Source organism: Pantoea sp. CS_6 (assembly GCF_041954745.1).
GTDB classification, from domain to species: Bacteria; Pseudomonadota; Gammaproteobacteria; order Enterobacterales; family Enterobacteriaceae; genus Pantoea; species Pantoea stewartii.
The window spans coordinates 458,960-574,302 of record NZ_JAVAYG010000001.1; the positions used below are offsets into that span (position 1 = coordinate 458,960).

At 53.6% G+C, this 115,343-nt stretch carries 108 protein-coding genes, 2 tRNA genes, 2 other RNA genes, 1 pseudogene and 1 other annotated feature (2 of these 114 running past the window's edge); of the genes and pseudogenes, 58 read left to right on the top strand and 55 right to left on the bottom strand.

Annotated features, from left to right (window positions below):
• Positions 1–709: the start of a protein kinase YeaG gene (gene yeaG, locus RAC90_RS02015; protein ID WP_006119423.1), read on the bottom strand. Its footprint begins 1,226 nt before the window's first position; only the first 709 of its 1,935 coding nucleotides appear in the window; it begins with the start codon at positions 707–709; its stop codon lies beyond the left edge, outside the window.
• Between the two features lie 422 nt (positions 710–1,131).
• On the opposite strand from yeaG, the gene RAC90_RS02020 reads away from it, so the two are divergent.
• Together RAC90_RS02020 and RAC90_RS02025 are read left to right on the top strand one after the other, a co-directional pair.
• Complete coding sequence (locus RAC90_RS02020; protein WP_006119421.1) at positions 1,132–1,881, top strand: MipA/OmpV family protein; 750 nt, start codon at positions 1,132–1,134, stop codon at positions 1,879–1,881.
• 73 nt (positions 1,882–1,954) lie between these two features.
• A complete protein-coding gene (locus RAC90_RS02025; protein ID WP_375123888.1) occupies positions 1,955–2,806 on the top strand; it encodes an aldo/keto reductase in 852 nt (283 codons plus the stop codon).
• A 7-nt stretch (positions 2,807–2,813) separates the two neighbouring features.
• Here the strand turns inward: RAC90_RS02025 and RAC90_RS02030 are convergent, their stop codons facing one another.
• A complete protein-coding gene (locus tag RAC90_RS02030) occupies positions 2,814–3,689 on the bottom strand; it encodes a D-hexose-6-phosphate mutarotase (protein ID WP_375123889.1) in 876 nt (291 codons plus the stop codon).
• Positions 3,690–3,761: 72 nt separating this feature from the next.
• A complete protein-coding gene (gene gapA / locus RAC90_RS02035) occupies positions 3,762–4,760 on the bottom strand; it encodes a glyceraldehyde-3-phosphate dehydrogenase (RefSeq protein ID WP_006119418.1) in 999 nt (332 codons plus the stop codon).
• Positions 4,761–5,100: 340 nt separating this feature from the next.
• On the opposite strand from gapA, the gene msrB reads away from it, so the two are divergent.
• Both msrB and RAC90_RS02045 read left to right on the top strand, forming a co-directional pair.
• The gene (gene msrB, locus RAC90_RS02040; protein WP_006119417.1) at positions 5,101–5,511 is read left to right on the top strand and encodes a peptide-methionine (R)-S-oxide reductase MsrB; all 411 of its coding nucleotides are present in this window, start codon (positions 5,101–5,103) and stop codon (positions 5,509–5,511) included.
• A gap of 2 nt (positions 5,512–5,513) precedes the next feature.
• Positions 5,514–5,795, top strand: a complete 282-nt coding sequence (locus tag RAC90_RS02045) for a YeaC family protein (protein WP_006119416.1) — start codon at positions 5,514–5,516, stop codon at positions 5,793–5,795.
• Between the two features lie 84 nt (positions 5,796–5,879).
• Here the strand turns inward: RAC90_RS02045 and pncA are convergent, their stop codons facing one another.
• From pncA to sppA, 3 genes are all read right to left on the bottom strand, one after another.
• Positions 5,880–6,488, bottom strand: coding sequence for a bifunctional nicotinamidase/pyrazinamidase (gene pncA / locus RAC90_RS02050; RefSeq protein WP_375123890.1), 609 nt, complete (start codon positions 6,486–6,488; stop codon positions 5,880–5,882).
• Positions 6,489–6,504: 16 nt separating this feature from the next.
• Positions 6,505–7,518, bottom strand: a complete 1,014-nt coding sequence (gene ansA, locus RAC90_RS02055; RefSeq protein WP_033741878.1) for an asparaginase — start codon at positions 7,516–7,518, stop codon at positions 6,505–6,507.
• 85 nt (positions 7,519–7,603) lie between these two features.
• A complete protein-coding gene (sppA, locus tag RAC90_RS02060) occupies positions 7,604–9,469 on the bottom strand; it encodes a signal peptide peptidase SppA (RefSeq protein WP_039343039.1) in 1,866 nt (621 codons plus the stop codon).
• A gap of 172 nt (positions 9,470–9,641) precedes the next feature.
• On the opposite strand from sppA, the gene RAC90_RS02065 reads away from it, so the two are divergent.
• The 3 genes from RAC90_RS02065 (at position 9,642) to RAC90_RS02075 (ending at position 12,657) form a co-directional block, all read left to right on the top strand.
• Entirely contained in the window at positions 9,642–10,193 is a 552-nt protein-coding gene (locus tag RAC90_RS02065; protein ID WP_375123891.1) for an NAD(P)H nitroreductase, read from the top strand.
• Between the two features lie 257 nt (positions 10,194–10,450).
• A complete protein-coding gene (locus tag RAC90_RS02070) occupies positions 10,451–12,367 on the top strand; it encodes a DNA topoisomerase III (protein WP_058701818.1) in 1,917 nt (638 codons plus the stop codon).
• The gene (locus RAC90_RS02075; RefSeq protein WP_006119407.1) at positions 12,367–12,657 is read left to right on the top strand and encodes a YnjH family protein; all 291 of its coding nucleotides are present in this window, start codon (positions 12,367–12,369) and stop codon (positions 12,655–12,657) included. Before RAC90_RS02070 ends, RAC90_RS02075 begins: the two co-directional genes overlap by 1 nt.
• A gap of 39 nt (positions 12,658–12,696) precedes the next feature.
• Here the strand turns inward: RAC90_RS02075 and xthA are convergent, their stop codons facing one another.
• The 7 genes from xthA to RAC90_RS02110 all read right to left on the bottom strand — a co-directional run bounded on the left by xthA (position 12,697) and on the right by RAC90_RS02110 (position 15,802).
• The gene (xthA, locus tag RAC90_RS02080; RefSeq protein WP_375123892.1) at positions 12,697–13,503 is read right to left on the bottom strand and encodes an exodeoxyribonuclease III; all 807 of its coding nucleotides are present in this window, start codon (positions 13,501–13,503) and stop codon (positions 12,697–12,699) included.
• A gap of 252 nt (positions 13,504–13,755) precedes the next feature.
• Positions 13,756–13,882, bottom strand: a non-coding RNA gene (locus tag RAC90_RS02085) — RtT sRNA.
• A gap of 41 nt (positions 13,883–13,923) precedes the next feature.
• Positions 13,924–14,051, bottom strand: a non-coding RNA gene (locus RAC90_RS02090) — RtT sRNA.
• Between the two features lie 41 nt (positions 14,052–14,092).
• Positions 14,093–14,177: transfer RNA gene (locus RAC90_RS02095), tRNA-Tyr, on the bottom strand.
• A gap of 35 nt (positions 14,178–14,212) precedes the next feature.
• Positions 14,213–14,297: transfer RNA gene (locus tag RAC90_RS02100), tRNA-Tyr, on the bottom strand.
• 144 nt (positions 14,298–14,441) lie between these two features.
• Positions 14,442–15,290 (bottom strand): formyltetrahydrofolate deformylase, encoded by an 849-nt coding sequence (gene purU / locus RAC90_RS02105; protein WP_006119405.1) that lies wholly within the window; start codon positions 15,288–15,290, stop codon positions 14,442–14,444.
• A gap of 56 nt (positions 15,291–15,346) precedes the next feature.
• On the bottom strand, positions 15,347–15,802 hold the full coding sequence (locus tag RAC90_RS02110) for a YchJ family protein (protein ID WP_006119404.1): 456 nt from the start codon (positions 15,800–15,802) through the stop codon (positions 15,347–15,349).
• A 97-nt stretch (positions 15,803–15,899) separates the two neighbouring features.
• Here RAC90_RS02110 and rssA point away from each other — a divergent pair, with 97 nt between their 5' ends.
• From rssA to RAC90_RS02135, 5 genes are all read left to right on the top strand, one after another.
• Positions 15,900–16,811, top strand: coding sequence for a patatin-like phospholipase RssA (rssA, locus tag RAC90_RS02115; protein ID WP_375123893.1), 912 nt, complete (start codon positions 15,900–15,902; stop codon positions 16,809–16,811).
• A gap of 99 nt (positions 16,812–16,910) precedes the next feature.
• Complete coding sequence (gene rssB / locus RAC90_RS02120; RefSeq protein WP_283786493.1) at positions 16,911–17,927, top strand: two-component system response regulator RssB; 1,017 nt, start codon at positions 16,911–16,913, stop codon at positions 17,925–17,927.
• 195 nt (positions 17,928–18,122) lie between these two features.
• Positions 18,123–19,025 carry a UTP--glucose-1-phosphate uridylyltransferase GalU gene (gene galU / locus RAC90_RS02125; RefSeq protein ID WP_054687696.1) on the top strand — a complete coding sequence of 301 codons (903 nt, stop codon included), beginning with the start codon at positions 18,123–18,125 and terminating at the stop codon, positions 19,023–19,025.
• Positions 19,026–19,049: 24 nt separating this feature from the next.
• The gene (locus tag RAC90_RS02130) at positions 19,050–20,390 is read left to right on the top strand and encodes a UDP-glucose/GDP-mannose dehydrogenase family protein (RefSeq protein ID WP_054633686.1); all 1,341 of its coding nucleotides are present in this window, start codon (positions 19,050–19,052) and stop codon (positions 20,388–20,390) included.
• A gap of 14 nt (positions 20,391–20,404) precedes the next feature.
• The gene (locus RAC90_RS02135; RefSeq protein WP_054687697.1) at positions 20,405–21,412 is read left to right on the top strand and encodes an NAD-dependent epimerase; all 1,008 of its coding nucleotides are present in this window, start codon (positions 20,405–20,407) and stop codon (positions 21,410–21,412) included.
• A gap of 92 nt (positions 21,413–21,504) precedes the next feature.
• Here the strand turns inward: RAC90_RS02135 and hns are convergent, their stop codons facing one another.
• Complete coding sequence (gene hns / locus RAC90_RS02140) at positions 21,505–21,912, bottom strand: histone-like nucleoid-structuring protein H-NS (RefSeq protein ID WP_054687698.1); 408 nt, start codon at positions 21,910–21,912, stop codon at positions 21,505–21,507.
• A gap of 406 nt (positions 21,913–22,318) precedes the next feature.
• Between hns and tdk the strand changes: the two genes are divergently transcribed.
• Positions 22,319–22,939 carry a thymidine kinase gene (tdk, locus tag RAC90_RS02145; RefSeq protein ID WP_006119396.1) on the top strand — a complete coding sequence of 207 codons (621 nt, stop codon included), beginning with the start codon at positions 22,319–22,321 and terminating at the stop codon, positions 22,937–22,939.
• A 237-nt stretch (positions 22,940–23,176) separates the two neighbouring features.
• Here the strand turns inward: tdk and adhE are convergent, their stop codons facing one another.
• Complete coding sequence (gene adhE / locus RAC90_RS02150; RefSeq protein ID WP_054687699.1) at positions 23,177–25,861, bottom strand: bifunctional acetaldehyde-CoA/alcohol dehydrogenase; 2,685 nt, start codon at positions 25,859–25,861, stop codon at positions 23,177–23,179.
• 425 nt (positions 25,862–26,286) lie between these two features.
• Between adhE and RAC90_RS02155 the strand changes: the two genes are divergently transcribed.
• The 7 genes from RAC90_RS02155 (at position 26,287) to oppF (ending at position 34,884) form a co-directional block, all read left to right on the top strand.
• Positions 26,287–26,934 (top strand): YchE family NAAT transporter, encoded by a 648-nt coding sequence (locus RAC90_RS02155; protein WP_006119393.1) that lies wholly within the window; start codon positions 26,287–26,289, stop codon positions 26,932–26,934.
• Between the two features lie 585 nt (positions 26,935–27,519).
• On the top strand, positions 27,520–29,139 hold the full coding sequence (locus RAC90_RS02160) for an ABC transporter substrate-binding protein (RefSeq protein ID WP_054687700.1): 1,620 nt from the start codon (positions 27,520–27,522) through the stop codon (positions 29,137–29,139).
• A 155-nt stretch (positions 29,140–29,294) separates the two neighbouring features.
• On the top strand, positions 29,295–30,935 hold the full coding sequence (gene oppA, locus RAC90_RS02165) for an oligopeptide ABC transporter substrate-binding protein OppA (RefSeq protein ID WP_039343014.1): 1,641 nt from the start codon (positions 29,295–29,297) through the stop codon (positions 30,933–30,935).
• A gap of 85 nt (positions 30,936–31,020) precedes the next feature.
• Positions 31,021–31,941 (top strand): oligopeptide ABC transporter permease OppB, encoded by a 921-nt coding sequence (gene oppB, locus RAC90_RS02170; RefSeq protein ID WP_006119378.1) that lies wholly within the window; start codon positions 31,021–31,023, stop codon positions 31,939–31,941.
• Positions 31,942–31,955: 14 nt separating this feature from the next.
• Complete coding sequence (gene oppC / locus RAC90_RS02175; RefSeq protein WP_006119376.1) at positions 31,956–32,864, top strand: oligopeptide ABC transporter permease OppC; 909 nt, start codon at positions 31,956–31,958, stop codon at positions 32,862–32,864.
• Between the two features lie 11 nt (positions 32,865–32,875).
• Positions 32,876–33,889 carry an ABC transporter ATP-binding protein gene (locus RAC90_RS02180; protein WP_006119374.1) on the top strand — a complete coding sequence of 338 codons (1,014 nt, stop codon included), beginning with the start codon at positions 32,876–32,878 and terminating at the stop codon, positions 33,887–33,889.
• A complete protein-coding gene (oppF, locus tag RAC90_RS02185) occupies positions 33,886–34,884 on the top strand; it encodes a murein tripeptide/oligopeptide ABC transporter ATP binding protein OppF (RefSeq protein WP_039343011.1) in 999 nt (332 codons plus the stop codon). The genes RAC90_RS02180 and oppF overlap by 4 nt, the downstream gene beginning before the upstream one ends.
• A gap of 47 nt (positions 34,885–34,931) precedes the next feature.
• Here the strand turns inward: oppF and RAC90_RS02190 are convergent, their stop codons facing one another.
• Positions 34,932–35,255, bottom strand: coding sequence for an HI1450 family dsDNA-mimic protein (locus tag RAC90_RS02190; RefSeq protein ID WP_006119371.1), 324 nt, complete (start codon positions 35,253–35,255; stop codon positions 34,932–34,934).
• 44 nt (positions 35,256–35,299) lie between these two features.
• Positions 35,300–36,760, bottom strand: coding sequence for a cardiolipin synthase (cls, locus tag RAC90_RS02195; protein ID WP_033741857.1), 1,461 nt, complete (start codon positions 36,758–36,760; stop codon positions 35,300–35,302).
• A 162-nt stretch (positions 36,761–36,922) separates the two neighbouring features.
• Here cls and RAC90_RS02200 point away from each other — a divergent pair, with 162 nt between their 5' ends.
• Entirely contained in the window at positions 36,923–37,096 is a 174-nt protein-coding gene (locus tag RAC90_RS02200) for a YciY family protein (RefSeq protein ID WP_006119368.1), read from the top strand.
• A 29-nt stretch (positions 37,097–37,125) separates the two neighbouring features.
• On the opposite strand, the gene RAC90_RS02205 is transcribed toward RAC90_RS02200, so the two are convergent.
• Positions 37,126–37,299 carry a hypothetical protein gene (locus RAC90_RS02205; RefSeq protein ID WP_006119367.1) on the bottom strand — a complete coding sequence of 58 codons (174 nt, stop codon included), beginning with the start codon at positions 37,297–37,299 and terminating at the stop codon, positions 37,126–37,128.
• A 40-nt stretch (positions 37,300–37,339) separates the two neighbouring features.
• Positions 37,340–37,636: a YciI family protein gene (locus RAC90_RS02210; protein ID WP_375123894.1), complete on the bottom strand. Its 297-nt coding sequence runs from the start codon at positions 37,634–37,636 to the stop codon at positions 37,340–37,342.
• A 198-nt stretch (positions 37,637–37,834) separates the two neighbouring features.
• Between RAC90_RS02210 and tonB the strand changes: the two genes are divergently transcribed.
• Entirely contained in the window at positions 37,835–38,593 is a 759-nt protein-coding gene (gene tonB / locus RAC90_RS02215; protein WP_133745255.1) for a TonB system transport protein TonB, read from the top strand.
• Between the two features lie 103 nt (positions 38,594–38,696).
• Here the strand turns inward: tonB and yciA are convergent, their stop codons facing one another.
• Genes yciA through RAC90_RS02235 form a run of 4 tightly spaced genes read right to left on the bottom strand, consistent with a single transcriptional unit; the run spans position 38,697 to position 40,950 of the window.
• Positions 38,697–39,119 (bottom strand): acyl-CoA thioester hydrolase YciA, encoded by a 423-nt coding sequence (gene yciA, locus RAC90_RS02220; protein WP_033741850.1) that lies wholly within the window; start codon positions 39,117–39,119, stop codon positions 38,697–38,699.
• A 56-nt stretch (positions 39,120–39,175) separates the two neighbouring features.
• Entirely contained in the window at positions 39,176–39,715 is a 540-nt protein-coding gene (locus RAC90_RS02225; protein ID WP_006119363.1) for a septation protein A, read from the bottom strand.
• A gap of 56 nt (positions 39,716–39,771) precedes the next feature.
• Positions 39,772–40,506 carry a YciC family protein gene (locus RAC90_RS02230; protein ID WP_375123895.1) on the bottom strand — a complete coding sequence of 245 codons (735 nt, stop codon included), beginning with the start codon at positions 40,504–40,506 and terminating at the stop codon, positions 39,772–39,774.
• A gap of 27 nt (positions 40,507–40,533) precedes the next feature.
• On the bottom strand, positions 40,534–40,950 hold the full coding sequence (locus tag RAC90_RS02235; protein ID WP_033741845.1) for a YkgJ family cysteine cluster protein: 417 nt from the start codon (positions 40,948–40,950) through the stop codon (positions 40,534–40,536).
• Positions 40,951–41,202: 252 nt separating this feature from the next.
• Between RAC90_RS02235 and ompW the strand changes: the two genes are divergently transcribed.
• Positions 41,203–41,835 (top strand): outer membrane protein OmpW, encoded by a 633-nt coding sequence (gene ompW, locus RAC90_RS02240; RefSeq protein ID WP_039342995.1) that lies wholly within the window; start codon positions 41,203–41,205, stop codon positions 41,833–41,835.
• A gap of 48 nt (positions 41,836–41,883) precedes the next feature.
• Here the strand turns inward: ompW and RAC90_RS02245 are convergent, their stop codons facing one another.
• The 6 genes and pseudogenes from RAC90_RS02245 to RAC90_RS02270 form a co-directional block, all read right to left on the bottom strand.
• A complete protein-coding gene (locus RAC90_RS02245) occupies positions 41,884–42,198 on the bottom strand; it encodes a BON domain-containing protein (RefSeq protein ID WP_006119359.1) in 315 nt (104 codons plus the stop codon).
• A 149-nt stretch (positions 42,199–42,347) separates the two neighbouring features.
• Entirely contained in the window at positions 42,348–43,151 is an 804-nt protein-coding gene (gene trpA / locus RAC90_RS02250) for a tryptophan synthase subunit alpha (RefSeq protein ID WP_033741843.1), read from the bottom strand.
• Positions 43,151–44,341, bottom strand: a complete 1,191-nt coding sequence (gene trpB / locus RAC90_RS02255; protein WP_033741842.1) for a tryptophan synthase subunit beta — start codon at positions 44,339–44,341, stop codon at positions 43,151–43,153. The genes trpA and trpB overlap by 1 nt, the downstream gene beginning before the upstream one ends.
• A gap of 44 nt (positions 44,342–44,385) precedes the next feature.
• Positions 44,386–45,747 carry a bifunctional indole-3-glycerol-phosphate synthase TrpC/phosphoribosylanthranilate isomerase TrpF gene (gene trpCF, locus RAC90_RS02260; protein ID WP_039342988.1) on the bottom strand — a complete coding sequence of 454 codons (1,362 nt, stop codon included), beginning with the start codon at positions 45,745–45,747 and terminating at the stop codon, positions 44,386–44,388.
• Between the two features lie 2 nt (positions 45,748–45,749).
• Positions 45,750–47,343: pseudogene (gene trpD / locus RAC90_RS02265) on the bottom strand (bifunctional anthranilate synthase glutamate amidotransferase component TrpG/anthranilate phosphoribosyltransferase TrpD).
• The gene (locus tag RAC90_RS02270) at positions 47,343–48,905 is read right to left on the bottom strand and encodes an anthranilate synthase component 1 (protein ID WP_172912555.1); all 1,563 of its coding nucleotides are present in this window, start codon (positions 48,903–48,905) and stop codon (positions 47,343–47,345) included. The pseudogene trpD and the gene RAC90_RS02270 overlap by 1 nt, the downstream one beginning before the upstream one ends.
• Positions 48,906–48,928: 23 nt before the next feature.
• Positions 48,929–49,031 (bottom strand) — a sequence feature (Trp leader region).
• A gap of 154 nt (positions 49,032–49,185) precedes the next feature.
• Here RAC90_RS02270 and RAC90_RS02275 point away from each other — a divergent pair.
• On the top strand, positions 49,186–50,070 hold the full coding sequence (locus tag RAC90_RS02275) for a PHP domain-containing protein (RefSeq protein ID WP_375123896.1): 885 nt from the start codon (positions 49,186–49,188) through the stop codon (positions 50,068–50,070).
• A gap of 12 nt (positions 50,071–50,082) precedes the next feature.
• Positions 50,083–50,703, top strand: coding sequence for an L-threonylcarbamoyladenylate synthase (locus tag RAC90_RS02280; protein ID WP_039340183.1), 621 nt, complete (start codon positions 50,083–50,085; stop codon positions 50,701–50,703).
• Positions 50,704–50,708: 5 nt separating this feature from the next.
• On the opposite strand, the gene RAC90_RS02285 is transcribed toward RAC90_RS02280, so the two are convergent.
• Positions 50,709–51,350 (bottom strand): hypothetical protein, encoded by a 642-nt coding sequence (locus RAC90_RS02285; protein ID WP_006119348.1) that lies wholly within the window; start codon positions 51,348–51,350, stop codon positions 50,709–50,711.
• Between the two features lie 1,078 nt (positions 51,351–52,428).
• Between RAC90_RS02285 and rluB the strand changes: the two genes are divergently transcribed.
• Positions 52,429–53,313 (top strand): 23S rRNA pseudouridine(2605) synthase RluB, encoded by an 885-nt coding sequence (rluB, locus tag RAC90_RS02290; RefSeq protein WP_006119347.1) that lies wholly within the window; start codon positions 52,429–52,431, stop codon positions 53,311–53,313.
• 88 nt (positions 53,314–53,401) lie between these two features.
• Here the strand turns inward: rluB and RAC90_RS02295 are convergent, their stop codons facing one another.
• From RAC90_RS02295 to RAC90_RS02305, 3 genes are all read right to left on the bottom strand, one after another.
• Entirely contained in the window at positions 53,402–54,715 is a 1,314-nt protein-coding gene (locus tag RAC90_RS02295) for a CitMHS family transporter (RefSeq protein WP_006119344.1), read from the bottom strand.
• Positions 54,716–55,179: 464 nt separating this feature from the next.
• Positions 55,180–55,770: a cob(I)yrinic acid a,c-diamide adenosyltransferase gene (gene cobO / locus RAC90_RS02300; protein ID WP_375092451.1), complete on the bottom strand. Its 591-nt coding sequence runs from the start codon at positions 55,768–55,770 to the stop codon at positions 55,180–55,182.
• Positions 55,770–56,531, bottom strand: coding sequence for a YciK family oxidoreductase (locus RAC90_RS02305; RefSeq protein WP_006119341.1), 762 nt, complete (start codon positions 56,529–56,531; stop codon positions 55,770–55,772). The genes cobO and RAC90_RS02305 overlap by 1 nt, the downstream gene beginning before the upstream one ends.
• Positions 56,532–56,704: 173 nt before the next feature.
• On the opposite strand from RAC90_RS02305, the gene sohB reads away from it, so the two are divergent.
• Entirely contained in the window at positions 56,705–57,751 is a 1,047-nt protein-coding gene (sohB, locus tag RAC90_RS02310; RefSeq protein ID WP_006119340.1) for a protease SohB, read from the top strand.
• A 28-nt stretch (positions 57,752–57,779) separates the two neighbouring features.
• Here the strand turns inward: sohB and RAC90_RS02315 are convergent, their stop codons facing one another.
• Entirely contained in the window at positions 57,780–58,028 is a 249-nt protein-coding gene (locus tag RAC90_RS02315) for a DUF2498 family protein (RefSeq protein ID WP_006119339.1), read from the bottom strand.
• Positions 58,029–58,398: 370 nt separating this feature from the next.
• On the opposite strand from RAC90_RS02315, the gene topA reads away from it, so the two are divergent.
• From topA to acnA, 5 genes are all read left to right on the top strand, one after another.
• Positions 58,399–60,996, top strand: coding sequence for a type I DNA topoisomerase (gene topA / locus RAC90_RS02320; RefSeq protein WP_006119337.1), 2,598 nt, complete (start codon positions 58,399–58,401; stop codon positions 60,994–60,996).
• Positions 60,997–61,185: 189 nt separating this feature from the next.
• Positions 61,186–62,160, top strand: a complete 975-nt coding sequence (gene cysB, locus RAC90_RS02325; protein ID WP_033741825.1) for an HTH-type transcriptional regulator CysB — start codon at positions 61,186–61,188, stop codon at positions 62,158–62,160.
• 495 nt (positions 62,161–62,655) lie between these two features.
• Complete coding sequence (locus RAC90_RS02330; protein ID WP_006119333.1) at positions 62,656–62,814, top strand: YmiA family putative membrane protein; 159 nt, start codon at positions 62,656–62,658, stop codon at positions 62,812–62,814.
• 3 nt (positions 62,815–62,817) lie between these two features.
• The gene (locus RAC90_RS02335) at positions 62,818–62,997 is read left to right on the top strand and encodes a hypothetical protein (protein ID WP_033741823.1); all 180 of its coding nucleotides are present in this window, start codon (positions 62,818–62,820) and stop codon (positions 62,995–62,997) included.
• A gap of 402 nt (positions 62,998–63,399) precedes the next feature.
• Positions 63,400–66,081 (top strand): aconitate hydratase AcnA, encoded by a 2,682-nt coding sequence (gene acnA / locus RAC90_RS02340; RefSeq protein ID WP_375123897.1) that lies wholly within the window; start codon positions 63,400–63,402, stop codon positions 66,079–66,081.
• A gap of 33 nt (positions 66,082–66,114) precedes the next feature.
• On the opposite strand, the gene ribA is transcribed toward acnA, so the two are convergent.
• The gene (gene ribA / locus RAC90_RS02345; protein WP_006119329.1) at positions 66,115–66,708 is read right to left on the bottom strand and encodes a GTP cyclohydrolase II; all 594 of its coding nucleotides are present in this window, start codon (positions 66,706–66,708) and stop codon (positions 66,115–66,117) included.
• A 229-nt stretch (positions 66,709–66,937) separates the two neighbouring features.
• Here ribA and pgpB point away from each other — a divergent pair, with 229 nt between their 5' ends.
• From pgpB to yciH, 5 genes are all read left to right on the top strand, one after another.
• Positions 66,938–67,702, top strand: a complete 765-nt coding sequence (gene pgpB, locus RAC90_RS02350; protein WP_375123898.1) for a phosphatidylglycerophosphatase B — start codon at positions 66,938–66,940, stop codon at positions 67,700–67,702.
• 128 nt (positions 67,703–67,830) lie between these two features.
• Positions 67,831–68,142, top strand: coding sequence for a LapA family protein (locus RAC90_RS02355; RefSeq protein ID WP_033741817.1), 312 nt, complete (start codon positions 67,831–67,833; stop codon positions 68,140–68,142).
• Positions 68,143–68,148: 6 nt separating this feature from the next.
• Positions 68,149–69,318, top strand: coding sequence for a lipopolysaccharide assembly protein LapB (lapB, locus tag RAC90_RS02360; protein ID WP_162285779.1), 1,170 nt, complete (start codon positions 68,149–68,151; stop codon positions 69,316–69,318).
• A 207-nt stretch (positions 69,319–69,525) separates the two neighbouring features.
• Positions 69,526–70,239, top strand: coding sequence for an orotidine-5'-phosphate decarboxylase (gene pyrF / locus RAC90_RS02365; protein ID WP_164481998.1), 714 nt, complete (start codon positions 69,526–69,528; stop codon positions 70,237–70,239).
• Complete coding sequence (yciH, locus tag RAC90_RS02370; RefSeq protein ID WP_006119324.1) at positions 70,236–70,559, top strand: stress response translation initiation inhibitor YciH; 324 nt, start codon at positions 70,236–70,238, stop codon at positions 70,557–70,559. The genes pyrF and yciH overlap by 4 nt, the downstream gene beginning before the upstream one ends.
• An 80-nt stretch (positions 70,560–70,639) precedes the next feature.
• On the opposite strand, the gene osmB is transcribed toward yciH, so the two are convergent.
• Positions 70,640–70,855, bottom strand: coding sequence for an osmotically-inducible lipoprotein OsmB (gene osmB, locus RAC90_RS02375; protein ID WP_006119323.1), 216 nt, complete (start codon positions 70,853–70,855; stop codon positions 70,640–70,642).
• Between the two features lie 344 nt (positions 70,856–71,199).
• On the opposite strand from osmB, the gene araD reads away from it, so the two are divergent.
• Complete coding sequence (araD, locus tag RAC90_RS02380) at positions 71,200–71,898, top strand: L-ribulose-5-phosphate 4-epimerase (RefSeq protein WP_006119322.1); 699 nt, start codon at positions 71,200–71,202, stop codon at positions 71,896–71,898.
• A gap of 269 nt (positions 71,899–72,167) precedes the next feature.
• Positions 72,168–73,034: a crotonase/enoyl-CoA hydratase family protein gene (locus RAC90_RS02385; RefSeq protein ID WP_033741810.1), complete on the top strand. Its 867-nt coding sequence runs from the start codon at positions 72,168–72,170 to the stop codon at positions 73,032–73,034.
• Positions 73,035–73,046: 12 nt separating this feature from the next.
• Here the strand turns inward: RAC90_RS02385 and pdeR are convergent, their stop codons facing one another.
• From pdeR to RAC90_RS02410, 5 genes are all read right to left on the bottom strand, one after another.
• The gene (gene pdeR, locus RAC90_RS02390) at positions 73,047–75,032 is read right to left on the bottom strand and encodes a cyclic di-GMP phosphodiesterase (RefSeq protein WP_039340199.1); all 1,986 of its coding nucleotides are present in this window, start codon (positions 75,030–75,032) and stop codon (positions 73,047–73,049) included.
• Between the two features lie 156 nt (positions 75,033–75,188).
• The gene (locus RAC90_RS02395; protein ID WP_172912550.1) at positions 75,189–75,479 is read right to left on the bottom strand and encodes a YbdD/YjiX family protein; all 291 of its coding nucleotides are present in this window, start codon (positions 75,477–75,479) and stop codon (positions 75,189–75,191) included.
• Complete coding sequence (locus RAC90_RS02400; RefSeq protein WP_172912549.1) at positions 75,472–77,538, bottom strand: carbon starvation CstA family protein; 2,067 nt, start codon at positions 77,536–77,538, stop codon at positions 75,472–75,474. Before RAC90_RS02400 ends, RAC90_RS02395 begins: the two co-directional genes overlap by 8 nt.
• Positions 77,539–77,720: 182 nt before the next feature.
• Positions 77,721–79,652 (bottom strand): exoribonuclease II, encoded by a 1,932-nt coding sequence (locus RAC90_RS02405; RefSeq protein ID WP_172912548.1) that lies wholly within the window; start codon positions 79,650–79,652, stop codon positions 77,721–77,723.
• A gap of 111 nt (positions 79,653–79,763) precedes the next feature.
• A complete protein-coding gene (locus tag RAC90_RS02410) occupies positions 79,764–82,067 on the bottom strand; it encodes an FdhF/YdeP family oxidoreductase (RefSeq protein WP_039341548.1) in 2,304 nt (767 codons plus the stop codon).
• Between the two features lie 251 nt (positions 82,068–82,318).
• Between RAC90_RS02410 and RAC90_RS02415 the strand changes: the two genes are divergently transcribed.
• From RAC90_RS02415 to RAC90_RS02425, 3 genes are all read left to right on the top strand, one after another.
• The gene (locus tag RAC90_RS02415; RefSeq protein WP_375123899.1) at positions 82,319–83,905 is read left to right on the top strand and encodes a PTS transporter subunit EIIC; all 1,587 of its coding nucleotides are present in this window, start codon (positions 82,319–82,321) and stop codon (positions 83,903–83,905) included.
• A gap of 227 nt (positions 83,906–84,132) precedes the next feature.
• Complete coding sequence (locus tag RAC90_RS02420; protein ID WP_162835482.1) at positions 84,133–84,270, top strand: hypothetical protein; 138 nt, start codon at positions 84,133–84,135, stop codon at positions 84,268–84,270.
• A gap of 253 nt (positions 84,271–84,523) precedes the next feature.
• Positions 84,524–85,420, top strand: a complete 897-nt coding sequence (locus RAC90_RS02425; RefSeq protein WP_033741802.1) for a LysR family transcriptional regulator — start codon at positions 84,524–84,526, stop codon at positions 85,418–85,420.
• On the opposite strand, the gene RAC90_RS02430 is transcribed toward RAC90_RS02425, so the two are convergent.
• From RAC90_RS02430 to pspF, 8 genes are all read right to left on the bottom strand, one after another.
• Positions 85,417–86,526 (bottom strand): oxidoreductase, encoded by a 1,110-nt coding sequence (locus RAC90_RS02430; RefSeq protein ID WP_375123930.1) that lies wholly within the window; start codon positions 86,524–86,526, stop codon positions 85,417–85,419. The two genes, RAC90_RS02425 and RAC90_RS02430, sit on opposite strands and share 4 nt — an antisense overlap.
• A gap of 198 nt (positions 86,527–86,724) precedes the next feature.
• Positions 86,725–87,513 (bottom strand): enoyl-ACP reductase FabI, encoded by a 789-nt coding sequence (gene fabI / locus RAC90_RS02435; protein ID WP_006119311.1) that lies wholly within the window; start codon positions 87,511–87,513, stop codon positions 86,725–86,727.
• 141 nt (positions 87,514–87,654) lie between these two features.
• The gene (gene sapF, locus RAC90_RS02440) at positions 87,655–88,458 is read right to left on the bottom strand and encodes a putrescine export ABC transporter ATP-binding protein SapF (RefSeq protein ID WP_039340210.1); all 804 of its coding nucleotides are present in this window, start codon (positions 88,456–88,458) and stop codon (positions 87,655–87,657) included.
• Position 88,459: 1 nt separating this feature from the next.
• Positions 88,460–89,455: a putrescine export ABC transporter ATP-binding protein SapD gene (gene sapD, locus RAC90_RS02445; protein WP_006119309.1), complete on the bottom strand. Its 996-nt coding sequence runs from the start codon at positions 89,453–89,455 to the stop codon at positions 88,460–88,462.
• Positions 89,455–90,345 carry a putrescine export ABC transporter permease SapC gene (sapC, locus tag RAC90_RS02450; protein ID WP_164481992.1) on the bottom strand — a complete coding sequence of 297 codons (891 nt, stop codon included), beginning with the start codon at positions 90,343–90,345 and terminating at the stop codon, positions 89,455–89,457. Before sapC ends, sapD begins: the two co-directional genes overlap by 1 nt.
• Positions 90,332–91,297: a putrescine export ABC transporter permease SapB gene (sapB, locus tag RAC90_RS02455; RefSeq protein ID WP_039340214.1), complete on the bottom strand. Its 966-nt coding sequence runs from the start codon at positions 91,295–91,297 to the stop codon at positions 90,332–90,334. Before sapB ends, sapC begins: the two co-directional genes overlap by 14 nt.
• A complete protein-coding gene (gene sapA / locus RAC90_RS02460; RefSeq protein WP_375123900.1) occupies positions 91,298–92,926 on the bottom strand; it encodes an ABC transporter substrate-binding protein SapA in 1,629 nt (542 codons plus the stop codon).
• A gap of 345 nt (positions 92,927–93,271) precedes the next feature.
• A complete protein-coding gene (gene pspF, locus RAC90_RS02465; protein ID WP_033741793.1) occupies positions 93,272–94,285 on the bottom strand; it encodes a phage shock protein operon transcriptional activator in 1,014 nt (337 codons plus the stop codon).
• A gap of 163 nt (positions 94,286–94,448) precedes the next feature.
• Between pspF and pspA the strand changes: the two genes are divergently transcribed.
• The 7 genes from pspA to tyrR all read left to right on the top strand — a co-directional run bounded on the left by pspA (position 94,449) and on the right by tyrR (position 100,262).
• Positions 94,449–95,114, top strand: coding sequence for a phage shock protein PspA (pspA, locus tag RAC90_RS02470; RefSeq protein WP_006119300.1), 666 nt, complete (start codon positions 94,449–94,451; stop codon positions 95,112–95,114).
• A gap of 37 nt (positions 95,115–95,151) precedes the next feature.
• On the top strand, positions 95,152–95,379 hold the full coding sequence (pspB, locus tag RAC90_RS02475; protein ID WP_006119299.1) for an envelope stress response membrane protein PspB: 228 nt from the start codon (positions 95,152–95,154) through the stop codon (positions 95,377–95,379).
• Positions 95,376–95,726, top strand: coding sequence for an envelope stress response membrane protein PspC (gene pspC / locus RAC90_RS02480; RefSeq protein ID WP_375123901.1), 351 nt, complete (start codon positions 95,376–95,378; stop codon positions 95,724–95,726). The genes pspB and pspC overlap by 4 nt, the downstream gene beginning before the upstream one ends.
• Positions 95,727–95,780: 54 nt before the next feature.
• Positions 95,781–96,029, top strand: coding sequence for a phage shock protein PspD (gene pspD / locus RAC90_RS02485; RefSeq protein ID WP_006119296.1), 249 nt, complete (start codon positions 95,781–95,783; stop codon positions 96,027–96,029).
• A complete protein-coding gene (locus RAC90_RS02490; RefSeq protein ID WP_164481991.1) occupies positions 96,010–97,407 on the top strand; it encodes a YcjX family protein in 1,398 nt (465 codons plus the stop codon). The genes pspD and RAC90_RS02490 overlap by 20 nt, the downstream gene beginning before the upstream one ends.
• The gene (locus RAC90_RS02495; protein ID WP_205958496.1) at positions 97,404–98,465 is read left to right on the top strand and encodes a YcjF family protein; all 1,062 of its coding nucleotides are present in this window, start codon (positions 97,404–97,406) and stop codon (positions 98,463–98,465) included. The genes RAC90_RS02490 and RAC90_RS02495 overlap by 4 nt, the downstream gene beginning before the upstream one ends.
• 225 nt (positions 98,466–98,690) lie before the next feature.
• Positions 98,691–100,262, top strand: coding sequence for a transcriptional regulator TyrR (tyrR, locus tag RAC90_RS02500; protein ID WP_058701845.1), 1,572 nt, complete (start codon positions 98,691–98,693; stop codon positions 100,260–100,262).
• 42 nt (positions 100,263–100,304) lie between these two features.
• On the opposite strand, the gene tpx is transcribed toward tyrR, so the two are convergent.
• Positions 100,305–100,808 carry a thiol peroxidase gene (gene tpx, locus RAC90_RS02505; RefSeq protein ID WP_006119290.1) on the bottom strand — a complete coding sequence of 168 codons (504 nt, stop codon included), beginning with the start codon at positions 100,806–100,808 and terminating at the stop codon, positions 100,305–100,307.
• 152 nt (positions 100,809–100,960) lie between these two features.
• Between tpx and ycjG the strand changes: the two genes are divergently transcribed.
• On the top strand, positions 100,961–101,944 hold the full coding sequence (gene ycjG / locus RAC90_RS02510) for an L-Ala-D/L-Glu epimerase (protein WP_039340226.1): 984 nt from the start codon (positions 100,961–100,963) through the stop codon (positions 101,942–101,944).
• Here ycjG and mpaA read toward each other — a convergent pair.
• Positions 101,919–102,626, bottom strand: coding sequence for a murein tripeptide amidase MpaA (mpaA, locus tag RAC90_RS02515; protein WP_375123902.1), 708 nt, complete (start codon positions 102,624–102,626; stop codon positions 101,919–101,921). The two genes, ycjG and mpaA, sit on opposite strands and share 26 nt — an antisense overlap.
• 154 nt (positions 102,627–102,780) lie before the next feature.
• On the opposite strand from mpaA, the gene RAC90_RS02520 reads away from it, so the two are divergent.
• The 3 genes from RAC90_RS02520 to RAC90_RS02530 all read left to right on the top strand — a co-directional run bounded on the left by RAC90_RS02520 (position 102,781) and on the right by RAC90_RS02530 (position 105,916).
• Positions 102,781–104,400 (top strand): ABC transporter substrate-binding protein, encoded by a 1,620-nt coding sequence (locus tag RAC90_RS02520; RefSeq protein WP_375123903.1) that lies wholly within the window; start codon positions 102,781–102,783, stop codon positions 104,398–104,400.
• A 116-nt stretch (positions 104,401–104,516) separates the two neighbouring features.
• Positions 104,517–105,500, top strand: a complete 984-nt coding sequence (zntB, locus tag RAC90_RS02525; protein WP_006119281.1) for a zinc transporter ZntB — start codon at positions 104,517–104,519, stop codon at positions 105,498–105,500.
• A gap of 287 nt (positions 105,501–105,787) precedes the next feature.
• Positions 105,788–105,916 (top strand): hypothetical protein, encoded by a 129-nt coding sequence (locus RAC90_RS02530; RefSeq protein WP_255421282.1) that lies wholly within the window; start codon positions 105,788–105,790, stop codon positions 105,914–105,916.
• A gap of 54 nt (positions 105,917–105,970) precedes the next feature.
• On the opposite strand, the gene ttcA is transcribed toward RAC90_RS02530, so the two are convergent.
• Positions 105,971–106,906, bottom strand: coding sequence for a tRNA 2-thiocytidine(32) synthetase TtcA (gene ttcA, locus RAC90_RS02535; RefSeq protein ID WP_205958494.1), 936 nt, complete (start codon positions 106,904–106,906; stop codon positions 105,971–105,973).
• Positions 106,907–107,341: 435 nt separating this feature from the next.
• Complete coding sequence (locus tag RAC90_RS02540; protein ID WP_006119272.1) at positions 107,342–107,998, bottom strand: MgtC/SapB family protein; 657 nt, start codon at positions 107,996–107,998, stop codon at positions 107,342–107,344.
• A 183-nt stretch (positions 107,999–108,181) separates the two neighbouring features.
• Between RAC90_RS02540 and RAC90_RS02545 the strand changes: the two genes are divergently transcribed.
• The gene (locus RAC90_RS02545) at positions 108,182–108,457 is read left to right on the top strand and encodes a DUF333 domain-containing protein (RefSeq protein WP_162285770.1); all 276 of its coding nucleotides are present in this window, start codon (positions 108,182–108,184) and stop codon (positions 108,455–108,457) included.
• Positions 108,458–108,489: 32 nt separating this feature from the next.
• On the opposite strand, the gene RAC90_RS02550 is transcribed toward RAC90_RS02545, so the two are convergent.
• Positions 108,490–109,482 (bottom strand): 2-hydroxyacid dehydrogenase, encoded by a 993-nt coding sequence (locus RAC90_RS02550; RefSeq protein ID WP_039340236.1) that lies wholly within the window; start codon positions 109,480–109,482, stop codon positions 108,490–108,492.
• Between the two features lie 153 nt (positions 109,483–109,635).
• Between RAC90_RS02550 and RAC90_RS02555 the strand changes: the two genes are divergently transcribed.
• From RAC90_RS02555 to RAC90_RS02565, 3 genes are read left to right on the top strand one after another with little or no spacing between them, the layout of a single operon-like run.
• Positions 109,636–112,257, top strand: coding sequence for a YdbH family protein (locus RAC90_RS02555; protein WP_375123904.1), 2,622 nt, complete (start codon positions 109,636–109,638; stop codon positions 112,255–112,257).
• On the top strand, positions 112,254–112,442 hold the full coding sequence (locus tag RAC90_RS02560; protein ID WP_006119266.1) for a YnbE family lipoprotein: 189 nt from the start codon (positions 112,254–112,256) through the stop codon (positions 112,440–112,442). The genes RAC90_RS02555 and RAC90_RS02560 overlap by 4 nt, the downstream gene beginning before the upstream one ends.
• Before the next feature lie 11 nt (positions 112,443–112,453).
• Entirely contained in the window at positions 112,454–112,774 is a 321-nt protein-coding gene (locus tag RAC90_RS02565; RefSeq protein WP_033741770.1) for a YdbL family protein, read from the top strand.
• A 72-nt stretch (positions 112,775–112,846) separates the two neighbouring features.
• On the opposite strand, the gene azoR is transcribed toward RAC90_RS02565, so the two are convergent.
• A complete protein-coding gene (gene azoR / locus RAC90_RS02570; RefSeq protein WP_006119264.1) occupies positions 112,847–113,446 on the bottom strand; it encodes an FMN-dependent NADH-azoreductase in 600 nt (199 codons plus the stop codon).
• 247 nt (positions 113,447–113,693) lie between these two features.
• On the opposite strand from azoR, the gene hrpA reads away from it, so the two are divergent.
• Positions 113,694–115,343: the 5' end (the start) of an ATP-dependent RNA helicase HrpA gene (gene hrpA / locus RAC90_RS02575; RefSeq protein ID WP_375123905.1), read on the top strand. 2,250 nt of this gene lie beyond the right edge of the window; only the first 1,650 of its 3,900 coding nucleotides appear in the window; its start codon is at positions 113,694–113,696; its stop codon lies off the right edge, out of view.

The following is a 115,343-nucleotide window of genomic DNA, read 5'->3' on the forward strand; positions in this document are numbered from 1 at the left end:
GGTTTTCAAGTTTGCGAATGTCGACCTTACCGACCAACGCAGAGATATCCTGGTTGTTCTCATCGCCCGGCTCTGTCTTGGCGATGGCTAACTGCTCAAGAATCGATGGCCAGACTTTAACGACTTTAAAGCGTGTAATATCCCCGCCAAAGTCATGCAGACGTTTGGCGGCCCAAGGCGACATAATGGTGCCAAGGTAGCGACGCGGTACGCCGTACTCTTTTTCCAGAATGTTAGCGTCTTCCTGCGGGTTGAACAGGCACAGCGGATGGTCGTTGACCGGGCTGCGTTCGCCGTCGGCGCTGAGCACGTAGATAGGGACGCGTTGCATCAGGGATTTCAGGCGCTCAGCCAGGGAGGACTTACCGCCACCCACCGGACCCAGTAAATAGAGAATCTGCTTCTTCTCTTCAAGGCCTTGCGCTGCGTGTTTCAAATAGGACACGATCTGCTCAATCGCTTCCTCCATACCGTAAAACTCTTCGAACGCTGGGTAACGTCCCATAACCCGGTTAGAAAAGATTCTGGAAAGGCGTGGCTCCTGGGCAGTGTCGACCATTACTGGCTCACCAATAGCCATTAAGAGTCGCTCTGCTGCGTTGGCGTATGCACTGCGATCCTGTTTACAGATAGTCAGAAATTCCTGCAGTGTGAACTCTTCGTCCTTGGCAGCTTCATAACGCTGACGATAGTGATCGAATATATTCATAGCGATGCCCGTCCTTTCGTTTTTAGCACAGGTAAAGGAGCAATAATCAGTGCTCGTACAGCTCCCGGAAGATATTAATCTGTTTACTACAGCAACCCTTATGCCAACCTGATCGTTCTTATCGGGATGCACAACTTTTATGGTTACTTGGTAAGTACAAAAACTCGGGTATTAAGTTTAACTGTAGAAGGCATTCAGGAAATTTCATCATAGATTTTTGATTAGTGAGCCACATATCAATAACAAAATCATTTTGTTGCGAAACGTTTTTCCTCAGTTAACCCCCGTTCTGTGATGCCTTCAACCCGGTTATGCCACATTCTGCGGCAAACGCGGTAGATGATTTTGATATAAGGTTAATTCAGTCTGTAAAAAGCGTTAGACTCTATGTGTGATTGTTATATTTATGGAATGAATAAATTGTGAACCAATTCAAACTTAACGTGCTTATTGCACTTATCCCTTGTTATTTTCTGGGCCAGTCAGTACAAGCCGCACCCTTATCGCTCGGTGCATCAGTGATTTATGCGCAGTCACCTTATCGTGGTGGACAGGACCGCTATTTGCCTGTTCCCATCATCAATTACGAAGGGGAAAAATTCTGGTTTAACACGCTGCAGGGTGGCTATTACGTGTGGAAAGACCCACAGGATCAGCTCTCTCTGTCGCTGTTGGGTTCGCCGCAGCAATACGACCCGGATGACAACGATCTGGGGGATATGAAGGGGCTGGATAAGCGCCGAATGACGTTGATGGGCGGGGTGACTTACCGGCATACGGATGACTGGGGCATCATACGGACCTCATTGTTAGGCGATGTGCTTAACAACAGCAACGGTATCGTCTGGGATTTGACCTATCTTTACCGTTTCAGCTTTGGCGACTTTACCTTTACGCCGGGAATTGGTGCATTGTGGAACAGCGCGAATCAAAACCGCTACTACTATGGCGTATCGGGTAACGAAAGCGATCGGACCGGAATTCGTCGTTATCATCCGGATGACAGCTGGTCGCCTTATGTGGAAATGAACGCCAGCTACAGCATTACCCCGCAGTGGAATGCCAGTCTTTCAGGGCGTTACACCCGCTTTGCCAGCGAAATCAAAGACAGTCCGATGGTTGATAAAAGCGGACAGTTTACGGTCTGGACAGGCGTCAGCTATACCTTCTGATGCGGTGCACCCCGGGAGTGCAGGCTGTGCGCTCTCAGGGTGCATATGCCCCCATTCAGTGCAGGAGAACCCGATGACAAAATATATCGATATTGCAGGTCAGCGTCAGATTCCGGCAATCGGTCTTGGCACCTGGTATATGGGGGAAGATCCCGCCAGCCGGCAACAGGAAATCAGTGCGCTTCAGGCAGGGCTGGATGCCGGTTTGCGGCTGGTGGATACCGCTGAAATGTATGCAGAGGGTGGCGCCGAAGAAGTGGTAGGCGATGCCCTGAAGGGACGGCGTGATGAGGCCCTGCTGGTATCGAAAGTTTATCCATGGAATGCCGGAAAACAGGATGCCATCGCCGCCTGCGAGGCCAGCCTGCGTCGTCTGCAAACGGATCGAATTGATTTGTATCTTTTGCACTGGCGCGGCAGTGTGCCACTCGACGAAACCATCAGCGCGATGCAGACCTTGCAGCAGCAGGGCAAAATTCGTGCGTGGGGTGTTTCAAACTTCGACAGCGAGGACATGGACGCCCTGTGGGCCGAAACGGGTGGCGAAAATTGTGCCACCAATCAGGTGCTTTATCATCTGGGTTCCCGCGGTATTGAATACGATTTGCTACCGCTCTGTCGCCAGCGCGCGATGCCCGTCATGGCGTATTGTCCCCTGGCACAGGCCGGTCGGTTACGCAGTCAGCTGTTTACCGACCCCGCTCTGAACGCAATTGCCCGCCAAAAAGGCATCACCGTGGCACAGCTTCTGCTGGCATGGGCGATTCGGGATGGCGATGTCCTTGCCATCCCTAAAGCCAGTTCGCGGGTACATGTTCGTGAAAATGCGGCTGCGCTGGACATTACCCTGAGCGAGGAGGACTGTCTCAGACTCGACAGGGCTTTTCCGCCGCCACAACACAAACTGCCGCTGGATGTGGTCTGAACGCGCTTCAGGCCTTATTTTTCAAACGTATTGTCGTCGCCAGTCGGGCAGGCTTGTCGCCTGCACTGCGCAACGGTTTGCTGATGCGCGCGGTTTCAACACACACCATCGTTATATAACCCTCATTTGGCATGTCCGCCATGCTACACGACAGCGCCACACCGGGATTCCACGTGACAACGTCACTATGGTGATGGTGGTACACTTCAATTTGCCGTTTTCCAGCCAGATCGTTGATAACTGAACAGTCTTTTGGCGCAGTGAAGATACGATCCACGCGCTCGGTAAAGCGCTGTTTACCCTCGCTCTGACCCGGCTGGTTATCTTTGACCTTGTCGATGTAATGTTCACCCAGTCCGGTGACCTCAACGCTCGCACTGTCCGCCACGTTAAAATAGCTGTGTAGCGCGGCTGTCGATTCATAATCACCGTAGGCTTCCAGCTCAATTTCGCAATGCTGGCCCAGACGGAAGCGGGCGATAAGGGTAAAGTCATGCGGCCACAGCTTCAGCGTTTGTGGGGTACTTTCCAGCACAAATGTCAGCAGCACGCCGTCTTCGTTTTCATCATGCGCAGAGAGCGTCCATGACTGATTTCGGGCAAAGCCATGGGCAGGCTCTCCTGCCGGTCCAAACCAGGGCCAGCAAATCGGTACACCGCCGCGAATCGCCTTACCAGGCAGGAAAGGGCTCTTATCGCTCAGCCAGATGACGGGCTTCTCACCGCTCGGTTGCCAGGCAATCAGATGCGCGCCCTGTAAGGTTACGGCCGCCCGTACACGCGGATGGCTGACAATGATAACCGGGAGTTCACCCACCTGACGTTGCGACAGATAAGGCGTGATTTGTTTAACCACGGGAAGGGAAAAGAGTTTGTCTTGCATGCCTGACTCCATAGTGAAGGGATCAAAAAAAGGGTGACCGAAGTCACCCTTATTGTCTCGTGTCTGGCTGCCTTATTTAGCAGCAACCAGCGCAATCAGGTCGAGAACTTTGTTTGAATAACCGGTTTCGTTATCGTACCAGGAAACCAGTTTAACAAAGTTGTCATTCAGCGCGATACCGGCTTTGGCATCGAATACTGAGGTCAGGACTTCGCCGTTGAAGTCGGTAGAAACAACGTCATCTTCAACGTAGCCCAGCACGTCTTTCATCTCGCCTTCAGCCGCGGCTTTGATAGCGGCACAAATTTCTTTGTAAGACGCAGCTTTTTCCAGACGAACGGTCAGGTCAACAACAGAAACGTTAGGCGTAGGTACGCGGAATGCCATACCGGTCAGTTTGCCGTTCAGTTCTGGCAGCACTTTACCTACCGCTTTAGCGGCGCCGGTAGAAGACGGGATGATGTTCTGTGATGCACCACGACCACCGCGCCAGTCTTTGTGAGACGGGCCATCAACGGTTTTCTGCGTTGCGGTAGTGGCGTGTACGGTGGTCATCAGGCCTTCAACGATACCAAATTTATCGTTGATGACTTTTGCCAGCGGGGCCAGGCAGTTAGTGGTACAAGAGGCGTTAGAAACGATGTCCTGGCCCTGGTATTTGTCGAAGTTAGCACCACGAACAAACATTGGGGTGTCATCTTTAGATGGACCGGTCAGAACCACTTTTTTCGCGCCAGCAGTGATGTGCTTACGTGCGGTTTCGTCGGTCAGGAAGATACCGGTTGCTTCAGCAACGACGTCAACGCCCACTTCGCCCCACTTCAGGTTAGCCGGATCTTTCTCAGCGGTAACACGGATTTTCTTACCGTTAACAACCAGAGCGCCGTCCTGTACTTCAACGGTGCCGTCAAAACGGCCGTGAGTAGAGTCGTACTTCAGCATGTACGCCATGTAGTCAGCGTCCAGCAGGTCGTTGATAGCAACGATTTCGATGTCAGAGCGCTGTTGAGCAGCACGGAAAACGATGCGACCGATACGGCCAAAACCGTTGATACCTACTTTGATAGTCATATATTCCACCAGCTAGTTGTTAGTGAATAAAAGGTTGGCTGTAAAATTACAAAAACCTTACCAGGCGTCAAGCGGAATCGTGTCAATTGTTGCGACAGGTCAATCCACCGAACAGGAATTATTTGACGCGCAACCGCTTGCGCGCTTCCGCGAACATCGTGCTATGTTGAAACCTTCGCCGAATATATAGGGATATGCCAGAGAAAAGGCGATCAAAATCACAAATCCACCTTGTAAGATACGGACTGAAGGGCAGAGCACAAAAAAAGACCCGACTAATGTTGATCATTTGTTAGAATACTAGTCGATTTTTTCAGAATGACATCCCGGAATTGCTCAAATGCCTAAAGAAACCGCACCCGACGCAAAAATCGCCCAGTTAACTGAGATGCAGCGCTATGTCACGCAACAGCGTGGCACGGAGCCGCCGTACAGCGGTGCGCTGCTGCATAACAAGCAGGAAGGGATTTATCACTGCCTGGTGTGCAACGCGCCCTTGTTTCTTTCAGAGACGAAATACGATTCAGGCTGTGGCTGGCCGAGTTTTTATGAGCCCGTCAGCGATGAGGCTATTCGTTATCTGGAAGATAACTCGCACGGTATGCAGCGTATTGAAATCCGTTGCGGCAACTGTGATTCTCATCTCGGCCATGTTTTCCCTGATGGGCCGCAGCCGACCGGTGAGCGTTACTGTGTGAACTCAGCCTCGCTGAACTTCACCAGTCCACAAGGCGACGAGATTAAGGGCTAACAATGAAACAGCAACTTGAAGCCATGCTTGATGCTATGACACCCGAAATTTATGAACGCCTGATGACGGCCGTTGAAACCGGAAAATGGCCGGATGGAGTGGCGCTGACGCAGCAACAGCGTGATAACAGCCTGCAGTTGGTTATGATGTGGCAGGCGCGCAATAATGATGCACCACAGCATATGACCATCGGCAAAAATGGCGAAATGGTGACCAAATCGAAAAAGCAGTTAAAAGAAGAGTTTGGTATCGAACCGGACGTCACGCGCATTCATCTGCATTAATAGCGCGGTAAGTCGCCAGTCAGCCACGCGCAGGCGGGCATCGTATGGAAGAGCAAAAAGGGCTGGCTATACGCCAGCCCTTTTTCAGATAATGACGGCGCCCTGAGCCGCCATCTGCGCCAGCGCAATGTCGCTGTCTTCTGGGTTGAGATTAACGCCACGGCAGCCTGCCGCCGCGACCTCGACCTGATAACCCAGTTCAAGTGCATCCAGCACGCTGTACTTCACGCAGTAATCCGTCGCCAGGCCCAGCATGACCAGATGCGTGATATCGCGTGCGCGTAACCAACTGTCCAGTTCTGTCTTGCGTCGGTGTCCGTTGTCAAAAAAGGCGCTGTAGCTGTCTACGTCCTGATCTTGCCCTTTATGGAAAACCGCGTCGAACAGGCTGCGATCAAGTCCGGGATGAAAATCAGCCCCCGCAGAATGCTGCACGCCATGATCCGGCCACCAGATCTGTGGCAGGCCGTTGAGTTCACCGAGGGTATAGACAGGTTCGCCGGATACGGAAGCAAAACTACCGTGATCGGCTGGATGCCAGTCCTGCAGGGCTACCACGCACTCACCATTCTCATGAAAAGCACGGGCGTAGCGGTTAGCAACCTCGACCGTATGATCGCCTTCTTTGACGGCCATTGGGCCGCCGGGGCAGAAGTCGTTCTGGATGTCGATAATGATTAATGCCCGTTTCATTGCCGTTGACTCCATCTTAGTCGTCTGTCAGTTCGCCACGCAGGTTCTGCTGCATTTTGGCGCGGATCTGATCGCTGGACAGATCCTGGCTCAACAGATAGTGAAGTTTCGTCAGCGCCGCTTCAACCGTCAGATCAAAGCCGCTGATGACGCCAGCGTGCTCCAGAGCATTCCCGGTGGCGTAGCCACCCATATTGACCTTGCCAGAAATACACTGGGTCAGGTTGACGACCACAATGCCGCGTTCGCTGGCCTGCTGAAGTTCAGACAGAAACTCGGCGTTTTGCGGCGCGTTACCGACACCGTACGAGCGTAAAATCAGCGCCTTAACCGGCTGACGTAAAAAGTTACGCACGACATCTGCAGAGATGCCCGGATAAATTGTCACCACGCCAATAGGTTGCGGGGTAATGGTATGAACAATCAGCTCGCCTTTGCCCTGAGGTGCAGGCGGCGTATTAAGACGACGGATATGAATCCCGGCTTCCAGCAAGGCTGACAGGTTGGGGGACGCAAAGGCGTTGAAACCGTCCGCGTGCGCTTTAGTGGTACGGTTACCGCGATAGAGTGTGTTGTTGAAAAACAGCGTCACCTCGTTGATGGGATAATTCGCAGCGACGTAAAGGGAATTAAGCAGGTTTTGTTGGCCATCGGAACGCAGTTCGGCTAACGGAATCTGTGAGCCCGTAACGATGACCGGCTTAGCCAGATTTTCGAGCATAAACGACAGGGCAGAGGCGGTAAATGCCATGGTATCCGTGCCGTGCAGAATGACAAAACCATCATAGCGATCATAGTTCAGCCGGATATCTTCGGCGATCGACTGCCAGTCCTGCGGGGTCATGTCAGAAGAGTCAATCAGAGGCTGATACTCATGAATCGTGAAGTCAGGCATTTCCGGGCGATGGAACTCAGGCATCTTCGCCAGTTCCTGCTGCAGATGACCAGAAACCGGAATATAACCTTGAGCAGAACGTTGCATACCGATGGTACCGCCCGTGTAGGCAACGTAAATATTTTTCTTTTGCATAGGTAAACTCAGACTTGCCGTAAAACGGGCAGTATAAGGGGAACAGCAGGGAAAAGCAGCCCGACAAGCAGTCGGGCTGAGAGGTTTATCGCACTTCGCCGCAGTTCAGGCAGAAGGCATAGCGGTTTTGCGGATCGTTCAGATGGTCAAACAGGCCGGGCTGATTCTTCATCGCGCTCATCACATCGTACATGGGCGCAGGCAGCCAGGCTTTCATCGTGTCAGGCAGCACGGCCTGAACAGACGCGTTCATCTGATTCAGCATCACGTCAAGGAAGCCGGGATCTTCCTGATACCAGTCAAGCTCTGGCTGGGAAACCTTCGCCAGCTCAGCCGCTTTTTTCACCGCATCGTCAAAATCGCCCAGCGCATCGACCAGACCATTGGCTTTGGCATCGCTGCCCGTCCAGACGTGCCCCTGCGCGATGGCATCGATCTGTTCCGGTGTTTTATGGCGCGATGTCGCCACCAGTCCCACGAAGTTGTGGTAGCCGTTTTCAATGGTCAACTGCATCAGTTGCTGCACTTCCTCAGGCAGTGCTTTAGTGCTTGCGACGTCTGCCAGGGGTGAGGTCGCGACGCCATCGGTATGCACACCAATCGAGGCCAGGCTGTTCTCCAGCGTGTTAATCACGCCAAAGATGCCGATAGAGCCGGTCAGCGTGCTGGGGCTGGCAATAATGTAGCTGGCTGGCGTCGAGATCCAGTAGCCACCAGAGGCTGCCATACCGCCCATGGAGACCACAATCGGTTTGCCTGCCGCTTTCGCTGCGGCCAGTTCCGAACGAATCGCTTCGGACGCCGTAACGCTGCCGCCCGGGCTGTTCACCCGCAAAATAATGGCCTTGATTTTGGGATCCAGTCGCGCATCGCGGATCTGCGCCGCTGTCGTATCGCCGCCCACATTACCCGGTGTTTCATCACCATCAATAATGGCACCGCTGGCAAGAATCACGGCAATGTTGCCTTTTTGCTGGCTGGCATCCTGTTTAACGTTGTAATCATAAATGCTGACGTTACGGTAATCGTTGTTTTGCTTATCGAAGCCAAATGCCTGAATAAGCGCCTGGTCCGCGTCAGCGCGTGAGCCCAGCACATCGACCAGTTTGTTATCCAGCGCATATTTTCCGGTATCGCCCTTAACGGCCTGCAGACCTGCGATAATAGCGGCAGCGCCAGGGAACAACTGCTCCGGCGTAATCTGGCGGTTAGCAGACACGGTATTCAGGTAATTTTGCCAGAGCTGGCCAATCCAGCGGCTATCTGCGTCACGCGCCGCTGGCGACATATCGTCACGCAGGAAGGGCTCAACGGCTGATTTATAGGTGCCCACGCGGAAAACGTGTGAATTGACTTTCAGCTTGTCGAGTAACGTTTTGTAGTAGAGACCGTTGGTGGCAAAGCCGTGCAAATCAACGGTGCCCTGTGGCGACAGATAGATCTTCGTCGCATAGCTGGCAAGGTAGTACTGCGCCTGGCTATAGCTGTCGCCTAAGGCGTAAACAGGCTTACCGCTGTCGCGGAACTCGCGCAGCGCTTTACCTACGTATTGCAGAGAAGGCTGATCGCCCCCAGCAAAATCACGCAGGTCTAAAACCAGACCTTTAATATTGCTGTCACCTTTGGCCTGACGAATAGCATCCACTACATCAAACAGGGAATTTTCCTGCAGACGATCGCTACTGGTGCCTAATAACTGACGACCAATTTTGCTCAGACGGTTGCTGACGGAGGGTTTGTCGACCAGCACACCGGTCAAATCCACTTTTAGCGCACCTTGCTGTACCGGGGCGGAAGAACGGCTGCCTGAGCCGCTGATCTGAAGCCAGATCCCAACACAGACAATAATTAAGAAAACCAGAAACAGGTTGAGAATACATTCCCTGATAAAATTCAACACTCGCCAGGTCCAGCGGAACAGACCCGCAATTATTCGCCACAGTGTGCGCATCACATTCTCCATTTTGATATAGCCGGAAATAGCCACCAGGCGGGCCAGGTCTCCGTTAACGACCTCATCCTAAAGAGCAGCGAAACAAAAGTCAGCAGGAAATCACCCCGGACTGTTACAAAAAATCCACTTGTGCCAGGATTACCCGTGCTTTTACTGTCAGGAGAAAAACATGGACGCACTAGAATTACTGGTTAATCGTCGTTCGGCCTCGCGTCTGGCGGAACCGGCCCCCAGCGGTGAAGCGCTGGATAACATCCTGCGCGCGGGCATGCGCGCACCCGATCACGGCGGCCTGCAACCCTGGCGATTTATTATTGTTGAAAATGAAGGCCGCGATCGCCTGAGTCAGCTACTGGAAAAAGCGGCGCGGGACAACCAGATGGATGAGAAAGCCATCAATAAAGCCAGTCAGGCGCCGTTCCGTGCGCCCACGATCATCACCGTCGTGGCGCACTGCGAGATCAATCACAAGGTGCCGCGCTGGGAACAAATCGCCTCTGCCAGCTGTGCCGTGATGGCGATGCAGATGGCTGCTGTCGCCCAGGGCTTTAATGGCATCTGGCGGAGCGGCGTCTGGACCGACGATCCGCAGGTGCGTGAGGCGTTCGGCTGCCGTGAGCAGGACGCGATTGTGGGCTTCCTCTATCTGGGCACGCCGCAGCTTAAGTCCAGCACCACCGTGGTTCATCCCGACACGGCACCCTTCGTCCGCTATTTCTGAACCTGTCTGAACCGCGCGATGCGCGGTAAACTGCGCACGTAATGAGCGAAGCGTTTCCTCGCAAATCCGGCACGCTTATCAGCAGCGTGCCGCCAGGCTACTATAGCGCTGTCTTCACTGGCAGCGCCGCGTGCTGTGTCCGGGGAAACCGGCTGCCTGCATCCGATGGCGCCAGGCCGTGATCCTGCACTGTCGTCGTGCACGGGGCAGGCGCTGCCATCATTGTTGTTCGCTGACGTTAAGGATTACCCGATTTAATGCGCTTGTTTATAGCAGAGAAACCCAGCCTCGGACGGGCCATTGCCGATGTGTTACCTAAACCGCACCGCCGCGGTGAGGGATTCATTGCCTGTGGCAATGATCAGGTCGTCACCTGGTGCGTAGGGCATTTACTTGAGCAGGCGCAGCCCGATGCTTATGACGGCCGTTATGCACGCTGGTCACTGGCCGATCTGCCCATTATTCCTGAAAAGTGGCGCCTGCAGCCGCGGCCCTCTGTCGCTAAGCAGCTTAAAGTGGTTGAGGGGTTGCTGGCGCAGGCGGACGAAGTGGTTCACGCCGGTGACCCGGATCGGGAAGGGCAACTGTTAGTGGACGAAGTGCTGGATTACCTGCAACTGCCCGCCGAGAAACGCAGTAAGGTGCAGCGCTGCCTGATCAACGATCTCAATCCTCAGGCGGTCGAACGCGCAGTCAGTCGCCTGCGTGAAAACCGTGAGTTTATCCCCCTGTGTGTTTCCGCCCTGGCTCGCGCCCGGGCGGACTGGCTGTATGGCATCAACATGACCCGCGCCTGGACGTTAATGGGCCGTAATGCCGGTTACGATGGCGTATTGTCGGTGGGGCGGGTACAAACGCCCGTGCTGGGGCTGGTGGTGCGCCGCGACGAAGAGATCGAAAACTTTGTGCCGAAAGACTATTTTGAAGTTAAAGCGCATATCGTGACGCCAGATGACATCCGCTTTGTTGCCAACTGGGTCCCCAGTGAAGCCTGTGAGCCCTGGCAGGATGAAGAAGGGCGCTTACTCAAGCGGAGTCTGGCAGAGCATGTGGTTGCCCGCATTACCGGTCAGCCTGCGCGTGTCACCGCATACAGTGATAAGCGCGAAAGCGACACTGCGCCACTCCCGTTTTCGCTCTCGGCACTGCAGATTGAGGCGGCAAAACGCTTTGGCCTGAGCGCGCAGGCGGTGCTGGATATCTGTCAGCGGTTGTATGAAACCCACAAACTGATTACCTATCCCCGTTCCGACAGTCGCTATTTGCCCGATGAGCATTTTGCTGGTCGTCACGCAGTGCTGAATGCCATTCAGGTTCACCAGCCCGATCTGACGCCGCCTGCGGAGTTTGATGCCGATCGTAAAAACCGCTGTTGGGACGACAAAAAAGTGGATGCGCACCATGCCATTATTCCCACAGCACGCGCCAGCGCTGTCAGGCTGAATGACAATGAACAGCAGGTTTATGGCCTGATCGCGCGTCAGTATCTGATGCAGTTCTGCCCGGATGCGATGTTTCGTAAATGCACTATTGAACTGGATATTGCGGGCGGTAAATTCGTGGCGAAGGCTCGCTTTCTGGCTGAGGCGGGCTGGCGTGCTTTGCTGGGCAGTAAAGAGCGTGATGAAGAAAATGACGGCATGCCGCTGCCGGTCGTGGCGGAAGGGGACGTCCTGCTGTGTGAGCACGGCGAGGTGCTGGCCAAGCAAACGCAGCCCCCTCGCCATTTTACGGATGCCACGCTTCTGTCAGCCATGACCGGTATTGCGCGTTTTGTTCAGGATAAAGAATTAAAGAAAGTGCTTCGTGCGACCGATGGTTTAGGAACGGAAGCCACGCGCGCGGGGATCATAGAATTATTGTTCCGCCGGTCATTTTTACAGAAGAAAGGGCGCTATATTCATTCTACTGACACGGGTAAGGCGTTGATCCATTCGTTACCGGATCTGGCAGCCCGGCCGGACATGACCGCCCAGTGGGAATCGACACTGACACGGATTAGTGAAAAGGCCTGCCGTTATGATGAGTTTATGCAACCGCTGGTGCACACGCTGAGTGGGCTTATTCATCAGGCACGGCAGCAACCGTCGGGACAGGCGTTTCGTGGGTTACCGTCCACCGGACAAAAACGTCCGCAGCGCAAAGCACGGCGTAAAACTAAGGAAACCGAATAATGCGTAAAACTGCACTGCTCATGCTGGCCGCACTGATTGTCTGTGGGCCGGCCCAGGCGAATTATCATCCGTCTACAGGCGGAACTAATACGGATGTGATCGTTGATATGCCGCGGGAAGCCTGGACTCAGGGACAAAATAATCAGCAGAACTGTATGCAGTGCTGTATTTTCGAAAACCGCAATTATACCGAGGGCGCAGTCGTGAAATCAGAAGGCGTCCTGTTACAGTGCGCGCGTGACGAAAAATCGCTGGGGACGAACAATCTGATCTGGAAAATAGTGAAATAGAAAACGCGTGGTGGGCGGGCGCACCACGCGTCAGCGCTATCAGAAGCGGAAGGTTGACCAGACCGGGGCATGGTCAGAGGGTTTTTCCATGCCACGAATATCGTAGTCGATACCGCTCTCAATGCAGTGCGAGGCCAGCCCGGTGCTGGCCAGCAGCAGGTCAATGCGCAGACCGCGATTGTCATCGAACCCTTTAGAACGGTAATCGAACCAGGAAAAACGGTCACAGGTATCGGGATTATGCGCACGCCAGGTATCGACCAACCCCCAGCTTAACAGCCTGTCCATCCATTCCCGCTCTTCGGGCAGGAAAGAACACTTACCGGTACGCAGCCAGCGTTTACGGCTGTCTTCACCAATTCCAATATCCAGGTCGGTGCTGCTGATATTCATATCGCCCATAATCAGCACGGGCTTATCCGCCGTAAGGCTCTCGCTCAGATAGCTTTGCAGATCGCGGTAAAATTTTTCTTTGGCCGGAAACTTTGTCGGGTGGTCGCGGCTCTCGCCCTGCGGAAAATAGCCATTTATCACGGTAATATCGCCAATCGGGCTGGGGATTTCAGCCATGATCAGGCGACGCTGCGCATCCTCGCCATCGCCCGGAAACCCCCGACGCACGGAGACCGGCTGAACCTTGGTCAACAGTGCCACACCGTAATGGCCTTTCTGACCGTGATAAAACACGTTGTAGCCCAGCTTAGCCACATCCTTGAGCGGGAACATATCATCATGGACTTTCGTTTCCTGCAGACCAATGACGTCAGGCTGATGCTTCTCGACCAGTGCTTCGAGTTGATGGGGACGTGCCCGCAAGCCGTTAATATTGAATGAAATAAATTTCATGAGATAACCTTCAGCGAATGATAGCAGGATGGTAGCGATTTTTGCCGGAAATGTCATGGCAGAGCAGGGCAATTTCAGCGAGTGGTGGACAGCACGGGCGAGAGAGCACGACACGCGGTCAGCGGGAACAGAAAACCAGAGCGGTTTCCAGACACGTTTTCTCAGGCGATGCCCGGCACGAACGCTGAACAAAGGTCTTATCCCTTTCCTCGCAGAACAGCTTTATAACGGCATGACGTGCTAAAGGGAAGAGAGTGGTGGGAGAAGGATGATTCGGCACGTTGTGCCTTACCCTACGGGCCGCGCTAATGCGCGTTGTCTCGCGGTGCCCGACGCGAACGCTGAACAAAGGTCTTATCCCTTTCCTCGCAGAACAGGCTGACTGAGTTGCATGTCGGAATGAAGATGCTAAATGTGAGATGGTGGTGGGAGAAGGATGATTCGGCGCGTTGCGCCTCACCCTACGGGCCGCGCTAATGCGCGTTGTCTCGCGGTGCCCGACGCGAACCCTGGTCGAAGGTTCTCATCCCTCTCCATGCAGAACAGGCTGGCTGAGTTGCATGTCGGAATGAAGTTGCTAAATGCGAGATGGTGGTGGGAGAAGGATTCGAACCTTCGAAGTCTGTGACGGCAGATTTACAGTCTGCTCCCTTTGGCCGCTCGGGAATCCCACCGGGGATGATTTGTAGGCTCAGGCAGCAGATTCAGATGGTGGTGGGAGAAGGATTCGAACCTTCGAAGTCTGTGACGGCAGATTTACAGTCTGCTCCCTTTGGCCGCTCGGGAATCCCACCAGGGACTGAATTGTTGTGCTCTGAAGCGGGGCGCATCATACCAAATGGATTCAGACTGTAAAGCGGACTAAGGCAAATCACGAACCGTTTGCCCACTTTTTACGCGTAGCGCTGGAATGTCAGCCAGTCCAGCGCCCGTGGCGGTTAAAGAATAATCGTGCGGTTGCCGTAAACGAACACACGCTGACCCAGCACTTTATCTAACGCGCGGCTCAGCACATTCTTTTCTACATCACGTCCGGCACGCATCATCTCTTCTGCTGTATAGCTGTGATCGACGTTGATGACGTCCTGCATAATGATTGGACCTTCATCCAGGTTGTCATTAACGTAGTGCGCCGTCGCACCAATGATTTTAACGCCGCGTTCATAAGCCTGGTGATAAGGGCGTGCGCCGATAAAGGCAGGCAGGAAAGAGTGATGAATATTGATGATCTGATTCGGGTAGCGCTGGACGAAGCCCGGCGTCAGCACGCGCATATATTTGGCAAGCACGACATAATCTGGCTGGTAACGATCAATTTCGTCCGCCATCTTATTATCATGCTCTTCCCGCGAAAGCCCTTCATGACTGACCAACACAAACGGAATATCAAAACGCTCGACCAGCGAGCGCAGCGTTTCGTGGTTACCGATGACGGCGGCTATTTCCATATCCAGCCCGCCAAACGCGCTCTTCATCAGCAGGTCGCCCAGGCAGTGGGCTTCTTTGGTGACCAGAATAACGACGCGGCGACGGCCTGCGCTGTGCAGTTCACGTACCGAGCCCTGAGGAAGGGCGCTGTCGAGATCGGCCAGTAGAGTATTGTCGTTAAAAATCCCTTCCAGCTCTGTGCGCATGAAAAAACGCCCGGTGCGATGATCAACAAACTCATTGTTTTGCACGATATTCAGTTCGTGCTTGTAACAAATATTGGTGATTTTGGCGATCAGACCTTTTGCATCGGGACAAATGGTTCGTAAAACTTTTCTTTGCATGGTTTGCGCTTGCATCTCAATCAGAGTCCTGTCAAAGCATTAAGGGTAAAACCGTTACGCAGGCAACTGCCTTAACCGCAACATTTTTTGTATTTTTTGTCGGCGCCACATGGACAGCGATCGTTGCGCCCGATGGCGGGCGTCATTCCGTCGACATAGTACCAGCGACTGTCCTCGCGAAGAAAGCGTGAACGCTCGTACATCGCCCGATTAACACCGTTTTCAGCAAAACGTGCAAAAAAAGTGACGAAAGATTCGTCTTTGTGGCGCCCCTCATCACAACGTGTGATGTTCAGGCTGAGCCATTCAGTACCCGCGAAACTTTCAGTCACTAAGTCAGCCAGCGCCGGAACGCGGCTGGTGGGATGCCAGGTGGCCACGAGGTAATCGACGTCTTGTTTGACATAAGCGCAGTAGCGGGAGCGCATAAGTTGTTCAGCTGATAAGGGAATTTCTGTTCCTTTAACAAAGGGCTGACAACATAGGCTATACTGCTTGCCGCTACAGCATGGGCAAGATTCGGACACACATTCTCCTGTTAATAACAGTGATTGTTAATGATATCGTTTACTTTATCCGACCCACGCGTGTGATGCCATGTATTGACGCCAGGACCCGAGTAAGATGAGAAAGCAAAAAATTGGATTGGCTCTGGGTTCCGGTGCCGCCAAAGGATGGGCGCATATTGGCGTTATCGAAGCGTTGGAGAGCGCAGGTATCAACATTGATGTCGTGGCAGGCTGTTCCATCGGTGCACTGGTGGGCGCAGCTTACGTCAATCATCGTCTCCCGCACATGAAAAAGTGGGTGAGTGCGTTTAGCTACTGGGATGTCATCCGTCTGATGGATCTGTCCTGGCAGCGAGGCGGACTGTTACGCGGAGAACGGGTATTCAACCATGTCCGGCAACTCATTACGCACGACGCGATTGAATCGTGCGGAAAGCCGTTTGGTGTGGTGGCAACCAATTTAAGTACCGGTCGCGAGCTGTGGCTGACCGAGGGTGAATTACATCAGGCGGTACGCGCGTCCTGCAGTATGCCAGGTTTATTACCGCCCGTCGGCTACAATGGATATTGGCTGGTGGATGGTGCGGTGGTGAATCCGGTACCGATCTCCCTGACGCGCGCGCTGGGGGCGGATGTCGTGATTGCTGTCGATCTTCAGCACGACGCGCATCTGATGCCGCAGAATGCGATGGCGCTGACGCCGCAGAGTTCAGAAGAACATGCGGCGGCTGTGGCGCTCAATCTCGACTGGCGTGGGAAACTGCGACAGCGTCTGATCAATTTTACGCAGCGCCGGGCCTCGCAAATGCCGGGCGCCATGGAGATCATGGCCACGTCCATCCAGGTGCTGGAAAATCGCCTGAAGCGAAACCGGATGGCAGGCGATCCGCCTGATGTGCTTATCCAGCCATTTTGTCCACAAATATCCACGTTGGATTTTCATCGTGCAGAAGAAGCAATTGCGGCTGGGAAGGTTGCCGTTGAGAAACAAATGGATGAATTATTACCGCTGGTCCGTAGAAGATAATCTGGTTGTTCACGCACAGATGTTACTTCGGTCTATTCTGAAAGGCGCAACTGCGTTTTATGAACCACTATTGATTTATCGGGTACGCAGGGGGATGGAATGGAAAAACCACTGATCGGCAAAAAGATACTCATTGTCGAAGATGAGGCCGTTTTCCGTTCGCTTTTAAACCAGTTTTTAACATCAATGGGAGCCGTCACTGTTGAGGCTGAAGATGGTCTGGAAGCTATTGAGCAACTGGATAAACATGCCGTCGAACTGGTGATTTGTGACCTGGAAATGCCGCGCATGAACGGAATTCAGTTTGTCGAACATCTGCGCAGCCACGGCAATACACTGCCCATTCTGATAATTTCCGCAACCGAAAATATGTCCGACATCGCGCAGGTTTTACGTCTGGGCGTACAGGATGTGTTGCTAAAACCCCTGAAGAATTTTGAACGTTTCCGTGAAGCGGTATACGAATGCCTCTATCCGTCGATGTTTACCTCGAAAGTCGAGGAAGATGAACAGCTGTTTCAGGACTGGGATGCATTGGTGCGCGATCCTTCCGCTGCGGCAAAATTACTGAAAGAACTGCAGCCCCCGGTCCAGCAGCGCATTGCCCATTGTCGGGTAAATTATCGCCAGTTAACCATGGCAGAGCAGCCCGGGCTGGTGCTGGATATTGCGGCGTTATCTGACAAAGATTTGGCTTTTTATTGTCTCGATGTCACCCGTGCGGGCGACAATGGCGTGCTGGCGGCTTTATTATTGCGCGCCCTGTTTAACGGATTATTACAAGAACAGTTATCAGGACAGAAACAGCGATTACCTGAGTTAAGCAGTTTACTCAGACAGGTTAATCTGCTGCTACGGCAGGCGAATTTAACCGGACAGTTCCCTCTGTTAGTTGGGTACTACCATCGCGGATTAAAAAACCTGGTGCTGGTTTCTGCTGGCCTGAATGCCACATTACATGTTCAGGCCCATCAAATTCAACTCAGTAATGGCGTTCCGCTTGGCACTATGGGCAGTACGCATATTAACCAGATCAGCCAGCGTGCGGACGACTGGCAGTGCCATATTTGGGGCGCTGGAGGCCGTATTCGACTGATGTTATCGTCTGAAAAATAAACAATGGATGTTACTTTATAATTATCCGCAAGACAGTACCAGAAGTTAGCTTTACACTTGGGTAATAGTCTTAAATTCTACGGATAGATGCCTTCCAGGATAAATCCGTTCGCGAGTAACTGATATACTCATTTCCGAATTTAAACCGACATATCAAGCATTAAAACTTGAACGGCCTATGAGAGAGGTATTTTGATGTCTGCCTATAAAACCAAAGTTAAAAAAGCGGTAATCCCGGTAGCAGGTTTGGGTACGCGTATGCTTCCTGCGACGAAAGCGATTCCAAAAGAAATGTTACCGCTGGTTGATAAGCCGTTAATTCAGTATGTCGTTAACGAGTGTATTGCTGCGGGTATTAATGAGATTGTGCTGGTAACCCACTCGTCTAAAAACGCTATTGAGAACCATTTTGATACCAGTTTCGAACTGGAGTCTATGCTGGAAAAGCGCGTTAAGCGTCAGCTGCTGGATGAAATTCAGTCCATCTGTCCTCCACACGTGACCATCATGCAGGTCCGTCAGGGCATCGCTAAAGGCCTGGGCCACGCGGTAATGTGTGCGCACCCGCTGGTCGGTGATGAGCCTGTTGCCGTCATCCTGCCTGATGTGATCATCGACGAATATGAGTCAAACCCAACCAAAGATAACCTGGCGGAAATGCTGAGCCGTTATGAAGAGTCTGGCCGCAGTCAGATCATGGTTGAGCCTGTCAGTGATGTAACCGCTTATGGTGTTGTTGACTGCAAGGGCGCAGAACTGAACCCGGGCGACAGCGCACCGATGGTCGGTGTGGTTGAGAAACCGAAAGCGTCTGAAGCGCCTTCTAATCTGGCTGTGGTGGGGCGTTATGTTCTGTCCGCAGATATCTGGCCACTGCTGGCAAAAACGCCTCCGGGTGCAGGCGGTGAAGTTCAGCTGACTGACTCTATCGCTATGCTGATGGAAAAAGAGACCGTTGAAGCTTACCACCTGAAAGGGGTCAGCCATGACTGCGGTAATAAACTGGGATACATGCAGGCTTTCGTCGAGTATGGTGTTCGCCACCCGGTGCTGGGCAAAGAGTTCTCTGAGTGGCTCAACAAAACCATTAGCGATTAAAAATTTACAACACAGGATAGCGTAATGAAAGTCACTGTATTTGGTATCGGCTATGTCGGTCTGGTTCAGGCTGCGGTGTTGGCCGAAGTCGGACATGACGTTCTCTGTATTGATGTCGATGAAAAAAAGGTTGAGAACCTTAAAAAAGGTCAGATTCCTATTTTTGAACCGGGCCTGACGCCGCTGGTTAAGTCTAACTATGAATCCGGTCGCCTGAAGTTCAGCACCGACGCTGCACTGGGCGTTAACCACGGCGTGATGCAGTTTATCGCCGTAGGGACGCCGCCTGATGAAGATGGTTCGGCCGATCTGAAATATGTTACTGCCGTGGCACGCACCATTGCTCAGCATATGACCGATCATAAAGTGGTCATCGATAAATCTACCGTACCGGTTGGAACGGCTGACAGAGTCCGTGCGGTCATGACGGAAACCCTGCAGGCGCGTGATGCCAATATCAGCTTTGATGTGGTATCCAACCCCGAGTTCCTGAAAGAAGGGGCGGCGGTTGCTGACTGTATGCGTCCCGAGCGCATCGTTGTCGGCACGGATAATGATGCTGTCGTGGAACTGTTGCGTGAGCTCTATGAACCCTTCAACCGCAACCACGATCGTATGATCCTGATGGATATTCGCAGTGCAGAGCTGACGAAATACGCTGCCAACTGCATGCTGGCGACCAAAATCAGCTTTATGAATGAAATTTCCAATCTCGCGGAACGTTTAGGTGCGGATATCGAAAAAGTGCGCCAGGGGATTGGTTCTGACTCACGTATCGGCTATCACTTTATCTACCCTGGCTGCGGCTATGGCGGTTCCTGTTTCCCGAAAGATGTGCAGGCGCTCATTCGTACGGCGGAATCCATTGGTTATACACCTCGTCTGTTAAAAGCTGTAGAAGACGTCAATGACAGCCAGAAAACTAAGCTGCCTGCCTTTATCAAACGTCATTTTGGTGACGATCTGAAAGGTAAGACGTTTGCGCTGTGGGGACTGTCGTTCAAACCGAATACCGACGATATGCGTGAAGCATCGAGCCGTGTATTGATGGAAGCGCTGTGGGAAGCAGGTGCTTCTGTACAGGCTTTCGATCCGGAAGCGATGGATGAAGCACAACGCATTTATGGTCACCGTGATGATTTAAAGCTGATGGGGACCAAAGAATCAGCGCTACAGGGTGCAGACGGTCTTGTCATTTGCACCGAGTGGCAAAATTTCCGCGCCCCTGACTTTGACACAATCAAAAAAGCACTGAAACAACCCGTGATTTTTGATGGGCGCAACCTGTATGATCCCGAACGTCTCAGCAAGCGCGGCTTTATTTATTACGCTATTGGCCGCGGAGCTTCTATTCAGGCCAATTAATTAGTGAGGGATTTATGAATTTTCTGGTAACCGGCGCAGCAGGCTTTATTGGCTTCCATGTGAGCCAACGCCTGTTGGCCGCCGGTCACCAGGTTGTCGGTATTGACAACCTGAATGACTATTATGATGTCAGCCTCAAACAAGCCCGTCTTGATTTGATTGGCGACAACCCATCTTTTACGTTTGTTAAAACCGATTTGGCCGACCGTCAGGCCATTGCAGCACTTTTCGAACAGCACAAATTTCAGCGCGTTATCCACCTGGCCGCTCAGGCTGGTGTGCGCTATTCCCTTGAAAACCCGCATGCGTATGTGGATGCCAATGTTATTGGGCATCTGAATATTCTAGAAGGGTGCCGTCATCATCGTGTTGAACATCTGCTCTATGCGTCGTCCAGCTCAGTTTATGGACTGAACAGTAAGCTGCCGTTCTCTACGGAAGACAGTGTCGATCATCCAGTGTCATTGTATGCCGCGACCAAAAAAGCCAATGAGCTGATGTCGCACACCTATTCGCATCTGTATCAGTTACCCACCACCGGTTTACGTTTCTTCACTGTATACGGTCCGTGGGGACGCCCCGATATGGCCTTGTTTAAATTTACCCGGGCCATGATTGCGGGTGAGGCGATTGACGTCTATAACCAGGGTAAAATGCAACGCGATTTCACCTATATCGATGATGTAGTCGAGGCCATTATTCGTCTGCAGGATTGTATTCCGCAGCCGGATGAAAATTGGACGGTAGAGAGCGGGTCTGCTGCGTCGAGTTCAGCGCCGTATCGTATTTACAATTTAGGCAATAGTCAGCCGATGAGCCTGATTCGCTATATTGAAGCGATTGAAAAAGCATTAGGTGTAACGGCAAATAAAAATCTGATGCCAATGCAACCGGGCGACGTGTTAGCTACCAGCGCAGATACCAGCGATTTATTTAACGCTGTCGGCTTTAAACCGCAAACAGGCGTGGATGAAGGTGTCAGACGTTTTGTTGACTGGTACCGAAACTTTTATTCGGTATAAAAACAAAAAGGAAGCGACCGCTTCCTTTTTTTTCTGGTATTGTTAATCAGGTCGCTAAAATGAAGCCAGCAAAGCCTAAAGCACGCCAGGATTTACAGCAAAAAGTCGTCTAACTGCTTACCATGTTGTTCCATGGCTTTTTTGATTGCTGCTGGTGTACGTCCCTGACCGGTCCAGGTTTTGGTCTCCCCGTTTTCATCAATAAACTGATATTTGGCAGGGCGGGCAGCACGTTTGGCTTTGCCAGACGTTTTGGACTCTGACAATGCGTTGAATAACTCATTGGGATCGATTCCATCCGCTAAAAGCATATCGCGATATTGCTCAAGTTTACGCGCACGCTCTTCCGTTTCTGCTTTAGAATGTGACGCTTCATCGCGGCGTTCATTTACTACGACTTCAAACTTTTCCAGCATTTCTTCCAGTGTTTCCAAAGAACACTCTCTGGCCTGGGCACGCAGCGTGCGGATATTATTAAGATTTTTTAGTGCTTCGCTCATTGTCCTGATCTCTGAATAATGAATAGGAGAGTTGTTCTGCCCGCTAATAGTAGTGGTGGGGGGAAATAACTTCAACATTAAATTAATTTTTAGCTTTAAAAGTTCAAAGGTGAATTTATTAAATTATAAATTCCGCCAGATAAAGCGCGATGTAAGGACCAATGAAACGTTGATGTTTAACCGGCAACCTATAAAGCCCTGACACGGTTCAATGAAAATAAAGCTTAACGCTATACTGTCTTTAATATTCATTTAGTCAAAAATAATGCGCTGCCGTTGCAGGACAGGCAATACCCGACGCTGGCTCTCGTCTGAACGTAACGGGCTGAAAATCAACACAGCATTGCCGGTCAGATATGGTAAAATCGCACTTATTTTGTTTCATCCACACCGGGATACCGTGCCAATGGCTCAACTCTATTTCTACTATTCGGCAATGAACGCGGGTAAATCAACCGCGCTTTTGCAGTCTTCCTATAATTATCAGGAGCGCGGTATGCGGACCCTGGTTTATACCGCTGAGATTGATAATCGCTTTGGTACCGGTAAAGTCAGTTCACGCATTGGCTTGTCATCACCGGCCGTTCTTTATAATGCCGAAAGCCAGCTGGATGTGGAAATTGCACAAGAGCATGCGCGCCAGCCCGTACACTGTGTGTTAGTGGATGAAAGTCAGTTTCTGACCCGGGAACAGGTGAAGGCCTTGTCTGACGTGGTGGATAATCTGGATATTCCGGTGCTGTGTTATGGGTTAAGAACCGACTTTCTGGGAGAATTGTTTACCGGTAGCCAGTATCTGCTGGCCTGGGCCGATAAACTGGTGGAGCTTAAAACCGTATGTCACTGCGGACGTAAAGCGGGCATGGTGCTACGTCTCGACAGCGAAGGCAAACCCTTCCGGGAAGGGGAGCAGGTGGTGATTGGCGGCAATGAGCGCTATATCTCGGTGTGCCGCAAGCACTATAAAAAAGCGATTGAGCAGGGCTGTTTACAGGCTATCCACGGCGCGCAAACGCCAGTCGCGTAATCCTGTTCCTCACCTCAGGTTCACGTGGTCGCAAAAATCTTTCCTGGTGAACCTCATTCGTCTCTTTATCTTTATGGCGACCTGGGAGTCGGTCTGTCCGTGTGTGGTAGCGATTGCACTATTGCACATTCACTGACAGCGGGCGAACAGCCTGCTTATCCTCAACAGCCATAAAAACCCCCTTGTGACCGAGCCACAAGGGGGATGGCGCACCCGCGCTAACGGGCTTGTTCCTGATTAGGCTTTTTTGACCTTTTTAGCGGCTTTGATATCGCTGACGGGTTGAGTCAGCGGCTGTTCAACCTGGGCATAAGGCTCAACAAATTTGCGGCCGTAGTAACTGTCCAGCATGATCTGTTTCAGTTCAGCAATTAACGGATAACGTGGGTTAGCACCGGTACACTGATCGTCGAACGCATCCTCAGCCAGTTTGTCCACTTTCGCCAGAAAATCCGCTTCCTGCACGCCAGCTTCACGAATCGAGGCGGGAATACCCAGTTCCGTTTTAATTTCATCCAGCCAGACCAGCAGTTTCTCAATTTTCTGAGCAGTACGATCGCCTGTGGCGGTCAAACCAAGATAATCGGCGATTTCCGCATAGCGACGACGCGCCTGTGGACGATCATACTGACTGAATGCAGTCTGTTTGGTCGGGTTGTCATTTGCGTTATAACGAATGACGTTGGAAATCAGCAGCGAGTTAGCCAGTCCGTGGGGAATATGGAACTCGGAACCCAGTTTATGGGCCATCGAGTGACATACGCCGAGGAAGGCGTTGGCAAAGGCAATACCGGCAATGGTGGCGGCATTGTGCACACGTTCACGCGCAACCGGATTTTTGGCGCCTTCGGCATAACTGGCGGGCAGGTTCTCTTTCAGCAACTTAAGCGCCTGCAGTGCCTGACCATCAGAATACTCATTCGCCAGAACGGAAACATAGGCTTCCAGTGCATGGGTAACCGCATCCAGACCGCCAAAGGCGCAGAGTGAACGCGGCATATCCATTACGAGGTTCGCATCCACAATGGCCATATCCGGGGTCAGTGCATAATCTGCCAGCGGATATTTTTGACCGGTGGCATCATCCGTGACCACCGCAAACGGGGTCACTTCTGAACCGGTGCCGGAGGTAGTGGTGATGGCTACCATGCGGGCTTTGACGCCCATTTTCGGGAACTTATAGATACGTTTACGAATATCCATAAAGCGTAATGCCAGCTCTTCGAAGTGGGTTTCGGGATGCTCATACATCACCCACATGATTTTCGCCGCATCCATTGGCGAGCCGCCGCCCAGCGCAATGATCACATCGGGTTTAAAGCTGTGCATTTGCTCTGCGCCTTTGCGAACAATGCTCAGTGTTGGGTCTGCTTCGACCTCGAAGAACACTTCCGTTTCAATACCGTGGGATTTCAGGACGCGGGTAACCTGGTCGGCATAGCCGTTATTGAACAGGAAGCGATCAGTCACAACAAATGCACGTTTCGCGCCGTCGGTGGCGACCTCTTCTAAGGCGACAGGCAATGACCCACGACGGAAATAGATAGATTTCGGAAGTTTATGCCACAACATATTTTCAGCTCGCTTGGCGACGGTTTTCTTATTGATCAGATGTTTAGGTCCAACGTTTTCGGAAATTGAGTTACCTCCCCAGGAGCCACAACCCAGCGTCAACGAAGGCGCGAGTTTGAAGTTATATAAATCGCCAATCCCACCCTGAGAAGCGGGGGTATTAATCAGGATACGGGCCGTTTTCATTTTGTCGCCAAAATAGTGGACGCGTGCGGACTGGTTATCCTGATCCGTGTACAGGCAGGAGGTGTGGCCAATGCCGCCCATGGCGACCAGTTTTTCCGCTTTACTGACGGCGTCTTCGTAATCTTTAGCCCGGTACATCGCCAGCGTTGGCGACAGTTTTTCATGGGCAAAAGGTTCGGATTCGTCGACCCGTTCAACTTCACCAATCAGAATTTTGGTATCGGTTGGTACCGTAATGCCCGCCATCTCAGCAATTTTTACTGCGGGCTGGCCCACAATCGCGGCGTTGAGGCTGCCATTTTTCAGGATAATATTCTGAACCGCCTGAAGTTCGTGGCCCTGCAGCAGGTAGCCACCATGACTGGCGAAACGTGCCCGAACGGCATCGTAAATCGCATCGACAACAATAACGGACTGCTCTGAGGCACAAATCACGCCGTTATCAAACGTTTTCGACATCAGGATGGACGCCACCGCGCGTTTAACATCTGCCGTTTCATCAATCACGACAGGTGTATTCCCGGCACCGACACCAATAGCCGGTTTGCCGGAACTGTAAGCGGCTTTCACCATGCCCGGTCCACCTGTGGCAAGAATCAGATTGATGTCCGGGTGGTGCATCAGCTGATTCGACAGCTCAACAGAGGGCGCATCTATCCAGCCGATAATGTCTTTAGGGGCGCCAGCAGCAATCGCGGCCTGCAGCACAATATCGGCGGCTTTATTGGTGGCATCTTTGGCGCGAGGATGCGGCGAGAAGATAATACCGTTGCGGGTTTTAAGGCTGATCAGGGCTTTGAAGATGGCGGTAGAGGTGGGGTTGGTGGTCGGGACGATCCCACAAATTAAGCCGATGGGTTCGGCAATCGTAATGGTGCCAAAGGTATCATCGGTTTCCAGTACGCCGCAGGTTTTATCATCCTTATAGGCGTTATAAATATATTCGGACGCAAAGTGATTTTTGATGACTTTGTCTTCGACAATGCCCATGCCCGATTCTGCGACCGCCATCTTCGCTAAGGGAATACGGGCATCAGCAGCGGCCAGTGCGGCTGCGCGGAAAATAGCATCGACTTGTTGTTGAGAAAAACTGGCGAACGCTTGCTGGGCTTTTTTTACCCGTTCAACCAGTGCATTGAGTTCAGCTACATTAGTAACGGCCATTGTGATCTCCTGAGGAAGTTAAACTTTTTTAGGAAACAAGCCTGAACGGAAAGTATAGCCAGGGTAAAAACCGCTCAATCACGGAGCATGAAAGTGCGGTTTTTCAGTTGTTTACTAAAAGAATTCTTTTTCTCCGGTGGTATCGTGGCTGACAACAAAAGAGTATCGGGTTTAGGGGACAGCAATGATGATCCAAATCAATTTAAACCACAGCTGACACCTTTCAGCCTGCGGTTCATGAGGGGGAGGGCGATGAGGTTAAAAGCGGTAACAAAAGTAACATCTGCCAGCCTTTGTGGAATGGCTGGTTTAACGCCCTAAACTGTAAGTAAATTAACAGAATAAATAACTCTCGCTTCAACTGGCGTGCGCGGCGTTTTTACCTTACATTAGGCGCGTTTTTCATCTGGGATGTGGAGTGAACCGTGAATCCTGCGCTGTTAGATCTTTCTGGCTATATCAAGTTTTTCGTAGGCCTGTTTGCACTGGTGAATCCCATTGGCATCATTCCGGTGTTTATCAGCATGACGCGTTATCAGGGCGTGGCAGAACGTAATAAAACGAATCTCACCGCAAACCTTGCTGTGGCCATTATTCTCTGGACGTCGCTGTTTTTAGGGGATGCCATTCTGCATGTGTTTGGCATCTCAATTGATTCTTTCCGTATTGCCGGGGGCATTCTGGTTGTCACGATAGCGATGTCGATGATCAGCGGAAAGCTGGGCGAAGATAAACAAAACAAGCAGGAAAAAACAGAAACCGCGATTCGCGAAAGTATTGGCGTTGTTCCGCTGGCTTTACCGCTGATGGCCGGGCCCGGCGCAATCAGCTCAACTATCGTCTGGAGTACGCGCTATCACAGTTGGTTAAATCTGCTGGGATTTACCGTGGCAGTGGCCATTTTTGCCTTCAGTTGTTGGTTACTGTTTCGTGCCGCCCCTATTATGGTCAGAGTACTGGGGCAAACGGGCATCAACGTCATCACCCGTATCATGGGGCTGCTGTTAATGGCGCTGGGCATCGAATTTGTGGTAACAGGCATTAAAGCGATTTTTCCAGGGCTGGTAAGCTGAATACCCACTTATTTTAACAAACATAAAAAGACAGGCACCAAAAGAGTGCAATACGACACTATATTGCACTCTAAACGGGCAATTATTTGCACCGCTGTATATCCTCTCCGGGTTATCACTTTCCCTAATACTCAGTGCGCGTCCCGATAGTACGCGCCTGGCCTTCCTGTCATCAATCTCACCTTATATTCTGCTTTGACGGTGCATGTTGGCATGATTAATGCTGGTAAAGGCCCATTAATGCCTTTTTAAATGGCACATCGGGAAAGAATGACGCTACAACAACGCAGTCAAAATCGGTGAATGTAATATTCTGGTTAGAATAGCATCAAATCTATGAATATTTTTATAATTCAGTAGGTTAATGTATTTTTAGGCTAAAAATTAACACTTCCACTGGGAAAAATCTCATGATAAAAGAGAAACAGATAACATTTTAACTATTTAGTTTTGGCGCCGTCATTCAGCTTCTGCTAATTTTCGGCGCATTGAGCATGTTTTCCCGAAGGTCGAAATAGCAAGATTTTTTTCTTGATGCAGACGGGATTGCAGAATAAAAACGGGCAGGTCAACAAGGTGTGGTAAATGAACGCTCAGCAATATTGGTCTTGTCTGGCACTAGGTGTGATGACTGCTTTACCCGTCTGTGCGGCCAGCGTACCCGCCGGCGTGACCTTATCGCCACAGCAGCAAATTGTCATTAACAATGGCTCCGAAGTGGCCTCACTTGACCCGCATAAGACGGAAGGTGTGCCGGAATCCAATATTATCCTGAATCTGCTGGACGGGCTGGTTAATACAGATAATAACGGTAAGGTTGTCCCCGGTGTGGCTGAGAGCTGGGAAAATCAGCAAGGAAAAATCTGGACCTTCACGCTGCGCAACGATGCAAAATGGAGCAACGGCGAACCGGTAACGGCTAACGATTTTGTTTACAGCTGGCGACGCCTGGCCGATCCGAAAACTGCATCTCCTTACACCAGTTATCTGCAGGCGGCGCATATTGCCAATGCCGACGAGATTATTGCGGGTAAAGCGGCACCAGACCAACTGGGCGTAAAAGCGATTGACGATCACCATTTACAGGTCACTTTAACAGAGCCCGTTCCCTATCTGATTGCCATGCTGGCGCATACGGCTATGAAACCCGTGTATGCACCCGCTATCCAGAAATGGGGCGAGGCGTGGACTCAACCCGGGCATTATGTTGGTAATGGTGCTTATACCTTAAGTGACTGGGTCGTCAACGAAAAAATTGTCCTGAAGCGCAATCCGCTTTACTGGAACAACGCGCAAACCGTGATTGAGCAGGGGACATTTCTGCCGATCAGTTCTGAGAACAGCGACATTAACCGCTATCGCAGCGGTGGCCTGGATATGACCAACAGCGCCATCCCGCCCAATATGTTCGCGAAGCTGCGTAAGGACATCGGCGACGAAGTCAAAGTCAGCCCCTTGTTGTGTACGTTTTATTATGAAATCAACAACAAAAAGCCGCCTTTTACTGATGCGCGCGTGCGCGCGGCTATAAAGATGACGCTGGACCGCGACATTATCGCCAAAAAGATTATGGGGCAGGGCCAGATTCCGGCTTACAGTTTTACACCGCCCTATACCAATGGGGCCGCGTTAGCCACACCGGAATGGATGACCTGGTCCCAGTCGCAGCGCAATGAGGCGGCAAAGAAACTGCTGGCGGAAGCGGGTTTCGACAGTAAAAATCCTTTGCGTTTTACGCTGCTCTATAACACCTCCGATCAAAATAAAACCCAGGCGATTGCTGCAGCGTCAATGTGGCAGCGCAACCTCGGGGCGCAGGTCACCTTACAAAATCAGGAATGGAAAACGCTGCTGGAAACGCGTCATCAGGCACAGTATGACGTGGTGCGGGCCACATGGTGCGCGGATTATAACGAGCCCTCTACTTTCCTGAATATGTTCCTGAGTCCGTCGTCGACCAATACCGCGTTTTATCGTAGTGCGGCCTTTGATCGGCTGATGGCAGACACGCTAAGCGTCACAAAGGATGCTGACCGCGCGGCATTGTATCAGCAGGCTGAAACACAACTCGACAAAGACTCGGCAATTGTGCCAGTTTACTACCGCGTCAGCGTGAGGCTGGTTAAACCCTGGGTTGGCGGGTTCACCGGCCACGATCCGCAGGACATGACAGATCTGAAATATTATTTCATTAAACAACACTGATAACGCGCTTATCCGGCGGCACAGCCGGGAAGGGCGTTACCGTGCTGACCACGCTACAGGGTCAATGCTCCCCAGGTGAAAACACCGGGGCCCGAATACGGGGAACACTGAGGTCGCAAACACCCTCGGTGAAAATAAAAAAACTGGAGTTAAGAATGAACAACATCACGAAGAAAACCCTGATTGCTGCCAGCGTCTTTGCAGCGATGAGTGCGCTCACAGCCAACAGCGTTATCGCCGCCACGGTCCCTGCCGGGGTTGAACTGGCCGCGAAGCAGGAGCTGGTAAAAGGAAACGGTAGCGAGGTTCAGTCGCTGGATCCGCACAAAATTGAAGGCGTACCGGAATCGAACGTCAGCCGTGACCTGTTTGAAGGACTGGTGATCAGCGATACCAACGGCCATCCGATTCCTGGCGTGGCAGAGAGCTGGGATAATAAAGACTTTAAAGTCTGGACCTTCCATCTGCGCAAAAATGCCAAATGGTCAAACGGTGAGCCGGTGACTGCTCAGGATTTCGTTTACAGCTGGCAGCGTCTGGCCGATCCGAAAACCGCGTCTCCTTATGCCAGCTATCTGCAATACGGTCACCTGGCCAACGTTGACGATATTATCGCCGGTAAGAAACCGCCAACAGATTTGGGCGTGAAGGCGCTTGACGATCATACGCTGCAAGTGACCCTGAGCGAGCCGGTTCCGTATTTCTATAAATTACTGATTCACTCCTCAATGTCGCCGGTAAACAAAGCGGTTATTGAGAAATTCGGTGATAAGTGGACCCAGCCTGAAAATATCGTCAGCAACGGTGCCTTTAAGCTGGAATCTCACGTCATTAACGAACGTATTACCGTTGTGCGCAACCCTGATTACTGGGATAACGCGCATACCGTGCTGAACAAAGTCACCTTCCTGCCCATTTCGTCAGAAGTCAGTGATGTTAACCGTTACTTCTCTGATAACGGCAGTGACATGACCTATAACAATCTGCCGATTGAGCTGTTCAAAAAATTACAGCGTGACAACGGTAAAGAGCTGCATGTTGACCCTTATCTGTGCACCTACTATTACGAAATTAATAACCAGAAAGCGCCTTTCACCGATCCGCGCGTACGTGCCGCATTGAAACTGGGTATCGACCGCGACATTATCGTGGATAAAGTACTGGCGCAGGGCCAGAAGCCAGCCTACAGCTACACGCCACCTGCAACAGATGGTATGGAGCTGGTGAAGCCAGAGTGGTTTACCTGGTCACAGGAAAAACGTAATGCTGAAGCCAAAAAGCTGCTGGCTGAAGCCGGTTACACGGCAGACAAACCGTTAACGTTTACGCTCCTGTACAACACCTCCGATCTGCATAAAAAACTGGCCATTGCCGCCTCGTCGATTTGGGCCAAAAATCTGGGTGTGAAAGTGAAGCTGGAGAACCAGGAGTGGAAAACCTTCCTGGATACGCGTCATCAGGGCAACTTCGACGTTGCACGTGCAGGCTGGTGTGCAGACTATAACGAACCGACGTCGTTCCTGAATACCATGCTGTCTGACAGCAGTAACAACACCGCGCACTACAAGAGCCCGGCCTTCGACAAGCTGATGAAAGATGCCCTGGCCACAACCGATGATAAAGCCCGGTCGGCTGACTATGAAAAAGCTGAGCAGCAGCTGGATAAAGACTCTGCCATCGTGCCATTGTACTACTACGTGAACACCCGTCTGGTGAAACCGTATGTCGGTGGTTATACCGGTAAAGATCCGCTGGATAACGTCGCAGACAGAAACCTGTACATCATTAAGCACTAACAGAACACCAAGAACAGCGGCGGCGCCATGAGCGCCGCCTGTATTTTTTAATGCAATGTGAAGCACCAGCCTGGTAGGTACGGCAATGTTAAAATTCATTTTGCGTCGGTTACTTGAAGCCATCCCGACGCTTTTCGTCCTTATTACTATCTCCTTCTTTATGATGCGACTGGCCCCCGGCAGTCCGTTCACGGGTGAGCGTACGCTGTCGCCAGAGGTGATGGCGAATATCGAGGCGAAATATCACCTCAACGATCCCATTGGCAAGCAATATGTTGATTACCTGATTCAACTGGCCCATGGCGACTTTGGCCCCTCGTTTAAATATAAAGACTATTCGGTGAACTACCTGGTTGGTCATGCCTTTCCGGTGTCGGCCAAACTGGGCCTGGCTGCCTTTATCCTGGCCGTGGTACTGGGCGTGACGGCAGGGGTTATCGCCGCGCTGAAGCAAAACACCCTGTGGGATTACGTCGTCATGGGGGTGGCAATGACTGGCGTGGTCATACCGAGTTTTGTGGTTGCCCCGCTGTTAGTCCTGATTTTCGCCATTACGCTGAAATGGCTGCCGGGTGGCGGCTGGAACGGTGGACAGTGGAACTATATGCTGCTGCCGATGGTGGCGTTATCCCTGGCTTACATTGCCAGTATCGCGCGTATCACTCGTGGCTCAATGATTGAGGTGATGCATTCCAACTTTATCCGTACCGCGCGAGCCAAAGGGTTGCCGTTACGTCGTATCGTTTTACGTCACGCGCTCAAGCCAGCACTGTTGCCGGTTATTTCCTATATGGGACCGGCATTTGTGGGCATTATTACTGGCTCTATGGTGATTGAATCTATTTACGGACTGCCCGGTATCGGTCAGCTGTTTGTCAACGGCGCGCTTAACCGTGACTACTCGCTGGTACTGAGCCTGACGATTCTGGTGGGGCTGTTGACCATTCTGTTTAACGCGATCGTCGATGTGCTCTATGCCGTTATCGACCCGAAAATTCGCTACTGATTCTGGAGTTCGCCATGATGTTAAGTAAGAAAAATAGCGAAGCTCTTGATGCATTCAGTGAAAAACTGGAAGTCGAAGGGCGTAGCCTGTGGCAGGATGCCCGTCGCCGTTTTATTCATAACCGGGCCGCGTTAATCAGCTTGATGGTGCTGATGTTAATCACGCTGTTTGTAATTTTCGCGCCCATGTTGTCACCGTTCTCTTATTTCGATACCGACTGGGGAATGATGTCATCCCCGCCAGATACCACGTCCGGACACTGGTTTGGCACCGACTCATCGGGGCGTGATCTGCTGGTGCGCGTCGCCATTGGCGGTCGTATTTCGTTAATGGTGGGCATTGCCGCCGCCCTGATCGCCGTGGTGGTGGGAACGCTCTACGGTTCCATTGCCGGTTACCTTGGTGGAAAAATCGACTCCGTGATGATGCGTATTCTGGAAATCCTTAACTCCTTCCCGTTTATGTTTTTCGTCATTCTGTTGGTCACCTTCTTTGGCCGTAACATCCTGCTGATTTTTGCTGCTATCGGTATGGTGTCGTGGCTGGACATGGCGCGTATCGTGCGTGGACAAACTCTGAGCCTGAAGCGCAAAGAGTTTATTGAAGCGGCGCATGTTGGCGGCGTTTCGACCTGGAAAATTGTGACGCGCCATATCGTGCCTAACGTGCTGGGCGTGGTGGTGGTTTACGCCTCGCTGCTGGTACCCAGCATGATTCTGTTCGAATCATTCCTGAGCTTTCTCGGTCTGGGCACCCAGGAGCCGCTAAGTAGCTGGGGCGCGCTGTTGAGCGATGGGGCTAACTCCATGGAAGTTTCGCCGTGGCTGTTGCTGTTCCCGGCCATTTTCCTGGTGGTCACGCTGTTCTGTTTTAACTTTATTGGCGATGGCCTGCGTGATGCCCTCGACCCCAAAGATCGTTAAGGAGTTTCCCGATGACTATTCATGAATTTCAGCCTGCTCAGGCTGCACGCGCGGGAAGCGACCTGTTGCTTGAAGTGAAAGACTTACGTGTTACGTTCGGCACCCATGACGGTGATGTCACCGCCGTGAACGATCTCAATTTCTCACTGCGAGCCGGGGAAACCCTGGGCATTGTCGGTGAGTCAGGCTCGGGTAAATCGCAAACCGCGTTTGCGCTGATGGGCCTGCTGGCCAGCAATGGCCGCATTGGCGGCTCTGCGTTGTTCAACGGTAAAGAGATTCTTAATCTGCCGGAAAAACAGTTAAACCGGCTGCGCGCTGAACAAATCGCGATGATTTTTCAGGATCCCATGACATCACTGAATCCGTATATGCGGGTCGGCGAACAGTTAATGGAAGTGCTGAAACTGCACAAAGGCATGAGCAGCGCTCAGGCCTTTGAAGAGTCGGTGAAAATGCTGGACGCGGTAAAAATGCCTGAAGCCCGCAAACGCATGAAGATGTACCCACATGAGTTTTCAGGCGGGATGCGTCAGCGCGTGATGATCGCGATGGCGCTCCTGTGCCGGCCTAAGCTGCTGATTGCGGATGAACCGACGACCGCGCTGGATGTTACGGTGCAGGCGCAGATTATGACGCTGCTGAATGAGCTGAAGCGCGAGTTCAATACGGCGATCATCATGATTACCCACGATCTGGGCGTGGTGGCCGGGATCTGCGATAAAGTGCTGGTGATGTATGCCGGCCGCACCATGGAATACGGTCGCGCGCGCGATGTGTTTTATCAGCCGGCTCACCCCTACTCGATTGGTCTCCTGAATGCGGTGCCAAGACTGGATGCAGAAGGTGAAAGCCTGACCACCATTCCGGGTAATCCACCAAACCTGCTGCGTCTGCCGCAGGGTTGTCCGTTCCAGCCGCGCTGTCCGCATGCCATGGATATCTGTTCCAAAGCACCGCCGCTGTTACCGTTTGCAGAAGGGCGCTTACGCGCCTGCTTTAAGCCGGTGGAGGAACTCGTATGAGCCTGGCAGAAAAAAAAGTCCTACTCGAAATTGCCGATCTGAAAGTTCATTTCGACATCAAGGATGACAAGCAGTGGTTCTGGCAGCCGCCAAAAACGCTGAAGGCCGTGGATGGCGTCAGTCTGCGTCTGTACGAAGGAGAAACGCTGGGTGTGGTGGGCGAATCCGGCTGCGGTAAATCCACGCTGGCACGTGCGATTATCGGGTTAGTGAAAGCCACGGAAGGCCGTGTCACCTGGCTTGGCCGTAACCTGCTGGGGCAGAGTGAGGAAGAGTGGCGTAAAGCGCGTAGCGATATCCAGATGATATTTCAGGATCCGCTGGCCTCGCTTAACCCGCGCATGACCATCGGCGATATTATCGCCGAGCCCTTACGTACCTATCACCCTGAGCTTTCTCGCCAGGACATCAAAGATCGCGTCAAAACGATGATGATGAAAGTGGGCTTGTTGCCTAACCTGATTAACCGGTATCCGCACGAGTTTTCAGGCGGTCAGTGTCAGCGTATCGGCATTGCGCGTGCATTGATTCTTGAGCCTAAACTGATCATCTGTGATGAACCGGTCTCTGCACTGGATGTGTCCATTCAGGCGCAGGTGGTCAACCTGCTACAGCAACTGCAGCGAGAAATGGGGCTGTCGCTGATCTTTATCGCCCACGACCTGGCGGTGGTGAAGCACATCTCGGATCGCGTACTGGTGATGTATCTGGGGCACGCGGTGGAGCTGGGCACCTACGATGAGGTGTATACCCATCCGCAGCATCCTTATACCAAGGCGCTGATGTCAGCCGTACCGATTCCCGATCCGGATCTGGAAAAAAATAAGCAGATTCAGTTGCTGGAAGGGGAATTACCGTCGCCGATCAATCCGCCATCCGGATGCGTTTTCCGCACCCGCTGCCCGATTGCTGGACCGGAATGCGCCAAAACGCGGCCGCTGCTCGAAGGCAGCTTCCGCCATGCGGTGTCCTGCCTGAAGGTGGATCCGCTTTAAACCAAAACGCCGGGCTGTTGCCCGGCGTTTTCGCTACGAGGTGAGGACTACTCACGCCACAAAATATGGCACAGCTTGTGATCTTTTTCCCGACACAGCAGTACGCGCGCAAACACATCGGTAATAGGTTCGCCGTCTGCTTCGCCCAGACCAATGACCACTTCAGAGAAAAAGTCGGGGTTCAAATCGAAGTCCACGTGCTCCTGCCAGTCTTCGCCCGGATCAAACAGTTCGGCGCCGCCACGCTCTTCAAACTGCAGATTGAAAAGAATAATGTCTGCAGGGTCAAGGTTGTCACCTGCCAGTTCAAGAAAAATGTCGTAGGCCTGTTCCAGCGTTTCGTCTTCTGTCAGGCGGTTGTTCAGATCCATTTTCGGTCCCGTTTATCTGAGGGCGGTTCGTAATTTCGCTCGTTTTACAGTAAAGGACTAAAGAAGTAAAACAGTCGTTCGACAATCCGCTTCCACCAGGCACGTTTTGCCCACCGTCTGGCGTCAAGCAGGCGCGAACGGGCAATATAGTCGTCCTGGACGCAGGCCAAATCGCTGCCAAATCCGGCGTCATCGACGGCGAGTGTAATTTCGAAATTCAGCCATAAGCTGCGCATATCGAGATTTACGGTCCCCACTAAACTCAACTGACCATCGACCAGCACGCTTTTGGTATGCAGCAGGCCATCTTCAAACTGGTAGATCTTAACGCCGGCCTCAAGCAGCTCACTAAAAAACGAGCGGCTGGCCCAGCTTACGAGCAGAGAGTCGTTGTGCCGCGGAACCACCAGACTCACATTGACGCCACGTAGCGCAGCCGTGCAGATGGCATGCAGCAGATCGTCACTGGGCACCAGATAAGGCGTGGTCATGATCAGCTGTTCGCGGGCAGAGTAGACCGCCGTAAGCAACGCCTGATGAATTAAATCCTCGGGAAAACCGGGACCGGAAGCGATCACCTGAACGGTATGACCACTTTCCTGTTCGAACGGCATAATATTGCGGTCGGGCGGTGGGGGCAGAATACGCTTGCCGGTCTCAATTTCCCAGTCACAGCTGTAAACGATCCCCATGGCGGTTGATACCGGCCCTTCCATACGCGCCATCAGATCGACCCACTGACCCACGCCCGCGTCCTGTTTAAAAAAGCGCGGGTCCACCAGATTCATGCTGCCGGTATAGGCGATATAGTTGTCAATCAGCACCATTTTGCGATGCTGACGTAAATCCATACGACGCAGAAAGACACGCAGCAGGCTGACCTGTAGCGCCTCAACCACATCAATACCCGCATTACGCATCATCCCGACCCACGGGCTGCGGAAGAAGGCGACGCTGCCTGCGGAATCCAGCATAAGGCGGCAGTGAACACCGCGCCGCGACGCGGCCATCAGGGATTCGGCGACTTCATCCGCCAGTCCGCCCGGATTCCAGATATAAAACACCATCTCAATATTGTGCCGGGCCAGCTGAATATCCCTGATAAGGGCTTTCATTACATCGTCCGAACTGGTCAACAGCTGTAACTGATTCCCTTTTACCCCTGCGATGCCCTGACGGTTGTTGCACAACTGAAATAACGCCTGCGCGACATCGCTGTAATCGGTGGCAAAGATTTCGGTACGCTTTTTAAGATCATTCAGCCAGCGGGCGGTAGAGGGCCACATCGTTCGCGCGCGTTCAGCCCGGCGTTTACCCAGATGCAATTCACCAAACGACAGATAAGCAATAATGCCAACCAGTGGCAGAATAAAAATAATCAGCAGCCATGCCATTGCCGAGGTTACGGCTCGTCGCTTCATCAGAATGCGCAGGGTAATACCCGCAATCAATAACCAGTAACCAAATACCAATAACCAACTGATAAGCGTATAAAACGTCGTCATTAAGTGGACATCCTGTTCGCGCTTGAATCTGAGAAGTTTACGTGGAGATGGTAGGGAGTGAAACCCTTAATCATCGTGGTATGTCAATGCGAGATCCGATTTGGCATTAGCGCAGAGATCTCTATAATGCGTGCGCGTGAGTCAGATGTCAGAGAGGAAGTTATGAGACGAAGCAGAAACGAAGTGGCCCGCTGGAGAATGTTGCGTCAGGTGCAGCGTCGACGTTCGCGCTGGCTGGAAGGGCAGTCACGCCGCTATAAACGCATCCACGGGATTCGCCATCAACTGGCGCAACAGCAACGTCGTTCCATTCTGTTTATCACACAAAATCTCTGATGACGCAGCCGCGCGAAGCGGCTGTTAAATTACTGTCCGGTCATCAATAAGTTGACGTTAACCAACTGGACGGCTGCCGCCAGTACAATCAGCATGACGATCAGGTGCTTTTTGTTTCGCCAGCCGTGCTTTCGCCACAGATACAACGCGCCACCCACAAGCAGGGTGATGACCAGCAGCAGGGCCATGATAATGGCATGCATTCAGACTATCTCTGTAGAAGCGTCAGTGTTGCGGGCGGGCTCAGAAAACCCGCTTAAACGGCTTGACGCTGACGTGTTTGTAAACAGCGGCCGCAATATAGGGATCGTCCGCTGCCCAGGCCTGGGCCGTTTCCAGTGACGGGAACTCTGCAATCACCGTGGAGCCGGTGAAACCGGCTACGCCAGGATCGTTACTGTCAACCGCAGGCATGGGGCCTGCAACGATCAAACGGCCTTCTTCATGCAGCAGCTTCAGACGCGCAAGGTGAGCGGGGCGCACCGCGTTGCGTTTTTCCAGAGAATCGGCGTTATCTTCAGCATAAATGACGTAAAGCACTAGGGCGCTCCCATTGACTCTATAAATTTTGCAACACGGTAAGGGATAGTTAAGTAGAGTGCAAACGAAACCTTGCGTCAATAACGTGCTGAGCATAATGGGCTAAAGGGGCTTTTTTCGCCCGGCACTAAGGTGATTATTGAAACTGATTGCTATTTGCATTTAAAATCAGGGCTTCATTTGATAACTGCGATTGTTATGACCACGCTGACTATGCCTTTACCGAAACGCACGCCTGTCGCCATGATGTTGTCCGTTGTGCTCCATGGTGCAGTCATTGCCGGTATTCTCTATGCGTCTTTTCATCAAACCCGAGAACTGCCCAAAGCATCCCAGCCAATCAGTGTGACAATGGTCGCGCCCGAGGTTCAGCCTGAACCCGCAATCACACAACCGACACCGCAACCGGACCCCCAGCCAGCCCCCGAGCCTGTGGCAGAGCCGAAACCCGCTCCGGAACCGCCTAAAGCTGAGCCAGTGCCGATTCCCAAACCGGAACCCAAACCTGAGCCAAAACCCAGACCGCGGCACCCGCCCAAACATACACAGCCAAAACGCGAAGTAAAACCGCGTGAGGAAGCGAAGCCCCAGGCCAACCCCTTTAAGCAGGATGCGCCTGCAACACAGACTAAGCCTGCGACAGCGCCGAAAGCGACACCGTCAGCAACACCTGCGCAGACGGCCTCAACCGGCCCAAAAGCGCTGAATATCAGCAAGCCAGCCTATCCGCCACGCGCGGCGGCCCTGCGAGTAGAAGGCCGTGTCAGAGTGAAATTTGATGTGGACAGTGACGGACGGGTCGACAACATTGATATTCTGTCTGCGGAACCGCGCAACATGTTTGAGCGCAGCGTCAAACAGGCCATGCGTTCGTGGCGCTATCAAAGCGGTAAGCCCGGTACCGGTCTGACGATGAATATTGTGTTTAAAATTAACGGCGGGGCCAGCCTTGAATAAGGCTTGTGAGGCGTTTCAGCAACGTGAAGTCGGCTAAGCGGGCCCGGACCCGCCCGGGTCCGGTTCAGATTCAGCCTGTCTGCGATGTCAGGCTGAACCGCACTCAGGCAGGGGCTGACTGATTATCCCGTCCCGCAGGCAGCTGACGGGGATGGCCTTCATTGTCCACCGCAACATAAATAAAGACCGCTTCGGTTGCGCAATAGGTCTGACCAATAGGCTCAGACGACACTTTCTTAATCCATACCTGCACATTGATCGTCATTGAGCTGTTGCCCGTGCGAATGCACTGTGCGTAGCAACTGACAACATCGCCGACCGCGACGGGTTTTAAAAAGGTCATACCATCCACTCTGACGGTGACGACACGGCCCTCGGCGATTTCTTTTGCCAGAATGGCACCGCCCATATCCATTTGCGACATTAACCAGCCACCGAAGATGTCGCCGTTTGCGTTAGTATCCGCAGGCATCGCGAGCGTCCGCATGACCATTTCGCCCTGGGGCAATTTATGTTTTTCGTCCATTGCGTTGTTTTCTTATGTAATGAAAGAAAGGCTGCCCGCACAGACGGGCAGCAGGTTTATTTTTGCTGTTGTTGCGGCATCTTACGCCAGATATAGAGCCCACTCAGTAAGGTAAAGAGCAGCGTCAGGCCGGTCAGCCCAAACACTTTAAAGTTAACCCAGACTGACTGAGGTAACCAAAATGCCACATAGATATTCGCCAGACCACACAATAAAAAGAAGAGGGCCCAGGCAATATTCAGATTGCGCCATACGGTGTTGGGTAACTCCAGCTCTTTTCCCAACATGGTCTGAATTAACGGCTGTTTCATAAACCACTGGCTGAACAGTAACGCCAGCGCAAACAGGCTGTAGATCACCGTGACTTTCCATTTAATAAATTCATCATTATGGAAAACCAGGGTGAGCGTGCCAAACACCGCCACCAGCACAAACGTAAAAATGGTCATTTTTTCAAGCTTGCGATAGAGCACCCAGCTTGCCACCAGCGCCAGGCCGGTCGCGACAACCAGGGCTCCTGAGGCGACGAAGATGTCGTACAACTTATAAAAAATAAAGAAAACCACAAGGGGAAGAAAGTCGAGTAACTGCTTCATAGTCATTCCAGTTAAGGCGGTATTCCCGGCCAGTGCGCCCCAAGGCGCACGGACAATCAACGTAACAGCATATAAAGCCGGTACAGGTAAATTACTAACAGGGTTGAAATCAGATTCCCGATAGCGGTGAAAATCACCGTCGACACGTTCATCGGCAGCACCACTAACGAGGTAAAGAAAAACATCACTGCCAGTTTTGCCAGCAGCCACAGAATAATGGCTGGTGCAATCAGTCTGACGTTTTTCCAGGCCATGCGCATGCTGGCGCGCATGGCGGCGATAACGCCCAGTTTTTCATTTGCCAGAATGATTGGCGACAACGAGAGCACGATGGTAAGCAGCACGCCAGGCACCACCAGAACCATAAAACCCAGTTGGGCGACCAGGGTGATCAAAAAGGTCAGCAGCAGCAGTTTCGGTAATAAAGGCGCGGATGTACCAATGGCACGCAGCGCGCTCACGCGCTGGCCAGACGATACCAGCGGAATCAGGCACAGCATACCGCCCAACAGCAGCGTATTGCCGACAAGGCCTGCAAAAGTACCCGCAGCAGACGCACGCAGCAGAACCTGCTGCTGTTCGGGTGACATGCTCTGCACCATTTCAAACAGCGAGGCACTGCGGATATCGCCTTGCTGCAGGATCGCCATTTGATCGTCACCCGGTGTGAAGGCATGTAAAAGCATCACTGTGACAAACGCGGTCAACAGTGACATCAGCACCAGGGTAATCAGTTGATGACGAAAAAAATTTCCTGTGTCACGGTATAACGATCTTGCCGTGATAGACATGTACACTCCTTGAAAGAACCGGGTTAATTAACCCGTCGATTGTACATGTTCTGGCGGCTCGCTGGCACCCGCAACCGGATAACTTTCTGTCATAACAGGTAAAGATGGGTGAAACAGTGCGGGAAGGCCATAGCGTGCCCGGGCCCGATCGCAGCCTTCATTCCCGATCCCGTTTTCGCCGGACATAGCAAACTCCCGGCAGGGCGAGGGGCGGTTCTCATAAATACTGCACGACACGCAGTGGCCGATTTCCCCTTCAAGCGCAATACAGCGCGGCGAACGATCGTTCGTCCCACGCATATTTCGCATCATCAGACTTAAAGGTTCCGTTAATTCTGTGGGAACGGGGCCGCCCGCATCGTCGGCTTCAGCCCAGTAAAACGAGACGCGGAAGTGGGCACAACAGGCACCACAGCTAATACAGGGGTTTGTAGTTTCACTCATTTGATCGCCCGCCACCTCTAAGGCATCGAACCAAAATCACAGGGGGAGATGAGCAAAGTAATGCCGCTCCATTTTTTCGGCAAGCACTATTTGTGTCCGGGATACGGGCATAAAATTGATCTGAGTCAATTCATTGTTTTTTATATCATTTTTCCGTCTTGATTTAGATGCATTTATAAAAAAAACGCGTTAAACCTGTGCGCACAAAAAAATGATTCAGTGCAGGCACCTTACTTTCTCACAGGAGTGACTATGAAACTGGCTAAATGCGCCATGCTGCTGGCGCTTGCGTTACCTCAACTGGCACTGGCCCACCAGGCAGGTGATTTTTTTATTCGCGCAGGTAGCGCCACCGTTCGACCTAACGAAGGCTCGGATAACGTACTGGGTATGGGCGGATTCAGTGCCAGTAATGATACCCAACTGGGCTTAACGTTTACCTATATGGCGACAGACAATATTGGCGTCGAGCTACTGGCGGCCACACCGTTCCGCCATAAAGTTGGCCTTGGCCCAACGGGCACGCTGGCGACGGTCCGGCAATTGCCGCCAACGCTGATGGCACAGTACTACTTCTTTGACAGCCAAAGCAAAGCGCGACCCTATGTCGGCGTCGGCATTAACTACACGACGTTTTATGATGCAACGTTTAATCAGACCGGTCGTGATGCGGGATTAAGTGATCTCAGTGTGAAAGACTCGTGGGGCATTGCCGGTCAGGTAGGGCTGGATTATCAGATTAACCGTGACTGGCTGCTGAATGCATCATTGTGGTACATGGATATTGATACGAACGTGAAATTTAAATCGGGCGATCAGCAGCAAAATATTCATATGCGTGTTGACCCCTGGGTATTCTTCTTTGGCGCAGGTTATCGCTTCTGAAGAAAAAAGGGCCACGCAATGCGTGGCCCTTTTGGGTTTAAAACGGCGTTATTTAATTTGCATGTTATTCACGACGGATCTTACCCCAGCAACGCTTCGGGTCACCTGAACGGCACGGTTAGCCATTTGCGGTGAGCTGACAAAGCCGCTGAGCTGCACTTTACCTTTAAAGGTTTCAACGTTGATTTCGGTTGATTTCAGCGACTCATCTTTTAACAATTCGGCTTTCACTTTGGTGGTAATCACGGTGTCATCAATGTAACCGCCGGTGCCTTCTTTCGTTGGCGTTGGCGCACAGGCGCTGAGTGTTAATGCAACAACAGCCGCGACCATGGCACTTGCCAGCACTTTAAACCATTTCATTGCTTCTCTCCCTGTCACAAATAGGATACGTCGTTACCATAACGGCGCCTGTTAATTGTGGTGCAGAAAATCCGAAATGGGCAAACGGACAGCGAAAAAAAACAGCGAAATCATGCCTTACCGGGCGGTAAGGCATAAGGTGAAGGCTGTTAGCGGGTGGCGGCTTTGAGATCGTGGATAAATGTTCTCAATGCGTCCAGCATGACCTCTGGCTCGGCGTGATGCTTTTCAATAATTTTCACAACAGCGGAACCTGAAATTGCACCGGCTGTGCCTGCCGCGAGAGAGTCTTTTACCTGGGAAGGTTCGGAAATGCCAAAGCCCTGTAGCGGCGGGGCTGCATGGTATTCCTTCAGGCGGGTTATCAGATGATCAAGTGGCAGGCTGGCCCGCTTTTCAGTACCCGTCACGCCCGCTCGTGATAACAGATAGGTGTAACCGCGACCGTGAGAAGCGATTTCGCGCAGAAGTTCATCGCTGGCGTTCGGTGGGCAGATGAAAATGGGCGCAATACCGTGACGCATAGCCGCCTGACGGAAAGGTGCCGATTCCTCTACGGGCACATCAGCCACGAGGACAGAGTCGACCCCCGCTTTGGCACAACGCGCATAAAAGTCATCAATACCATTGCTGAACACCAGATTGGCATACATCAGTAAACCTATCGGGAGTTCGGGATATTTTTGACGAATCGCCGCGAGCATTTCAAAACACTGTGCCGTCGTCGTTCCGCCAGCGAAGGCACGCAGTGTTGCACTTTGAATAGTAGGACCATCTGCTAAAGGATCAGAAAAGGGAATTCCCAGTTCAAGTGCGTCAGCCCCGCCTTCTACCAGCGCATCGATAATGCGTAATGACAGGGCAGGTGACGGGTCACCCAGAGTTACGAAGGGAACCAGCGCACCTTCTTTCTTCGCCGCCAGACGCGTAAACAGTCGATCATAACGTTCCATCAAATTTCTCCCTGCGCAGTCAGAATATCGTGAACGGTGAAGATATCTTTATCACCCCGCCCAGAAAGGTTCACCACAATCAGCTGCTCTTTCTCCGGCTCCGCCTTCGCCATTTTTAAAGCATGGGCCAGCGCATGGGCGGATTCAAGCGCAGGGATAATGCCTTCCGCACGACAAAGCGTTTTAAAGGCTGCCAGCGCTTCATTGTCGGTGACGGAAACATAGTCCGCGCGGCCGATGCTGTTCAGATGGGCGTGCTGAGGGCCGACTGACGGGAAATCGAGGCCGGCAGAAATCGAGTAGGACTCTTCGATTTGCCCTTCGCTGGTCTGCATCATCGGGGCTTTCATCCCGAAGTAGATGCCGACCCGGCCGTGTTTCAGCGGTGCGCCGTGCTCACCGGTTTCGATACCGTGGCCCGCTGGCTCAACGCCAATCAGTTTGACGCTCTCTTCCTCGATGAAATCGGCAAACATGCCAATCGCATTGGAGCCGCCGCCGACGCAGGCGATGACGGCGTCGGGCAGACGTCCTTCTTTTTCCAGAATCTGTTTTTTCGTCTCTTCACCGATCATGCGCTGGAACTCACGCACGATGGTCGGGAACGGGTGCGGGCCGGCCGCGGTGCCCAGCATATAGTGGGCGGTTTCATAGCTGCCCGACCAGTCACGCAGCGCCTCGTTACAGGCATCTTTCAGGGTGGCGGAACCGCTGTGAACCGGAATCACTTCGGCACCCATCAGGCGCATACGAAAGACGTTAGGTGACTGACGCTCAACATCCTTGGCGCCCATGTAGATGCGGCATTTCATGCCCAGCAGCGCACAGGCCAGGGCTGAAGCCACACCATGCTGACCGGCTCCGGTTTCCGCTATAATCTCGTTTTTGCCCATCCGTTTAGCCAGCAACGCTTGTCCCAGTACCTGGTTCGTTTTGTGCGCGCCGCCGTGCAGCAGATCTTCACGTTTCAGGTAAAGGCGGGTTTGAGTGCCTTTGGTCAGGTTACCGCACAGGGTTAAGGCTGTCGGGCGGCCGGCATAGTTTTTCAACAGGTCGGTAAATTCAGCCTGAAACTCAGGGTCTTTTTGGGCGCTGACAAAGGCTTCTTCAAGCTGCTTCAGCGCAGGCATCAGAATTTGTGGCACGTACATGCCGCCAAACTCGCCGAAATAGGGATTAAGTAAAGTCATGGATCTATCCTTTTGTGTGCCCGCCTTCAGGCGGGCCAGTCCAGTCAGTAGGCGCGAAGCGTTCGGAACACCGCCGCAATTTTGCTGGCATCTTTGATGCCTGGCGCGCTTTCTACACCGGAATTAAAATCGAGTCCTGCACAACCCAACTGTGCGGCTTCCACACAGTTATCCGCGCTCAGCCCACCGGCCAGCAGAACATTCTTCAGGTCCTGCCCGTGTAGCAGCGACCAGTCAAAGGTCTGGCCCGAACCGCCCTGACCATTATCGAAAACGTAACGGTCAATATGCGGCCAGTTACGTTCTGGCAACGCGTCGCTGATGCTGAGCGCTTTCCAGATTTGTACCTGTTCAGGCAGTGCCTGATAAAGCGCAGCCACATAAGCGTGGTCTTCATCGCCATGCAACTGCACAGCAGCCAGCTGCAATGATTCCACTTTAGTGACAATGTCACTTATTGCCGCATTGCGGAACACACCCACATAGTTAAGCGGGGCACCGGCTATCACGGCACGTGCTTTCTCGGTATCCACCTGACGCGGCGAGCCCTCGGCAAAAATAATTCCGCCGTAAATAGCGCCGGCATCACAGGCCGCGCAGGCATCTTCAGGGCGCGTCAGTCCGCATACCTTGTTGCTGCCCAGGGTGACACGTCGCACCGCAGCATGAAGATCCTCTTCTTCCATCAATGCCGAACCAATCAGGAAGCCATTTGCAAAATGACTCAGTTCACGCACATCGCGGTAATTGTTGATGCCCGATTCGCTGATAACGGTCACACCTTGCCCCAGGCGCGGCGCAAGCTGACGCGTCCGGTTGAGATCAATCGACAGATCGCGCAGGTCGCGGTTATTAATGCCGACCACTTTGGCTTCCAGCGCAATAGCGCGTTCCAGCTCCTGCTCATTGCTGACTTCAGTCAAAACGCCCATCTGCAGGCTGTGTGCGATGGCGGAAAGCTGACGATACTGCTCATCATCCACGACCGACAGCATCAGCAGGATGGCGTCAGCCTGATAAAAACGCGCCAGATAAATTTGATAAGGGTCGATGATAAAGTCTTTACACAGCACCGGCTGCGTAATCGCAGCACTGACGACGGGCAAAAAGGCAAAGTCGCCCTGGAAATATTTCTCGTCGGTTAATACCGAAACGGCAGAAGCATAATGGCGATACACCCCGGCGATCATTTCGGGATCGAAATCATCGCGGATCAGCCCTTTTGAAGGCGAAGCCTTTTTGCATTCCAGAATAAAGGCAGTGCGGGTGCCCTGCAGTGCGTCATAAAAGCTACGGCTGGAAGGAACAATGCGCGGCTGGAAGCTTTCCAGCGGTTGCTGCTGCTTACGCGCTTCAACCCAGACGGCTTTGTCTTTCACGATTTTATCTAACACTGTACCCTGCATGATTATCCTCTTGATGCCAGAGCCACCACGCGCTCATAAGCCTGACCGCTACGGATGGCGTTAAGCGCACGCTGTGCATTTTCACGGAGATCTTCATTACCAAACACTTTCAGGAGCATGGCCACATTCACGGCAACCGCCTCCTCATGGGCCTGCTCGCCATTACCCTGGAGTAAACGTGTCAGAATGTCACGGTTTTCTTCGGGCGTGCCGCCTGCCAGCGCGTCTTTAGGATGGAATCCGAAACCAAAATCCTCCGGACTTAACTGATAGCGGGTGATTTCCCCTTCGCGCAGCTCGGCCACCTGTGTCACATCGTGCAGGGCAACCTCATCCATGCCGCCGCCATGTACCACGGCTGCACGCTGGTAGCCTAATACTTTCAGCGTCTGAGCAATCGGCAAGACCAGCTCAGGGCTGTACACGCCAATAACGGCTAACGGTGGGCGCGCAGGGTTGATCAGTGGCCCCAGAACGTTAAACAACGTGCGGGTCTTCAACTGCTGACGCACCGGCATAGCATGGCGAAAGCCCGTGTGGTACTGCGGTGCGAACAGGAAGCAGACATTCAGATCGTCCAGTGCGCGCCGCGCCAGCTCAGCGGGCATGTCCAGGTTAATCCCGAAAGCGGCCAGCAGGTCGGATGACCCCGATTTGCTGGATACGCTGCGATTGCCATGTTTTGCCACCTTCAGACCACAGGTTGCGGCGACAAAGGCACTGGCGGTTGAAATATTAATGCTGTTACTGCCATCCCCGCCGGTGCCCACAATATCGGCGAACGCATAATCCGGACGCGGAAACGGTTTGGCATCTTCAAGTAAGGCACAGGCTGCCCCGGCGATTTCCTCCGGGTTCTCGCCCCGGACTTTCATCGCAACCAACGCCGCCGCCAGTTGGGTAGGTTCAAGCTGGCCGGTAATAATGGCGCTGAACAGCTGGTGGCTTTCTGCCTGCGTCAGACTATGCGACTGGTAAAGTTTTTCCAGAATCGGTTGCATTGCGTTCTCCCTGTTACTTCGCCAGCGCCCAGGCAAGTGTCTGTTCAAGCAGACGTGCGCCCTGAGTGGTTAAAATGGATTCAGGATGGAACTGGAATCCGCAAACCCGATCGTGTTCATGACGGACGGCCATCACCATGCCGTTGTAGCTGGCATTGACCGTTAATTCGTCTGGTGTATTGCTGCCCACCAGTGAGTGGTAACGGGCAACGGGAAGAGGATTACTCAGTCCGGCAAACATCGCCTCGCCGTCATGGATAATGGATGACGCTTTGCCATGCAAAATTTCACCGGCCTGACCGACATGGCCGCCATACGCTTCCACAATCGCCTGATGGCCCAGGCAGATCCCGATAATCGGTAACTTTCCGCGTAGCGCACCCAGCAGTTCGGGCATACAGCCCGCGTCTTTCGGCGCGCCAGGGCCGGGTGACAGCATCAGGACAGGATTGTCCATGCTCTGCAAACGTTCAATCAGCAAAGCGGCCGGTACGTTGTTGCGGTAAATCACCACGTTGTGCCCAAAGGTGCGCAGTTGATCGACAAGGTTGTAGGTAAATGAGTCGATGTTATCCAGCAGCAGGATGTCAGCCATCAGAAGATCTCCTTGCAGTGATGAGCAGTGGCGATAGCGCGCAGCACCGCGCGGGCTTTATTGCGGCTTTCATCGGCCTCGGCCTGTGGGTTAGAATCGAGCACCACGCCCGCGCCGGCCTGTACAGTGGCCACGCCGTCTTCCACGTAGGCTGAGCGGATCACAATACAGGTATCCAAATCACCGTTGGCGGTGAAATAGCCGACAGCGCCGCCGTAAATACCGCGTCGGGTGCCTTCGGCTTCAGCGATCAGTTGCATGGCGCGAACTTTAGGCGCGCCGCTCAGCGTGCCCATATTCATGCAGGCGCGGTAGGCATGTAGCACATCCAGATCCTCACGCAATGTCCCCACCACGCGGGAGACCAGGTGCATAACAAAGGAATAACGATCAACCTTGGTCAGATCCGCAACGTAGCGGCTTCCGGGACGACAAATGCGCGCCAGGTCATTGCGTGCGAGATCGACCAGCATCAGGTGCTCGGCCAGCTCTTTATGATCGGTGCGCATTTCAAGTTCGATACGGCTGTCCAGATCGCGGTCCAGCGAGCCATCCGCATGTCGACCGCGTGGACGCGTTCCGGCAATCGGGTAAATTTCGATCTGTCGTGAGGCGGCGTCGTACTTGAGCGAGCTTTCCGGCGAGGCGCCAAAGAGCGAAAAATCCTGATCCTGCATAAAGAACATATACGGGCTGGGATTACTGCGTTTTAACGTATCGTAAGCGGCCAGCGGCGACGGGCAGGGCAGTGAGAAGCGACGTGATGGCACGACCTGGAAGATCTCACCAATACGAATAGCATCCTGCATCTTCCTCACCACATTACAGTATTCCTCATCGCTCTGGCTGGTGGTCAGCGTCATCGTTTCGACCGGCTTGACGGGCAACGCAGGTGCAGGTTGCAGCATTTGTCCGTGTAACTGCTCAATACGGCTTTGCAGACGCTGGAATTCGTGGGTGGACGGACAGAACAGGCTGGCCTGCAGGCGGGCACTGTGTGCCTGGTGATCGAGCACCAGCAGGGTTTCCGCCAGATAGAAACAGTAGTCAGGGCAGCGCTGCTCACTGCTGAGCGTCGGCAGGTCCTCAAAACCCGCGACCAGATCATAGGCAAACAGGCCGCCAACGAACACGGCTTCGCGCTCATCGGCGGGCGAGTTCACTAACTGCGGAATCACACGCAGGGCATCAAACACCGACAGGGCGCGTAAGCGAGAGTCTTCATCTTGCTGCTCGTGAGTTGTCGTAAATGTTAACACCCGGCCATCAGGGCGCGATTCATTTTTGATTTCGGCGGGAAGCGCCTCGTCCAGCAGCGGCAGCAGCGCCCGACCATTATCAGACAGGGCTTGCACAGTGACGCAGTTACCCAGCGCGCTGATACGCAGGGCACTGTCGATGATCATCAGACTTTTTAAATTTTCCTTGCTGTCGATATCCGCAGATTCAAGCAGCAGCGTTGACGGGCGCGCGCCGCATAACTGATGAAAAACCGCGGCGGGATCTTCCCGATAAGGGGCGTTACCGGTAATTAACTTCACTGTAGGTTTTGCATTGAGCATGATGATTTCTCTGAATGTCGTCCAAAAAAAAGCCCGCTTGTTGGCGGGCTCAGGTATCTGCACAGGTTTACGCTAAGTGTGCACGACAACGCCGCCCGACCGGGAAACATTGCGCCACCAACCAGTGAAAAGCGTAATAACCATTTTCATAAACACATACCCGTCTGCGGTGAACTTGTGTACTAGTTAACTGGTTCGTGACAAAAATGTCAATACACTTTTTCAGTGACCCATAAAATCGTTATCATGCTGACCTGTTCCATCGCCAGCAGGAGTTGTTTTGAGCGATATCGCCCGTTTTCCGCTTTACGATCTACATAGTCATACACGGGCTTCCGATGGATTGCTATCCCCGCAGGCGCTGGTCGCGCGTGCGGTTGAAATGCGCGTAGGTGTGCTGGCCATTACCGATCACGATACCGTGGCGGGCGTCGCCGAGGCACAGCAGGCCGCATTACGTGCTTCGTTGCCAGTCAATGTCATAGCCGGCGTCGAGATTTCCACGCTGTGGGAAAATCATGAGATCCATATTGTTGGATTAAATATCGATATTCATCATCCCGTCATGACGCAGTTCCTCGCTGGTCAGTATACGACGCGACTGGAACGCGCCCAACGCATTGCTGAGCGGCTTGAAAAAGCCCAGATTCCCGATGCACTGGCGGGCGCCCTGCGTTTAGCCGAAGGGGGAATGATCACGCGGGGACATTTTGCCCGCTATCTGGTTGAGGTTGGCAAAGCGAGCACTATGGCGCAGGTATTCAAAAATTATCTGGCCCGAGGCAAAACCGGCTACGTGCCGCCGCAATGGTGTACAATTAATCAAGCCATTGATGCCATTCACCATTCTGGTGGCTGTGCGGTGCTGGCTCATCCGGGACGCTACGGATTGTCGGCAAAATGGCTGAAACGCCTGATCGCGTATTTTCGCGCTGCGGGGGGTGATGCTATCGAGGTGGCACAATGTCAGCAGGCACCCGATGAGCGTACCACGTTAGCCGGGTACGCCCGTGATAACGATCTGGCCGCATCGCAAGGTTCTGATTTTCATCAACCCTGCCCGTGGATTGAGTTAGGCCGCAAACTGTGGTTACCCGCAGCCGTAGAACCCGTCTGGGAACGCTTTCCCGCACTGGCTCCGGCTGCTGAATGCACGGAAAGGTGACAAGAGGTTTTTATGAGTCAACTGTTTCATATTCATCCGGATAATCCGCAACCGCGTCTGATTAACCAGGCTGTGGAGTACCTGAACAAAGGTGGCGTGATTGTTTATCCGACCGATTCAGGCTATGCCCTGGGATGTCGTCTGGAAGAAAAAGGCGCGATGGAGCGCATTTGCCGTATACGACAACTGGATGGCCATCATAATTTCACACTGATGTGCCGCGATTTGTCTGAGTTGTCGGTGTATTCACAGGTGGGCAACAGCGCGTTCCGCCTGATTAAAAATAACACGCCGGGCAATTACACGTTTATTCTGAAGGCGACGAAAGAAGTCCCGCGCCGTCTGATGAACGAGAAACGTAAAACCATTGGTTTACGTGTCCCGTCGAATCCAGTGGCCCTGGCGTTACTGGAAGCGCTTAATGAACCGATGATGTCGACATCCTTGATTCTGCCAGGCAATGATTTCACTGAATCTGATCCGGAAGACATTCAGCACAGTATTGGTAAGCTGGTGGACTTAATAATTGACGGCGGCACGCTGGGACAGCAGCCTACCACCGTGATTGATTTGACCAGTGATGCCCCTGAAATTGTCCGTGAAGGCGCTGGCGACACAACGCCTTTTATGTAAGACCGTCAGGTTTTACGGGTGTCAGGAATCGTCGCCTGTAACCAGTTTTTAAACTGGCCGTAAGGGATATAGAGTGACACATCTTTCAGTATCACTTTCCCGCTACGGCCATTTTTAATTGAATCGGAATACCCGACGATCACGCCGCCGATGGTATCGTCACTATTGAAGACCCCACCGCCAGACATCCCCTGAACCACGCCAGCATTGGAAGCCATCGCGATGCACGGACTTTTATTCCAGAGGTTACGAATGGCGGTGCGTGCGAGATTCACACCCTTTGATTCAACAGGTAGCGCCGAAATATAGCTGTAACCGTACATCTTTACGTGATCGCCAATATCGGTGCTGCGGAAGTGAGCCAGCGTATCCGGCGGATTCTTGTGATAAATAATCGCAAGGTCGCAGTAAGGGTGATAAGACTTCACGCGCTGCACGGCAAATTTTGCCACATGCGCGGCAGTCAGGCTGTATTCAGGCGTCAACGGAATAGTGGTGCCCAGCGTGCCTAAACCCAGAATCGTCGGAATGCCTGTCACGCTCATATCCACGTGCTGCATTGCCGTTCGGCTGTACTCGGTATGGCCCACGGAACAACCGCTCAGCGCCAACGCAATCAACGCTGAACTTACAAAACGTTTTTTCATGGTGGTGTCTTCGCTTAAGCATGCCAGTAAAATCCCTGGTGAAGATTAAGGACATGCAAATTAAAGCTCATCGTGAGCCGTATTAACGCAGCGTTTCCCGATGCGCCAGTATTAAGATTAATAACAACCCTTTAGCGTGCTGCAATTTAATGCCCGGGTCAGAAATAACTGACACCGTACGGATTAAAATCTGCTCACTGTCCGGTCGCATAATGTGTTATCGGCAATAGATTGCAATAGTCCAATTTTTTTTAACTTTACGAGGGTAAAAAAAAAAGCCATTGCGGACTTAATGATAAAAAACAGGGTGATGACCACCTTCTTATTCTTTCATTATCGGCTGATGAATAAAATTGTACAGTGATTTTTATGTTGTATAGCTTTGCCCGACGCAACCTGTTGATAATAGAGTAAACAGGGTGCATTAAAGATGCGAGGCGGGCTAACAGAGGGCTGCTGGGCCCACAATGATTTTATTTGACTTAAGTAGCAGTGTTTTGTTTTTATTTTTTGTAAACAGCCACAAAAATAAAACTGTTTAGCGCGCCGACTGAGTGTGAGCCGTTAATGCAAAGTGTCAGGCCAGATACCTGGAGACTTAATCATTAATGCGCTACCGGTTTTGGCAGGAAATGATTTATAAGAGGGAGTAAAGACGGAAATAAAGCCAATAGCTGCGATAAGTAACATTAATTAAAATGAAGTAACCAAATGTGACATTCAGATAATATTCTCCCCCTGTTACGGTTGTGTCATTTGACTTAATTACCCTGAATAAACGTGTGTGCTTATAATGATCTTCTCGCGCGATCACCAGGACGCAACGCAGCCATCTAATTCGACCAGATCTTAACCGGACCAGGCGTGAGCGCGTAGGGATCGTCACGCCCGGGACAGGTGTCGTAAGGCACGGGTCAGCAGCCAGGCCCCGTACGCCGCTTCCGGGCGGCACATTACGGGTTACAATGCCTCAGACATGCTGTATAATGGGGCCAACAGGAAAATATAACCTATTGATTTTAAAGGTTTAATTACCTAATCCATCCGACGCCTGGGAAGGCGACAATGAGGTAGCTCCATGAGCGAGAAGTTACAAAAAGTCTTAGCGCGTGCCGGTCACGGTTCGCGTCGTGAAATTGAAGCGATGATTGCGGCCGGACGCGTGAGCGTTGACGGTAAGCTTGCCACACTCGGCGATCGCATCGAAAATAATAAAGCCCTGAAAATCCGTATTGATGGCCATCTGGTATCGATTGCTGAATCTGCAACAGAAGTGTGCCGTGTGCTGGCGTATTATAAACCTGAAGGTGAACTCTGCACACGCAGCGATCCTGAAGGGCGGCCTACGGTCTTCGATCGTCTGCCGCGCCTGCGCGGTTCGCGCTGGATTGCCGTTGGCCGCCTTGACGTGAATACCTGTGGACTCATGCTTTTTACAACGGATGGTGAACTGGCTAACCGCCTGATGCATCCCAGCCGGGAAGTGGAACGTGAATACGCGGTGCGCGTGTTTGGCCAGGTTGACGATGACAAAATTCGTCAGCTCAGTAAAGGTGTGCAACTGGAAGATGGTCCGGCAGCGTTCAAAACATTGCGTTTTGCGGGTGGAGAAGGCATCAACCAGTGGTACAACGTCACCCTGACTGAAGGACGCAACCGTGAAGTTCGCCGTTTATGGGAAGCCGTGGGTGTACAGGTCAGCCGCCTGATGCGTGTCCGTTATGGTGACATCACCTTGCCAAAAGGTGTACCACGCGGTGGCTGGATGGAACTGGATCTGCCAGCGGTCAATTATCTGCGCAATCTGGTAGGAATGGATGACGAAACCGTCACCAAACTGGCGGTTGAGAAAGATCGCCGTCGTACAAAAGCCAATCAGATTCGTCGGGCCGTGAAACGTCACAGCCAGGCCAGTGGCAGACCCGCTCGTCGTAATGCCAGTAGCAAACGCAACGCAACCTGAGTGCCTGCCGGGTTGATATAAGGCTATAAAAAAGCCGCAACATCGTCTGTTGTGGCTTTTTACTTTCTGGCTGACGCTCCCGGGCATCTTACCGGTGGAAGAGGGGAAACGCGCCGGTTACTAAGCCGCCCGCCATCAGCACCAGGCTAATCAAAATCCCCCATTTTATGGCAAAACGTTGATGGTCACCGATATCCACTTTGGCCAGACCGACTAACAGATAGACCGACGGCACCAGTGGACTCAGCAGATGGAAGGGTTGGCCCACAATGGAGGCTCGGGCAATTTCTTCTGCTGAAATGCCATAGCTGGCGGCCGTCTGCGCGATGACAGGCAGAATGCCAAAGTAGAAAGCATCGTTGGACATAAAAAAGGTAAACGGCAGACTGATCAGGGCGGTAAATAGCGCAAGATAAGGTCCGAAACTGTGCGGAATAAAGGCCAGCAGACTTTTCGCCATGGCGTCCACCATGCCGGTACCTGACAGTATGCCGGTAAAAATACCTGCCGCAAAAATCAAGGCAGTCACCGCCAGCACATTACTGGCGTGTGAACCGATACGGGCTTTTTGCTCCTCAAGCGAGGGGTAATTAAGCATGACGGCAATTGCAAAAGCCAGCATAAACAGAATCTGAATGGGCATGGCACCCACCACCAGAAGCACCAGCAGTACCGTGGTCAGAATAAAGTTTGGCCAGAACATTTTGGGCCGGCGATTTGCTGCGCATTCGTCTGCATCACCCAGGCCCAGTTCGATATTATTCAGATGGTCGTCGCTAATGCGCATGACGCCCAGACGTTTACGTTCCTGTAGCCCAAACACGAAGGCCAGACCGACAAGAGCAACACAGGCGATAAGAATGGCCGGTAGCATGGGAATGAAAATATCCAGCGCATCAATGCGCAGCGCGGCCGCCGCGCGGGCTGTGGGGCCTCCCCACGGCGACAGGTTCATGATGCCGCTGGCCAGGTTAACCAGGCAGGTCATTGCCAGCACATTCATGCCCAGTTTCCGGTAGAGGGGAAGAAACGCGGCAATAGCAATCATGTAGGTGGTGGAACTGTCGCCATCCAGCGAGACCAGCAAGGTTAATACAGCGGTACCGACCAGCACTTTAAGCGGGTCGCCACGCACAATTTTCAGGATGAAACGCACCAGCGGATCAAACAGTCCGGCATCGATCATCAGGCCGAAATAGAGAATAGAAAACGTCAGCATCACACCCGTCGGAGCCAGCGTTTTGACCCCGTTCAGCATCATTTCCCCAAGTCCGTGATAAAACCCGCCGATAAGCGCAAAAAGCGTCGGGATAAGAATGAGCGCGATTAGCGCTGACATGCGTTTGGTCATGATCAGATACATGAAACAAACCACCATCGTAAAGCCCAGTATGGTCAGCAAAATAAGAGCCCTCTTATTGGCAAAAGTTATTCAATTGTTATCAGAAAGAACATTTAATTATGGAATCGATTAGCACGGTAATGATTAACCTGTTGATTTGATTAACCACGCGCAATGGGATGATATTAAAGCTAAATATTTTTTATCATTTATTTAACATTGAAGAGTGATCCCGATCGGTTTTACGTCTCTCAACGGTAAAAATATGTGATTGAGATCAATCATGGCGGCGGCGGATGACGCCGGTTTTCAGGCAGGGTTTCTGGAAAAGGCGCGTAAAACGTTTCGCAAAATTAACATGAATGGAAAATAAAAGCGGGAAAAGCCCTGAGGACCAGCTGTGCCAGGCTGCAATGACAATAAGCGGGCATGCAGGCCGATAAACAGGGAAAAGGAAGTACAGAGGGGGCACTGCGTAAGATAAGCAGGCCGGATGCATAAGGGCAGCCAGCCTACGGTAAAGGCTACCAGTCTATTCCCTGCTGTGCCTGGATACCGGGGTCAAAGGCATGTTTCACCGGACGCATTTCCGTCACGGTGTCAGCCATATCCAGTAAGGTGCGATGGCAACCCCGACCCGTAAGGATGACGCTCTGGTGGGCAGGACGGCCTTGCAGAGCGGTTACCAGCTCGTCGAGTGGCAGATAATCCATACTGATCATGTAGGTGATCTCATCCAGAATCACTAAATCAAGCGTGTCATCCGACAGCATGCGTCTGGCATGTTCCCAGACGGCCAGGCAGGCCGCTGTATCGGTCTGGCGATTTTGCGTTTCCCAGGTGAAACCCGTGGCCATTACCTGAAACTCCACCCCGTGCCGGGCCAGAAGGTTGCGTTCGCCGTTGGGCCATTCTCCCTTAATGAACTGAATGGCCGCGGCACGTTTGCCATGCCCGCAGGCGCGTAGAGCCGTGCCAAACGCAGCGGTGGTTTTACCTTTACCGTTTCCGGTAAACACCATCAAAATGCCTCTGACTTGCTGAGCGGCAGCAATGCGGGCATCCACCTGTTCTTTCAGACGCTGTTGCCGCTGTTGATGACGATCGCTGGTCATTACTCTGCGGCCCCGGGTTTTCTGCCTGGCTGCGCATCGAAGCTCATACCGGTTTTACGGCGGCTGTCATCGCCCATTAAATAGAGGTAAAGAGGCATGATATCGGCAGGCGTTTTGAGTTTACCGGCGTCTTCCTGAGGAAACGCACTGGCGCGCATTTTCGTACGCGTACCACCAGGATTAATACAGTTAACCCGCAATGCCTGATTTTTATACTCGTCGGCCAGCACCTGCATCATGCCTTCTGTGGCGAACTTTGATACCGCGTAGGCACCCCAACCCGCGCGCCCGGTACGGCCCACACTTGACGTCGTGAATACCAGCGAGCCGCTTTCGGATTTGAGCAGCAACGGCAATAGCGCCTGGGTGAGGTAAAACGTGGCATCAACATTAATTTTCATGACCTGTTGCCAGATTTGCGGATCCAGGTCGGCCAGCGGAACAATCTCACCTAAGATACTGGCGTTATGTAACACACCATCCAGACGGGAGAATGTTTGCGCCAGTTCCTGCGCTAGCTGCGCACAGCGTGCCGGCGTGGCGTCTGAAAGATCCAATACCACCGAATGGGCAGGGCGCTTGTTCAGTTGGTTTATCAACGCTTCTGTCTGCTGCAGCTTTTCAGCGCTGCGCCCCAGTAAAATCACCTCCGCGCCGAAGCGGGCGTAGGTCAGGGCCGCTTCGCGTCCAATGCCGTCAGAGGCACCCGTCACCAGGATAATGCGATGGGCAAGTAGATCATCTTTCGGTTGATAATGCATGTTGGGAACCTCCCGCAACGTCTGGGTTTTTCGCTTTATGCCCTAATTCAGGGCACGACGCAATTAGCAATAGGGACAATCTGTGCCAGATGCTGGCATTTCAGGCGACGCAGTAGCATAAACCCGTTAAACTAGGCGTTTGTCAGTAATCCTCTGTTTAATAAGGCGACACGATGGATCTTCTTTTGAGTTATGGATTGTTTTTAGCAAAAGCGGTGACGGTGGTCGTTGCCATTGCTGCCATCGTCATGATTGTTGTACATGCCGCTCAGCGTAAACGTCACCCGGGCGGACAACTGCGATTAACGCGGTTAGATGACGATTACAACAAGATGAAAGAGGCGTTGCAGCTTGAGAAAATGAAACCGCAGGCGCAAAAACTGTGGTTAAAAAACCATAAAAAGGCCGAAAAACAGAAGGCGAAAGCAGAGAAGCGCGACGCGAAGCAGGGCAATGTCGACACCGTTAAACCCACGTTGTACGTGCTTAATTTCAATGGCAGCATCGATGCCAGTGAAGTGAAATCGCTACGCGAAGAAATTTCAGCCATTCTGGCGGTTGCCCAGCCGGGCGATGAAGTATTACTGCGTCTGGAAAGCCCGGGCGGCATGGTTCACGGTTATGGCCTGGCGGCGTCACAATTGCAGCGCCTGCGTGATGCCGGGTTGAACCTGACAGCGGCCGTGGACAAAGTGGCGGCGAGCGGCGGCTATATGATGGCCTGTGTGGCCAATACCATCGTGGCCGCGCCTTTTGCCGTCATCGGTTCCATCGGGGTTGTCGCGCAAATCCCTAACTTCAACCGTCTGTTGAAACGTAATGACATTGACGTTGAGTTACACACGGCGGGTCAGTACAAACGTACGCTGACGCTGTTTGGTGAAAACACCGAAGAAGGACGTGAAAAGTTTCAGCAGGATTTGAACGAAACCCACCTGTTGTTTAAACAGTTTGTTCATGAAATGCGTCCTTCCCTCGACATTGACCGGGTGGCAACCGGCGAGCACTGGTATGGCCGGCAGGCGCTTGGACTGGGCCTGATCGATCGCATTTCGACCAGTGACGATCTCATTATCGCGAATATGGCGAAATTCACGGTACTGGGCGTGACGTATGTGCGCCGTCGTTCAAAAATCGATCGCCTGACGCAAAGCGCAGGGCAGGTGCTTGAGCGCATTATGCTTAAATGGTGGCAGCGCAGCGACAAACGGTTTTTGTGATGCATCGACCCGGCTCAGGCCGGGTTTTTTATACCAGGTGATAACGGGGTGACAGCAGAACGGCCAGGTGTTTGAACAGGTTGAACACCGCCGTGGTTTTTGCGGTCGGCAGGCCTTCCGTGTCCAAAAAGTACGGCCCTTTAAACACCAGCACATCGCCCTGCTGGCTGACGGCAGTAGCTTCAATACCGGCGATAAAATCATCATGTTCCCTGAGCATCGCGTTAGCGATATCTAACAGTGCCTGGGACGACACTCCCTCAGTCAGATTCTGCATATGTCTGTGCCTTTTTGACAGCCTGATAATTCTTTCTATATTACTTCCGTACTGCACTGTTCGACAAATCGTGGGCAGGGGTAAAAAAGGGCTTTCCTCACACCAGATGCTAATTAAGTTGCGTAACAGATTTTATCAGGTACAGTGTGGGCGTTTCAGATTCCAGGGATATTGCACCGGGAAGTGCGATTAAGTCAGGCAGAAAAAGCGATTTTTATCATAAAGTTGCACTGTAAAGAATCGACTGACCAGAGATTGAGCCCCACGTCTTGAAATACCAAACAGGCGTAGCAATATTGAACCCGATGGGTTTTCAGGGCGTCCAATCCTCTCCCGTTGAGCAGGATGTATTCATTAGGTAAAGGTAAATATGGGTAAAGCACTCGTTATTGTTGAGTCCCCGGCAAAGGCTAAAACAATCAATAAATACCTCGGCAGTGGCTACGTGGTGAAATCCAGCGTGGGCCATATCCGGGATCTGCCGACCAGTGGTTCAACCGCCAAAAAAAGTGCTGAAACCCCGACAGATAAGAAAGCCAAAAAAGTTAAGAAGGATGAGAAAGCCGCGCTGGTCAGTCGTATGGGCGTTGATCCCTATCACGGCTGGGAAGCGGATTATCAAATCCTGCCCAATAAAGAGAAAGTGGTAGCGGAACTCAAAGCTTTAGCCGAAAACGCCGACCATATCTATCTCGCAACCGACCTTGACCGCGAAGGGGAAGCCATTGCGTGGCACCTGCGGGAAGTGATCGGGGGTGACGATAAGCGCTTTAGCCGCGTTGTGTTCAATGAGATCACCAAAAATGCGATTCGCCAGGCGTTTGAAACGCCGGGCGAACTCAACATTGACCGCGTCAATGCACAGCAGGCACGCCGCTTTATGGACCGTGTCGTGGGGTACATGGTATCCCCGTTATTATGGAAAAAAATCGCGCGAGGCCTGTCTGCCGGTCGCGTGCAGTCTGTTGCTGTCCGGTTAGTGGTTGAGCGTGAGCGTGAAATCAAAGCTTTTGTGCCCGAAGAGTACTGGGAACTGAGCGCTAACCTGACCACGCCGAAGGGCGATGAGCTGACGATGGACGTCACTCATGCGGGCGATAAACCGTTCCGTCCGGTCAATCACGACCAGACGCACGCCGCGCTGGCTCTGCTGGAAAAAGCGCGCTTTGCGGTCACGGACCGTGAAGACAAGCCAACCAGCAGCAAACCCGGCGCGCCGTTTATTACCTCCACGTTGCAGCAGGCGGCGAGTACCCGGCTGGGCTTTGGCGTGAAAAAGACCATGATGATGGCGCAGCGCCTGTATGAAGCGGGCCATATCACCTATATGCGTACCGATTCCACGAACCTGAGCCAGGATGCGGTTTCGATGGTGCGCGGCTACATTGAAGGCCATTTTGGTAAAAAGTACCTGCCCGATGCGGCGAATACCTTCGCCAGCAAAGAGAATTCGCAGGAAGCGCATGAAGCCATCCGTCCATCAGATGTGGAAGTGCTGGCCGAGCAGCTCAAAGATATGGAAGCGGATGCGCAGAAACTGTATCAGCTTATCTGGCGTCAGTTTGTCGCCTGTCAGATGACACCGGCACAGTACGATTCGACCACGCTGACAGTCACGGCAGGGGATTACAAACTGAAGGCCAAAGGGCGTACGCTGCGCTTTGACGGCTGGACCAAAGTCATGCCTGCGCTGCGTAAGAATGATGAGGATCGTACTTTACCGCCGGTTAACGTTGGCGATGAGCTGAGCCTGCAGGACCTGTTACCCAGCCAGCACTTTACCAAGCCACCGGCCCGCTTTAGTGAAGCTTCACTGGTCCGTGAGCTGGAAAAACGCGGTATCGGCCGTCCTTCGACCTATGCGGCCATCATTTCCACTATCCAGGATCGTGGCTACGTCAGGGTGGAAAACCGCCGCTTTTACGCTGAAAAAATGGGTGAAATTGTCACCGATCGTCTGGAAGAGAACTTCCGCGAGCTGATGAATTACGACTTTACCGCTCACATGGAAAACAGCCTCGACCAGGTCGCCAACAATCAGGCGGAGTGGAAGGCGGTTCTGGATCGCTTCTTCTCCGATTTCAGCCAGCAGCTGGAACAGGCTGAGAAAGATCCGGAAGAAGGCGGAATGCAGCCGAATCAGATGGTCCTGACCTCCATCGACTGCCCAACCTGCGGCCGTAAAATGGGGATTCGGACAGCCAGCACCGGTGTTTTCCTGGGGTGTTCAGGCTATGCGTTACCGCCGAAAGAGCGTTGCAAGCAAACCATCAACCTGATTCCGGAAAATGAAGTTCTGAATATTCTGGAAGGGGACGATGCCGAAACCAACGCGCTGCGTGCCCGTCGTCGTTGCCAGAAATGTGGCACAGCGATGGACAGCTATCTGATTGATAACGGACGCAAGCTGCACGTTTGCGGTAACAACCCTGAGTGCGATGGTTATGAAATCGAAGAAGGGGAGTTTCGTATCAAGGGCTACGATGGTCCGGTCGTCGAGTGCGAAAAATGTGGTTCTGAAATGCACCTGAAAATGGGGCGTTTCGGTAAATACATGGCCTGTACCAATGATGACTGTAAGAACACCCGTAAGATTTTGCGTAATGGCGATGTCGCCCCGCCGAAAGAAGATCCCGTGCCGCTGCCCGAACTGCCGTGTGAAAAATCGGATGCGTATTTTGTGTTGCGTGACGGTGCTGCCGGTGTGTTCCTGGCCGCCAATACCTTCCCCAAATCGCGTGAAACCCGCGCACCGTTGGTGGAAGAGCTGCAGCGTTTCCACGACCGTTTACCTGAGAAGTTGAAATATCTGGCCGAAGCGCCAGCAACCGATCCGGAAGGCAACAAGACGCTGGTGCGCTTTAGCCGTAAAACGAAACAGCAGTATGTGGCGTCTGAAAAAGACGGCAAAGCGACAGGCTGGTCAGCGTTTTACATTGACGGCAAGTGGCAGGAAGCGAAAAAGTAACCCTGTAAGGCCAGCATTGCTGGCCTTTTTTCCCCGCCTTATATCATTCCGTTCTACATTGATACTTAAAATGCTATAGTGGTTATAGCATTTCCGATCCCTTCTTTCTGCTCAGCACCTTTCACCCGCCTGGGCGACAGTACGCCACCCGGGGATGCGACTCTGTAACCGACCAGGATAACAACAGATATGAAATTACAGCAGTTGCGCTATATCGTAGAAGTCGTGAACCACAACCTGAATGTTTCATCGACAGCAGAAGGGCTTTACACTTCGCAGCCGGGCATCAGTAAGCAGGTCCGTATGCTGGAGGATGAGCTTGGGGTGCAGATTTTCGCCCGCAGCGGTAAGCACCTGACGCAGGTTACGCCCGCCGGTGAAGAAATCATTCGCATTGCGCGCGAAGTGCTTTCCAAAGTGGATGCCATTAAATCTGTCGCAGGTGAACATACCTGGCCGGATAAAGGCTCGTTATATGTTGCCACTACGCACACTCAGGCGCGCTATGCGCTGCCCGGCGTGATTAAGGGCTTTATCGAACGTTATCCACGTGTCTCGCTGCATATGCATCAGGGTTCACCAACGCAGATTGCCGAGGCGGTTTCTAAAGGCAACGCAGACTTTGCAATTGCCACGGAAGCGCTCCACCTCTACGACGATCTCATTATGCTACCGTGCTATCACTGGAACCGCGCTATCGTGGTCACGCCAGACCATCCGCTGGCGGGAAAAGGGCAGGTGACGATAGAGGAGCTGGCCGATTTTCCGCTGGTAACCTATACCTTCGGCTTCACCGGACGCTCCGAGCTGGATACTGCCTTTATGCGCGCGGGGTTGACGCCACGTATCGTCTTTACCGCAACGGATGCCGACGTCATTAAAACGTATGTTCGCCTGGGGCTGGGCGTAGGGGTGATTGCGAGTATGGCGGTGGATCCCGTTGCTGATCCTGACCTCGTCAGAATTGAAGCCTCTGAAATCTTCACCAACAGTACGACGAAGATTGGTTTCCGCCGCAGCACCTTCCTGCGCAGTTATATGTATGACTTCATCCAGCGCTTCGCCCCCCATCTGACGCGCGATGTCGTGGATACGGCAGTAGCGTTGCGTTCCAACGAGGACATTGAGGCCATGTTTAAAGATATCAAGCTGCCGTTTAAGTAACGGTTATCTGTCGTCGCGTATTCTCAGGCTGCTTAGTGCAGCCTTTTTTATGCAAGAATGTTAGCGCCATGTTTATATTGAGAAGTTTCATTATCTTTTTGTAAATGCAACGTCGATCACATGTTTAAAGCTTGCTGTATCTTAAATGCGAAATACGACACATTTTTGACGCGATTTCTTTGCGGGCTGCCAGGATTATTCCCATACTCCAGTTAACGCTTGATGGAGAAGCTTTTATTTAGGGGTTAGTTAACACGGTCTTTAGTAATGACTGGATCTGAAGTTAAATTAACTCAAATTTTTGTCAGGCGGATTTTAATAGTATGGGTAATAAGTCATTAATCGTTACTTAAGTAATTTTACAGTTTTGATAAATTGCGTTAATCGTTTTGTGCAATAAAAATGACTGGATTTTTGGCCTTAACGGGTTTAGGATTCCTCCTAAATCTTAATCGATGTTATCAATCGTTTTATTGAGAGTGATTATCAAAAACTATGGCTACGAGACTGACTGTTGATCCGGGCTTCCCGGCTAAAAGCACCAAGGTTAAGCGTACAGGTAACACTCGTCGCAATGCCTGGTTAACTGTGTTCGCTGCCTCAGCGCTGTTCTGGGTGGTTGTAGCATTAATGATTTGGCGCATCTGGGGTTAAGCCATGTGGGCAAACGCACTCTGCCATAAGCACACCATGACGACTCGTCAGCATCGTCTCTCTGGCTATAAAGCGAAAGAGCCGGTTGCAAAGGCGGAAAAAGTGACTATCCCCGAAAGTTGGGATCTGAACGAGCATCAGCGTAATTTCATCGAGTCCTTTCTGGACCCGAAAACAAAATAATTTTACATCGCGTTTTTCTTTCGACATTTCTTCTGTCTTTCAGACTTACTTAATTAAGCGCTCTTCACACGTTGCATAAATGATGTCATCCCTTATCAGGATGCGAGTACGGCTTTTATTGCCCTTTCTACGCAGGAGTATTGCTATGAATATGATTAAAATGACCTGGTTTAGTGCTTATGCGTTCTCATTTACCGTGTGGATGGCAGCGCTCTGGGCAGCGCTATAATTTAAACGTGTCTCTTTCTCAATAATGCCTCGCAACATTGCGGGGCATTTTTGTTTGCGTCCGATTGTAGCAATCTGTGTTGTAATCAAAACGTTAACAAAAAAGTGGTCTATCTTTATACTAAACCTTGTTGTCTCTGAGGTTTAAAGACCATGTATTATAAAGGAGGAGCTATGTCGTCATCCCTACGCGAGCAGAGTCAGGAAACACTGCAGGTAGATAATCACAACTATCACATCTTCAGTCTACCTCGCGCTTCACAACATCTCGGTAACATTGATCGGTTGCCTAAATCCCTCAAAGTGCTGTTAGAAAACCTGTTGCGCTGGCAGGATGGCGACTCAGTCACTGAGGAAGATATTCAGGCGTTAGTTGACTGGCAAAAAACCGGCCACGCCGACAGGGAAATTGCTTACCGCCCGGCCCGTGTTTTAATGCAGGATTTCACCGGCGTACCCGCCGTTGTTGATTTAGCCGCGATGCGCGAAGCGGTGAACCGACTGGGCGGAGACGTGAATAAAGTCAACCCACTGTCCCCGGTCGATCTGGTCATTGACCACTCCGTCACCGTTGACCATTTTGGCGACGACGATGCCTTTGAAGAGAACGTGCGGCTGGAGATGGAACGCAACCATGAGCGTTACGTCTTCCTGCGCTGGGGCCAGAAAGCCTTTGACCAGTTCCGGGTGGTGCCACCGGGGACCGGGATCTGTCACCAGGTAAACCTTGAATACCTGGGGAAAGCAATCTGGCAGCAGCAGATAAACGGCGAAACCTATGCCTGGCCGGACACCTTAGTCGGGACGGATTCTCATACCACGATGATCAATGCGCTTGGCGTGCTGGGATGGGGCGTCGGCGGGATTGAAGCCGAAGCGGCGATGCTGGGGCAACCGGTGTCTATGCTGATCCCGGATGTCGTGGGCTTCAAACTCACTGGCAAACTGCGGCCGGGCATTACCGCGACCGATCTGGTGCTAACGGTGACGCAAATGTTGCGTAAGCACGGCGTGGTGGGCAAATTTGTGGAATTCTATGGTGATGGCCTGGCCGATCTGCCGCTGGCGGACCGCGCAACCATCGCCAATATGGCACCGGAATACGGCGCCACCTGCGGTTTCTTCCCTGTCGATGAAGTGACACTGAGCTATATGACCTTAACCGGACGCGATGCCGAACAGGTTGCGCTGGTAGAACATTATGCTAAACGCCAGGGAATGTGGCGTAATACGGGCGATGAACCTGTCTTCACCAGCAGTCTTGCGCTGGACATGAATGATGTTGAATCAAGTCTGGCCGGACCAAAACGCCCACAGGATCGCGTGTCCCTGGGCGATGTCCCGGCGGCGTTCGACGCCAGCAATGAACTGGAAGTCAACCACGCGCAGAAACCTCATAAAGAAGTCACCTACACGGACAGCGATACCGGACTTTCCCATACGCTGACCGACGGCGCGGTGGCCATTGCGGCGATTACCTCGTGTACAAACACCTCAAACCCAAGTGTCCTGATGGCCGCAGGTTTACTGGCGAAAAAGGCGGTAGAGCGGGGCCTGAAACGCCAGCCGTGGGTCAAAGCATCTCTTGCCCCGGGCTCTAAAGTGGTTTCCGACTATCTGGCCGTCGCACAACTGACGCCGTTCCTCGATAAACTGGGCTTTAATCTGGTCGGTTATGGCTGTACAACCTGTATCGGTAACTCCGGCCCGCTGCCGGATGCGATCGAATCGGCGATTAAAGAGGGCGACCTCACAGTGGGGGCCGTGCTGTCGGGTAACCGTAATTTCGAAGGCCGTATTCATCCGCTGATTAAAACCAACTGGCTGGCTTCACCGCCGCTGGTGGTGGCCTATGCGCTCGCGGGGAATATGAAGATCAACCTGCAAACTGATCCGCTCGGACAGGATCGGGATGGCAAGACGGTCTTTTTGAAAGATATCTGGCCTTCGCCTGAAGAAATCGCGACAGCGGTACAGCAGGTTACCAGCGATATGTACCACAAAGAGTATGCGGAAGTCTTTGACGGTACGCCCGAATGGCAGGCCATCAAAGTCAGCGAAGCCGCGACCTATGACTGGGACGAAGGATCAACCTATATCCGTCTGTCACCGTTCTTTGATGACATGGAAAAAACGCCCAAACCGGTCGAAGACATTCGTGGCGCTCGTTTGCTGGCTATTCTGGAGGATTCGGTCACAACAGACCATATTTCACCGGCAGGTAGCATCAAAGCAGAAAGCCCGGCAGGGCGCTATCTGTTGGCGCATGGTGTCGAGCGCAATGACTTCAACTCCTATGGCTCGCGTCGTGGTAACCACGAAGTCATGATGCGCGGAACCTTTGCCAACATTCGTATCCGCAATGAAATGGTGCCGGGCGTTGAGGGTGGCTATACCAAACATTATCCAAGTGGTGAACAACTGGCCATTTACGATGCCGCGATGAAATATCAGGCCGAAGGCGTGCCGCTGGCCGTCATTGCCGGTAAAGAGTACGGGTCAGGTTCGAGTCGTGACTGGGCAGCGAAGGGACCGCGTCTGCAGGGCGTTCGCGTGGTGATCGCCGAATCGTTCGAACGTATCCACCGCTCTAATCTGATCGGTATGGGGATCTTACCGCTGGAATTCCCCCAGGGCGTAACGCGTAAAACATTAGGACTGAAAGGGGATGAGTCGGTTGACGTTGAGAACCTGTCACAGCTCACGCCGGGCTGCACCGTGCCAGTGACAATCACGCGTGCCGATGGCAGCAAAGAGAAGCTGAATACCCGCTGTCGCATTGATACCGGTAATGAGCTGACCTATTACCGCAACGACGGTATTCTGCATTATGTGATTCGAAATATGCTCAACTGATACGATAAAGCCGGGGAAACCCGGCTTTTTTATTCACTGCTTCGGCAACAGATGGCCCATTTTTTCGGCTTTGGTATCGAGATAGTGCGCATTTTTGGGATTCCGTCCCACCACCAACGGCACACGTTCAACGATGTTAATACCGGCTTCGCTCAGGATTTCAACCTTCCGCGGATTATTTGTAAGCAGGCGAACCTCGTTCACCCCAAGGAGCTTAAACATATCTGCGCAGAGCGTGAAGTCACGTTCATCAGCGGCAAAACCGAGCTGATGGTTAGCTTCAACCGTGTCATACCCTTTGTCCTGCAAAGCGTAAGCGCGAATTTTATTCAGCAGACCGATATTGCGGCCTTCCTGGCGGTGATAAAGCAATACACCCCGTCCTTCTTCGGCAATGGCATTCAGCGCAGCTTCAAGTTGAAAGCCGCAATCGCAACGCAGGCTGAACAGCGCATCACCGGTAAGACATTCCGAATGAACGCGCGCCAGGACCGGTTCGTTATCATTGATATCGCCAAAGACCAGAGCAACGTGGTCGTGACCGGTTGCCAGTTCTTCAAAACCTACCATCAGGAAATCTCCCCATGGCGTTGGCAGTTTGGCTTCTGCCACCCGTTTAAGCTGCATGTGACTCTCCAGAACCATCAGAGGATGCACTATCATCATGATAGTGCACAGGCCGATGTGGCCCGACAAACGTGCAATATTGTGCCACAACCGCGAGGTTGGCTGTTAATCTGTGTAAACGATTGTTGTGATAAAGCACGATTATCTAATCCGTAAAGGTTATGTTATTCTTTTTTAAGCTAAAGTTTTACCGGTATGACGGCTTTTCATCAGCAAAAAGGGAAAAGGGATGGTTAAAATTTTGCAACGTACCACAGCAGGGATGGTGTTACTGCTGATGATGCCATTAGCCGTGTGGCTGTCCGGCTGGCAATGGCAACCCGAGGAAAGTAACACGTTTCTGAGAGTCCTGTTCTGGATGACAGAAACGGTGACCCGGCCATGGGGCATACTGACCAGCCTGGTGTTAAGTGCCTGGGTATTATGGTGTCTTCGCTTTCGGCTTAAACCGGCATTGCTGCTGTTGCTGATCATGAATGTCACGATTCTGGCGGGCCAGTATACCAAATCATTCATTAAAGAGCGGGTGCAGGAACCCCGACCTTATGTGGTATGGCTGGAGAAAACGCACGGTCTGGATGACAAAACCTTCTATCAGTTAAACCGCACCCAGCGTGGTGAACGCGTTACCGCACTGATTGCGGATGAATCGCATATTCCGGTCTGGCTGAAAAAGCACTGGGCGTTTGAAACAGGGTTCGCCTTCCCGTCAGGTCATACCTTGTTCGCGGCGAGCTGGGCATTACTGGTCATTGGCCTGCTATGGCCGCGCCGGCATTATAAAACGATAGTGCTGGTCGGCGTTTGGGCGGTGGGCGTTATGGGAAGCCGCTTGTTACTGGGTATGCACTGGCCGCGCGATCTTGCCGTTGCCACCGTGCTGTCCTGGTTTTTGGTGGTCATCGCCACCTGGCTTGCCCAGCGCTTTTGTGGACCGCTGACGTTGCCCTCCGACGAGCAAAAGGAAGTGGCAGAACGCGACCAGGGATTGTAATTGCGCCGTTCAGCCTCATATCTTGCGACTGAACCGCGCAAAAGTGCTTCGCCTGATGCTGCAAGGAGCAGTATTTCTGCCGTAATTTTGGCATACTTTGATTCGACAACCTCACAACAGGATGCACTGTGAAATATTTGCTGATTTTTTTAGTGGTTTTGGTCATTTTTATCATTTCTGTGACCCTTGGCGCACACAACGACCAGGTTATCACCTTTAACTATCTGCTGGCGCAGGGCGATTTCCGTATCTCCACTTTACTGGCAACGTTGTTCGGCGTGGGCTTCCTGCTGGGCTGGGTCATCTGTGGGCTGTTCTGGCTGCGTGTTCGCGTCTCGCTGGCGAACGCTCAACGTAAAATTAAACGTCTGCAGGCTCAGGTTGATCAGAATGCGCCTGGCACAGGTGGTAAACCGTTGCCGCCAACCGTGCAGGAATAAGATTCCATGTTAGAACTGCTGTTTCTGTTACTGCCTGTTGCGGCGGCCTATGGCTGGTACATGGGACGCCGTAGTGCGCAGCAGGACAAGCAACAGGAATCCAACCGCTTGTCACGCGAATACGTGGCGGGCGTTAACTTTCTGCTGTCCAACCAACAGGATAAAGCGGTCGATCTGTTCCTTGATATGCTGAAGGAAGACAGCGGCACCGTTGAGGCGCATCTTACGCTGGGAAACCTGTTCCGCTCCCGCGGTGAAGTTGACCGTGCGATTCGAATCCATCAGTCGTTAATGGAAAGTGCCTCGCTGAGCTATGAGCAGCGTTTATTAGCTATCCAGCAACTGGGGCGCGATTACATGGCCGCGGGGCTTTATGACCGCGCAGAAGACATGTTTAAACAGCTCACCGATGAAACGGATTTCCGCATTGGTGCCCTGCAGCAGTTATTGCTTATTCATCAGGCGACCAGCGACTGGCTTCAGGCGATTGAGGTCGCTGAGCGCCTGGTGAAATTAGGCAAAGACAAGCAGAAGGGCGAGATCGCGCATTTCTACTGTGAACTGGCTTTGCAGGCGATGAGCAGCGACGATCTTGACCGCGCAATGACGCTGTTGAAAAAGGGCGAGGCGGCAGATCGCCAGAGCGCGCGAGTCTCCATTATGATGGGACGCATTCTGATGGAGAAAGGGGAGTACGGCAAAGCGGTTGACCATCTGCAACGTGTACTGGATCAGGACAAAGAACTGGTCAGTGAAACGCTGCCGATGCTGGAGACCTGTTTTCAGCGACTTAATCAGCCCGACGCCTGGGCTGCCTTTCTCAAACGCTGCGTGGAAGAAAATACCGGCGCCGCCGCAGAACTTTATCTTTCCGCGATTCTGGAGGAAGAGCAGGGCGCGGAAGCCGCACAAAATTACATTAATCATCAGTTACAGCGTCATCCCAATATGCGCGTGTTTCATCGCCTGATGGAGTTTCACCTGCATGAGGCGGAAGACGGTCGCGCCAAAGAGAGTCTGATGGTCCTGCGCGACCTGGTCGGCGAACAAATCCGGACCAAGCCGCGCTACCGTTGCCAGAAATGTGGGTTTACTGCCCATGCGCTCTACTGGCATTGTCCTTCCTGCCGCACCTGGTCATCGGTCAAACCGATTCGGGGACTCGACGGGCAATAACTGCGCACGTGATGCGCACTGTTGCCTGTCTTTCTTGTGCCTACTTTAGTTACAACATACTATTTGAGCCCCGATCCTCAAGCTTACATCAGCACCGTGCGAATATCGCCTCGCAGGATAACAGGGATTGTGATGGGAAATGCGGGCAGGTAGAATGCGTGCCGTTTGTCTAACGCGCCAGCAGGTGCCTACCGCAGAGGAAATAGCATGGCCTTATCCCCGACTTCACCCGTGTTAGTGGCGCTTGATTACCACGATTTAAACAGCGCGCTGCATTTTGTTGATCAGATAGAGCCAGGTAGCTGTCGCCTGAAAGTGGGCAAAGAAATGTTCACCTTATTTGGCCCTCAGTTGGTCAAAACGCTGCAACAACGCGGCTTTGAAATCTTCCTCGACCTGAAATTCCATGATATCCCCAATACAACGGCCCATGCGGTCGCCGCCGCCGCCGATCTTGGTGTCTGGATGGTGAATGTGCACGCCAGCGGCGGTGCGCGTATGATGAACGCCGCCCGGGAAGCGTTAGTGCCTTTTGGGCAGCAAGCGCCGTTACTGATTGCCGTCACCGTCCTGACCAGTATGAATGCAGATGACTTGCTGGGTCTGGGTATCACGCTTTCGCCGGCAGAGCAGGCCGAGCGCCTGGCGAAGCTGACCCACGATTGTGGCCTGGATGGTGTGGTTTGTTCCGCCCACGAAGCCGCCCGATTTAAACAGGTCATTGGCAGGGACTTCACGCTGGTCACGCCAGGCATCCGGCCAGCAGGCAGCGACGCCGGCGATCAGCGTCGCGTAATGACGCCGCAGCAGGCGAAGCTCGCCGGGGTGGATTATATGGTCATTGGCCGCCCGGTTACACAGTCTGCTAACCCGGCGGCGACGCTGAAAGCCATAATCAATGATCTGGAGGCGGTAAAATGAGTCGTGACAACCCACTTGTATATTCCACAGATTCAGGCCGCATTGTGCAACCCGAACAGAAAGTGGAACGTCCTAAAGGGGACGGCATTGTCCGTATCCAGCGCCAGACCAGCGGCCGGAAAGGCAAGGGCGTTTGCCTGATAACTGGTGTGGACATGGATGACGGTGCACTGAATCTGCTGGCTGCCGAGCTAAAAAAGAAATGCGGTTGCGGCGGATCGGTGAAAGACGGTGTGATTGAAATTCAGGGCGACAAACGTGATTTACTTAAAAGCCTGCTGGAAGCCAAAGGTATGAAAGTAAAACTGGCGGGCGGTTAAATAAAAAACCGGGCGACTTGTGTAGCCCGGCTTATAGTGTAGATGCGCTGCGTAGCCGTTAATTGTTTTAATTGCGGTTCTTAGTGAATCTGATGACCGATAATGCCACCTACTGCGGCGCCGCCGACTGTACCCAGCGCGCTGCCGTTGGTCAGTACTGAACCACCAATGGCACCCGCACCTGCACCAATCGCAGTATTGCGGTCACGCTTAGACCAGTTAGAACAGCCGCTTAACGCCACAACCAGGGTGGTCGCTAAAACCGCAACGGTCAATTTTTTCATTGTAATTGTCATAAACTTCTCCTTTATTGTGTTTGCAGAGGCAACACACTAAGTATAGCTTTGAAATTTTTTCAGGCCGCCTGTGCCGCATTATTACCGCATCCTTTTAGTATAAAAACGCGGACACCATGGACGATCTGTTTGTAGCGGCTGAAAAGCACCAGTAGCAGGTGGACCTGCCCGACGCCTGACAGAATTCTATTCATTTTGAAGGTTTTCCGAAGAGGGATAATTCTTAATTCTCAGCACAATTTTCCATTCACAGCTATTTTCCGCTGCTTTTTAGCCATTTGCTCCATAACGTTTTTTCTGCCTGCTCCGCAAAATGTTAAGACCTTATTCAGCAGGAGAAAAAAATGCTGGAACATCTGAAACAACAGGTTCTGGAAGCCAATCTCGATCTTCCTAAACATAACCTTGTTACCTTCACCTGGGGCAATGTCAGCGCCCTCGATCGTGAGCAGGGTTTGCTGGTGATTAAGCCTTCCGGCGTCAGTTACGATGTAATGAAAGTGGATGACATGGTAGTGGTGGATCTGGCGAGCGGAGAGGTTATCGAAGGCACAAAGCGTCCTTCCTCTGACACGGCTACGCACCGGGCGCTTTATCTGGCCTGGCCCGAAGTAGGTGGAATTGTCCATACGCACTCACGCCACGCCACCATCTGGGCGCAGGCCGGTCGTGCCATTCCGGCCTGGGGAACCACACACGCGGACGACTTCTACGGTGAAATTCCCTGTACCCGCGCCATGCGTGACGAGGAGATTCAACAGCAATACGAGTGGAATACGGGTGAAGTGATTATTGAAACCTTTGCGCAGCGTGGGCTTTCTCCCACTGCGATTCCCGCCGTGCTGGTGAATTCACATGGCCCCTTCGCGTGGGGCAAAGATGCCCATGCGGCGGTGCACAGCGCGGTGGTGCTGGAAGAGGTGGCGTATATGGGATTGTTCAGTCAGCAGCTGACGGCCGGTCTTCCCCCCATCCAGCAAACCCTGCTCGATCTGCATTACTTGCGCAAGCATGGTGAAAATGCCTGGTACGGCCAGAAATAAGGTTGAGGGCGCAGCCTGGTCTGCGTCCTGATTAGCGCGTTACGCACGGCTTACGTGGCGTGAAAGTCTCTTCAGTGCCCGTTATCGGTTGGCGCTGCTCTGCCAGCGAGTCGCGTGCTATCAAGAAATCATACTAATCAATTAAATGTCGTGCATCAGGGATCACTCTGGAATTTATCTTGTAAATCAATCTCTCATTTGGTCTGGCCTCACTCTGGATTAGGCTGATGTGGCGCAATTAGCGCATCAAAATAACAGAGGATGAGACAATGACCGTGATTAACCAACCCACATGCAGACTGTTTTCCGAAGCCGGACAAACCACGCAGTTAGTGGCTTATTACGAAGAAGGGAGACGTACCATGTGGATGATGTTACGCGCCCAACCGCGCCCCAGCTTTAATCATGAACTGATTGAAGAGATCATGAATCTCAGTTACGCGGCCCAGCGTTCTGGTTTACCCATCGACTTCTGGGTCACCGGCTCGTTAGTGCCACAAATGTTTAATGCCGGTGGTGATTTGCGCTTCTTTGTGGAGTGTATCCGCAATAATCGCCGGGAAGCGTTGCGTGCCTATGCACGCGCCTGTGTTGACTGCATTCATTCTGCCGCGCGTGGCTTTGACACCGGAGCCGTGACGCTGGCAATGATTGAGGGCAGTGCACTGGGCGGCGGTTTTGAGGCAGCGCTGGCGCATCACTTTATCCTGGCGCAAAACAACGCCCGTATGGGTTTTCCGGAGATTGCGTTTAACCTGTTTCCGGGTATGGGCGGCTATTCATTAGTCGCCCGGCGTTCGGGCATGAAGCTGGCGGAGGAGCTGATCATCGAAGGCGAATCCCACAGCGCAGAGTGGTACGAAACGCGGGGACTGGTTGACAAAGTGTTTCAGCCAGGCGACAGCTACCGTGCCACCCGGACGTTCATTGATACCTTGCGGCCCAAACTCAATGGAGTGCGCGCTATGCTGAAGGCGCGCCAGCGCGTATTGCAGCTTTCCCGCGCCGAGTTAATGGACATCACGGAAGACTGGGTCGATTACGCCTTTTCGCTTGAAGCAAAAGATATCGCCTATATGGAGCGTTTAGTCCAGTTACAAAACCGCCACACCGCATCACTGCGTAAAGCGGGTTAGGGACTTAAGCGTTTACTTGCGGGCAGGATGCTGAGCCAGCCAATGCCCAAACTGTTCGGCGGGCATTGGTTTTGCGTAGAAATAGCCTTGTCGACCATCGACGCCATTCTTCAGCACGAAGGCCTCTTCATCGGCGGTTTCTATGCCTTCGGCAATAACCTGTAAATCCAGCGCCTTGGCAACCGCAACAATTGCGCGTACCAGCGACTGGGAGACAGGGCGTTTATTCACATTGCGGATAAAACTTTGATCCAGCTTAATGGCGTTAATAGGCACTCGTGCCAGCTGTGATAACGAGGAATAACCGGTACCAAAATCATCCAGATGGACCTGGGCACCCAGCTCCTGGAACTTGTGCATTAACTTCAGCGCTTCCGCTTCGTTCTCAATCAGACAGCTCTCCGTGAGTTCGATATCGATCGGGCTTTCCGTTAAACCGGCGTCAGTCAGCGCCTGCTTCAGATCGCTGTAGATCGACTGATCCATCAACTGGCGCGCGGAGACGTTGACGGCCACGCGCAGATGAATATCCTGCTGGCGCCACGCGATAATCTGTTTCAACACATTGAGCATTACCCAGCGCCCCAGCGGCACAATCAGTCCTGAATCTTCAGCATAGGGAATAAAGTCAGCAGGCGAGACCAGTCCGCGCTCGGGTGAATGCCAGCGCACCAACGCTTCGGCACTGCGAACTTTCCCGTCCGTGTCCACCTTGGGTTGGTAGTGCACCAGTAAATGGTCCTGCTCCAGCGCTTTGCGAAGATTGGTATCAAGCCACAGATATTCAAATACCCGCCGGTTCATCTCTTCAGCAAAGACGCAATATTTACCGCGATTGTTCTCTTTGGCGTGATACATCGCCGTATCGGCATTGCGGATCAGGCATTCACGATCTTCCCCGTGCAGCGGCGCGATGGCAATGCCGATAGAGCAGCCGCTGTAAACTTCGATAAGTCCAATGCGGAAGGGCTGACGTAACCGATCCAGAATGCGCGTCGCCATCGCTTCCAGCGCCGCCTGGCTGGTCTGTTCTGCCAGCACCACAAACTCATCACCGCCGAGGCGTCCCAGCGTCTGGTTCTTACTCAGACAACTCAGAATAGCCAGCGACACCGCCTGCAGCAGTTGATCGCCAAACATATGGCCATAAGCGTCATTCACTTTTTTGAAATTATCCAGGTCCAGATAGACCACACCGGTTTCACTGCCTTCCGCCCGCTCCAGCGCCTGACTGATTTGCTGATGTATCGCGTGACGGTTGGGCAGGCCGGTAATACCATCCGTATTGGCCATGACACGCAGTCGCTCCTGAGCGCGACGTTCTTCGGTAATATCCGTTCCGGAACAGATGAGGAAAATTTCATTTTTTCCGCTGCCGCTGTGAACAAACTTATTACGAAACAGAAAGAGTCGCTGTCCCTTCATCGTTTTGATCCAGCGTTCGACTTCATAAGAGTTACCATCACGGAAGAAGCCCGCAATGTTGCGACGTGACGCTGCCGCCTCCTGCTTGGTCATAAACAGCTGAAAAACATTCCGGCCAATCACATCCTGCTCATACAGGCCGGTGTACTCTTCGCTGAGTCGGTTAAAGCGCTGAATATTTCCCCGCTGGTCAAGAATGACGATAACGGAATTGGCCTCTGAAACCACCTGTTCCGCAAAGGACAGCCCCAGCGTCAGATCGCGTGCGACCGCCGATGTATCGCCCCAGGCGGATGCGGTACCGGCCCAGACGGACTGATTGATGCGCCGTCCGACAAAATGCATGGCCACCTGCTCACCATGGATTGTTAACGTCAGGTTGATACTGGAAGTAATCACTGGCATAGCTCGCAGTAAACTGCACTGGCCAGGCGTCAGCGGCACAGCAACACTCGTATTCGATGATTCATCTAAGGCAAAAAGCAGCGCATCGCTGTCCGCGCTTAACCGCCAATGAGGGCTGGTTGTACCAAACAAGGTATACAACAATGATTGCCCTTGTTCATCGGTCATGATCACTCCCTCCGGGAAGTCCATAGCTGACGTTATCTCATTATTTTAGCAACAGTATTCATCTACTGATGTCAGCACAAGATGAAAGTGTATTTATTTTACTTTCCAGAAAAAACAGGAACAAAAAACCCCGCCGAAGCGGGGCCGGCAGGCGGTTCAGCACGGACATTTACCCAGTTTTCCAGTCTGACTGGGAAAGCGGGCGTCCAGACAATAACGATGAAAGTCACGCTCGCTCATCGGCGGCAGGTCTGGATGATGCTGCCGCATGTGCTGCAGGTATTTTTGGTAGTCCTGAACGCCCACCATCAGACGAAAGCTTTGCTGTAGCCCCTGCCAGAATGCCCGCCAGCGAAAGCCAGGGCGGACGGGAGCATAGCGTAATTCGCAGCGCACAATTTGCCACGTCCCTGTTGGCCGTGTTACACGATGAATGCTGTCAGACATGGCGAATCTCCTTCCGCAACGTGGTCGCGGACTCATGCGTGGTAGGTACCTCACTGCGCAGGGCACGACGAATCACAAAAAAAGCCGCAATGAGCATGGTGACGGCGACCAGCATAAAGAACCCGCACAGGGCCGCGTTAATCTGGTTACTGAAAACGATGGTGTGCATATCGGCGACGGTTTTCGCCGGTGCGATAATCACGCCTTCATCCAGACCTTTACGGAATTTATTGGCCTGCGCCAGAAAGCCGATGGACGGTTTTTCGTGGAAAATCTTCTGCCATCCCGCGGTCATTGAGGTAATAAACAGCCAGATCGTTGGCAGAATGGTCACCCACGCATAACGCTGCTTCTTCATTTTAAACAGCACCACGGTGCCCAGAATCAGCGCCATGGAGGCCAGCATCTGGTTACCGATGCCAAACAATGGCCATAGCGTATTGATGCCGCCCAGCGGATCAATCACGCCCTGATACACAAAGAATCCCCAGCCTGCCACCGCAACGGTCGTACCCGCAAGGTTACCCAGCCAGGAGCGGTTATTGGCCATCGACGGCACCATGGTGCCCACCAGGTCCTGCACCATAAACCGACAGGCACGCGTACCGGCATCGACGGCAGTCAGAATAAACAGGGCTTCAAACAGAATGGCAAAGTGATACCAGAAGGCCATCATGGCGCGACTGTTAACCACCTCGGTAATAATATGGGCCATACCGACGGCGAACGTCGGGGCGCCGCCAGCACGGGACAGAATGGAGGCTTCCCCTACATCCCGTGCAATTCCACTTAACATCTCCGGTGTAACGACAAAGCCCCAGCCGTTGATCACCTGGGCGGCATTTTCAACGGTGGTGCCAATCAGCGCCGCCGGGGCATTCATCGCAAAATACACGCCGGGATCCAGCACTGAGGCGCAAATCAGCGCCATTATGGCGACAAACGACTCCATCAACATCGCGCCGTAGCCAATAAAGCGAATGTGGCTTTCCCGCTCCACGAGTTTTGGCGTGGTTCCGCTGGAAACCAGCGCATGAAAGCCGGAAATCGCCCCGCAGGCAATAGTGATAAACAGGAACGGGAACAGAGCCCCTGAGAAGACCGGGCCGGTGCCGTCAATGAAGCGGGTCACGGCGGGCATCTTCATCTCTGGCATGGCGAACACAATACCTACAGCCAGACCAACGATGACGCCAATTTTCAGAAAGGTCGAGAGGTAGTCCCTCGGTGCTAACAGCAGCCACACCGGTAATACCGATGCGATAAAACCATAAATGACCAGCACCCAGGTCAGTGACGTGCCTTTCAGGGTAAAGAACGGCCCCCAGTAGGGATGTTGTGCAACATCGCCACCGTAAATAATGGCCGCCATCATCAGCACAAAACCAATCAGTGAGACTTCAGCAATTTTACCGGGGCGCAGAAAGCGCATGTAGATGCCCATAAACAGCGCGATAGGGATCGTTGCGGCAATGGTAAACAGGCCCCAGGGGCTGTTCGCCAGTGCCTTCACCACCACCAGCGCCAGCGCGGAAAGGATAATAATCATCACGCCCAGCGCACCCAGCATAGTGATGACGCCAGCGAAGGCCCCCAGCTCCTGACGGGCCATTTCGCCCAGTGAACGGCCATCGCGTCGGGTCGAGATAAACAGCACCAGGAAATCCTGAACCGCACCGGCCAGCATCACGCCGACCAGAATCCAGATCGTACCAGGTAAAAAGCCCATCTGCGCGGCCAGAATCGGACCGACCAACGGGCCCGCACCGGCGATAGCGGCAAAATGGTGACCAAACAGCACCCATTTGTTGGTGGGGACGTAGTCCAGACCGTCGCTGAGACGTTCAGCAGGCGTCAGGCGACGATCGTCGAGTTCGAAAATGTTGCGGGCGATAAAGAGGCTGTAAAAACGATAGGCAATGCTGTAACAGGCGACTGCGGCAACCACCAGCCAGACTGCGTTGACGTGTTCGCCGCGATTAAGCGCCAGCATCGCGAACGCGCCCGCGCCAGTTAACGCCACCGCTAACCAGATCACGCCGGTTTTGACGTTCTTCATAACTCACTCCTTGTAGAGACCGAATGGAAGGCGATCGAATACAACGAGCTAACGTTAATGTAATGGAATGTAAGTGAAAGTTAATAAGGAGAGAACTGTGAAGCGCAGTGCAAATTTAGCGTGTGCGGAAGCGGTACGTCAGTAATGAGCGGGACAGGCTATCCTGTCCCGCTGGATAATACTCAGGCTGCGGGGCGAGCGACGACGCTGCGGGTTTCCATACGCACTTCGGCGATGGTCACGTCGATCACATCGGTCACGCGGTAAACCACTTCACCTTTGATCTGCACTGTGCCGCTTTCCTGGCTGCACACCAGTTCGTCACGAACGGAGTGCAGGAACGGAGCAGGGATAAACGCCACTGCGCCATTCTCCAGCAAACGCACGCGCATGCCACCACGGGAAATATCGATAATTTCCGCGCTGAATTTACGATCTGTCGCCGCAAAAGGTGACAGGTAACGGGCATAAAGCCAGTCGCCCACGTCACGCTCGGCCATGCGGTTAAGACGGCGGCGCTCGCTCATGGTGACCGTGACAGCGTCATCGGGCCGGGCGATCGACTCACCACGCACGATGGCTTTCAGCAGGCGATGGTTGATCATGTCGCCAAATTTACGAATCGGTGAGGTCCAGGTCGCATAGGCTTCCAGGCCCAGACCGAAGTGCGGGCCAGGTTCGGTGGTGATTTCCGCATACGTCTGGAAACGACGAATACGGCTGTCCAGGAACTGGGTCGGCTGGGCATCCAGCTCCCGGCGCAGCACACGGAAACCGTCCAGCGTGGTAATCGCTGAAGGATCTGCCGTAATCCCATGTGTCGCCAGCACGGCGGCGGCCTGCTCGGCGTTGGCAGTATCGAAGCCTGCATGGACGTTATAGATCCCAAAGCCCAGCTTATCGCGCAGCACCTCGGCCGCACAGATGTTGGCCAGAATCATGGCTTCTTCAACGATTCGGTTGGCAATGCGACGCGGTTCAGCGACGATATCCAGCACTTCGCCTTTCTCGCCCAACAGGAAGCGGTAATCCGGGCGATCTTTAAACACCAGCGCGTGGGCCTGGCGCCATTCGCCGCGAGACAGGCACAATTGATGCAGCAGGCGGATCTGATTCGCAATCGCGTCATTCTGCGGCTGCCACTCGCCGCTGTTCTCCAGCCAGTCAGAAACCTCGTCGTAGACCAGTTTGGCTTTCGATTCGATCCAGGCCGCGAAGAAGTGCACATCAGACAGGCTGCCATCCTGCGCCACGGTGACGCGACAGGCCAGTACCGGGCGACGCACATCAGGGCGCAGGGAGCAGACATCATCGGAAAGCTCGCGCGGCAGCATCGGGATATTAAAGCCCGGCAGGTAGTTGGTGAACGCACGTTGCGCGGCAAGCTTATCCAGCTCGCTGCCTTCAGCCACGTAAGCGGTCGGATCGGCAATGGCGACCGTCAGGCGCAGGGCATTGTCTTCCAGCGCCTCAACATAGAGCGCATCGTCCATATCTTCTGTGCTGGCGCTGTCGATGGTCACTAAATCCAGCGCGGTCAGGTCTTCACGCTGCAAGTTTTCGTCCAGCATCTCGCCAAAACCCATTTCAGGTGCCTGGCGCTCCAGATTGTGACGTGACAGTGTCACCCACCACGGCGCAAGGTGGTCGTCTGCGCTGACAATAAATTCGGTCAGTTCGGCATAAAAGCCGCGGTCACCCTTTAACGGATGACGTCGCATTTCCGCGACGGCCCAGTCGCCCTGTTGGAAATCGTGGGTCAGCCCACGTACCGGACGGCACTGAATGGCCTCTTTCAGCAGGGGATGATCGGGCACGATAGAAAGACGATCGTCTTTTTTCTGCACACGGCCTACAAAACGGCTCAGGAAAGGCTCGACCAGCGTTTCTGGCTCTGCGCTTTCACGATCTTTATCGGTGTGGATGACGGCAATAATACGATCGCCGTGCATCACTTTCTTCATCTGCGGGGGCGGGATGAAATAACTTTTTTGTGCATCGACTTCCAGAAAGCCGAATCCCTTTTCGGTGCCTTTTACAACGCCTTCTGCACGCGGCGTTTGTGAATGGAGCTTCTCTTTAAGCTGCGCAAGCAGCGGATTATCCTGGAACATGATTTTTACGTTTCGTGGCCTAATAGCGGCTGACAGTTTTACGCGAATCGCGGTCCCGCGGCAAGGCAAAAAGCCGGACGAACCGGCTTTTTGCCTGGAGCAAAGCCTGAATCAGGCAATGCGTTGGGTGACCGTTGCCTGCGACAATTCCAGCTTAACCGGCACCGATTTCGAGGTTGGCGTACCGCTAATATCACCATAGCTGTTCAGCGGAACCAGCGGGTTGGTTTCTGGATAATAGGCCGCCAGGTTGCCACGCGGGATGTTGTAAGGCACCAGCTTAAAGCCGCTCACGCGACGTGTTACGCCGTCATTCCACAGGGTTTCAATGTCAACGTTCTGGCCTTCGCTGAAGCCTAATGCCGCCATATCGTCCGGGTTGATAAAGACGACTTCACGCTGACCGTAAACGCCGCGATAGCGGTCATCAAGGCCGTAAATCGTCGTGTTGTACTGATCGTGCGAACGCAGGGTTTGCAGCGTGAAGGGCACCTCCTGATCCAACTGCGGAAACAGCGAGTCAGGCAGCGCGGCAGGGCTGAACTCGGCCTTACCGGTCGGCGTGTTGAAGCGCAGTTCGGCGGCGGCATTACCCAGATAGAACCCACCAGGCTGATCGCATTTGCTGTTAAAGTCGGCAAAGCCAGGAATCGTGGCTGCGATGTGATCGCGAATCAGGTTGTAGTCCGCCGCCAGATCCAGCCACTTCACCTTTTCATCGCCCAGTACCGCATGCGCAATGCTGGCGACAATCGACGTTTCTGAACGTTGTGTATCCGCCAGCGGAATACCCACGCCTTCAGACGCGTGCACCATGCTGAAGGAATCTTCCACGGTAATATACTGATTGCCCGTCGCCTGCAAATCGCGCTCGGTGCGGCCCAGCGTAGGCAGAATCAGGCCCTCATGACCGGGAACCAGATGGCTGCGGTTCAGTTTGGTACTGATATGTACGGTCAGGCCACAACGTGACAGCGCTTCTTCGGTGCGCGGTGAATCCGGTGCCGCCGCCGCCAGGTTGCCACCCAGCGCGATAAGCACTTTGATTTCGTCACGCAGCATGGCATTCAGTGCTTCAACGGTGTTATGACCTGCCGCACGCGGTGGCTCAAAATTGAAGTGCTGACCCAGCGCATCCAGGAACGGTTTTGCCGGTTTCTCATCAATGCCCATGGTGCGGTTACCCTGCACATTACTGTGACCACGAACAGGGCACAGACCCGCACCTTTTTTACCTAACTGGCCAAACAGCAGCTGCAGGTTAGTAATTTCGCGCACGGTATCGACGGAATGTTTGTGCTGAGTGATACCCATCGCCCAGGTACAGATGACCCGATCGGCGCTCTGGTAAATCGCGGCCGCTTCACGGATCTGCGCTTCAGTCAGGCCGGATTGCGCCACAATCTGCATCCAGTCGGTGTTATCCACGGCGTCAAAGTAGGCTTCAACGCCGTGCGTTTTGGCATTCAGGAACGCCTGATCGAACAGGCCGCTTTCGCCTGCCGCAATGCGCGCGCGATGCGTTTCCAGCAGGGCTTTAACCATGCCGCGCACCGCGGCCATATCGCCACCCAGGTGCGGCTGATAATAGGCCGAGCTGATGGTACCGGCTTTCGAGGTCACAATTTCCAGCGGCTTCTGCGGATCGGCGAACCGTTCCAGACCGCGTTCGCGCAGCGTATTGAAGGTCACAATTTTTGCACCGTGATCGGCAGCGTGACGCAGGCTGTGCAACATGCGTGGATGGTTAGTGCCCGGGTTCTGTCCAAAAACAAAAATCGCATCCGCGTGGTCAAAATCATCCAGACGAATCGTGCCTTTACCCACGCCAATGCTGCGCTTCAGTCCCGCACCGCTGGCTTCGTGACACATGTTCGAGCAGTCAGGGAAGTTATTGGTGCCCAGCATGCGGCCAAACAGCTGATAAAGCCATGACGCTTCATTACTGGCGCGACCTGAGGTGTAAAGCTCCATCTGGTCTGGATTGTCCATCGCTTTGATGTGCTGCGCGATAAGCGCATAGGCGTCATCCCAACTGATGGGCTCGTAGTGATCGGTTTCACGGTTGTAGCGCAGGGGATGCGTCAGGCGGCCCTGATACTCCAGAAAGTAATCGCTTTGAGCATAGAGCGTGGTCACGCTGTGTTTCGCAAAGAAGTCGGCATCCACAACGCGGCGTGTCGCTTCCCAGGTTACCGCTTTCGCTCCGTTTTCACAAAAGCTGAAAGTACTTTTATTGTCATCGCCCCAGGCGCAGCCCGGGCAGTCAAAGCCACGCGCCTTGTTCATACGCATGAGATTGCGCAGGTTTTTCAGGGCAGCTTTACTGTCGAAAACAAAACGTGTCGTGGCTTCCAGTGAACCCCAGCCACCCGCGGCGGCGCGGTATGGTTTAATTTGGCGCTTAAATTTCATCATAGGTGCAGGCTTATTTTTTTGTTGGACGAATGTTGCAAGGATATATCCTGATAGTGAAGATTAGTGTGCGTTCGACGACATAGCTTGTCTAATTGATTGACTTAATGGTGCGATAGGTCGCGTTTATCGTGACGGCACAACAACTGTGATGCTGTTCATATTTTACCCTTTCATAACTTCTCCGTATCAGGTGTTATCGGCACATCGCGCTAATACTTGCTGTTTATGACACAAAAAGGCGCGAAACCATGAAACACCTGACCAGCCAGATTCATGCATTTGGCAAGGCGTTGATGATGCCCATTTCGGTGATCGCGGCAGCCGGTATTTTTCTGGGGCTGGCCGCGGCCATGCAGAACCCCGCAGTGACGGGGGAAGCCTTTGCGCAAATGCAGGTGGCCCAGCTCATTATCGGTTTTATTCGCAAAGTCGCAGGAGCGCTGTTTGCCAATCTGCCCCTGTTCTTTGCCGTCGCCAGTGCGATTGGTCTGGCAAAAGCCGAGAAACCGACCGCCGCCTTTGCGGCGGTGATTGGCTATATCGCCATGAACGTGGGGATTAATGCGACGCTGGCCGCAAAAGGCATAACGGCGGCCACCACGACGCCTCAGGCGCTGCAACAGGCGGGACTGGATCAAACGACCGCCATGATGACCTCGGCGGAATATATCCAGATGCTGGGGATTTTTACCTACAACATGAGCGTGCTGGGCGGCGTGGTGGCCGGCCTGCTCACCGTAATGTTGCACAATCGTTTTTATACGCAGCAACTTCCTACAGCGATCAGCTTCTTTGGCGGCCGACGTTTTGTGCCCATTGTCACCGTCGTGGTTCTGCCGCTGGTGGGTGTATTGCTGGCGCTGATCTGGCCAACCCTCGGAGAGGGCATCGCCTGGGTGGGACAGATGATTGGCCACAGTGGTCAGTACGGTGCATTTCTGCTGGGGGCGGCTGAACGCCTGCTGATTCCCACCGGGCTGCACCACATTCTCAATGAAACGGTCCGCTTTACGCCGATTGGCGGTATGGCGGTTGTGGACGGACAGACCATTGTCGGCGCATTGAATATTTTCAATGCCTCGCTGACACATCCTGGCCTCATCCCGGATGCCACGCTGCGAACGGCTACCCAGTTCCTGGCGCAGGGAAAAATACCGGTGATGATGTTTGGGCTGCCTGCTGCAGCACTGGGGATCTATCACACCGTACGTCCGGAGCATAAACAACGCGTGAAAGCGCTGGTGCTGGCCGGCGCGCTGACCTCCTTTACCACCGGGATCACCGAACCTCTGGAGTTCTGCTTTATTTTTGTGTCGCCCGTGCTCTATGTGTTGCATGCGTTTTTGACCGGCCTTTCATTTATGTTGATGTCAATGCTGCATCTGATGATTGGCAACGTGCAGGGCGGCATTATCGACCTGGTGGTCTTCGGTGTGCTGGGTGGCAGTAAAACCCACTGGTGGTGGACGCTGGTGCTTGGCGTGATCTACGCACCGATCTATTACTACGGGTTCCGTTTTGTCATTACCCGCATGAATGTCGAAACACCGGGACGGGAAACCGAGGAGGAAAAACCGCAGGTCGTTGATGGCAGTGAACGCACTCAGGTCATTATCAGTGGATTGGGTGGGGCTGCCAATATAGAGGACATCGATTGCTGCTTTACGCGCTTACGGGTGCGGGTAAAAGATATGAAAGAGGTGGTGGATCACACCCTGATGAGTACGGGCGCGAATGGCGTGAATCGCGTCAGTGAGCAGGATGTTCAGGTGATTTACGGTCCTCAGGTCGAAAAGATTGCGCAGGAAGTGAAATCGATGCTTGGCGTCGGCTGACGGCGGCCTCACTGGGCGCAGCAGGTGCGCCCTCCCTGTCTGACATATTACAGCATTCCGTTCCGTTCTAAGCTCCGTTTTTATCCGTTCCCCTCACGTTCACGATTAACACAAAAATATAAGCAATGCTTTATGTTTCATTTTGTGATCTGTGCTTGAATTTTACCGGTAACACTCTATGGTAAGAGGTGGAAAGTGCAATACACGCAATTAACAGGGGGTTATTTATGGCGAAAAACAGGTTAGTTAAAGTCGTTGAAATATCGGCAATTGTTGTTTTCACACTTGTCGTGATCTATTTACTGGCGACGGGCGTACTGTCGTCAACGGGCATTGATCACGCCTGGCCTTATCCAACGAAGTAACAACGGGCAACACCAGGGAAAACACCATAAAAAATAATAATTCTGCCAGCCTGACCTGAAAGAGTCCGGCCTGTTGCGCGCCCATTACGCCTTTCGTCTCGCCCCCAAAAGTATCTCCTGTCAGCCGGACACTCGGGCTGTATTACTGCACTCTGCCTGTAGCGGAATCCTGAACGCACGCTGACTGGCATTCTGTTGCGCCCTCGGCACATAATAGACGTTCAACTGAGCGACGTTATGGCGGGCACAAAAAATCGACATCAAGCAACTCATCTACCTCTGCAACCTCGAACGCGAACGCCATTTTGGCCGTGCCGCTGAGGCGAGTTTTGTCAGCCAGCCTACCTTATCAATGCGGTTAAAAAATCTGGAACGCGAACTGGGGTTATCCCTGATCAACCGCAGCAATAACTTTGCCGGATTCACGCCAGAAGGGGATCGGGTGCTGGCCTGGGCGCGGGAAATCGTCTCCGTTTATCAGGGGCTGAAGCTGGAAGTCGAGTCACTGAAACACGGCGTTAACGGCACATTGCGGCTGGGTGTGGTACCGCAGTGCAGCGTGTCGCTGGCCCAGCTGCTCAAAGCGGTTCAGGTGCGCTATCCACAACTCGATTACCGTATTGCCGTCCTGAGCGCCGACCAGCTGCTGGAGGCGCTGAACAGTCATACGGTCGATGTCGGGATTGGTTTTTTTGAAATGGCGACGCTGCGTGAACTGCATTTTCAGGCCGCGTTGCTGGCGGACCGTGGCGTTGAAGCGGTGTTTCATCCCGGACATTTTCAGCACTTAGGCGAGGTTGAAAGCCTGGATCTGCCAACGCTGGCCCGTCAGCCGCTGTGTCTGGCTGAACCCACGCGCTATTTTCGTCGCTATCTGGATATGGCGCTGCGGGAGATGTCGCTGATGCCGCGCGTGGTGGTAGAAAGCGCCTCCATTATGCAACTGCTGCAGTGTACGCAGGTCGGGTTGGGCGTACTGGTTTCGCCACGCGGTCATCTGCTGCCCGCGTCTTTACACGGACTGGAACAGCGACCTGTCATAATGCCAAAGATGGCGCGCCAGGCGGCCCTGGTGGTCGCTGAACCGGGTCGGGCAACGCCGCTGGCACAGCACTTCTATGACGAAGCGCGCAGTCATCTGGATCTTTAGCGCGCCTCACCACAGGCATAAAATAAACGGCTGTTCCAGTTTGCCCGCGCGATGGCCTGGATAAGCGCGAACTGATCGGCAACGGACCAGCCGGATTCTTGCAATGGCTGGAGATCGGCGGCGCAAAAACGTTCTGGCTGGCGGGTCAGCAGGGCGGTTAACGCGCTGACCGCCCGGTCAGCATCGGTCAGGTTCGCATTATCAAAGGCGCCAGCCTGGCCGCTACAGGGCGTTAACGACGGTGGACGCCAGCGATTTCCCAGCAGGCTGGCCGCTGTAGCCTCAACCCCGACGGTGAAGACCGTCTCCTCCTGATGATTCAACTTGTACCAATGCTCTAATAACGCCGGTGCGTGCGCCAGCAACCAGAGGGCGTCCTCTGGCGCAGACGATGTCTGGCATTGCGCCACAGCCTTATGCTGCGCCTCGCTGGCATAGCGGGGCTCAAGCGGTTTCAGGACTGGCTGCCAGACGCCGGGGGCATCGGTGGCTGGCGCATCCGGTGCAGGTGACATGCCGGGTATCCAGCGTACCGGCATGTTCAGCAGAGCATGAATACCGGCGATCACGCGTGCCTGGTAACAGACAAAGCCGACCAACTGATTAAGCGTGACAATATCGGCTTCGCTCAGACCTGCGGCGTGAAGGGCGCGCACACTGTCGGCAGTAATCAGAGTGGGTTGCATGGCCAGCAGTCGGGCGTACTGGGTAATTTGTGTCAGGCGGTTATTGCTCTCGCGCGACGAGTCAGGGCCAGGCAGAGGATTGAGTCTTGCAGAGTAGTGATTGCAGAGCCGCTGAATGCCCGTAACCTGCGCCACGGTCAGCGCGCTGCTTAACCGATCGTAAAGCGTCAGCGTATGGGTCAGCGTAACGTCAACCTGGTCGGGAAACAGCAGGTCAACAATCTCATGAGCAATCTGAATGGCGGGTTGTCCGGCCTGCAATAACGGCTGAACAGAAGAGGTTTCCTGCGCTAACCCCAACAAGAACCGATCGTCGATATGCGCTGCTTCAGGAAAAAGCGGGGCAGCCGGAACGGTACGCGGACAGGTCTGGCTCTCGTAAAACCAGTGATCCTGGCCAGTATAGCGGCGTTGTTGCATCATCAGTCCTTTTGCAAAATCTGATGCGGCACATGCGGGACAGAGTCAGTGAACCGGTCGCAGGCCGCAGGGCTGACTTATCCTCGCCCACGGGCAGGGCACGGCAAAAGACCGATCGGTGATAATTAATAGCAATAAGGAATAACGAGGGCGCAGGCGGGGAAGGACAGGGCGAGCAGCGCTCGCCCATGAGGAAACTTATTTCAGTTCCAGTTCGTTCATCGCGGCGATGCTGAAACCGCCGTCGACGTGAACGATCTCGCCGGTGATACCACCCGCCAGATCGGAACACAGGAAGGCCGCAGAGTTACCCACGTCTTCGATGGTCACGGTACGGCGAATCGGGGTTACCGCTTCACAGTGAGCCAGCATCTTACGGAAATCTTTGATGCCTGAAGCCGCCAGCGTACGGATTGGACCGGCAGAAACGGCGTTCACACGCACGCCTTCTGGTCCCATGGCATTGGCCATGTAACGTACGTTTGCTTCCAGAGACGCTTTTGCCAGGCCCATTACGTTGTAGTTAGGGATAGCGCGCTCTGCACCCAGGTAGGACAGCGTCAGCAGCGCTGAGTTGGGGTTCAGCATCGCACGGCACTCTTTTGCCATGGCAACAAAGCTGTAGGCACTGATGTCGTGCGCAATTTTGAAACCTTCGCGGGTTACGGCATTCACGTAATCGCCATCCAGCTGGTCGCCTGGGGCAAAACCAATTGAGTGAACGAAACCGTCAAATTTCGGCCAGGTTTTTGCCAGCTCAGCGAACAGGGACTGGATGCTTTCATCTTCTGCAACATCACATGGCAGTACGATGTCAGAACCCAAATCTTTGGCGAACTCTTCCACACGACCTTTCAGTTTGTCGTTTTGGTAGGTGAAAGCCAGTTCTGCGCCCTGTTTGTGCATCGCCTGTGCAATACCGTAGGCGATGGAAAGTTTACTGGCAACACCAGTAATCAGAATGCGCTTACCGGAAAGAAAACCCATAGCTGTAATCCTTATGGTCATGGTAGTTGGCGGTCGCGTTGTTTAAATAATAGACGACCGACGTTAATCGACGTGCGGATTCTAGCACGTCTGCCTTAAATCAGGAAAACTGCGCACAGTTTTCCACAAAACCCCGAAAAATCAACGCTCGCGTCGCCACGCTTCGGCCGTTAACGCTTCGCCGAAATGGCTGTTGATCAGACGTTTGGTCAGATCATGCAGCGGAGAAGCCAGCACGTCGGCCGTCCCGCCGCGTTCCACGACTTCGCCTTGATGCATGACCAACACTTTGTCGCTGATATGCTTCATCATCCCTAAATGTTGCGTCACGTAGATGTAGGCGATGCCGTGTTTTTCCTGCAGCTCCAGCATCAGGTTGACCAACTGTGAGCGCATGGTCATATCCAGTGAGGCTAGCGCTTCATCAGCAATAATCACTTTGGGTTGCAGAATTAATGCCCGCGCCAGGCCCAGACGCTGTTTTTGGCCTGGTGCCAGCATATGCGGATAATAACCGGCATGGTCGCGCAGTAATCCCACCTGACGCAGCGTGCCAATGATCCGTTTCTCGCGCGCCTCGGCGTCAAGATCGGTATTCAGGCGCAGCGGCAGCTCCAGAATCTGACTGACGCGCTGCCGGGGATTAAGCGACGTAGAAGGATCCTGGAAAATCATACGGATGCGCTGGCTACGGTAGCCATAATCCCCAAAGCTCAGCGCATGATCGTCAATAATGATTTCCCCCTCCGTTGGGGCAACGGTGCCGCTGAGCATTTTTGCCAGCGTTGATTTGCCGGAGCCATTTTCGCCGATGATCGCCAGCGTCTGCTTCTCCCGCAGCGTGAAGCTTACGGACTTCACCGCCTCGACATGCTGACGGCGAAACAGACCGGTGCGATAACGAAACGTTTTGCTCAGATTGCGCACTTCCAGTAGCGTTTCCATGCTATTGGCCCTCCACGTTGAGCGGAAAATGGCAGGCATAGAGATGCGAACGGGAGCCCGTCAGCCGTGGCGTTTCCACACATTTACGCTGTGCATACGGGCAGCGCGGTCCAAGACGGCAGCCAATGGGCAGGCTTTCGAGCGATGGAATCGCTCCGGATAAGGTATTCAGGCGGCTCTTGTGAGGAAGCGGTCGGCCAAAGTCTGGCATCGCACGAATCAGCGCCTGGGTATACGGATGGTGCGGCGTGGTCATCAGGTCTTCACTCTGCGCCGTTTCCACGGTTTGTCCGCAGTACATAACGTTGATCCTGTCAGCCCAGTGACTCAGGGTACGCAGGTCATGGCTGATCAGCAGAATCGTGGTGTTGTTGTTCTGATTCAGACGGCTCAACAGGCGAAAGATCTGCGCCTGCGTCGTCGGCTCCATAGCGTTGGTCGGCTCGTCGGCAATCAGCAGGCGCGGCTGATTCGCCAGTGCGATGGCAATCATCACTTTCTGACACTCGCCCTCGGTGAGTTCGTAGGGAAAGCTGCGCATGATGTCTTTGTGATCTTTAATACCGACGCGGTGCAGCAGCTCAATGGCGCGGTTTTTTCGCCAGAACCAAAAGCGCTTCATCCACGGTCCTTTGTACGTCCAGCGCGGAATCGCCTGCATCAACTGACGGCCGACACTTTCCGAGGGATCAAGACAGGACTGCGGTTCCTGGAAAATCATCGACACATTGTGACCTACGATGCGGCGACGCTCACGCGGCGACAAACGCAGCAAATCCACGTCATCAAAGACCATACGGTCTGCGGTGACGCGCCAGTTGTCGTTGGTCACGCCACAAATCGCCTTGGCAACCAGGCTTTTGCCCGAGCCCGACTCACCCACCAGACCGCGAATTTCGCCTTCAGTCAGTGATAAATTGATGCGGTCTACCGCTTTGACCGGCCCGTCAGCGGTCATAAATTCAATCGTCAGATTACGAATATCCAGTAACGGCATTATTCCACTCCTGCCTCGACGGCCCGACGAATGCCGTCACCGAGCAGATTAACCATTAACACGCTGACCATCAGCGCGGCACCGGGAAGCATGACAGTCCAGGGCGCAACATACACCAGCTCCAGCGAATCACCCAGCATCGCGCCCCACTCAGGCGAGGGCAACTGCGCGCCGAGGTCAAGAAAACCCAGTGCGGCGATATCGAGAATAGCCATCGACAGCGCGCGCGTAATTTCACTGATCAGCATAGGCAAAACGTTAGGCAAAATGGCGTGCCACAAAATATTGATGCTGGTCGCACCATCCAGGCGAGCCGCAATCACATACTCTTTTTCCAGTTCGTCATGAACGGCGCTGTAGATTTCGCGCACCAGGCGCGGCATCAGCGCCAGCCACACGGCCAGTAATGCGTGCTCCAGGCGCGGCCCCAGAAACGCCACTACGATAATGGCCAGCAAGAGTGAGGGAATGGACAGCAGCGTATCCAGGACATGATTCAGCACCGCAGAACGCACACCGTGCGTCATGCCCGCCACAATCCCCAGTACCAGCGCCCAGAAGGTGGCAAACAGCGTGACGAGAATGGCCGATCCAACCGTGGGGGCCACGCCGTTCAGCAGGCGGCTCAGTAAATCACGCCCCAGATCGTCCGTCCCGAGAAAAAAGGAAACCTCACCGTAGCGCGACCAGGAGGGCGGTAGCAGTTGATAACCCAGAAATTGCTGGTCGATGTTGTAAGGGGCCAGAAAATGGCCGAACAGACACAGTAGCAGCAGCGCGCCAAAGCCGTACAGGCCAATCATCGCCGGCATATCGCCATAAAAATGGTGCCAGCTCTGGCGAAACGCACTGGGCAGGCGTTTTTCGGCGTAGATGTTATCGGACGGCATACCATTCCTTATGTTTCAGCGGATTCAGCGCCGCGCCAACGATGTCAGCGAGCACATTCACCACAATAACCAGTCCACCGGTCACCATTACGCCTGCTGAGATGGCCGCATAGTCCTGCTGACGGATGGCGTTAATCAGCCAGCGCCCCAGGCCAGGCCAGTTAAAAACCATCTCCGTAATCATCGCCAGCGTTAACATGCTGGAGAACTGTAAACCCAGGCGCGGAATGACAGGCGGAAGGGCGTTATGCAGCACATGACGGCGAATAACGGTAAAGCGCGAGAGCCCGCGGGTCGCCGCAGCTTTAACATAGTTTTTATCGACGACATCGCTGGTGCTGATGCGCAGTAAACGCACAATCTCAGTGGTCGGGGCCATCGCCAGCACGGTCACCGGTAAAATCAGGTGCATCAGCACGCTGATCATCATTTCATGCCGCCACGGTGAGGGGCTGAGCCAGGCATCGATTAAAGCAAAACCGGTTATGTTCTGGACCGGATAGAGCAGATCATAGCGACCGGAAACCGGCAACCAGCCCAGCGTTAACGAGAAAAACAGGGTAAACAGCAGGGCGAGCCAGAAGACGGGGATCGAAAAACCCAGCAAGGCAAATGCGCTGATAACTTTGTCCTGCCATTTATGACGCAGGGCACCCGCACAAATCCCCAGCGGAATGCCGACGATTAAGGCAAGCGTAAAGGCCATCAGGCACAGCTCCATGGTGGCCGGAAAGACCTCGCGCAGTTGCAGGCCAATTTCCTGACCATTGGTGCTGGATACGCCAAAATCCAGTTGCAGCATGCCTTTAAACCAAAACCACCAGGCATCGAACAGTGAGGCGCCTTCGAGCGGGGCATTCGGTGTGAAGTAGCTCAGGCTGAAACTCACCAGCGAGAGAAAAAACAGCGTAATCACCAGTAACACCAGCCGACGCAAAATATAAATGATCACTTATCGATCCTCCCGCTCATCACGATAAACGCCAGCAAAGGAAGCGTTACCAAACGGACTCAGTACCAGGCCTCTAATATCATGCCGGTAGGCTTGCAGGCGCAAGGATGAAGCCAGCGGCAGGACGGGCAGTTCCTGAGCTAAAATTTGCTGAGCTTTATCATAGCTCTCAATGCGTCCGGACAGCTGTTGCGACAGCAGAGCATTTTTCAGCGTGCTGTCAAACGCAGGCGAGCACCAGTGCGCATAGTTGGTCTGTGAGGCAATCGCCGCGCAGCTCAGCAGGGGACGAAAGAAACTGTCAGGATCGTTACTGTCGGTTGCCCAGCCTGCCAGGGTCAGGTCGTGGTTCATCGCCATCAACTGTGCTTCCTGAAAACGGCCTTCAACCGGCACGATAGTGACGTTAACGCCAATTTGTGCCAGATCGGCCTGAATCAGTTCTGCCGTTTTCAGCGGCGCGGGGTTCCAGGACTGCGAGGCGGCAGGCACCACCAGACGCAGGTGAAGATCGGTCACGCCCGCCGCTTCCAGCGCAGCCCTGGCCTTTTTCGGATCGTAGGCGGTGATGCTGGCATCCGTATCGTAAGCCCAGGAGGCACGCGGCAAAATCGAGGCCGCAGTTTCTGCCGTGCCGTAATAAATCGACTCCATCAGGCGTTCATTATTAATGGCCAGCGCCAGCGCGTGACGCACTTTCGGTCTGTCGAGCGGGGGTTTTCGCGTGTTGAAGGCCAGATAGGCGATGTTCATACCGGGCCGCAATGTCATACGCAGCCGGGGATCGTCGCGCAGAATGGAAATCTGGCTGGCGGCAGGATAGGCCAGCACATCGCACTCACCGGTCAGCAGTTTCGATAACCGGCCGGTGCCGCCCGCGCCAAGATCAATCACCACCTGTTGCAGGCGCGGTACGCCTTTCCAGTAGTAGGGATTGCGGGCCAGGCGAATATATTGCCCACTGCGGTATTCACTCAGCTGAAACGGGCCGGTGCCCACAGGTAACCGATCCAGCGTTTCCTGATGACCTGTTTTGTCCAGGCTGTCTGCGTATTCCTTCGAGAGGATGGGCGCATAGTGGGTTGCCATGTGCCAGAGAAACGACGCATCAGGGCTGTTCAGGCGAATTTCGACCGTATAGTTATCGATCTTTTTCACGCTCTGCACGGCGTCAGCGAACTGCAGGCTGTCGAAATAGGGATAATAGCCGCCATTAACGTCATGCCAGGGATGTTTACGGTCAAACATGCGCGCAAAGCTAAAGACCACATCGTCGGCATTCAACGTGCGGGTAGGCGTAAAGTTTGAGGTGTGCTGAAACTGCACACCGTGACGCAAGTGAAAGCGATAGGTCGCGCCGTTATCACGTACATCCCAGCTGTCGGCCAGGTCAGCCTGTAAACGATAGGTATAAGGATCGACATCAAGCAGGCGGTCATAGAGCTGCGCCGCCAGTGTGTCCACCGTTAAACCACTACTGGCCATCTGCGGGTTAAACGTGTTTAGCGTCCCGTTGACGCAATAGACAAAGCCGCTTTGACGAATATCCGTGGCAGGTGCGGGCGCGGACCACACAGGTGCGCTCAACACGCTGAGACTCAGCAACAGCGAAGGCATTAGTTTTAACATAGAACTCAACGATTCTCGGGCATTGGGCAAAGTGTATCGCAAAGCGCGCGTGGTCCCAACTCTGCGTCATCGATTGCCGACGATTGGTACAGCAGGTGTAAACGATCCGCGCAAAAAGGCGCAGCGTTGGTATGGAGATGAGAAAAATTCTCAATAACACTTTACAGATGCAAACAGGAATGATTATTATTCAGTTGCACTTCGACGGGGCTCTACCGAAGAAGAGCACGACATTGCTCACATTGCTTCCAGTTGCCCGCTTCGGCGGGCCCTTTTTTTACCCGCCTGATTGCATTACAGCATGCCCCGGCACGTTGTCAGCTTCTGTACGTATATAAAAGCCCGCTAATGTTGTCCGTCGCGCGCCTGAATACCGTGTTTTTTCATGATGGCACGGAGTTGATGATAGGTGACGCCCAGTAAGCTGGCCGCCCGGCGCTGATTATACTTTGCCTGTTGCAGGCTGATTTCCACCACGTCACGTTCCTGCTGGTTCTGCCACTGGCGCAGATCAAGCGGAAGTGAAGGCAGGGCGGTTGGCGACTCGGTAGCAGGCAAGGGGGCGGCCCTGTCTGCGGCTTCACTGCGGCGGGCAAACGGGTTAATGATGATTTCATCCAGCGCGGTATCGCTGGTGTTATGGCGATAGACGGATCGTTCGACCACGTTTTTCAGCTCGCGCACGTTGCCCGGCCAGTGATGCTCAAGCAAGGTTTGCTGTGCGCGGGGCGTAAAGCCGGGAAACAACGGCAGTTTGAGCTCCCGACACATCTGTATGGCAAAATGGTCAGCCATGACCAGAATGTCGCTGCGGCGCTCCCGAAGCGGCGGCAACTGCACCACATCAAAGGCCAGGCGATCCAGCAGATCGGCCCGAAACTTACCGGCTTCGGCCAGCGCGGGTAAATCTTCATTGGTGGCGCAGATCAGGCGCACATTAACCTGAAAAACGTGGTTTCCGCCCACGCGTTCCAGTTGGCCGTATTCAATTACCCGCAACAGTTTTTCCTGAACCAGCATGGGGGCTGTCGCCAGTTCATCAAGAAACAAGGTGCCACCATCCGCGCGCTCAAAGCGGCCCAGATGACGTTTTTGCGCACCGGTAAAGGCACCTGCCTCATGGCCAAAAAGCTCAGAATCAAGCAGATTCTCGTTCAGCGCCGCACAGTTAAGAGAGACAAAAGGGCCCTGCCAGCGGTCAGAAAGGTAGTGCAGACGGCTGGCAATCAGCTCTTTACCTGTCCCGCGTTCGCCCACCACCAGCACAGGCTTCTCCAGCGGCGCGAGCTTTGACACCTGCTCCAGCACTTCCAGAAAGTTATTTGATTCGCCCAGCAAATTGTCGTTGTTCACAGACATGATGAATTTCGCCACTGATTAATCAATTTAACTATATTAGGTCAGGCAAAAAAAACTGCCAGCTTATTATCGTAATTAAAATCAATAAGATAAAAATTGGCACGCATCTTGAATTAGTCCTCGCCAACAAGCTAAAACTATGACCATCAAGAGGAGCATCATTATGGGTATTTTTTCTCGTTTCGCTGACATCGTTAATGCCAACATCAATTCACTGCTGGAACGCGCAGAGGATCCGCAGAAACTGGTGCGCCTGATGATTCAGGAGATGGAAGATACGCTGGTCGAGGTGCGTTCGACGTCAGCCCGCGCGCTGGCCGAAAAGAAACAGCTGTCACGCCGTATCGAGCAGGCTGAGCTGCAGCAGGCTGAATGGCAGGAAAAAGCAGAACTGGCGATTCGCAAAGATAAAGAAGATCTGGCCCGTTCTGCGCTTATCGAAAAACAGAAGCTGACCGATCTGATCGCCTCGCTCAAACGCGAAGTCGAACAGGTTGACGAAACGCTGACGCGCATGAAAGGTGAGATTGCTGAGCTGGAGAAAAAACTGAGCGAAACCCGCGCGCGCCAGCAGGCGTTGACGCTGCGCCATCAGGCCGCCTCGTCATCCCGTGATGTCCGCCGTCAGCTGGACAGTGGTAAAATTGATGAAGCCATGGCGCGTTTCGAATCGTTTGAACGCCGAATCGATCATATGGAAGCGGAAGCGGAGAGCCACGGTTTTGGTAAACCTAAAACCCTGGATCAGCAGTTTACTGAGCTGAAAGCCGATGACGAAATCAGTCAGCAACTGAATGCGCTGAAAGCCAAAATGAACCGCAGCGAATAAACCGCCGCTGACAGTAGGAAAGGATTAAGGAGAGTCAATGAGCGCACTATTTTTGGCGATACCTCTTACAATATTTGTGCTGTTCGTGGCCCCCGTCTGGCTGTGGTTACACTACAGTAACAAGCGCAGCGGCGGAGCGGAGCTGTCACAGAGTCAGATGCAGCGTCTGCAACAGGTGACCCGGGATGCTCAGCGCATGCGCGAACGCATTGATGCGTTAGAAGCGATCCTGGATGCAGAACATCCTAACTGGAGGCAGCCATGATAAGAGGCCGTAAATTATGGCGTAAGCCTGACGAAGGAAAGCTGATGGGCGTCTGTGCCGGGCTGGCTGAGTATCTGGATGTGCCGGTGCGGCTGCTGCGTATCATTGTGGTGTTATCGCTGTTATTTGGGCTGTTTGTGTTTACCGTGATTGCCTACTTTGCGCTGGGTTTTGTGCTGGACGTAAAACCTGCTGGCGTCGACAACGGTGAAGCTCAGCCCACAGCCAGCGAACTGCTTGACCAACTGGAAACCGCACTGCAACAGGATGAGCGTAATGTTCGCGATATAGAACGTTACGTCACCTCTGAAACGTTTAGTGTGCGCAGTCGTTTCCGTCAGATTTAATTATCGTCTGCTACGGGCCAGACCGGCCCGTCTGCTGATGACCGGGAGGTATTCATGACCGTTTCGCGCGCAGCAACGTTTCGCCATCGTGCCACACCTGCATTGAAGTCAGCCGCCAGATTCATCATTATCAATGCTGTTACTTACGGGCCTGCCGGCGTGACCGGCTGGGCCGTCAAATCGGTCGCGCGCCGTCCACTGCGCATTTTGCTTGGCCTGGCGCTTGAGCCGCTATTGAAACGCGTGATGAACCGGGTAGCGTCGCGCTTCATCAGGGAAAACGATGAAAAGACTGCAAACTGAACTGATAGCATTAATGAATCGCGGCGTCGACCGCCACCTTCGCCTGGCGGTCACCGGTCTCAGCCGCAGTGGTAAAACAGCTTTTATCACCTCGCTGGTCAACCAACTTCTTTCTGTCCACAGCGGCGCTCGTTTGCCGCTGTTTTCCGTTGTGCGTGATGAACGCCTGTTAGGGGTGAAACGCGTGCCGCAACGTGACATGGGCACGGCCCGTTTCACCTATGACGAAGGGCTGGCGCAGCTTTACGGTTCACCGCCTGCCTGGCCCACGCCCACGCGTGGCGTCAGCGAAATGCGCCTGGCGTTACGTTACCGTCCGCATGACTCGCTGCTGCGTCATCTGAAAGAGACCGCCACGCTCTATCTTGAAATCGTTGATTACCCCGGCGAATGGTTGCTTGATCTGCCGATGCTGGCACAGGATTACCTGACCTGGTCACGCCAGATGAACGGCTTGTTGCAGGGCGATCGCGCCCTGTGGGCGCAACCCTGGCGCGACCTGTGTCAGCGCCTCGATCCGCTGGCACCGGCTGACGAGAACCGTTTAGCCGACATTGCCGAGGCCTGGACTGACTACCTGCATCGCTGCAAAGCCGAAGGATTACACTTTATCCAGCCAGGCCGCTTCGTGCTGCCCGGCGATATGGCGGGCGCGCCCGCACTCCAGTTTTTTCCGTGTCCTACTGCTGACGATGCCCAGGCGGCGAAACTGGCGCAGGCGGACAAAGGCAGCAATTTCGCCATGCTGCAACAGCGGTTTCATTACTACTGCCAGCATGTAGTTAAAGGATTCTATAAAAACCATTTCGTACGCTTTGACCGCCAGATTGTGCTGGTGGACTGCCTGCAACCGCTCAACAGCGGCCCGCAGGCCTTTAACGATATGCGGTTAGCCCTTACGCAGCTTATGCAGAGTTTTCACTACGGTCAGCGCACGCTGTTTCGCCGTCTCTTTTCGCCGGTGATCGATAAGCTGCTGTTCGCCGCCACCAAAGCCGATCACATTACCCACGACCAGCACGGCAATATGGTGTCCCTGTTACAGCAACTGGTGCAGGATGCCTGGCAAAATGCCGCATTTGAAGGTATCAGCATGGACTGTACTGGTCTGGCTTCGGTACAGGCGACCCAGAGTGGACAGGTTGATCATCAGGGTGAAAAAATCCCCGCGTTGCGCGGGCACCGCTTAGCGGATGGCGAGGCACTGACGGTCTATCCGGGTGAAGTTCCCCCGCGCCTGCCGGGGGCGGCGTTCTGGCAACAACAGGGTTTTCAGTTTGAGCAGTTTCGCCCACAGCAACTGGATATCGATCGTCCTCTGCCGCATATCCGCATGGATGCGGCACTGGAGTTTTTACTGGGAGATAAATTGCGATGAGCGATCCGTTAAAGCCGCGTATTGATTTTGCAACGCCGCTGAACGACAAGCCGAATGACGTGTTGCGTCCGGCGCAAACCTTCGACGCGGAAGCCCGGAACGCGTTTTTAGCCGTTGCAGAAAGCGAGACGGCGGTGGAAGAGGAAAGCGCAGGGGAGCGCGCCGTCGAAGCGGCCCTGAAACCCAAACGCAGTTTGTGGCGCAACATGGTCGGTGCCGGGCTGGGCCTGTTTGGGATCAGCATCGTGGCGCAGGGCGTGCAGTGGATCCACAACGCCTGGCTGGCGCATGACTGGTTTGCGCTGGGCAGCGGGATGGCCGGGGGACTGATCGTGGCCGCGGGTGTCGGCGCGTTAACCGGCGAGTGGCGACGACTGTATCAGCTGCGTCAGCGTGCAGAAGAGCGCGATCTGGGTCGGGAACTGCTTAACAGCCACAGCGTGGGTAAAGGGCGAGATTTCTGCGAAAAACTGGCTCGCCAGGCCGAACTCGATCAGGCGCATCCTGCGTTACAACGCTGGCATGCTTCGCTCCATGAAACCCATAATGACGGTGAAACCGTGCGGTTGTATGCCCAACTGGTGCAGCCGGTGCTCGATCGCCAGGCCCGGCGGGAAATCAGTCGTCATGCCGCAGAATCCGCCCTGATGATTGCGGTGAGTCCGCTGGCGCTGGTCGATATGGCCTTTATTGCCTGGCGCAATATCAGGCTGGTCAACCGTATTGCCGCTATTTACGGTATTGAACTGGGCTACTTTAGCCGACTGCGCCTGTTCCGGTTGGTGCTGCTGAATATGGCATTTGCCGGCGCGTCTGAGCTGGTGCGTGAAGTGGGCATGGACTGGATGTCGCAGGATATCGCGGCGCGCCTGTCCGCCCGTGCCGCGCAGGGCATTGGCGCAGGCCTGCTGACCGCACGTCTTGGCATTAAAGCTATGGAGCTGTGTCGGCCGTTACCCTGGCTGGAAAACGACAAACCCCGCCTGGGCGACTACCGTCGTGAATTGATAGGCCAGATAAAAGAAGCGCTGCAGAAGGGCGGAGAGAAACGCCAGTAACGGTTGTGCACTGAAACGTGAGTGCAGATGCTGTGCCTTCTGTGCTTTATCTCCTGACAACGTTGAGCGAATGTCACTGTCAGGGCTCTCCCGCCATCGCCACAGCCTGCCGTTTAAAAAAAACGCGCTTGCATCAAGGCTGTCAACTTTTCCTGACAGCCCCCTTTCTGCGGCGTAGGGGTTTAGCGTATTATCGCCGGATAATAAACGGATAAGGCCCACGCAATGCGTTTAGAAGTGTTTTGTCAGGACCGAATCGGCCTGGCGCGCGAATTACTGGATCTTTTGGTGGCGCGCGGAATCGATCTTCGCGGCATCGAAGTGGCCTCATCAGGCCGCATCTATCTTAATTTCTCCACGCTTGAGTTTGAGCAGTTTAGTAACCTGATGGCAGAAATCCGTCGCACGCCGGGCGTAACGGATGTTCGCACGGTGCCCTATATGCCTTCAGAGCGTGAGCATCGGGTACTGAGCGCCTTGCTGGTTGCCATGCCCGAGCCGGTTTTTTCTGTTGATCTCAGAAGCAAGGTAGAACTGGCCAACCCGGCCGCGCAAAACCTGTTTAATCTGGATGAGAACAAGATCCGCAATGTGAATGCCGACCACCTGATCAACGGTTTTAATTTTGGCCGCTGGCTGGAAAGCGAACGTGTCCAGGCGCAGGCGCAGCATGTGGTCATTGAAGGGCGCGATTTTCTGATGGAAGCCCATCCCATCTATCTGTCTGCCGACAGCGAACAGCAGGATCAGCTGGTAGGTGCGATGGTAATGCTGAAGTCCACCGCGAGGATGGGGCGCCAGTTACAAAACCTGGTGGTGACGGACGAAACGGAGTTCGATCATATCGTCGCCGTGACGCCCAAAATGCGTCAGGTGGTGGAGCAGGCACGTAAACTGGCAATGCATGATGCGCCATTACTGATTATTGGTGATACCGGCACCGGTAAAGATATGCTGGCCCGTGCCTGCCATTTACGCAGTGCGCGTGGAAAAATGCCGTTTCTGGCACTTAACTGCGCTTCACTTCCCGATGATGTAGCGGAAAGTGAGCTGTTTGGTCACGCGGCGGGCGCGTATCCCAATGCGCTGGAAGGCAAAAAGGGCTTTTTCGAACAGGCCAATGGCGGCTCGGTGCTGTTGGATGAAATTGGCGAAATGTCGCCCACGATGCAGACCAAGCTGCTGCGCTTCCTGAATGACGGCACCTTCCGTCGCGTCGGGGAAGAGCATGAAGTGCATGTCAACGTGCGCGTCATTTGCGCCACGCAGAAGAATTTATTCGAACTGGTGCAGCGTGGCGAGTTCCGGGAAGACTTGTTCTATCGCCTTAACGTCCTGACGCTTAACCTGCCGCCGCTGCGCGAGCGTGTGCAGGACATCATGCCGCTGACGGAAATGTTTGTGGCGCGTTTTGCCGATGAACAGGGGATTCCCCGACCACGCCTTTCTTCGCAGCTCAACGCGTTTCTGGTGCGTTACAACTGGCCGGGCAATGTGCGTCAGTTGAAAAACGCGCTGTATCGGGCGCTGACCCAGCTCGAAGGCCACGAATTGCGCCCTCAGGACATCGTACTGCCGGAACAGGCGCTTGATGTGTCGCTGGGAGAAGAGGCGATGGAAGGGACGCTGGATCAGATTACCCGTCGCTTTGAACGTTCCATCCTCACGCGTTTGTATCTTTCTTATCCCAGTACGCGAAAACTGGCAAAACGGCTTGGCGTTTCGCACACGGCGATTGCCAATAAGTTGCGGGAATATGGGTTAGGGCAGAAACGCGGGGACAGCGACGGCGAATAACAACACAGCGGATAAGCGGGCGCTTATCCGCTGTGTCCCGTCTTATTTCAGTGCGGCAAGCGCGGCATCATAATCCGGCTCGGTGGTGATCTCATTCACCAGCTGGCTGTAAAGCACGTTGTCATGCTCATCCAGCACGATGACGGCACGCGCGGTCAGGCCCTGCAGGGCACCGTCAGCAATTTCCACCCCGTAATCCTGTTTGAACTCGCCACCGCGCAGCGTGGACAGCGTGACCACGTTATTCAGGTTATCTGCGCCGCAGAAGCGCGACTGAGCAAACGGCAGATCGGCTGAAATGCATAACACCACGGTATTATTCAGTTCGCCCGCCAGTTGGTTAAATTTACGTACCGAAGACGCACACACGCCAGTATCGACGCTGGGAAAAATATTCAGAATCTTGCGTTTTCCTGCATACTCAGAGAGTGAGACATTCGCGAGGTTTTTGGCCACCAGCGTAAAAGGTTTAGCGCTATCGCCGGGCTGCGGAAACTGGCCAGCAACCGCTACCGGGTTGCCCTGAAAGTGAACAGTCTGAGACATACGAATTCCTTCTAATGATGTTATCTGACAAAAAAATAGGGCATCAGTACAGATATAGCCTTTGTTTATGACATAAATTTTAAGGGTTTACGAGTGTAATTGTTGCCTGAATTTAAATGACAGTGATGAATCGCTGACAACAAGGAGCGCTAATGAGGACGGTAAAATGTTATCCCGAAGCCTGGCCGTTGCATACGCCGTTTGTCATCGCGCGCGGCAGCCGCACTGAAGCCAAAGTCGTGGTGGTGGAAATTGAAGAAAACGGAGTAAAAGGCACGGGAGAAGCCACGCCCTATACGCGCTATGGCGAAAGCGAAGCGCTGGTGCTGGAGCACATCGCGACGGTGATGCCCCAGCTTCAGCAGGGCCTGACCCGCGAGGCACTGCAAACGCTGTTGCCCGCAGGGGCCGCCCGAAATGCCATTGACTGCGCGCTGTGGGATCTGGCCGCCCGGCAGCAGCACCGCACGCTGGAACAGGTCGTCGGCATTGCACCGATCGCGTCAGTGGTCACCGCACAAACGGTCAGCATTGATACACCAGAGGCGATGGCCAGCAGTGCCCAGGCACTGTGGCAGCATGGTGCAACGCTGCTCAAAATTAAAATGGACAACAACTTTATCACCGAGCGCCTGATGGCGATCCGTGCGGCGGTGCCCGACGCCACGTTAATCGTGGATGCGAATGAGTCATGGCACGCCGAAGGGCTGGCGGCACGCTGCCAGCTGTTAGCCGATCTGGAAATCGCTATGCTGGAACAGCCGTTACCGGCTGGAGAAGACGAGGCGCTGGCAAATTTTATTCACCCTTTACCCATCTGTGCCGATGAAAGTTGCCACACGCGGGAAAGCCTGCCCGCGCTGCATGGGCGCTACGACATGGTGAATATCAAACTTGATAAAGCCGGTGGGCTGACGGAAGCGCTGGCGCTGGCACAGGCTGCGCGCGATCAGGGCTTTACGCTGATGTTGGGCTGCATGATCTGTACGTCCCGGGCGATTCGCGCCGCCTTGCCGCTGGTACCTATGGTGCGCTTTGCCGATTTGGATGGTGCCACCTGGCTGGCTGTCGATGTCGAGCCCGCCCTGAAGGTACAGAACGGAGCATTAATCACGGCTGCCAGCGCAGCAGATTAACCATCACCTCCAGCCACGTTTCCGTCGCCTCATCTACCGCAATGACGGGCATCTCTGCGGTCACGCACGGCAGACTCAGGTCGTGACACCAACTGCCAAAGGAGCCGGGCGTGGCATAGCCCACGCTGCTGACGCGCGGCAAACTCGTCTGCGCGGCCAGCCAGGCACCGACCTCGGCGTGATGCGGATCGTCGATACAGGCCAGCGGCTCATGCCAGGAAACCACCCAGGCCGGTTTTAGCTGATGAATCAGGCTGCATAACGCCTGGGTTTCCGGCTCTGAGGCGGGATGTGCCCCTGTCGAAAGCGTCACATCCCGCGCGTCTGCCGCGCTGTTCCAGCGGTACACCGTTTCACCTGACTGCCAGTTGGCCGCCGGGAAGTTACGGTTCAGGTCAACGCCATTAGCATTCGCCCGCAGCCCCAGCTGGCAGCCGTCGGGATTGACCGCCAGAACAACGTGATGACGGCGCAGGCCGTCAGGTAGGGTGCGCAGCGCCGCAGAAATGGCCGCAATCGCGGCGTTTTCATCACCGTGCGTGCCAGCCAGAATCAGTCCACTGTTGATGTCAGTCTGATTGGCGGGAAACCAGAGCAGCGGGGCACCCAGAACGGAACGCCCGTATTGCTGCCAGGAAATAGCCAGTTTTCCGCGCTGTGAGCGGGGATGCATTGACGGCATAGTGACATTCTCCAGAGGGTTTCCTTAAAAGTAGCGGAAAAGCCGCCGGGGGAAAATAGCTATTTATCAATCAGCAATTTGCGATAAAGTGGCCGGTAACAGGCTGACTCAGTGAGACGCTGATGCAGCACTTCTTTATCGTAAAGGGGTGAACATGATTATTCGCTTTTCTCCAACGCTAACCGCCCTGAGTCTGCTTAGCGCCACCTTACCCGTTTTTGCCGCAGAGGTGCCCGCAGGCGCGCAGCTCGCCGCAAAACAAGAGATTGTCCGTCACATCAAAGATGAGCCTGCGTCATTTGACCCGGCTAAAGCCGTGGGACTGCCCGAAATCCAGGTGATGCGCGATCTCTACGAAGGGCTCACCAGCCAGGATGCTCACGGGAAAATTGTGCCGGGCGTGGCACAAAGCTGGAGCAGCAGTGATAACAAAGTCTGGATTTTCACCCTGCGCAATAATGCACGCTGGTCTGATGGCGAGCCCGTCACTGCACAGGATTTTGTCTACAGCTGGCAGCGCGTAGTGGATCCTAAAACCAGTTCGTCTCAGGCCTCTTTTGTCGCGCTCAGTGGTTTAAGTGAGGCGGACGCTATCACTAAAGGGACGACAACACCGGACAAACTGGGCGTCACCGCGCTGGATAAACACCGCCTGAAAGTGACGCTCTCGCGCCCGGTGCCCTGGTTTCCGGCCATGGTGTCTAATGTGGCTTTCTATCCCGTCCCGCAACGCGTGATTGAGAAAGAGGGCGATCAGTGGACACAGCCCGGCAAGCTGGTCGGAAACGGCGCTTACCAACTTGACAGCCGAGTGGTTAACGAAAAAATCGTACTGGTGCGTAATCCACGCTACTGGGATAACGCGCACTCCGTGTTAACTAAAGTGACCTTTTTGCCCATCAACGAAGAATCCAGCGCCACCAAGCGCTACCGCGCGGGCGATGTGGACATTACCGAATCGTTTCCTAAAAACATGTATGCCCTGCTGAAAAAGACGCTGCCGGGGCAGGTTTATACGCCGGATCAACTCGGAACCTACTATTACGCGTTTAATACGCAGCAGGGCCCTACGGCCGATGCGCGCGTTCGCAAAGCGCTGTCATGGAGTATCGATCGCCAGGTTATCGCGGACAAAGTCTTGGGCACGGGTGAAAAACCGGCCTGGCACTTTACACCAGATGTGACCGCCGGATTTAAACCGCTGCCTGCCTTGCAGCAACAGCATAATCAACAAGAGATGGACGCGCAGGCCAGAGCGTTGCTGGCGGCGGCAGGATACGGGCCGGCGAAACCCCTGAAGCTGACGCTGCTGTATAATACGTCTGAAAGCCACCAGAAGATTGCCATTGCGGTTGCATCCATGTGGAAGAAGAATCTTGGCGTGGACGTGAAGCTGGAAAATCAGGAGTGGAAAACCTATATCGACAGCCGTAACTCTGGACGCTTTGACGTCATCCGCGCCTCCTGGGTGGGGGACTACAATGAGCCGTCGACCTTTTTAACTCTGTTGACATCCGGCAACAGCAGTAATATCCCGCGCTTCAAAAATGCCGAATATGATGCCGTGATCGCTAAGGCGAGCATGGAAACCAGTGACCAGGCCCGCAATGCAGATTACAACCGGGCCGAACAAATCATTGCGGAACAGGCCCCCATCGCGCCCATTTACCAGTACACCAATGGTCGCCTGATCAAGCCGTGGGTGAAAGGCTATCCGATCACCAACCCGGAAGACGTCGCCTACAGCCGTGAACTGTGGATTGAGAAACACTGATCTAAGGCGGCCTGCCTTGGGCCGCCTTCTGACATCTTTGTACACAGGCTCAGGATTGCAACTCAACACCGCCACGCTAGACTGTATCGTATTGATTTTGATAGCGGGGTAACGGTGTGGACGGTGTGAAAGGAAAATCGCTTCAGGTAACAGATGCCATCATTTCCTGCCAGTTGGATGGAAAGGGCGGCATGATACCGATTGATGAAACCCAGGTGCTGCACGATGAGCATCCCTGCTGGCTGCATCTCAATTATACCCATCCCCGCAGCGCTGAATGGCTGCAATCCACGCCTCAGATCCCGGATGCCGTGCGTGATGCGCTGGCCGGTGAAAGCATGCGGCCTCGCGTGTCCCGGTTGGGGGACGGTTTTATGATTGTCCTGCGCAGCGTGAACCATAACAGCGATGCGCGCCCTGACCAGTTAGTGGCAATGCGGGTGTTTATTAACGATCAGCTCATTGTGTCCACCCGGCGACGTAAAGTGTTTGCCGTGGATGAAGTGCTGACCGATCTCGAAAACGGTAACGGCCCGGTCAACTGTGGCAGCTGGCTGGTCGAGGTCTGCGATGCGTTAACCGGTCACACCAGCGAATTTATCGAAGACCTGCATGACAAAATCATTGAGCTCGAAGATGCCTTACTGGACCAACGCATTCCCCCGCGGGGTGAACTGGGTCTGCTGCGCAAACAGCTGATTGTGATGCGCCGTTACATGGCTCCACAGCGTGATGTTTTTGCCCGGCTCGCCAGTGAGAAACTGCCCTGGATGGACGACAGTGAGCGCCGCCGCATGCAGGAGATTGCCGACCGGCTGGGGCGCGGCCTGGACGATCTGGACGCGGGCGTAGCCAGAACGGCCGTGCTGGCCGATGAAGTCGCCTCGGTAATGGCCGAATCCATGAATCGCCGCACCTATACGATGTCGCTGATGGCGATGATTTTTCTGCCCGCTACCTTTTTAACCGGGCTGTTTGGTGTCAACCTGGGCGGCATTCCCGGCGGCGGATGGCGCTACGGCTTCAGCGTGTTCTGTATTTTACTGGTCATACTGGCGTTAGGCGTGGCGGGGTATTTACGTAAGCGGCGTTGGCTTTGACAGACAAAGCCTGTGAATTGCCTTAGTGACAGAGGGCTTAACAGAAGTAAAGCTGATCGACATCAATACCTGCCGGAGGCAACTGACGCAAACTCTCTCCCGCAGGTGAATGCAACGTCAAGCGATGGGCGTTGCGCTCCATATTGTCTTACTTCCTTTTTTTGAATAACTGCATAATACAGTTGATTCGACCTACGCCGGCCTTGTTGCCGGCTTTTTTTTACCTGCTGGCTGAAAGGCCTAATCTTTCCTAAGCTTAATGTTCATTCGCTACAGAGGAGCACGGTATGAAGGCGATACATAACAGCGAGCCGATTCCAACCGATCCGCCCCCCATTCCTCAGCCGCAACCCGATCCGCCACCGGATCCGGAGTTTCCGCCGATAATGGATCCGCCGCCTCACCGCAACGTATAAAAAAAGGGCATGCGTTTACGCGCATGCCCTTTACCTTTAATGTATTCAGCAGCGTTATTTAATCTCTAAAACATCAAGGCGTTCACTGACATCGGGTGCATCGTCTTCATCGCTGCGCCAGCCAACCGGATTCACCGGCAGGGTTTCGCGATCGAAAGCGAGATCGCCGCCATCCACCACCGCATCCCCGTGCTTAATGCCTTTGAAATCAAACAGATTCACGTCGGCCATGTGTGACGGCACGACGTTCTGCATCGCGCTGAACATGGTTTCAATCCGGCCCGGATAGCGTTTATCCCAGTCGCGCAGCATATCTGCCACCACCTGACGCTGCAGGTTAGGCTGCGAACCACACAGGTTACACGGGATAATCGGGAACTGACGCGCTTCGGAGAAACGAATGATATCTTTCTCGCGGCAGTAGGCCAGTGGACGAATGACAATGTGTTTCCCGTCATCGCTCATCAGCTTCGGTGGCATGCCTTTCATCTTGCCGCCGTAGAACATATTTAAAAACAGCGTTTGCAGGATGTCATCGCGATGGTGGCCCAGCGCAATTTTGGTACAGCCCAGCTCTGTGGCTGTGCGGTACAAAATGCCACGACGCAGACGCGAGCACAGCGAGCAGGTGGTTTTGCCCTCTGGAATCTTCTCTTTAACGATAGAGTAGGTGTCTTCCTCGACAATTTTGTACTCAACACCTTGCGCCTCAAGATATTCCGGCAGGATGTGCCCCGGAAAGCCGGGTTGCTTCTGATCAAGATTGACTGCCACCAGACTGAAACTCACCGGCGCGCTCTTCTGCAGGCTACGCAGGATCTCCAGCATGGTATAGCTGTCTTTACCACCAGACAGGCAAACCATGATGCGGTCGCCTTCTTCGATCATATTAAAATCGGCAATGGCCTCGCCTACGTGACGACGCAAACGCTTCTGGAGCTTGTTGAGGTTGTACTGTTCTTTCTTGTTAATTTCTTGATTTTGCAGCATTACGTCGCTTCTCAATAATCAAAGGGGCACATTTGAGCCTGTTGCCGTGCCCCCTGATTTGCTTTTATGACAGGTTATCACCCGCCGAAGATTGTCAGCAGGCAAAGTATGCCGCGTATGGTACGGATTACGCGTGCAATTTCCAATATCAATTATCGTTAAGCATAAACCTGATGGTGACTGACCACGATATTTTGCCTTCCGTCTTATTTTTGCCAACTGCACTGGCAAGAGAGATAAGATGAAAAGCAGAGAATAAACACGGTCAGATAAAGGCGTTATTCACGCCGACAATAAGCCGCAATGAAAGCAGAAATGAAGATCTCATGGTGAGGGTAAGGATATGTCTACTGTCGGGTGGGATTTATCCCGCCCGACAAGAACGTGCATCTACGCTTTTATCGTGCGGAAGCGGCACAACGCAGCATCCATGTCCTACATCATCTCCAGCGACTGCACGCCCTTTACTTCCATGATTTTGTCATACAGATGCGCATCGCTGGATTTCCGGGAGAGGGTAACCTGAACGCTTAATTCACATAAACCGCTTTCCTCGTCCCGGTTAATGACCGAAATATTGCCATAGCGGATGCCTTCGCGTTGCATGACCAACAGCACCAGCGGCACGCTTTTCGCCTTGAGATAAACAATTAACGTATGGTGTTTACCAATCAGTAAATGACTCAAACGGCGGAAAACCTCGAGCACCACCAGAGCCAGCACGGTGCCGTAAATGCCGATTTCATACATGCCGCTCCCGATGACCAGGCCGATTGCGGCGGTAACCCAAAGCCCGGCTGCCGTCGTCAGGCCTTTAACCACCTGTTTCTGGATCAGAATCGTTCCGGCACCCAGAAAACCCATGCCGCTGACAACCTGTGCCGCGACGCGGCTGGGATCGAGTGCAACGTGATCCTTCATCAACATGTCGGCAAAGCCATATTTAGACACCAGCATAAACATCGCACTGCCAATCCCGACCAGAATATGAGTACGTAATCCGGCTTCTTTGGCACGCATCTGACGTTCCAGGCCAATCAGACCGCCCAGAATGCCCGCCAGCGCGATACGAATCAGCATATCCATTAACATTCTTTTTCTCCGCTCGACATCATGGTTAAACTATATTCCGCCACGTGACTATGTGATAACAGGATAATTCTGCTTGTAATAGGTCAGGATATTTTTTGTAAAAAGCTATTTCTTCTCTCGACCGCGTGTCAGGGCTGACATATTCTTGCTTAGCCTTTAACTCACCTTCCCGGAGTCTGATTGATGAAAGCCGCGACTTTTCTGCTGGCTGCTGCCGCGTTGTTATTGTCTGCCTGCAGCAGTAACAGCGATGACAACGAGCCGCCACAACAAGCTACCGCCGCCCACGTTCAGCCACGTGTGGTTATGTCTGCAATGGCGGAGGCCAGTTGTGCCAATGCAGGGGGAACGCTGGCGTTTTCAAATCAACTGGACGGCTCGCGCATCGGCATGTGTCAGTTAGTCAACGGACGCCGCTGCAGCGAGCAGGCATTGCTCGGCGGTAACTGCGCCCGCTAAACGCGGAGGCCGGCTGTGACCGGCCTGCGTTATCAGGCCGTCACCCGGTTCGGACAGTCTTCTCCACGATGAAGCTGGCTGAGGTTTTCCAGCGTGGTTTCTGAAATCGCAGTCAGAGCTTCAGCGGTCAAAAAAGCCTGATGGCCTGTGAACAGCACGTTGTGGCAGGCTGACAGGCGGCGGAAAATATCATCCTGAATGACATCATTCGATTTATCTTCAAAGAACAAATCCCGCTCATTCTCATAAACATCCATGCCTAACGCGCCAATTTTTTGCTGCTTAAGTGCATCAATGGCGGCCTGAGAATCAATTAACCCACCCCGACTGGTATTAATAATCATGACGCCATCGCGCATCTGCGCAAACGCGTTAGCATTAAGCAGATGATGGTTTTCCGGCGTTAACGGGCAATGCAGTGTAATCACATGCGACTCGGCAAACAGGGTTTTCAGATCGACATATTCCGCGCCCAGCGATAACGCCTGTTCCGAAGGATAGGGATCGAAGGCCAGTAAACGCATGCCAAATCCTTTTAAGATGCGCAGGGTGGCTATGCCTATTTTGCCGGTGCCAATAATGCCGGCGGTTTTGTTATGCATATTAAAACCGGTCAGGCCGTCCAGCGAAAAATTCGCATCGCGGGTGCGTTGATAGGCGCGATGAATACGGCGATTCAATGTCATCATCAGGCCGACGGCATGTTCAGCGACGGCTTCCGGGGAATAGGCGGGCACGCGAACCACTTCCAGACCCAGTTCAGCCGCGGCTTTCAGATCGACATTATTAAATCCGGCGCAGCGCAGGGCGATAAATTTCACCCCCAATTCCGCCAGTTCCTCCAGCACCGGGCGGCTACCGTCGTCATTCACAAAAAGGCAAACCGCATCACAGTCTACGGCGGTCTTGGCCGTGCTTTCGCTCAGCAAAAAATCATAAAAGACCAGATCGAAACCATACTGTTTATTGACCTGTTCAAAATATTTCTGGTCGTAGTGTTTAGTACTGTATACGGCGATTTTCATCGTGGTGCTCCTGGAAAAGGGATGCAACAAGGATAACGTTTTCTCTTACTTTTTGCTGACACCTCTTTAACCTTGCCGGTCAAACCTTCACCTTCGGCGTGTTACGTGCCATCATTACGCCCAGGATATTGAAAAAAAAGGAGTCTTGTTTTCATGCCACGGAGTTTCCGTCGACGCCTGGCCGCGATTCTGGCGCTGATTTTATTGCTGCTGGGATTACTGCTAACCCTTACACAGTGGCTGCCGCGTCTGGTGGGCCTCTGGCTACCTGCAGGCACGCGCGTCGAACTGGAAAACAGCCCACGCTGGCATGACGGGCAACTCATTTTCCCATCTCTTCATTATTTAGCCGGTGACTGTCGCCTGGCGAGCGTCAAAAACGCGGCGCTGGGCCGGCAACAGTCGCGCTGGACGCTCAACGTACAACAGGTCACGTTGCAAAGCGAATGCCTGCAACATCTGCCCGAATCACAAACCGCCTCAACCGCACCGAAAACGCTGGCAGAGTGGCAGGCCATGCTGCCGGGCGCAGATATTCACATTGATAAGCTGACGATCTCGCCCTGGCAGGACTATGCCGGTGGCCTGGATTTGACCCTCAATAAAGCCAGCCAGCAGCTGCATTACCGGGGCGATAATTTACAGCTTGAGGCCACGCTGGAAGGTCAGCAGCTGATGGTCAGACAATTGACGATCACCCATCCGGCGCTTACCGAGCCGCTCAGCCTCAAAGGTCATTTTGAACTGCCGCAATACGCTAACGGCCTGCCGGTTAACGGCGAGATCGCGGGCGCGCTGGCCCTGGACGGGTTTCCGCAACCGCTAAAAGCGGCACTGAGCTGGCAGCATGAAAGCGGCCTGCTGAACATCACCACAGCGGATGCTGCCCGTCCCTTGCTGCGTCTTCCGTGGCAGGCCAGCCGTGACCGCATCACTATTGAGAAGGGTGAATATTACTGGCCACTCACGGCGCAACCCTTGTCGGGCTTTGTGACGCTGACGCTGGATAACTGGCAGGCCGGGCTGGATGCCACAACGGTCACTGGTCGCCTTAACCTGCTGACGCAGGGACGGGGCGGCAAAGGCAATGTCGTTCTGGGCATAGGTCCGGGTCATCTCAGCCTGACGCAAAGCCAGCTGCCGTTACAACTGACCGGCGACAGTAAATTTGCTGCCATGCAGCTGTTCGGCAGTATTCCTGGGCAACTGACCGGATCATTACTGAATCCCGAACTGATTGTTAAACCCAACGCACTGTTGCGCCTGCGCGGGCGTTTACTTTCAACGCTGAACGTGGATGAAGCGCGCTGGCCGCTGGCGGGGGTGCGCTTATCGTCCCGGGGCATTTCTGGACGCCTGCAGGCCATTCTGCGCGCGCACGATCCCAGCTTTGGTCGCTTCACCCTGCATCTGGACGGCGGGGCCCGTGACTTCTGGCCGGATACGGGTGAATGGCGCTGGCGCTACTGGGGAGAAGGCGAGATGCATCCGTTACAGGCGAAATGGGATGTCAGGGGAACCGGTGGCTGGCGCGGCACGCTTATCCATCTTGACACCTTGTCGACCGGTTTTAACCAGATGCAATACGGCAGCGTGCGGGTGGAAAAGCCGCGTTTAATCCTGACTGCCCCGGTGAACTGGCAGCGAGAGGCGGACAATCCTTCCTTTGACGGAAAATTTCAGATGCAGGCCGGTCAGACGCACTTCAGCTACGGGGGCTGGCTGGCTCACTCAACGCTGGATTTTGCCGCCCGCGGGCGCGATCCCGGTCATTTTGTCTGGGGCGGCGAACTGAAAGCCGGCAAGGTCGGCCCGGTACGGGTTAACGGGCGCTGGGATGGCGAGCGCCTGCGCGGTCAGGCCTGGTGGCCCACGCAGTCGCTGACGGTTTTTCAGCCGTTGCTCAGCCCCGATCTGAAAATGAAAATTCGCGCGGGCGAACTGCGCGCTCAGGTGGCGTTTTCTGCCGCCGCTCAGCAGGGTTTTCACGCGGGCGGACACTGGACGGTGAAAAACGGCAGCGTCTGGACGCCAGACAGCCAGATTAACGGCATCGATTTCTCGCTGCCATTCCGTCTGCAAAACCAACAGTGGCATTTTGGCTTACGTGGACCAGTTTCATTGCGCATCGCAGAAATCAAGAATCAGTTTGCCATGCAGAATATTCAGGCTGACTTACAAGGCGCCTGGCCATGGCGGGAAAACGATCCGCTCTGGTTGCAGGATGTCAGCATGGATCTGCTGGGCGGGAAAATTACGATGCCGTTTCTGCGGATGCCACAGCACAGCCCGGCGCGCGTGTCGCTTCGGGATATCAGCCTGAGTAAACTCGTCAGCGCGATTAAACCCAGGCAGTTCGCGATGTCGGGCAGGGTGAATGGCGAATTACCGCTGTGGATCACGAATGCGCGCTGGATCATCGAAAATGGCTGGATTGCCAACAGCGGGCCGCTGACCTTCCGGATGGATAAAGACATGGCCGATGCCATCACCCAAAATAATATTGCGGCAGGCGCCGCGATGGACTGGCTGCGCTATATGGAGATTTCGCGTTCCTGGGCCACGCTGAATCTGGATAATCTGGGCGAACTGACCATGGTCGCGCAGGTGCAGGGCACCAGCCGTTTCAGCAACCGCAACCAGACCGTAAATTTAAACTATCGTCATCAGGAAAACCTGTTCCAGTTGTGGCGCAGCCTGCGCTTTGGCGATAATTTGCAATCCTGGGTGGAGGAAAATGCCACTCTGCCGTCGAAAAAGGAACCCTCACCATGAGCCTCAGGGCCTTACTGCTGCTGATAGCCGGACTCCCGCTGACGGGCTGTGTACCGCGCATCGAAGTTGCCGCGCCAAAAGATCCGATTACCATCAACATGAATGTGAAAATCGAGCATGAGATCCACATTAAAGTGGACAAGGATGTGGAAGCGTTACTGAAAAATCAGAGCGACCTGTTTTGAGGAGAGCCCGCATGAAACGCATCGGCATCACATGCTTACTGGCCCTTACGATGAGCCTGCCCGCCTGGGCATTGACGCTGGATGAAGCCCGTCAGTCAGGCCGGGTGGGAGAAACACTGTCAGGATATATTGCGCCGCGCGCAGATGACAGCGACACGCTGGCACTGGTTAAACGCATTAATGACGGTCGTGCTGCACAGTATCAACGTCTGGCAGAGCAGAACAACCTGACAACGGATGAGGTGGCCAGAATCGCCGGACAGAAGCTGGTAAACCGTGCCGCAGCGGGGGAATATGTACGCGGCATCAACGGACAGTGGCTCAGGAAATAGCCGGGCGACAACGTTGTACGGCAGGCATAAAAAAACCGGGCTCAGCCCGGTTTTCCAGATAAGATCGGTGAATCAGGCCGCAACGATGTGTTTGATCGCGTCTTTTGCTTCGGCGGTGGCTTTTGTCGCGACTTCCGGGCCATAGGCAATGCCTTCGGCAAACACGAACTCGACATCAGTGATACCGATAAAGCCCAGGAACAGCTTGACGTAAGGAGTCAGCAGGTCAGAAGCGGTATCTTTGTGAATGCCACCACGGCTGGACAGAATCACGGCGCGCTTGCCTTTGACCAGGCCTTCCGGGCCGGCTTCGGTATAACGGAAGGTCACGCCAGCACGGGCGATCAGGTCGAAATAGTTCTTCAACTGCGTAGGAATGTTGAAGTTGTACATTGGGGCAGCAATCACCACCACATCATGTGCCTGCAGCTCTGCAATCAGCGCATCAGACAGTGACAAAGCTTCCTGCTGACGCGGTGACAGCGGCGCATCGGAAGGACGCAGCGCGCCCACTAACTCACCATCCAGCACCGGTACCGGGTTTTCTGCCAGGTCACGCACGGTCACCTGATCGCCTTTGGCCTTTGCCTGCTCAGCATAGAAGTCAGCCAGCTGACCAGATTGTGAATAGCCTGCAAGAATGCTTGATTTCAGAACTAATACTTTGCTCATCGTAGTTTCCTGTCTGTTACGCGGAAGGCTTCCCGCTCAATGGCTTACACTTTACAAATATTGAACGGAGCGGGAAAGCGCAATATTTCGAGAGCTATATTCGAATTAATTGAACAACCCGTCATGCGCGAGGGCCGCGCGGCACACGGGAATGTGCTATGATAGGCGCAATTATTATCGTTAATCAGCGGGTTATCTTAGCACTGTACGCTGAGTCCATACCGCCTGAGTAAGGTACGTCATTACTATGTCTTCTCCGGTTTCATCTCCCTTAACGCCGCTTTGGTCGCGGCTTGATGCCCTGATGCTGCGCGACCGGCAGCGGCTGCAACGCCGGTTGCACGGTGCCAGAAAAGTGAAAAATCCTGATGCCCAACACGGTATTGCCGCCGAACTGGAGCAGGATATTCTCGCGGCTGAACAGCGCGTGGCCCAGCGTATTGCCGCCACACCGCGCATCACGTTCCCGGATAATCTTCCGGTCAGTCAGAAACAGCAGGATATCGCGGATGCGATTCGCGCTCATCAGGTCGTGATCGTGGCAGGTGAAACCGGCTCGGGAAAAACCACCCAGTTGCCCAAAATTTGCCTGGCGCTGGGACGCGGTATCACCGGTTTAATTGGCCATACGCAACCTCGTCGTCTTGCGGCGCGCACCGTCGCGAACCGCATTGCCGAAGAGCTGGAAACGTCGCTGGGCGGCTGCGTCGGCTACAAAGTGCGCTTTAATGATCAGGTCGGTGAAACCACGCAGATTAAGCTGATGACCGACGGGATTCTGCTGGCGGAGATCCAGCAGGATCGCCTGTTGATGCAGTATGACACCATCATCATCGATGAAGCGCACGAACGCAGTCTGAATATCGACTTCCTGCTGGGCTATTTGCGTGAGCTGCTGCCGCGCCGTCCGGATCTTAAAGTCATTATCACCTCGGCGACTATCGATCCGCAGCGCTTCTCCCGCCACTTTAACAACGCGCCGGTGATTGAAGTATCGGGCCGGACTTATCCGGTGGAAGTCCGTTATCGTCCGGTCGTCGAAGAGGCGGACGATGTGGAACGCGATCAGCTTCAGGCGATCTTTGATGCGGTTGATGAGCTGAGCCAGGAGGGCCGGGGCGATATTCTGATCTTCATGAGCGGCGAGCGGGAGATTCGCGATACCGCCGATGCGCTGATGAAGCGCGATTTGCCGCATACCGAAGTGCTGCCGCTGTATGCGCGTCTGTCGAACAGTGAGCAAAATCGGGTATTTCAGTCACACAGCGGGCGACGTATCGTGCTGGCGACGAACGTTGCCGAAACCTCGCTCACCGTGCCGGGCATCAAGTACGTCATCGATCCGGGCACGGCGCGCATCAGCCGCTACAGCTACCGCACCAAAGTTCAGCGTCTGCCGATAGAGCCCATTTCTCAGGCTTCCGCGAATCAGCGTAAAGGACGTTGCGGCCGCGTATCGGAAGGGATCTGTATCCGGTTGTATTCTGAAGCGGATTTCCTGAGCCGTCCGGCCTTTACCGATCCCGAAATTCTGCGCACCAATCTGGCCTCAGTCATTCTGCAGATGACCGCGCTGGGACTGGGCGATATTGCGGCATTCCCGTTTGTGGAAGCGCCGGATAAACGCCATATCCAGGACGGCGTCAGATTGCTGGAGGAGCTGGGCGCGCTGACCCTGAGCGAAGAAGGCCATTATAAGCTCACCGGCTCCGGCCGCCAGCTGGCGCAACTGCCGGTGGATCCGCGCCTGGCACGCATGGTGCTGGCTGCCCGGCAGTACGGCTGTGTGCGCGAAGTGATGATTATCGCGGCAGGTTTGTCGATACAGGATCCGCGCGAACGCCCGGCAGAAAAGAAGCAGGCCTCCGATGAAAAACACCGGCGTTTTGCTGACAAA

Coding starts and splice junctions, on each gene's coding strand:
- RAC90_RS02415 (WP_375123899.1), top strand. CDS start 82,319: ATGAAACACCTGACCAGCCAGATTCATGCATTTGGCAAGGCGTTGATG.
- RAC90_RS02395 (WP_172912550.1), bottom strand. CDS start 75,479: ATGTCTGACAGCATTCATCGTGTAACACGGCCAACAGGGACGTGGCAA.
- oppB (WP_006119378.1), top strand. CDS start 31,021: ATGTTAAAATTCATTTTGCGTCGGTTACTTGAAGCCATCCCGACGCTT.
- RAC90_RS02025 (WP_375123888.1), top strand. CDS start 1,955: ATGACAAAATATATCGATATTGCAGGTCAGCGTCAGATTCCGGCAATC.
- RAC90_RS02160 (WP_054687700.1), top strand. CDS start 27,520: ATGAACGCTCAGCAATATTGGTCTTGTCTGGCACTAGGTGTGATGACT.
- hns (WP_054687698.1), bottom strand. CDS start 21,912: ATGAGCGAAGCACTAAAAAATCTTAATAATATCCGCACGCTGCGTGCC.
- RAC90_RS02430 (WP_375123930.1), bottom strand. CDS start 86,526: ATGCAACAACGCCGCTATACTGGCCAGGATCACTGGTTTTACGAGAGC.
- RAC90_RS02520 (WP_375123903.1), top strand. CDS start 102,781: ATGATTATTCGCTTTTCTCCAACGCTAACCGCCCTGAGTCTGCTTAGC.
- RAC90_RS02235 (WP_033741845.1), bottom strand. CDS start 40,950: ATGAGTGAAACTACAAACCCCTGTATTAGCTGTGGTGCCTGTTGTGCC.
- rssA (WP_375123893.1), top strand. CDS start 15,900: ATGAGAAAGCAAAAAATTGGATTGGCTCTGGGTTCCGGTGCCGCCAAA.
- RAC90_RS02230 (WP_375123895.1), bottom strand. CDS start 40,506: ATGTCTATCACGGCAAGATCGTTATACCGTGACACAGGAAATTTTTTT.
- RAC90_RS02135 (WP_054687697.1), top strand. CDS start 20,405: ATGAATTTTCTGGTAACCGGCGCAGCAGGCTTTATTGGCTTCCATGTG.
- sapF (WP_039340210.1), bottom strand. CDS start 88,458: ATGGAAACGCTACTGGAAGTGCGCAATCTGAGCAAAACGTTTCGTTAT.
- osmB (WP_006119323.1), bottom strand. CDS start 70,855: ATGACAATTACAATGAAAAAATTGACCGTTGCGGTTTTAGCGACCACC.
- trpCF (WP_039342988.1), bottom strand. CDS start 45,747: ATGCAGGGTACAGTGTTAGATAAAATCGTGAAAGACAAAGCCGTCTGG.
- rssB (WP_283786493.1), top strand. CDS start 16,911: ATGGAAAAACCACTGATCGGCAAAAAGATACTCATTGTCGAAGATGAG.
- oppC (WP_006119376.1), top strand. CDS start 31,956: ATGATGTTAAGTAAGAAAAATAGCGAAGCTCTTGATGCATTCAGTGAA.
- ansA (WP_033741878.1), bottom strand. CDS start 7,518: ATGCAAAAGAAAAATATTTACGTTGCCTACACGGGCGGTACCATCGGT.
- RAC90_RS02245 (WP_006119359.1), bottom strand. CDS start 42,198: ATGAAATGGTTTAAAGTGCTGGCAAGTGCCATGGTCGCGGCTGTTGTT.
- tdk (WP_006119396.1), top strand. CDS start 22,319: ATGGCTCAACTCTATTTCTACTATTCGGCAATGAACGCGGGTAAATCA.
- ompW (WP_039342995.1), top strand. CDS start 41,203: ATGAAACTGGCTAAATGCGCCATGCTGCTGGCGCTTGCGTTACCTCAA.
- RAC90_RS02410 (WP_039341548.1), bottom strand. CDS start 82,067: ATGAAATTTAAGCGCCAAATTAAACCATACCGCGCCGCCGCGGGTGGC.
- RAC90_RS02335 (WP_033741823.1), top strand. CDS start 62,818: ATGTGGGCAAACGCACTCTGCCATAAGCACACCATGACGACTCGTCAG.
- RAC90_RS02075 (WP_006119407.1), top strand. CDS start 12,367: ATGCGTAAAACTGCACTGCTCATGCTGGCCGCACTGATTGTCTGTGGG.
- pyrF (WP_164481998.1), top strand. CDS start 69,526: ATGGCCTTATCCCCGACTTCACCCGTGTTAGTGGCGCTTGATTACCAC.
- RAC90_RS02180 (WP_006119374.1), top strand. CDS start 32,876: ATGACTATTCATGAATTTCAGCCTGCTCAGGCTGCACGCGCGGGAAGC.
- lapB (WP_162285779.1), top strand. CDS start 68,149: ATGTTAGAACTGCTGTTTCTGTTACTGCCTGTTGCGGCGGCCTATGGC.
- RAC90_RS02070 (WP_058701818.1), top strand. CDS start 10,451: ATGCGCTTGTTTATAGCAGAGAAACCCAGCCTCGGACGGGCCATTGCC.
- pncA (WP_375123890.1), bottom strand. CDS start 6,488: ATGAAACGGGCATTAATCATTATCGACATCCAGAACGACTTCTGCCCC.
- RAC90_RS02225 (WP_006119363.1), bottom strand. CDS start 39,715: ATGAAGCAGTTACTCGACTTTCTTCCCCTTGTGGTTTTCTTTATTTTT.
- gapA (WP_006119418.1), bottom strand. CDS start 4,760: ATGACTATCAAAGTAGGTATCAACGGTTTTGGCCGTATCGGTCGCATC.
- sppA (WP_039343039.1), bottom strand. CDS start 9,469: ATGCGCACACTGTGGCGAATAATTGCGGGTCTGTTCCGCTGGACCTGG.
- RAC90_RS02270 (WP_172912555.1), bottom strand. CDS start 48,905: ATGCTCAATGCAAAACCTACAGTGAAGTTAATTACCGGTAACGCCCCT.
- azoR (WP_006119264.1), bottom strand. CDS start 113,446: ATGAGCAAAGTATTAGTTCTGAAATCAAGCATTCTTGCAGGCTATTCA.
- acnA (WP_375123897.1), top strand. CDS start 63,400: ATGTCGTCATCCCTACGCGAGCAGAGTCAGGAAACACTGCAGGTAGAT.
- RAC90_RS02285 (WP_006119348.1), bottom strand. CDS start 51,350: ATGAAAAAACGTTTTGTAAGTTCAGCGTTGATTGCGTTGGCGCTGAGC.
- mpaA (WP_375123902.1), bottom strand. CDS start 102,626: ATGCCGTCAATGCATCCCCGCTCACAGCGCGGAAAACTGGCTATTTCC.
- adhE (WP_054687699.1), bottom strand. CDS start 25,861: ATGGCCGTTACTAATGTAGCTGAACTCAATGCACTGGTTGAACGGGTA.
- sapD (WP_006119309.1), bottom strand. CDS start 89,455: ATGCCGTTACTGGATATTCGTAATCTGACGATTGAATTTATGACCGCT.
- RAC90_RS02565 (WP_033741770.1), top strand. CDS start 112,454: ATGAAACGCATCGGCATCACATGCTTACTGGCCCTTACGATGAGCCTG.
- pspD (WP_006119296.1), top strand. CDS start 95,781: ATGACCGTTTCGCGCGCAGCAACGTTTCGCCATCGTGCCACACCTGCA.
- RAC90_RS02545 (WP_162285770.1), top strand. CDS start 108,182: ATGAAAGCCGCGACTTTTCTGCTGGCTGCTGCCGCGTTGTTATTGTCT.
- RAC90_RS02045 (WP_006119416.1), top strand. CDS start 5,514: ATGAAACAGCAACTTGAAGCCATGCTTGATGCTATGACACCCGAAATT.
- yciA (WP_033741850.1), bottom strand. CDS start 39,119: ATGGACGAAAAACATAAATTGCCCCAGGGCGAAATGGTCATGCGGACG.
- sohB (WP_006119340.1), top strand. CDS start 56,705: ATGGATCTTCTTTTGAGTTATGGATTGTTTTTAGCAAAAGCGGTGACG.
- trpA (WP_033741843.1), bottom strand. CDS start 43,151: ATGGAACGTTATGATCGACTGTTTACGCGTCTGGCGGCGAAGAAAGAA.
- RAC90_RS02495 (WP_205958496.1), top strand. CDS start 97,404: ATGAGCGATCCGTTAAAGCCGCGTATTGATTTTGCAACGCCGCTGAAC.
- ribA (WP_006119329.1), bottom strand. CDS start 66,708: ATGCAGCTTAAACGGGTGGCAGAAGCCAAACTGCCAACGCCATGGGGA.
- RAC90_RS02200 (WP_006119368.1), top strand. CDS start 36,923: ATGAGACGAAGCAGAAACGAAGTGGCCCGCTGGAGAATGTTGCGTCAG.
- RAC90_RS02385 (WP_033741810.1), top strand. CDS start 72,168: ATGACCGTGATTAACCAACCCACATGCAGACTGTTTTCCGAAGCCGGA.
- RAC90_RS02550 (WP_039340236.1), bottom strand. CDS start 109,482: ATGAAAATCGCCGTATACAGTACTAAACACTACGACCAGAAATATTTT.
- RAC90_RS02400 (WP_172912549.1), bottom strand. CDS start 77,538: ATGAAGAACGTCAAAACCGGCGTGATCTGGTTAGCGGTGGCGTTAACT.
- trpB (WP_033741842.1), bottom strand. CDS start 44,341: ATGACTTTACTTAATCCCTATTTCGGCGAGTTTGGCGGCATGTACGTG.
- oppA (WP_039343014.1), top strand. CDS start 29,295: ATGAACAACATCACGAAGAAAACCCTGATTGCTGCCAGCGTCTTTGCA.
- rluB (WP_006119347.1), top strand. CDS start 52,429: ATGAGCGAGAAGTTACAAAAAGTCTTAGCGCGTGCCGGTCACGGTTCG.
- tyrR (WP_058701845.1), top strand. CDS start 98,691: ATGCGTTTAGAAGTGTTTTGTCAGGACCGAATCGGCCTGGCGCGCGAA.
- pspA (WP_006119300.1), top strand. CDS start 94,449: ATGGGTATTTTTTCTCGTTTCGCTGACATCGTTAATGCCAACATCAAT.
- purU (WP_006119405.1), bottom strand. CDS start 15,290: ATGCAAGCGCAAACCATGCAAAGAAAAGTTTTACGAACCATTTGTCCC.
- msrB (WP_006119417.1), top strand. CDS start 5,101: ATGCCTAAAGAAACCGCACCCGACGCAAAAATCGCCCAGTTAACTGAG.
- RAC90_RS02205 (WP_006119367.1), bottom strand. CDS start 37,299: ATGCATGCCATTATCATGGCCCTGCTGCTGGTCATCACCCTGCTTGTG.
- RAC90_RS02280 (WP_039340183.1), top strand. CDS start 50,083: ATGAGTCAACTGTTTCATATTCATCCGGATAATCCGCAACCGCGTCTG.
- cls (WP_033741857.1), bottom strand. CDS start 36,760: ATGACGACGTTTTATACGCTTATCAGTTGGTTATTGGTATTTGGTTAC.
- pspC (WP_375123901.1), top strand. CDS start 95,376: ATGATAAGAGGCCGTAAATTATGGCGTAAGCCTGACGAAGGAAAGCTG.
- pgpB (WP_375123898.1), top strand. CDS start 66,938: ATGGTTAAAATTTTGCAACGTACCACAGCAGGGATGGTGTTACTGCTG.
- RAC90_RS02030 (WP_375123889.1), bottom strand. CDS start 3,689: ATGCAAGACAAACTCTTTTCCCTTCCCGTGGTTAAACAAATCACGCCT.
- sapC (WP_164481992.1), bottom strand. CDS start 90,345: ATGCCGTCCGATAACATCTACGCCGAAAAACGCCTGCCCAGTGCGTTT.
- cobO (WP_375092451.1), bottom strand. CDS start 55,770: ATGACCAGCGATCGTCATCAACAGCGGCAACAGCGTCTGAAAGAACAG.
- pspB (WP_006119299.1), top strand. CDS start 95,152: ATGAGCGCACTATTTTTGGCGATACCTCTTACAATATTTGTGCTGTTC.
- cysB (WP_033741825.1), top strand. CDS start 61,186: ATGAAATTACAGCAGTTGCGCTATATCGTAGAAGTCGTGAACCACAAC.
- oppF (WP_039343011.1), top strand. CDS start 33,886: ATGAGCCTGGCAGAAAAAAAAGTCCTACTCGAAATTGCCGATCTGAAA.
- RAC90_RS02420 (WP_162835482.1), top strand. CDS start 84,133: ATGGCGAAAAACAGGTTAGTTAAAGTCGTTGAAATATCGGCAATTGTT.
- xthA (WP_375123892.1), bottom strand. CDS start 13,503: ATGAAATTTATTTCATTCAATATTAACGGCTTGCGGGCACGTCCCCAT.
- RAC90_RS02065 (WP_375123891.1), top strand. CDS start 9,642: ATGGACGCACTAGAATTACTGGTTAATCGTCGTTCGGCCTCGCGTCTG.
- RAC90_RS02130 (WP_054633686.1), top strand. CDS start 19,050: ATGAAAGTCACTGTATTTGGTATCGGCTATGTCGGTCTGGTTCAGGCT.
- fabI (WP_006119311.1), bottom strand. CDS start 87,513: ATGGGTTTTCTTTCCGGTAAGCGCATTCTGATTACTGGTGTTGCCAGT.
- RAC90_RS02305 (WP_006119341.1), bottom strand. CDS start 56,531: ATGCATTATCAACCGAAAGATGATCTACTTGCCCATCGCATTATCCTG.
- sapA (WP_375123900.1), bottom strand. CDS start 92,926: ATGTTAAAACTAATGCCTTCGCTGTTGCTGAGTCTCAGCGTGTTGAGC.
- RAC90_RS02190 (WP_006119371.1), bottom strand. CDS start 35,255: ATGGATCTGAACAACCGCCTGACAGAAGACGAAACGCTGGAACAGGCC.
- RAC90_RS02330 (WP_006119333.1), top strand. CDS start 62,656: ATGGCTACGAGACTGACTGTTGATCCGGGCTTCCCGGCTAAAAGCACC.
- pspF (WP_033741793.1), bottom strand. CDS start 94,285: ATGTCTGTGAACAACGACAATTTGCTGGGCGAATCAAATAACTTTCTG.
- RAC90_RS02540 (WP_006119272.1), bottom strand. CDS start 107,998: ATGTTAATGGATATGCTGATTCGTATCGCGCTGGCGGGCATTCTGGGC.
- RAC90_RS02405 (WP_172912548.1), bottom strand. CDS start 79,652: ATGTTCCAGGATAATCCGCTGCTTGCGCAGCTTAAAGAGAAGCTCCAT.
- RAC90_RS02490 (WP_164481991.1), top strand. CDS start 96,010: ATGAAAAGACTGCAAACTGAACTGATAGCATTAATGAATCGCGGCGTC.
- topA (WP_006119337.1), top strand. CDS start 58,399: ATGGGTAAAGCACTCGTTATTGTTGAGTCCCCGGCAAAGGCTAAAACA.
- ttcA (WP_205958494.1), bottom strand. CDS start 106,906: ATGCTGCAAAATCAAGAAATTAACAAGAAAGAACAGTACAACCTCAAC.
- galU (WP_054687696.1), top strand. CDS start 18,123: ATGTCTGCCTATAAAACCAAAGTTAAAAAAGCGGTAATCCCGGTAGCA.
- RAC90_RS02555 (WP_375123904.1), top strand. CDS start 109,636: ATGCCACGGAGTTTCCGTCGACGCCTGGCCGCGATTCTGGCGCTGATT.
- RAC90_RS02530 (WP_255421282.1), top strand. CDS start 105,788: ATGAAGGCGATACATAACAGCGAGCCGATTCCAACCGATCCGCCCCCC.
- pdeR (WP_039340199.1), bottom strand. CDS start 75,032: ATGACCGATGAACAAGGGCAATCATTGTTGTATACCTTGTTTGGTACA.
- ycjG (WP_039340226.1), top strand. CDS start 100,961: ATGAGGACGGTAAAATGTTATCCCGAAGCCTGGCCGTTGCATACGCCG.
- yciH (WP_006119324.1), top strand. CDS start 70,236: ATGAGTCGTGACAACCCACTTGTATATTCCACAGATTCAGGCCGCATT.
- araD (WP_006119322.1), top strand. CDS start 71,200: ATGCTGGAACATCTGAAACAACAGGTTCTGGAAGCCAATCTCGATCTT.
- RAC90_RS02560 (WP_006119266.1), top strand. CDS start 112,254: ATGAGCCTCAGGGCCTTACTGCTGCTGATAGCCGGACTCCCGCTGACG.
- tpx (WP_006119290.1), bottom strand. CDS start 100,808: ATGTCTCAGACTGTTCACTTTCAGGGCAACCCGGTAGCGGTTGCTGGC.
- tonB (WP_133745255.1), top strand. CDS start 37,835: ATGACCACGCTGACTATGCCTTTACCGAAACGCACGCCTGTCGCCATG.
- RAC90_RS02315 (WP_006119339.1), bottom strand. CDS start 58,028: ATGCAGAATCTGACTGAGGGAGTGTCGTCCCAGGCACTGTTAGATATC.